Source organism: Spirochaetae bacterium HGW-Spirochaetae-1, from assembly GCA_002839375.1.
In the GTDB taxonomy this organism is placed as follows: domain Bacteria; phylum Spirochaetota; class UBA4802; order UBA4802; family UBA5550; genus PGXY01.
This window is the reverse complement of the sequence record PGXY01000003.1, coordinates 437,563-552,905: the sequence shown is the minus strand read 5'-3', so window position 1 is coordinate 552,905 and position 115,343 is coordinate 437,563. Positions and strand designations below refer to the sequence as shown.

General features: G+C 50.0%; 105 protein-coding genes (2 of these 105 only partly in view). 62 read left to right on the top strand and 43 right to left on the bottom strand.

Annotated features, from left to right (window positions below):
- From CVV44_07080 to CVV44_07070, 3 genes are all read right to left on the bottom strand, one after another.
- Positions 1-1,457: the 5' portion of a C4-dicarboxylate ABC transporter gene (locus tag CVV44_07080; protein PKL39976.1), read on the bottom strand. 577 nt of this gene lie to the left of the window's left edge; 1,457 of the gene's 2,034 nt are visible here — the first part of the coding sequence; the start codon lies at positions 1,455-1,457; the stop codon falls past the left edge of the window.
- A gap of 277 nt (positions 1,458-1,734) precedes the next feature.
- A complete protein-coding gene (locus tag CVV44_07075; GenBank protein PKL39975.1) occupies positions 1,735-2,730 on the bottom strand; it encodes a C4-dicarboxylate ABC transporter substrate-binding protein in 996 nt (331 codons plus the stop codon).
- A gap of 93 nt (positions 2,731-2,823) precedes the next feature.
- Entirely contained in the window at positions 2,824-3,186 is a 363-nt protein-coding gene (locus CVV44_07070; GenBank protein ID PKL39974.1) for a hypothetical protein, read from the bottom strand.
- Between the two features lie 251 nt (positions 3,187-3,437).
- Here CVV44_07070 and CVV44_07065 point away from each other — a divergent pair, with 251 nt between their 5' ends.
- Positions 3,438-4,715 (top strand): hypothetical protein, encoded by a 1,278-nt coding sequence (locus CVV44_07065; GenBank protein ID PKL39973.1) that lies wholly within the window; start codon positions 3,438-3,440, stop codon positions 4,713-4,715.
- Between the two features lie 17 nt (positions 4,716-4,732).
- Positions 4,733-7,543, top strand: coding sequence for a hypothetical protein (locus CVV44_07060; protein ID PKL39972.1), 2,811 nt, complete (start codon positions 4,733-4,735; stop codon positions 7,541-7,543).
- 83 nt (positions 7,544-7,626) lie between these two features.
- Here the strand turns inward: CVV44_07060 and CVV44_07055 are convergent, their stop codons facing one another.
- Entirely contained in the window at positions 7,627-7,857 is a 231-nt protein-coding gene (locus CVV44_07055; protein ID PKL39971.1) for a hypothetical protein, read from the bottom strand.
- 252 nt (positions 7,858-8,109) lie between these two features.
- Positions 8,110-9,045: an EamA/RhaT family transporter gene (locus CVV44_07050; GenBank protein PKL39970.1), complete on the bottom strand. Its 936-nt coding sequence runs from the start codon at positions 9,043-9,045 to the stop codon at positions 8,110-8,112.
- A gap of 199 nt (positions 9,046-9,244) precedes the next feature.
- Between CVV44_07050 and CVV44_07045 the strand changes: the two genes are divergently transcribed.
- The 3 genes from CVV44_07045 (at position 9,245) to CVV44_07035 (ending at position 11,585) form a co-directional block, all read left to right on the top strand.
- Positions 9,245-9,850, top strand: a complete 606-nt coding sequence (locus CVV44_07045) for a hypothetical protein (GenBank protein PKL39969.1) — start codon at positions 9,245-9,247, stop codon at positions 9,848-9,850.
- 102 nt (positions 9,851-9,952) lie between these two features.
- On the top strand, positions 9,953-10,354 hold the full coding sequence (locus tag CVV44_07040) for a sterol-binding protein (GenBank protein PKL39968.1): 402 nt from the start codon (positions 9,953-9,955) through the stop codon (positions 10,352-10,354).
- Between the two features lie 10 nt (positions 10,355-10,364).
- Positions 10,365-11,585: an aminopeptidase P family protein gene (locus CVV44_07035; GenBank protein PKL39967.1), complete on the top strand. Its 1,221-nt coding sequence runs from the start codon at positions 10,365-10,367 to the stop codon at positions 11,583-11,585.
- 79 nt (positions 11,586-11,664) lie between these two features.
- Here CVV44_07035 and CVV44_07030 read toward each other — a convergent pair whose 3' ends face one another.
- Positions 11,665-13,971 carry a hypothetical protein gene (locus CVV44_07030; GenBank protein PKL39966.1) on the bottom strand — a complete coding sequence of 769 codons (2,307 nt, stop codon included), beginning with the start codon at positions 13,969-13,971 and terminating at the stop codon, positions 11,665-11,667.
- Between the two features lie 137 nt (positions 13,972-14,108).
- A complete protein-coding gene (locus CVV44_07025; GenBank protein PKL39965.1) occupies positions 14,109-15,071 on the bottom strand; it encodes a glycerate dehydrogenase in 963 nt (320 codons plus the stop codon).
- Positions 15,072-15,416: 345 nt separating this feature from the next.
- Between CVV44_07025 and CVV44_07020 the strand changes: the two genes are divergently transcribed.
- Together CVV44_07020 and CVV44_07015 are read left to right on the top strand one after the other, a co-directional pair.
- Complete coding sequence (locus CVV44_07020; protein ID PKL39964.1) at positions 15,417-16,310, top strand: alpha/beta hydrolase; 894 nt, start codon at positions 15,417-15,419, stop codon at positions 16,308-16,310.
- Positions 16,307-17,659, top strand: coding sequence for a deoxyribodipyrimidine photolyase (locus tag CVV44_07015; protein ID PKL39963.1), 1,353 nt, complete (start codon positions 16,307-16,309; stop codon positions 17,657-17,659). The genes CVV44_07020 and CVV44_07015 overlap by 4 nt, the downstream gene beginning before the upstream one ends.
- 9 nt (positions 17,660-17,668) lie before the next feature.
- Here CVV44_07015 and CVV44_07010 read toward each other — a convergent pair whose 3' ends face one another.
- Both CVV44_07010 and CVV44_07005 read right to left on the bottom strand, forming a co-directional pair.
- Positions 17,669-18,556, bottom strand: a complete 888-nt coding sequence (locus CVV44_07010; GenBank protein PKL39962.1) for a hypothetical protein — start codon at positions 18,554-18,556, stop codon at positions 17,669-17,671.
- 90 nt (positions 18,557-18,646) lie between these two features.
- The gene (locus CVV44_07005; GenBank protein ID PKL39961.1) at positions 18,647-20,344 is read right to left on the bottom strand and encodes a long-chain fatty acid--CoA ligase; all 1,698 of its coding nucleotides are present in this window, start codon (positions 20,342-20,344) and stop codon (positions 18,647-18,649) included.
- A gap of 285 nt (positions 20,345-20,629) precedes the next feature.
- Here CVV44_07005 and CVV44_07000 point away from each other — a divergent pair, with 285 nt between their 5' ends.
- The 4 genes from CVV44_07000 (at position 20,630) to CVV44_06985 (ending at position 24,506) form a co-directional block, all read left to right on the top strand.
- Positions 20,630-21,931 carry a hypothetical protein gene (locus CVV44_07000; protein ID PKL39960.1) on the top strand — a complete coding sequence of 434 codons (1,302 nt, stop codon included), beginning with the start codon at positions 20,630-20,632 and terminating at the stop codon, positions 21,929-21,931.
- Positions 21,932-22,021: 90 nt separating this feature from the next.
- Positions 22,022-22,570: a hypothetical protein gene (locus CVV44_06995; GenBank protein ID PKL39959.1), complete on the top strand. Its 549-nt coding sequence runs from the start codon at positions 22,022-22,024 to the stop codon at positions 22,568-22,570.
- Positions 22,477-23,622: a fumarylacetoacetate hydrolase gene (locus CVV44_06990; protein ID PKL39958.1), complete on the top strand. Its 1,146-nt coding sequence runs from the start codon at positions 22,477-22,479 to the stop codon at positions 23,620-23,622. The genes CVV44_06995 and CVV44_06990 overlap by 94 nt, the downstream gene beginning before the upstream one ends.
- Positions 23,623-23,780: 158 nt before the next feature.
- On the top strand, positions 23,781-24,506 hold the full coding sequence (locus tag CVV44_06985; protein PKL40139.1) for a peroxiredoxin: 726 nt from the start codon (positions 23,781-23,783) through the stop codon (positions 24,504-24,506).
- A 90-nt stretch (positions 24,507-24,596) separates the two neighbouring features.
- Here CVV44_06985 and CVV44_06980 read toward each other — a convergent pair whose 3' ends face one another.
- Both CVV44_06980 and CVV44_06975 read right to left on the bottom strand, forming a co-directional pair.
- A complete protein-coding gene (locus tag CVV44_06980; GenBank protein PKL39957.1) occupies positions 24,597-25,796 on the bottom strand; it encodes a hypothetical protein in 1,200 nt (399 codons plus the stop codon).
- A gap of 22 nt (positions 25,797-25,818) precedes the next feature.
- The gene (locus CVV44_06975) at positions 25,819-26,037 is read right to left on the bottom strand and encodes a hypothetical protein (GenBank protein ID PKL39956.1); all 219 of its coding nucleotides are present in this window, start codon (positions 26,035-26,037) and stop codon (positions 25,819-25,821) included.
- 271 nt (positions 26,038-26,308) lie between these two features.
- Here CVV44_06975 and CVV44_06970 point away from each other — a divergent pair, with 271 nt between their 5' ends.
- The gene (locus CVV44_06970; protein PKL39955.1) at positions 26,309-27,181 is read left to right on the top strand and encodes a hypothetical protein; all 873 of its coding nucleotides are present in this window, start codon (positions 26,309-26,311) and stop codon (positions 27,179-27,181) included.
- A 51-nt stretch (positions 27,182-27,232) separates the two neighbouring features.
- On the opposite strand, the gene CVV44_06965 is transcribed toward CVV44_06970, so the two are convergent.
- From CVV44_06965 to CVV44_06940, 6 genes are all read right to left on the bottom strand, one after another.
- Complete coding sequence (locus tag CVV44_06965; protein PKL39954.1) at positions 27,233-27,670, bottom strand: hypothetical protein; 438 nt, start codon at positions 27,668-27,670, stop codon at positions 27,233-27,235.
- 2 nt (positions 27,671-27,672) lie between these two features.
- Complete coding sequence (locus CVV44_06960) at positions 27,673-27,867, bottom strand: hypothetical protein (protein PKL39953.1); 195 nt, start codon at positions 27,865-27,867, stop codon at positions 27,673-27,675.
- A gap of 102 nt (positions 27,868-27,969) precedes the next feature.
- Positions 27,970-28,260: a ferredoxin gene (locus CVV44_06955; protein PKL40138.1), complete on the bottom strand. Its 291-nt coding sequence runs from the start codon at positions 28,258-28,260 to the stop codon at positions 27,970-27,972.
- Positions 28,257-29,435 (bottom strand): acetyl-CoA synthase subunit gamma, encoded by a 1,179-nt coding sequence (locus CVV44_06950; GenBank protein PKL39952.1) that lies wholly within the window; start codon positions 29,433-29,435, stop codon positions 28,257-28,259. Before CVV44_06950 ends, CVV44_06955 begins: the two co-directional genes overlap by 4 nt.
- The gene (locus CVV44_06945; GenBank protein ID PKL40137.1) at positions 29,432-29,779 is read right to left on the bottom strand and encodes an ArsR family transcriptional regulator; all 348 of its coding nucleotides are present in this window, start codon (positions 29,777-29,779) and stop codon (positions 29,432-29,434) included. The genes CVV44_06950 and CVV44_06945 overlap by 4 nt, the downstream gene beginning before the upstream one ends.
- 60 nt (positions 29,780-29,839) lie before the next feature.
- Positions 29,840-30,088 (bottom strand): hypothetical protein, encoded by a 249-nt coding sequence (locus CVV44_06940; GenBank protein PKL39951.1) that lies wholly within the window; start codon positions 30,086-30,088, stop codon positions 29,840-29,842.
- A gap of 162 nt (positions 30,089-30,250) precedes the next feature.
- Between CVV44_06940 and CVV44_06935 the strand changes: the two genes are divergently transcribed.
- Entirely contained in the window at positions 30,251-30,700 is a 450-nt protein-coding gene (locus CVV44_06935; GenBank protein ID PKL39950.1) for a hypothetical protein, read from the top strand.
- Positions 30,681-31,184, top strand: coding sequence for a pyridoxamine 5'-phosphate oxidase (locus CVV44_06930; protein PKL39949.1), 504 nt, complete (start codon positions 30,681-30,683; stop codon positions 31,182-31,184). The genes CVV44_06935 and CVV44_06930 overlap by 20 nt, the downstream gene beginning before the upstream one ends.
- Positions 31,185-31,209: 25 nt before the next feature.
- Here CVV44_06930 and CVV44_06925 read toward each other — a convergent pair whose 3' ends face one another.
- The gene (locus CVV44_06925) at positions 31,210-31,695 is read right to left on the bottom strand and encodes an ADP-ribose pyrophosphatase (protein PKL39948.1); all 486 of its coding nucleotides are present in this window, start codon (positions 31,693-31,695) and stop codon (positions 31,210-31,212) included.
- Between the two features lie 229 nt (positions 31,696-31,924).
- Between CVV44_06925 and CVV44_06920 the strand changes: the two genes are divergently transcribed.
- The 5 genes from CVV44_06920 (at position 31,925) to CVV44_06900 (ending at position 38,157) form a co-directional block, all read left to right on the top strand.
- Positions 31,925-32,632 (top strand): hypothetical protein, encoded by a 708-nt coding sequence (locus tag CVV44_06920; protein ID PKL39947.1) that lies wholly within the window; start codon positions 31,925-31,927, stop codon positions 32,630-32,632.
- Positions 32,633-32,776: 144 nt separating this feature from the next.
- On the top strand, positions 32,777-35,113 hold the full coding sequence (locus CVV44_06915; GenBank protein ID PKL39946.1) for a hypothetical protein: 2,337 nt from the start codon (positions 32,777-32,779) through the stop codon (positions 35,111-35,113).
- Between the two features lie 2 nt (positions 35,114-35,115).
- Positions 35,116-35,493 (top strand): hypothetical protein, encoded by a 378-nt coding sequence (locus tag CVV44_06910; GenBank protein PKL39945.1) that lies wholly within the window; start codon positions 35,116-35,118, stop codon positions 35,491-35,493.
- 39 nt (positions 35,494-35,532) lie between these two features.
- A complete protein-coding gene (locus CVV44_06905; protein ID PKL39944.1) occupies positions 35,533-37,233 on the top strand; it encodes a hypothetical protein in 1,701 nt (566 codons plus the stop codon).
- A gap of 90 nt (positions 37,234-37,323) precedes the next feature.
- Positions 37,324-38,157 carry an endonuclease III gene (locus CVV44_06900; GenBank protein ID PKL40136.1) on the top strand — a complete coding sequence of 278 codons (834 nt, stop codon included), beginning with the start codon at positions 37,324-37,326 and terminating at the stop codon, positions 38,155-38,157.
- A 7-nt stretch (positions 38,158-38,164) separates the two neighbouring features.
- Here CVV44_06900 and CVV44_06895 read toward each other — a convergent pair whose 3' ends face one another.
- The 4 genes from CVV44_06895 to CVV44_06880 form a co-directional block, all read right to left on the bottom strand.
- Positions 38,165-40,036, bottom strand: coding sequence for a thiamine pyrophosphate-binding protein (locus CVV44_06895; GenBank protein PKL39943.1), 1,872 nt, complete (start codon positions 40,034-40,036; stop codon positions 38,165-38,167).
- 5 nt (positions 40,037-40,041) lie between these two features.
- Positions 40,042-40,674, bottom strand: a complete 633-nt coding sequence (locus tag CVV44_06890; GenBank protein PKL39942.1) for a ribose-5-phosphate isomerase — start codon at positions 40,672-40,674, stop codon at positions 40,042-40,044.
- 63 nt (positions 40,675-40,737) lie between these two features.
- Positions 40,738-41,568 (bottom strand): 3-keto-5-aminohexanoate cleavage protein, encoded by an 831-nt coding sequence (locus CVV44_06885; GenBank protein PKL39941.1) that lies wholly within the window; start codon positions 41,566-41,568, stop codon positions 40,738-40,740.
- Positions 41,569-41,597: 29 nt separating this feature from the next.
- Entirely contained in the window at positions 41,598-42,113 is a 516-nt protein-coding gene (locus CVV44_06880; protein ID PKL39940.1) for a hypothetical protein, read from the bottom strand.
- Between the two features lie 95 nt (positions 42,114-42,208).
- Here CVV44_06880 and CVV44_06875 point away from each other — a divergent pair, with 95 nt between their 5' ends.
- Both CVV44_06875 and CVV44_06870 read left to right on the top strand, forming a co-directional pair.
- On the top strand, positions 42,209-42,991 hold the full coding sequence (locus tag CVV44_06875) for a hypothetical protein (GenBank protein PKL39939.1): 783 nt from the start codon (positions 42,209-42,211) through the stop codon (positions 42,989-42,991).
- 39 nt (positions 42,992-43,030) lie between these two features.
- Positions 43,031-44,293 carry a hypothetical protein gene (locus tag CVV44_06870; protein ID PKL39938.1) on the top strand — a complete coding sequence of 421 codons (1,263 nt, stop codon included), beginning with the start codon at positions 43,031-43,033 and terminating at the stop codon, positions 44,291-44,293.
- 28 nt (positions 44,294-44,321) lie between these two features.
- Here the strand turns inward: CVV44_06870 and CVV44_06865 are convergent, their stop codons facing one another.
- The 4 genes from CVV44_06865 to CVV44_06850 all read right to left on the bottom strand — a co-directional run bounded on the left by CVV44_06865 (position 44,322) and on the right by CVV44_06850 (position 50,492).
- Entirely contained in the window at positions 44,322-45,695 is a 1,374-nt protein-coding gene (locus CVV44_06865) for a hypothetical protein (GenBank protein ID PKL39937.1), read from the bottom strand.
- A gap of 21 nt (positions 45,696-45,716) precedes the next feature.
- Positions 45,717-47,222, bottom strand: coding sequence for a hypothetical protein (locus tag CVV44_06860; protein PKL39936.1), 1,506 nt, complete (start codon positions 47,220-47,222; stop codon positions 45,717-45,719).
- 258 nt (positions 47,223-47,480) lie between these two features.
- The gene (locus CVV44_06855; protein ID PKL39935.1) at positions 47,481-49,325 is read right to left on the bottom strand and encodes a long-chain fatty acid--CoA ligase; all 1,845 of its coding nucleotides are present in this window, start codon (positions 49,323-49,325) and stop codon (positions 47,481-47,483) included.
- Between the two features lie 3 nt (positions 49,326-49,328).
- Positions 49,329-50,492, bottom strand: coding sequence for a hypothetical protein (locus CVV44_06850; GenBank protein ID PKL39934.1), 1,164 nt, complete (start codon positions 50,490-50,492; stop codon positions 49,329-49,331).
- A 228-nt stretch (positions 50,493-50,720) separates the two neighbouring features.
- Between CVV44_06850 and CVV44_06845 the strand changes: the two genes are divergently transcribed.
- Both CVV44_06845 and CVV44_06840 read left to right on the top strand, forming a co-directional pair.
- Positions 50,721-52,073 (top strand): MFS transporter, encoded by a 1,353-nt coding sequence (locus tag CVV44_06845; GenBank protein PKL39933.1) that lies wholly within the window; start codon positions 50,721-50,723, stop codon positions 52,071-52,073.
- A gap of 2 nt (positions 52,074-52,075) precedes the next feature.
- A complete protein-coding gene (locus tag CVV44_06840; protein ID PKL39932.1) occupies positions 52,076-54,400 on the top strand; it encodes a hypothetical protein in 2,325 nt (774 codons plus the stop codon).
- Here CVV44_06840 and nagB read toward each other — a convergent pair.
- Positions 54,388-56,349: a glucosamine-6-phosphate deaminase gene (gene nagB, locus CVV44_06835; protein PKL39931.1), complete on the bottom strand. Its 1,962-nt coding sequence runs from the start codon at positions 56,347-56,349 to the stop codon at positions 54,388-54,390. The genes CVV44_06840 and nagB overlap by 13 nt on opposite strands.
- Here nagB and CVV44_06830 point away from each other — a divergent pair.
- A complete protein-coding gene (locus CVV44_06830; GenBank protein ID PKL39930.1) occupies positions 56,329-56,565 on the top strand; it encodes a hypothetical protein in 237 nt (78 codons plus the stop codon). The genes nagB and CVV44_06830 overlap by 21 nt on opposite strands.
- Before the next feature lie 14 nt (positions 56,566-56,579).
- The gene (locus CVV44_06825; protein ID PKL39929.1) at positions 56,580-57,674 is read left to right on the top strand and encodes a hypothetical protein; all 1,095 of its coding nucleotides are present in this window, start codon (positions 56,580-56,582) and stop codon (positions 57,672-57,674) included.
- A 13-nt stretch (positions 57,675-57,687) separates the two neighbouring features.
- Here CVV44_06825 and CVV44_06820 read toward each other — a convergent pair whose 3' ends face one another.
- The gene (locus CVV44_06820) at positions 57,688-59,055 is read right to left on the bottom strand and encodes a hypothetical protein (protein ID PKL39928.1); all 1,368 of its coding nucleotides are present in this window, start codon (positions 59,053-59,055) and stop codon (positions 57,688-57,690) included.
- Complete coding sequence (locus CVV44_06815) at positions 59,056-60,345, bottom strand: hypothetical protein (protein ID PKL39927.1); 1,290 nt, start codon at positions 60,343-60,345, stop codon at positions 59,056-59,058.
- Between the two features lie 274 nt (positions 60,346-60,619).
- Here CVV44_06815 and CVV44_06810 point away from each other — a divergent pair, with 274 nt between their 5' ends.
- From CVV44_06810 to CVV44_06795, 4 genes are all read left to right on the top strand, one after another.
- Positions 60,620-61,375 (top strand): transporter, encoded by a 756-nt coding sequence (locus CVV44_06810; protein ID PKL39926.1) that lies wholly within the window; start codon positions 60,620-60,622, stop codon positions 61,373-61,375.
- 112 nt (positions 61,376-61,487) lie between these two features.
- Entirely contained in the window at positions 61,488-62,534 is a 1,047-nt protein-coding gene (locus CVV44_06805; protein PKL40135.1) for a cobalamin biosynthesis protein CbiM, read from the top strand.
- A gap of 84 nt (positions 62,535-62,618) precedes the next feature.
- Positions 62,619-63,428, top strand: a complete 810-nt coding sequence (gene cbiQ, locus CVV44_06800) for a cobalt ECF transporter T component CbiQ (protein ID PKL39925.1) — start codon at positions 62,619-62,621, stop codon at positions 63,426-63,428.
- Positions 63,425-64,183, top strand: coding sequence for a cobalt ABC transporter ATP-binding protein (locus tag CVV44_06795; GenBank protein ID PKL39924.1), 759 nt, complete (start codon positions 63,425-63,427; stop codon positions 64,181-64,183). Before cbiQ ends, CVV44_06795 begins: the two co-directional genes overlap by 4 nt.
- 16 nt (positions 64,184-64,199) lie before the next feature.
- Here CVV44_06795 and CVV44_06790 read toward each other — a convergent pair whose 3' ends face one another.
- From CVV44_06790 to CVV44_06775, 4 genes are all read right to left on the bottom strand, one after another.
- Positions 64,200-64,736 carry a hypothetical protein gene (locus tag CVV44_06790; GenBank protein ID PKL39923.1) on the bottom strand — a complete coding sequence of 179 codons (537 nt, stop codon included), beginning with the start codon at positions 64,734-64,736 and terminating at the stop codon, positions 64,200-64,202.
- 1 nt (position 64,737) lies between these two features.
- The gene (locus tag CVV44_06785) at positions 64,738-65,994 is read right to left on the bottom strand and encodes a hypothetical protein (protein PKL39922.1); all 1,257 of its coding nucleotides are present in this window, start codon (positions 65,992-65,994) and stop codon (positions 64,738-64,740) included.
- 327 nt (positions 65,995-66,321) lie between these two features.
- On the bottom strand, positions 66,322-67,131 hold the full coding sequence (locus tag CVV44_06780; protein PKL39921.1) for a hypothetical protein: 810 nt from the start codon (positions 67,129-67,131) through the stop codon (positions 66,322-66,324).
- A 71-nt stretch (positions 67,132-67,202) separates the two neighbouring features.
- Entirely contained in the window at positions 67,203-67,718 is a 516-nt protein-coding gene (locus CVV44_06775; GenBank protein PKL39920.1) for a hypothetical protein, read from the bottom strand.
- 253 nt (positions 67,719-67,971) lie between these two features.
- On the opposite strand from CVV44_06775, the gene CVV44_06770 reads away from it, so the two are divergent.
- From CVV44_06770 to CVV44_06750, 5 genes are all read left to right on the top strand, one after another.
- The gene (locus CVV44_06770; protein PKL39919.1) at positions 67,972-68,544 is read left to right on the top strand and encodes a hypothetical protein; all 573 of its coding nucleotides are present in this window, start codon (positions 67,972-67,974) and stop codon (positions 68,542-68,544) included.
- Positions 68,545-68,767: 223 nt separating this feature from the next.
- Complete coding sequence (locus CVV44_06765) at positions 68,768-73,978, top strand: hypothetical protein (protein ID PKL39918.1); 5,211 nt, start codon at positions 68,768-68,770, stop codon at positions 73,976-73,978.
- Positions 73,950-74,966 carry a diguanylate cyclase response regulator gene (locus CVV44_06760; GenBank protein PKL39917.1) on the top strand — a complete coding sequence of 339 codons (1,017 nt, stop codon included), beginning with the start codon at positions 73,950-73,952 and terminating at the stop codon, positions 74,964-74,966. Before CVV44_06765 ends, CVV44_06760 begins: the two co-directional genes overlap by 29 nt.
- A 50-nt stretch (positions 74,967-75,016) precedes the next feature.
- Positions 75,017-75,907 (top strand): hypothetical protein, encoded by an 891-nt coding sequence (locus CVV44_06755; protein PKL39916.1) that lies wholly within the window; start codon positions 75,017-75,019, stop codon positions 75,905-75,907.
- Positions 75,908-76,504 carry a response regulator gene (locus tag CVV44_06750; GenBank protein PKL39915.1) on the top strand — a complete coding sequence of 199 codons (597 nt, stop codon included), beginning with the start codon at positions 75,908-75,910 and terminating at the stop codon, positions 76,502-76,504.
- Here CVV44_06750 and CVV44_06745 read toward each other — a convergent pair.
- Both CVV44_06745 and CVV44_06740 read right to left on the bottom strand, forming a co-directional pair.
- Positions 76,501-79,059: a hypothetical protein gene (locus tag CVV44_06745; protein PKL39914.1), complete on the bottom strand. Its 2,559-nt coding sequence runs from the start codon at positions 79,057-79,059 to the stop codon at positions 76,501-76,503. The two genes, CVV44_06750 and CVV44_06745, sit on opposite strands and share 4 nt — an antisense overlap.
- 117 nt (positions 79,060-79,176) lie before the next feature.
- Complete coding sequence (locus CVV44_06740) at positions 79,177-79,701, bottom strand: hypothetical protein (GenBank protein ID PKL39913.1); 525 nt, start codon at positions 79,699-79,701, stop codon at positions 79,177-79,179.
- A 281-nt stretch (positions 79,702-79,982) separates the two neighbouring features.
- Here CVV44_06740 and CVV44_06735 point away from each other — a divergent pair, with 281 nt between their 5' ends.
- The 13 genes from CVV44_06735 (at position 79,983) to CVV44_06675 (ending at position 96,225) form a co-directional block, all read left to right on the top strand.
- Positions 79,983-80,927, top strand: coding sequence for a hypothetical protein (locus CVV44_06735; GenBank protein ID PKL39912.1), 945 nt, complete (start codon positions 79,983-79,985; stop codon positions 80,925-80,927).
- A 13-nt stretch (positions 80,928-80,940) separates the two neighbouring features.
- On the top strand, positions 80,941-81,873 hold the full coding sequence (locus CVV44_06730) for a hypothetical protein (protein PKL39911.1): 933 nt from the start codon (positions 80,941-80,943) through the stop codon (positions 81,871-81,873).
- A 118-nt stretch (positions 81,874-81,991) separates the two neighbouring features.
- Positions 81,992-82,918 carry a hypothetical protein gene (locus CVV44_06725; protein PKL39910.1) on the top strand — a complete coding sequence of 309 codons (927 nt, stop codon included), beginning with the start codon at positions 81,992-81,994 and terminating at the stop codon, positions 82,916-82,918.
- Positions 82,919-82,962: 44 nt separating this feature from the next.
- Complete coding sequence (locus CVV44_06720) at positions 82,963-84,531, top strand: hypothetical protein (GenBank protein ID PKL39909.1); 1,569 nt, start codon at positions 82,963-82,965, stop codon at positions 84,529-84,531.
- Positions 84,532-84,653: 122 nt separating this feature from the next.
- Positions 84,654-85,259, top strand: coding sequence for a hypothetical protein (locus CVV44_06715; GenBank protein ID PKL39908.1), 606 nt, complete (start codon positions 84,654-84,656; stop codon positions 85,257-85,259).
- Between the two features lie 155 nt (positions 85,260-85,414).
- Positions 85,415-86,053: a hypothetical protein gene (locus CVV44_06710; GenBank protein ID PKL39907.1), complete on the top strand. Its 639-nt coding sequence runs from the start codon at positions 85,415-85,417 to the stop codon at positions 86,051-86,053.
- 95 nt (positions 86,054-86,148) lie between these two features.
- Entirely contained in the window at positions 86,149-86,373 is a 225-nt protein-coding gene (locus CVV44_06705) for a hypothetical protein (GenBank protein ID PKL39906.1), read from the top strand.
- Positions 86,374-86,539: 166 nt separating this feature from the next.
- Positions 86,540-91,279, top strand: a complete 4,740-nt coding sequence (locus CVV44_06700) for a hypothetical protein (GenBank protein PKL39905.1) — start codon at positions 86,540-86,542, stop codon at positions 91,277-91,279.
- A 200-nt stretch (positions 91,280-91,479) separates the two neighbouring features.
- Positions 91,480-92,412: a hypothetical protein gene (locus tag CVV44_06695; GenBank protein ID PKL39904.1), complete on the top strand. Its 933-nt coding sequence runs from the start codon at positions 91,480-91,482 to the stop codon at positions 92,410-92,412.
- 4 nt (positions 92,413-92,416) lie between these two features.
- Positions 92,417-93,733 (top strand): hypothetical protein, encoded by a 1,317-nt coding sequence (locus CVV44_06690; GenBank protein PKL39903.1) that lies wholly within the window; start codon positions 92,417-92,419, stop codon positions 93,731-93,733.
- A gap of 286 nt (positions 93,734-94,019) precedes the next feature.
- Complete coding sequence (locus tag CVV44_06685; protein ID PKL39902.1) at positions 94,020-95,291, top strand: NADH:flavin oxidoreductase; 1,272 nt, start codon at positions 94,020-94,022, stop codon at positions 95,289-95,291.
- Positions 95,292-95,394: 103 nt separating this feature from the next.
- Entirely contained in the window at positions 95,395-95,769 is a 375-nt protein-coding gene (locus tag CVV44_06680) for a hypothetical protein (protein ID PKL39901.1), read from the top strand.
- 27 nt (positions 95,770-95,796) lie between these two features.
- Complete coding sequence (locus tag CVV44_06675) at positions 95,797-96,225, top strand: hypothetical protein (protein PKL39900.1); 429 nt, start codon at positions 95,797-95,799, stop codon at positions 96,223-96,225.
- A gap of 3 nt (positions 96,226-96,228) precedes the next feature.
- Here CVV44_06675 and corA read toward each other — a convergent pair whose 3' ends face one another.
- Complete coding sequence (gene corA / locus CVV44_06670; protein ID PKL39899.1) at positions 96,229-97,293, bottom strand: magnesium and cobalt transport protein CorA; 1,065 nt, start codon at positions 97,291-97,293, stop codon at positions 96,229-96,231.
- Positions 97,294-97,644: 351 nt separating this feature from the next.
- On the opposite strand from corA, the gene CVV44_06665 reads away from it, so the two are divergent.
- Complete coding sequence (locus CVV44_06665) at positions 97,645-99,294, top strand: hypothetical protein (GenBank protein PKL39898.1); 1,650 nt, start codon at positions 97,645-97,647, stop codon at positions 99,292-99,294.
- Positions 99,295-99,465: 171 nt separating this feature from the next.
- Here the strand turns inward: CVV44_06665 and CVV44_06660 are convergent, their stop codons facing one another.
- Positions 99,466-99,687, bottom strand: a complete 222-nt coding sequence (locus CVV44_06660; GenBank protein PKL39897.1) for a hypothetical protein — start codon at positions 99,685-99,687, stop codon at positions 99,466-99,468.
- Between the two features lie 20 nt (positions 99,688-99,707).
- On the opposite strand from CVV44_06660, the gene CVV44_06655 reads away from it, so the two are divergent.
- Together CVV44_06655 and CVV44_06650 are read left to right on the top strand one after the other, a co-directional pair.
- The gene (locus CVV44_06655) at positions 99,708-99,995 is read left to right on the top strand and encodes a hypothetical protein (protein PKL39896.1); all 288 of its coding nucleotides are present in this window, start codon (positions 99,708-99,710) and stop codon (positions 99,993-99,995) included.
- Positions 99,996-100,113: 118 nt separating this feature from the next.
- Positions 100,114-101,220, top strand: a complete 1,107-nt coding sequence (locus CVV44_06650) for a lactate dehydrogenase (GenBank protein PKL39895.1) — start codon at positions 100,114-100,116, stop codon at positions 101,218-101,220.
- On the opposite strand, the gene CVV44_06645 is transcribed toward CVV44_06650, so the two are convergent.
- Positions 101,217-101,873 (bottom strand): hypothetical protein, encoded by a 657-nt coding sequence (locus tag CVV44_06645; protein PKL39894.1) that lies wholly within the window; start codon positions 101,871-101,873, stop codon positions 101,217-101,219. The genes CVV44_06650 and CVV44_06645 overlap by 4 nt on opposite strands.
- A 219-nt stretch (positions 101,874-102,092) precedes the next feature.
- Here CVV44_06645 and CVV44_06640 point away from each other — a divergent pair, with 219 nt between their 5' ends.
- The 8 genes from CVV44_06640 (at position 102,093) to CVV44_06605 (ending at position 108,275) form a co-directional block, all read left to right on the top strand.
- Positions 102,093-103,706 carry a hydroxylamine reductase gene (locus CVV44_06640; GenBank protein PKL40134.1) on the top strand — a complete coding sequence of 538 codons (1,614 nt, stop codon included), beginning with the start codon at positions 102,093-102,095 and terminating at the stop codon, positions 103,704-103,706.
- 901 nt (positions 103,707-104,607) lie between these two features.
- Entirely contained in the window at positions 104,608-104,856 is a 249-nt protein-coding gene (locus CVV44_06635) for a CopG family transcriptional regulator (protein PKL39893.1), read from the top strand.
- Positions 104,837-105,265 carry a pilus assembly protein gene (locus tag CVV44_06630; GenBank protein PKL39892.1) on the top strand — a complete coding sequence of 143 codons (429 nt, stop codon included), beginning with the start codon at positions 104,837-104,839 and terminating at the stop codon, positions 105,263-105,265. Before CVV44_06635 ends, CVV44_06630 begins: the two co-directional genes overlap by 20 nt.
- Before the next feature lie 234 nt (positions 105,266-105,499).
- The gene (locus tag CVV44_06625; protein ID PKL39891.1) at positions 105,500-105,835 is read left to right on the top strand and encodes a hypothetical protein; all 336 of its coding nucleotides are present in this window, start codon (positions 105,500-105,502) and stop codon (positions 105,833-105,835) included.
- A 98-nt stretch (positions 105,836-105,933) separates the two neighbouring features.
- On the top strand, positions 105,934-106,266 hold the full coding sequence (locus CVV44_06620; protein ID PKL39890.1) for a hypothetical protein: 333 nt from the start codon (positions 105,934-105,936) through the stop codon (positions 106,264-106,266).
- 55 nt (positions 106,267-106,321) lie between these two features.
- A complete protein-coding gene (locus CVV44_06615) occupies positions 106,322-107,203 on the top strand; it encodes a 4Fe-4S ferredoxin (GenBank protein ID PKL39889.1) in 882 nt (293 codons plus the stop codon).
- Positions 107,200-107,907: an amidotransferase gene (locus CVV44_06610; GenBank protein ID PKL39888.1), complete on the top strand. Its 708-nt coding sequence runs from the start codon at positions 107,200-107,202 to the stop codon at positions 107,905-107,907. Before CVV44_06615 ends, CVV44_06610 begins: the two co-directional genes overlap by 4 nt.
- Complete coding sequence (locus CVV44_06605) at positions 107,904-108,275, top strand: hypothetical protein (protein ID PKL39887.1); 372 nt, start codon at positions 107,904-107,906, stop codon at positions 108,273-108,275. The genes CVV44_06610 and CVV44_06605 overlap by 4 nt, the downstream gene beginning before the upstream one ends.
- A 261-nt stretch (positions 108,276-108,536) precedes the next feature.
- Here CVV44_06605 and CVV44_06600 read toward each other — a convergent pair whose 3' ends face one another.
- Complete coding sequence (locus CVV44_06600) at positions 108,537-109,613, bottom strand: hypothetical protein (GenBank protein PKL39886.1); 1,077 nt, start codon at positions 109,611-109,613, stop codon at positions 108,537-108,539.
- Positions 109,614-109,726: 113 nt separating this feature from the next.
- Positions 109,727-110,641: a hypothetical protein gene (locus tag CVV44_06595; GenBank protein ID PKL39885.1), complete on the bottom strand. Its 915-nt coding sequence runs from the start codon at positions 110,639-110,641 to the stop codon at positions 109,727-109,729.
- A gap of 357 nt (positions 110,642-110,998) precedes the next feature.
- Here CVV44_06595 and aroF point away from each other — a divergent pair, with 357 nt between their 5' ends.
- A complete protein-coding gene (gene aroF, locus CVV44_06590; protein PKL39884.1) occupies positions 110,999-112,012 on the top strand; it encodes a 3-deoxy-7-phosphoheptulonate synthase in 1,014 nt (337 codons plus the stop codon).
- A gap of 304 nt (positions 112,013-112,316) precedes the next feature.
- Here the strand turns inward: aroF and CVV44_06585 are convergent, their stop codons facing one another.
- Genes CVV44_06585 through CVV44_06575 form a run of 3 tightly spaced genes read right to left on the bottom strand, consistent with a single transcriptional unit; the run spans position 112,317 to position 113,933 of the window.
- Positions 112,317-113,177 (bottom strand): hypothetical protein, encoded by an 861-nt coding sequence (locus CVV44_06585; GenBank protein PKL39883.1) that lies wholly within the window; start codon positions 113,175-113,177, stop codon positions 112,317-112,319.
- Positions 113,146-113,514, bottom strand: coding sequence for a dinitrogenase iron-molybdenum cofactor biosynthesis protein (locus CVV44_06580; protein PKL39882.1), 369 nt, complete (start codon positions 113,512-113,514; stop codon positions 113,146-113,148). Before CVV44_06580 ends, CVV44_06585 begins: the two co-directional genes overlap by 32 nt.
- Before the next feature lie 26 nt (positions 113,515-113,540).
- Positions 113,541-113,933 (bottom strand): hypothetical protein, encoded by a 393-nt coding sequence (locus CVV44_06575; protein ID PKL39881.1) that lies wholly within the window; start codon positions 113,931-113,933, stop codon positions 113,541-113,543.
- 33 nt (positions 113,934-113,966) lie between these two features.
- Between CVV44_06575 and CVV44_06570 the strand changes: the two genes are divergently transcribed.
- From CVV44_06570 to CVV44_06560, 3 genes are all read left to right on the top strand, one after another.
- Positions 113,967-114,161, top strand: coding sequence for a hypothetical protein (locus CVV44_06570; protein ID PKL39880.1), 195 nt, complete (start codon positions 113,967-113,969; stop codon positions 114,159-114,161).
- Between the two features lie 58 nt (positions 114,162-114,219).
- On the top strand, positions 114,220-114,438 hold the full coding sequence (locus tag CVV44_06565) for a hypothetical protein (protein PKL39879.1): 219 nt from the start codon (positions 114,220-114,222) through the stop codon (positions 114,436-114,438).
- Positions 114,439-114,544: 106 nt separating this feature from the next.
- Positions 114,545-115,343, top strand: partial view of a hypothetical protein gene (locus tag CVV44_06560; GenBank protein ID PKL39878.1) — the beginning only. The gene runs 2,510 nt beyond the window's last position; the window shows 799 of its 3,309 coding nt (coding positions 1-799); its start codon is at positions 114,545-114,547; its stop codon lies off the right edge, out of view.

Sequence of the window (115,343 nt, the reverse complement as noted above, 5' to 3'; positions counted from 1 at the left end):
AGGATAAGACTGGCTATGGCGGTTATAAAAAGCAGGATGAACACATTGCCTGATGATATGGCCTCCACTATATGTGTGATCATGCTCCCCAGTCCCAGGCTAACGATGCCTACGATGATGCCGGCCGCGGCCGTAGCCAGGGCTACGACGACCATGTTTTTCGAACCGCTGATGAGACCGCCGCCGATGGAGGCGAGGGCCTTCTTGAGGGCTGAATGGAAGGATCTATTTCCCCGGCGCGCCTGGTATATCTCCTGGAAGAGTATTACGACACAGAGCAGAAGTATGGCGCGGAAAGCCGCCAGTTCCGGTGAGTGACGCAGTACGATGAGCTCATAGATGAGCCAGGAAATGGGGATAAGGTAATGGAATCCTTCTTTCAATGTTTTTCTGAAAGAGGGGATCTCATGGCGCGGCAGTCCCTTCATGCCCAGCTTCGAGGCTTCGAGATGGGTGATAAAGAAGAGTGCAGCATAAGAGACAAGGGCCGGAATGAGTGCAGCCCTGACCACTTCAACGTAGGGGACATTAACATACTCGGCGATGATGAAGGCCGCGGCTCCCATGATGGGCGGCATGAGCTGGCCGTCGATGCTGGCCGCAACCTCGATGGCGGCGGCTTTTTTTGCCGGATATCCCACTTTTTTCATCAGGGGAATGGTGAAGGTTCCCGTGGTGACGATATTGGCGATGCTGGAGCCCGATATCATGCCCGTGAGTCCGCTGGATACCACTGCTGCCTTGGCGGGCCCTCCTTTGAATCGGCCCAGGAGGGACAGAGCAAGTGTTGTAAAAAATGACCCTGCGCCGGCCCGGTCCATCATAGCTCCCAGCAGTACAAAAAGATACACGATGCTTGCCGAGACTCCCAGGGGAATACCGTATATCCCCTCCGATGAGAGGGCCGTCTGGTTGATGTATTTTTTAAGTGACACCGGTCTAGAAGAAATGAAATCGGGCATGGCGTCGGCGAAAAAGGCGTAGAGGCTGAAAATGATCACGATAACCGGCAGGGCGGGTCCGATGCATCGTCGCGATGCTTCAAGGAGAAGCAGGATGAGCAGGGAGCCGAAGATAATATCACGGGTACTCAGGGCCCCCATGCGGGTTACGAGTCCCTCCCAGTCCAGGACTATGTAGAGGACCGCCGCGATTGACAGGCCAGCCAGGATATAATCCAGCAGCGCTATCCCTCTCGTTGTTGAAATAAATGAAAGCTTTTTATTCCTCCTGAAGAGGGGGAAGCTCAGGTAGAGCAGCACCATGGCGAAGACCAGATGAATGGCCCTCACCTTGATGCTGTCGAGGATGAGCCAGCTTGCAAGGGATAGCTGAAATAGGGCCCATGCCAGGGCCACGGCGGCAGTCAGGGTCTTTTCGAAACGGTTTAATGAGCGTAATTCGCCGGTTTCTTCTTTTAATATATCTTCTGCTGTTTGTGTTTTTCGTGAGAACATTATTTATCCTGTTGTTCGTTCCCCGGCGAATCTACGTATTGACTAAATATACCAGACGTCGCCACCCCTGGAGGGGTTATGAACCATTTGTCTTATTTCTATCATGAAATTAAAAGTATTTCATTTATTTAATTTTATGGAATATGCCATACAAATATTTTCTAATGTAATGTATTCATAAGTTTAAAGCCCCCTCCGGGGGCGGCGACAGTTCTTTTTTTCAAGGAGCTGATACATACGCCGGGGGCTCTGGTCCGTATTTTGTAAAGCAGAACAATTAGTTTATATATCTGTCCAGTCCCGTTTCGCGGTAGTATTTCATGGCCCCTTCATGGAAGGGGGCCGTCATTCCCTTCAGCATATCCTCCCGGGTGAGAACGGCGTAGGCGGGGTGGAGCTTTTTGAATTCGTCGAAGTTGTCGAATACCTCCTTCACCAGGGCATAGACCGCGTCGGTTCTGGTTCCGGCGGAACAGATGAGGAGGGCTCTGACCCCGAAAGTTGCAATGTCTTCTGTGTTCAGAATGCCGGGATACATCTCCGCCGGTATGACCGATGCGGTGTAAAAGGGATATTTTTTAAAGAGTGCATTGAGAGGCTTCCCGGACAGATCAACTATCCTCACTTTGACTCTTCCCGCGGCGGCCTCCTTGAGGCTTCCGTTGGGATGTCCCACGGTGTAGAAGAAGGCGTCGATACGCTCGTCCTGGAGCAGGCCCGCTGCTTCCACGGCCTTGATATATTCAGCCCGGATTTCGGACTCATTTATGCCGAAGGCCTCCATGGCGTCACGGGCATTCTGGAGTTGTCCTGATCCGGGATTGCCCAGGTTGATGATTTTTCCCCTGATGTCATAAAATTTCTTTATACCGCTCTTTTCCGATGCCACCATGGTTATGGATTCATGGTGCAGGCCAAAGACTGAGCGGATATTCCTCTGCGGTCCCGCCTTTTCCCATTCGGCAAAACCCCTGCAGGCCTGGAAGAGGCGGTCCGACTGGGCTATGCCGAAATTGATATCGCCGCTGAGTACGGCATTGATGTTGTACACGGACCCGCTGGTTGATTCCACCGTGACCCGGATTTTATAGCGGTCGGTTTTTTTGTTAACCATGCGGGCTATGGCGCCGCCTGCGGGATAGTAGACGCCTGTAACGCCGCCGGTGCCGATGGCCACATGATATATATCGGATTTTTTGCCGCACCGCGTCGTTGTGAAGAGAATTATTACGGCCGATATAATCAATGCCGATAGTTTCCGATTCAATATCATAATACTCCCTGGAAGGCTGTCTATGCTGTCCTGTATCATGGCAGACATATTCATTCTGTCAATGAAAAAGCTGAAAGCCCGCGGCCGGTGATTTTAAATTTCGCAGATACGGAAGGAGCCTTTTGCGATGAATTCAACGAGTTCCCCGTTGTCAAGAAGCCCCCTGATGTGCAGGGCAAGGTAATGGGCGTCATCATGGGAGACGATCTGGTTGGCCCTGTCAGTAAAGTTGCCGTCCCATTCAAGAAAACGGTGATGTACCACAAGGCCCATGTAGAGAGTATACATGATGTCATCATTCTCATCGGTGCTCTCATCGAGGATAAACTCGTAGTCAAAGAGTGTACCGTCGGGTTTCCAGCCCTCCTTTTCAGCCAGATCGAGACAGGAATGCCATGTCTCGTCCCGGCAGGTAAAGGATTCTCCCGTGGCTATGTTGAGAAGATGATACGACATGGCCTGATATCCCCCTGTGAATGATATGCTTCTTTGCAATAAGTGATGAGTTTAGGGACGGGACTGTCAAGATATTATTACCGGGCCCATATTTTCATTGATAAAAGAACCGGATTATCATATAATGATAGGAAAGTGGTTGTTTGTCATATCTTTCAATGAAAAACCGCTTTTTACAGGCTTCCCAAAAATTGATTTGATTAATCTGCAAAGGGATTAAAATCTGGAGCAGGGAATGCAAAGTACAGGTCATGGGCATGTCGGATAAGATTAAAAAAATTGATGATAAAACAAAAAATGTTCAGGTCCAGGTTTCATTGCTGAGGGCAGGTTCCAGTTTCGGTTATGATCTTTTTGATGAATTCGGTAATAGTGTCCTGGAAGCCCACACGCCCATTGAGGAAGCCCATATCCGCCACCTCCTCTCGGCGGAGATAGAATTTCTATATTATGATCCCACGGCGTCGAAAGCCGGAGCTCCGGCAATGACCGATTCAGGGCTTAATGTCGCCAATGACATGATCGGTGCTGAACTGAAAAGTGAGATTGTCGATCACACCAGGGATCTGCTGGAGCATATACGGGAAATTTACAACTATTCCCCCGGGGCCACCATTTCCAAGGAGAAGATCAGCTCTTCGCGGCAGATGGTGGAAAAAATCCTGAAAACCGTTGATGAAAACAAGGATGGCGTCTACGAATCCCTGAGCAGTTTTCGCAACCTGGACGAATACCACTATCATCATTCCACCAATGTTTCCATTCTGTCGGCTATTCTCGGCGCCCGGCTTGACCTGAACAGGACGCTGCGCGAGGGCATGGGCCTGGGAGCCCTGTTTCACGACATCGGCATGTCTTCCATTTCCAAGGAAATCATTAATAAGGTGGAAAAGCTCTCCAGGGAGGAATTTGACGTCATACGGGGACATCCCCATGTGGGATACAAGTTCATAGAGAAAAATCCCGCCATGCAGGAATTCGAAAAAAGGATAGTCCTCCTGCACCACGAAAAAACCGACGGATCGGGATATCCCTATGGTTTCGATATGGACCACATACAGACCCAGCTGCCCCGGGGAATACGGCTCGTGGCCCTGTGCGATGTCTATACAGCCCTGGTGCTTCGCAGGCCCCCAAACCCCAATTATTCGAGCCGTGAAGCTCTCAGGCTCATGCTCAACATGGTCTATGCACCCTATAAAAAGTTTCACCAGTTTCTTCCCGCCGATTTCCGCGACTTCATACGCGGCCTGGGTTTTATCGTCAACAAGGGAAATTTTTTCATGAACAGAGGGGACCTGGTGCGGCTCAATACGGGTGAGGTCGCCATAATCGAGGAAATGAGCAAGCTCTATCCCATGAATCCCAGGGTGCGTGTTCTGAAGGACAGGCAGATGCAGAACCTGAAGCGGCCCATACAGATAGACCTCCTGAAGGATTACCAGAGTTATATTGCCAATGTTTTTGACCGGACAAAGGACTCGAAGACCGTTTCTGTGAAAAAGATCGATGAAAGCGAAACTATGTAAGGACTGGTGTCGGAGCATTGGATAAAAGCGATATTCTTGAACGGGTGCGGGCTTATAAGCAGAACTTTCTCGTTTATAACCGGCTGAAGCTTAATCAGCTCCATGAGTCCCTGGAGCGGCAGGTAATCATGGACCTGCTTGAATTTATCCCCTTTCTGCTCCACGTGAATATACCTGATCTTCCCGGCTATATCCAGTCTGCCGTAATGCCCGTGGGGATCAGCGGCTATACCCTGGCTGGACGTACGCCGAAAATGGCGGCTTCGCGGACCATCACGCCGGGAATGATGAAACAGGTATCGGAGCCTTTCGTTCATATGCTTGCCCTCATGGGAAGCAGCGGCACCATCGCTTTTAACAGCAGGTCCGATTTCGACTTCTGGGTCTGCGGTTATGAATCGGAGTACTCGCCCGAGGCCATAAACCAGTTCAAGGCCAAGTGCCGCAAGATAGAGGACTGGATCGCCGAAACCTATAGTCTCGAGGTCCATTTTTTTCTCAACGATATAGTACGGGTCCAGAAGAATATCTTTGACCGCGACGAACACGAGGGGCTTGCAGGCAGTTCCCTGGGACAGCTTCTCAAGGAGGAATTTTTCAGGAGCTCCATTCTTATCGCCGGAAAAATTCCCTTCTGGTGGGTCACGCCGCCCGATGTTTCCGACGGGGAGTACAAGGCCTGGTATATTTCCGTACGGGACTCCGATATGGGTCCTGAGTTCATTGATATCGGCAACCTGGGTAAAATCATAGTTGAAGATTTCCTCATCGCCGCCCTTTTTCAGATACTGAAGTCGCTGGGCAATCCCTTTAAATCGATAATCAAGCTGGGCCTTCTTGAGCGCTATATGCACGATGTGGAAGGCAATCCCTATATCAGTAACCTGATAAAGAAAAATGTGCAGTCCGGGAAAATGGAGCCAGAGGATATCGACGCCTACCTGATAATGTTTAACCAGGTCCATGATTATTTCGCCAAGGAACTAAAAGATGATGCGTCATTGGACCTGGTGAAGAACAGCTTCTATCTTAAGGTCGATCCCCGTTTGTCCCAGGCCGTAAAACCGCTTCCCCGGGGCAAGCAGGAACAGCCCGAGAGCCTGAAGCGCAGGAAAATGAAAGAGTACACCACCCGGTGGCAGTGGACCCCGTCCATGATCGGAAAAATGGACGAGTTTGACAGCTGGGACATCGACTCGGTGCATTCCATGATGAATAGCAGCAAGAAGTATATTCTCCAGGGATACAAGAGTATCCTGAACAGCATGGGGGAGCTTTCAAAGACAAAAAACCTGAGTCCTCAGGCCATCAAGGGTATAACGCATAAAATATATTCACACTTCGCCATCGAACCGACCAAGATCGACAATACCCTGAGCTTCAAAACCTATCCGGCCGAGAAGCTGCTCACCATTGAATTTATCAAGGACAGGGACGGGAAGGAGTACTGGCTGCTTCAGAAACGCCTTATCGTGCACAAGTCAGCCACGAAGCTCATTATGCATAAGGACGCCAGTCTTTTCGGGCTTGTGGTATGGATAAGCCTGAACGGTCTTTTTCAGAAAGACTATACCAGGCTGGAGATAGCTACGGGACTGCATGAAGTGGATCCCAATTTTATCCGCGAACTCATCACGGAACTTTCGGTGCATTTTTCCTTCAAGAAGGTGGAACTGGAAAACAGCTACTTTCTGCGCGATCCCTTTCCCGTCATGAGCTATATGATCATAAATCCGTATTCGCGATACGCCAAACGTCTCGAAGAGATAATCTTTCTCTATCACAGCAGCTGGGGAGAAACGCGTTTCGATGTGTACAGGTCTGAACTGGACCTGGCCCAGATAGCAGTTCGGGTGATAAACGGCGGGCTCATGACCGGCAGGGATTACCGTCATGCCATCAGTCTCATAGCTTCCCAGCCCTTCGGGTCAAGCAAAGAGTTTCATCGGATCAGGGAATTCTGCAGGGATATCTACGAATTCTTTTTGGCGGAAGAGGATGAAGTCAGAAAGCGCTACATAACCATGCTGGGGAATTCCTTTTTTATTTTTTCCAGCAGGAAAAAAGGTGCTGACAACATTATTGTCTCCACACTTTTGGAAAACGAGCTCAGGCTGCTGTATAATCTGTCGTATAACAGAGGGAATAAAACACTTCTCAGGTTTGATCCCTCGGTGCCCGAGCTGGAGTACCTGAAGGCTATAACTGAAAACCACAAAGATGATGTTATTCAGGTCTATTTTCAAATTGCCAGTAAATACAGCTATTTTTTTGTATCCGACGAGAAGGGGGCAATCACCTTTTACCGCAAAGACGCGGCTAAAATGATGGAGTACCTGGCACATCTTCATGACTTCGCCTATTCTGCGGCCGAAACCATTCTGGCTAATAACAGGAATTCCACTCTGGCCGGGGGAGAAGGAAAGGGGGGGGAGATGGTCGAACTCTATCGCCTGGAGCGAGAAGCGGGAAGGCAGACGCAGATAAAAAAAATAGATCCTGCGGCTTTCAGCCGCCTCCAGGAAACAAAAAAGGCCATGAAGCCGTTCCATCTCTCGCTGCATCTCATGGAAGACGGTGATTTCGGATATCGCTTTACGCTGCCCGACGGCGGGTTTTCGGAAATATATCATAAAAATGAGATGGATGCCCTGTCACGGGAACTGAAGGTTCTCCTGCAAAGCGTGCCGGGCTATACCTTTTATGTTTCAGGCATTAATCTCGAATATGCGGGACTTAAACTTTACAAGATGTTTACTTCCATCTCCTTTGCCGAGAAAAACAGATTTGAGCTTCTTGTGGAAAGAGGCCTGCGGGCGGTGCGGTGAATGGCCGCGATCAGGTCATTGCTAAAGCAAAGAAGCTGCAGGATAAATTTAAGTTTTTACCCCTGATCATGCTTTCATCATAGCTAAACAGCCTGGATGCGCCGGTCCATATATCGGCTTCTGCGGATGGCTCTGCGGCGGTCAAAGGTTCTTCTCTGGAAAACAACGAGACCGCTTCTTTCAAGGTAGTCCACGACCCTCCTCTCATCATCGATTCGCCGGAGCATGAGAACCCTTCTGTCATTGTGAGGTCCGAATTTCATAACCGTATCCCTTTTTTGAATTATGGGCACCTCGAAAATTAGGTTTTTCATTAACAACAAAATGAAAAAACCATATTTTTCCTATATTTGTGCCCACAAGGGAACATCCAAATAATGATTTATAGAGGTTCCCTTATCCCGATAGGGTATTTTTGATCCTGCAAAGATAAAAATCGTTACACGGTGGCGTAACCGGATACGATTTTGCACGAAGACATTTTTAACAATATAACAGGACGCAGGAAATGGCAAATTATTTTTGAAAAAAAATTATATTTTTATGGGGGGCGTCTTTACGTGTCTTTAAAGATTTCCACGCCGCAGGGGAAATACCGACAGGTTTTTGGCCCGGAAGTGGACCACGAGAATTCCTGCGGCGATGAACAGGAGCGCTGTAATAATGCCGGGCGTGATGGGCTCATTAAGGATGAGTCCTCCCAGCAGTACGCCCGCCACAGGCATTATAAAAGTGAAGGAATGGAGGGCCACGGCGCCGTATTTCCGGAGGAGGCTGTTCCAGATGACAAATCCGATCGATGCGGTCACGATTCCCTGATACAGCAGAGAGCCGGCCACAACGCGGTCCATCATGAATATCATTTTAGTGTCCCAGATATATCCACCCGCGAGGAGAAATGGGGCCGATACGAGTGAGGTGTAAAAGGCGAGCTGGTAGGGTTCGTAGTTATGTATGAATGTCTTGATGTAGATGGTGTTGCAGGCCCAGAGCACGGTGCCTGCCAGAACGATTATATCCCCCGGCTGCACAGTGCCGTTCGTGACCCGCCCGCGGTCGATCACAACAAAAAGAAGTCCCGTAAAACCCAGGACCATGCCCAGGGTCTTCCGAACGGTCATGCGGTCGCCGGGGATGAAGAAGTGGGCCAATATGAGAACCATGAAGGGCTGCAGGTTGGCAATGAGCGTGCCGCGCGATGCCTCTATTTTGCTCAGTCCCAGGTTGTACAGAGCCAGCTGTCCGGTGAAGACCAGGGAGGTAATCATCAGCTTTGAATATTTTTCCTTTTCCACGATTATCTTTCTGCCTGTCGCTGCAGCCCAGCACCAGATGGCCGCGGCAGCAATAAGAAAGCGCAGTCCCGCCGAGGTAAAGACACCCAGGCCTGTAAAGCCCAGCTTAATGGCAACGGAATTGGCGCCGAAGGCTGCGCAGAGTACTATGGTGGCCAGGCTTGCACCAACGGAAAGGTCATGGTTTTGAATGGTTCCTTTATTCATGTTTTTTGCCGGGAAAGAAAGATAAAATGGAGCAGTAATGGTTCAGCAATTGCAATGTCAAGAATAAAAAGTGGATGCCTTTTCGGTAAAAAAAATCAACTGAACAAACTGTTAAAAAATTCATTAATATCTTGACAAATTTAGATTAACAGTCTTTAATTGAACAAATGAAAAAATAGTTCAATGAGTCAATTAAAATATGAGAGAGCGAATAGAGCTGGAAGAAATCTACCGTGCGTCCCTGGGAGTCTTTGCACAGTATGGTTTTCGTAAAACCACCGTGGAGGATATTGCCGAAAAGCTGGATCGTACCAAGGGCAACCTCTATTTCTACGTAAAGGATAAGAGGGAACTCTATATCAAGACCGTCAGTTTTGCCTTGGAACGGTGGCAAAACCGGGTGCGCGATGCCGTTGCAGCTGAAACGGGCGCGCGAAAACAGCTTTTAGTCCTGTGCAGAAAAGCCGTGGAATACCTTTCACAGGACGGGGAACTGCGTGATATCCTGAAACAGGACCCTGATATCTTCCCCATGTTTCCCACGGTTGATCCCTATGAATCCATCAATAAACGGTCAATTCGCATGATCACCGGGATTCTGAAAAAGGGGATAAAGGAAAAGGTCTTCCGTCCCGTGGATGTGGACAAGGTTTCCCAGGTGATCTTTTCCATTTATAAGATGGTCATTATCAGAACCTATATCAAAGCCGATGACGGATTCGTGCAGGAGATGTTCGAGGACACCCTGGATTTACTGCTGAATGGACTTTTTATTGAATCGGAGCGGTCCGGCGGGACCGGTTAGATAAAAAAAGACGGTGACCCTGCAGTGAACAGGGCCATCGCCCGTGTCTGAAGCGGTGACGTGTCACCGTGAAAACTTTGTAATGCTAACAGGAGGACTGTTATGGCAGGTAATGTCAAGTATTTAAGCGATGAATGGCGAAGCGAGGCCGAGAAAAGGCTTCTGGAAAACTTATCACCGGAAAAGATGAATCATCTGACTTCATCCATGTCCAATATCTACAAAAACTGTCCCGACGGGAAGGAACACTTTATATTTATACGTTTTGAGGACGGAAAGCTTGCCGAATTTCTTGTGGGAACGGGAGAAGTTCCCGTGGCAGAGTTTGCCATATCGGGTGACTACGCTGTCTTTGCCAGTATTACGCGGGCTGAGCTGGCGAGTCACAAGGCGCTCATGACAGGAAAGCTGAAGCTCAAGGGAAACATGGTGAAGGCGCTGAAGCTCGCCTCGCTGGCGGACCGTATAAACAAGGTTTTCGCCACTATCCCGGCTGAATATTGATGAGGAGGATATGACCATGAAAAACAATGATCCCTATTTCATAGATTTTCCACAGCGGATAAAAGATATCCAGGCCGAAATGCACAGGGAGAAGATCGATGTGTACCTGGGCTCGCGTCTCAGAACTCTTTCCTGGACGCTGGACGCCTTCTGTCCATGGCGGAGTTTTGTGGTGATACCGCCCGAGGGACTTCCCACGGCCTTTTCTTTTGTCATCGACGCTTCCAGGATTGCCGATGATTCGTGGCTTGATGAAGACCACGTAATGGGCTTTGCGCCCATGGGCGGCCAGGATCAGATCGAGCAGATTGCCGACTTTATCAAGGACATTCTGAGAAGCGGTAAAGGTCGTGTAGGCATTGAAAGCGGCATGTCCAATTACCTGCCCGAGGGATGGCTTACTCATTATGAGTATCAGCAGTTTACTGCGGCCTTGCCGGATGCTGAACTGGTAAACGTTCATGGTATTATCGACCGTCTCTCGCTTGTTAAAGACCCGGGAACTATCAACCGTTTCAGGGAGGCCTCCCGTATAGTCGATGTGGGACACCGGGAAGTGTTGAAGGCCCTGCAGAACGGAGGGTGGAAGGGAATGACGGAAACCGAAATCGCCGGTCTCGCTGCCTATGCCATGCGAAAGGAAGGAAGCGAGTGGGAGTGGTCTTTTACCGGGGGAAACGAGATCGCCAGCGGGTACCGCACCGGACTGGCCGGATGCGCCTGCACCCCGGCGTCGAGGAAGAAGCTAGCCGAGGGTGAGCCCCTCATGGTGGATATACACGCCATGTTCAAACTGGGACTGGGAGATCATTCGCACAATTATTTTATCGGGAAGGCAACGGACCGGCAATGGTGGCATGCCAATAATTTTGTGGACCTGGTGAAACTGACGCTGAAGTCCTATCGTGCCGGGATAACGCCGTCGTCCCTGGCCGGGGACATGCTGGCTTTTGCCGAGGAACGTGGTTTTGCCGATTTCATGGTGCCGGGTTTCGAACACGGTATCGGCATGCTGGGTGATGAGTGGCGGATAGGCATGAACGACGGTCCCTTTCCTTACTGGACCAACCCCGATCATGTATACAAAGAAAATGAAGTGCTCATATGCGCCATGCAGTACGCCTGCTCTGATGAAAACATAGGGTTCCGGTACGAGAACCCCATCGTTCTCCATAAGGACGGGTGCGAGGAACTTTCCAAGTTTCCTCTGGGGATTGAAGAGATTTTCTGATTAACACCCGCCTCCGCAATGTATGGACAGGTCGCGACCTGTCCGTACATTGCGGGAGGGGAGGGGTATAGGTGGATTTTTAATACACTGAAAATTCCTTTGTCACGCCTTCATAACGCAGTATTTTTCCCGTAAGGGCCTTCTTGTAATATCCCGTATGGCGTATGCGATAGGTTCCCGGCATTGCATCCACGGGGATATCCCATTCAATGGTAATAAGATTGGCGGCCGTGCCGGAGCGCTGCCAGCGGTATTTTGTCGACGGATCCCAGTCATGGGCCACGGGCAGCCACTGACCGCTTTCATCATCACTGAGCCGTTCAACAGTCAGGTAGCTTTCATCGGAAAGAATCGTCAGGTTGTTATTGGGATGACCGCCCCAGAACACTGTGCTTGCCGTATTCCCCCGTGAATAGGCGTAGTTGGGGGCCGTCTTTACGTCACCGAAAGCCACATCGGCGGGAACATCGTCGTACAGGACATTGCCGGCGATCTTGAATATGGCTTCTCCCTCGATGCCGTCCCTGAACTCATCATAATCCACGGCATACGAGGGCAGATCGGCGCCTTTGCGGAACGACATGGCCAGGTCATACACGACCTGCCGCACGGCATTGAGTGAATAGGGGCCGAGAAGAGTGGCGCCGCCCTCGTATTCCTGTGCGGCATATTCCTCTCGGGTGGTGAGATATCGCCCGTCGCTGTTGGACGTGGCGTTGATCACTACATGTTTTACATCGGGCATGGCCCGTCTCACCTCGGCCTTTATACGGCGTCCCGACATGGTTGTCACCTCCAGGGGGAGAGTCACGATAGCCAGGCCGCCAATTTTAACGATCTGGACGGGCAGGCTCAGGTTCCAGGCCTTGCCGCCCGGGATGAGATTGTTCAGTTCATCAAAGGCAAGAGCGATACGTTTTTCCTTCTGGCAGTCCATTTCATCGCGCAGTTCACTCGGAGAAACAATGAGCCTGAGGAGAATATCGGCGATGCCTGGCAGCGGATCGGTTATGATTTCCTGCGGCGTGAACATGGCGTAATTGTCTATGTCCCGGGGATTACTTTCACGGGATACCATGCCGCTGTCACCGTCTTCGGTGGAACCGGCGATGAAACTGACACCGGCGGAACCCATGCAGAGGCGGCAGTTCTCCCGCGACTCACCCAGTTCTGCCTCATAATATATATCATCGTCATCGATGAACTCGGGCCGGATGTCAAATTCCTGGGCGGGAATGAACATCTGCCGGTAGTCGATGGCGCCCGTGAGTTCCGTCCCCTCCGTTGAAAGTTCCCGGGCCAGGAGTTCCAGGGTTCTGGCCCGCAGTTCAACCCGTTCATAATCGCATGATCCGTCGGCGATCCAGTCGATTATCCCGCCGTTTTCGTCCCGCACAAGCTTTTTATCCCGGCCTTCAAACCGGGAAAGATTTGCGTCTTCGGGAAGGTTTCCCGAGGTGTCGGCGCAGTCGTTCTGAGCAAAGGCCGCAACAAATCCTTCTGTAACGGAGTAGTCCATGCCGTGAGACGACTCAAAGAAATATGACGCCAGGCCGTTGACATCACCGTTAATGAGAAAGAGATGGCTGCCGCTCATATTGGGATGAACGGGGGTCCAATGGTACAGGCCTATATCGGAGCCTTCTTCGTTCACGAATTTCAGCTGTGTGAGTTCCCGGTTAGTATCATCGAGGGAACCGTCAGGCAGAAGATACTGGTCCCGGTCGCGGTTCAGATTGTAGGCTTCCGGAGACCTGTTGCGGCTGATGCGTGTCCGGGGAGAAAATTGAGGCCCCGTATTTATTTTCGGGGAAAAGAGGCCGCTGTTGAGAAGGATTTTCCCCGGTACCAGACTGTTGTGGGCCTTCACTATGGCCTCGCAGGCGCCGTTGACAATAGCGTTGAAATTGCCTTCATGAAAGGTCATGCCGGCAAAGATATTGAGCGCATAGGTTTTGAAATATCCGCCGGGACCGCTGTGGGTGTGCGTAGCGCTCATGACGATATTTTTTTCATTGTAGAGATTTCCGTACCGATCTTTCAGTCTGTCCAGGACGTGAATGAGAATTCCCGAGTCCATCATGGGGATGTCGAGCACCACGAAGGCAACGCGCTTTCCCGTACCATTGTCCTTTATAATGAAGGCCCGGGCCCATTGGCGCATATACATGCCGCCGCCGACCTGGTCGAAATCACAATAGCCGGCGAACATGACCTCGGCAGGGGGACCCGTGATGTTATGTATGCCGGTGCCTATCATATAACTGCTGTTTGTTCCGATACTGCTCTGGTTTTCGTCCGACAGGAGCGGGCTGGCGGTTTCGCTGAAGCATGAGAGCGCGATGACTGATACGGCTATAATGGGCAGAATTCGTAAGAGTTTCATGGAGGCCTCCTTTTGAGATGAAGATATTGAGTGAGTAATCACTCAATAATTTTCTCATATATTTGCATAATATAGCCGTGAAGTCTAAATTGTCAACCAAATAACGTCTGGACGGTTTACTGTTTCTGATAAATGAATTATCTGTTAACCACATTGACGGCTTTGCCGGCCAGGAAAGAACGGAGGTTCTCTACGGCGATATCCATGAGCCTTTTACGGGCCTCAAAAGTGGCCCAGGCTATATGGGGCGTGATAAGACAGTTTTTCGCCGTGAGCAGGGGATTGTCCTGTTCAGGCGGTTCCGTGGATAGTACATCCAGGCCCGCGCCTGCTATTGTACCGCTGTTCAGGGCCTCGGCCAGGTCTGCGTCCGCCACAAGGGGCCCACGGGAGCTGTTAATGATAAAGGCGGACTTTTTCATGAGTCGCAGCGTGTCGCGGTTCACCATTGCCCTGGTATGCTCCGTGAGGGGGCAGTGGAGGCTCACGATGTCGGATTCGCGGAAAACTTCCTCAAGGCTCCGGGCCTGCCGGAAGCCGGGGATGGCGGGCTCTGTCCCCAGGTCGTTATCATAAGCCAGAACGCTCATTCCCATGGCAGCAGCAATAGCACCCACCTGTGCGCCGATGCGGCCGAAACCGATGATACCCATGACTTTTCCTGAAAGTTCAATGAGCGGGTGTTCCCAGTAACAGAAGTCCGTGCTCGATGTCCAGCGGCCTTCATGTACAGAGTCGCTATGGCGCTGAACGCGATGGCAGAGCTCCAGTATATGGGCGAATACCATCTGGGCTACGGAGCGTGTGCCGTAGGAGGGGATGTTGGTGACGGGAATATCCCGCTGTGCCGCTGCTTCGATATCAACCACATTATAGCCCGTGGCCAGCACGCCGATATACCGGAGGACCGGCAGTGCGGCGATGGTATCACGTAACAGGAGGGTCTTGTTGGTGATGAGTATGTCGCTGCCCAGGCTCCGGCCGATTATCTCTTCAGGTGGAGTTCTGTCGTGGACGGTCAGGTCTCCCAGGTCCGCAAACCCCTGCCATGAGAGATCGCCCGGGTTGAGGGTATATCCGTCGAGAATGGTGATTTTCATGTTGTGCTTCCTCCTGAGTATTTTCACAATTATGCGGCAGTGAAGCCCCCTGAATCCCCCCGAGGGGGACTTGAAGAATAATAGTTCAAAAACCCCTTCCAGGGGTGGCTCCCGGAGATGTATGTATCGAGATAATATTGAGCCGGGGCCATGGATGATACTATATGCATTGAACCAGTATTCGCTACGGGAAGTGATAGTCTTCTGCGTGCATCCCGGTGAAAGAAATATAGCGGTATTTCTGTAAGGTCAAGGACAATTCAGGATATTTCCGGCCATAAAAATATCTTGCTTAAAATATCCCCGACGGTATAAAATGAAACCTGTCCTGTAGAGGACCAATTCATGCACAAGGAGCGCCTCGTGAAAAACATTGAACCGAAAATTGTCTCCCGGAATATCGGTGATGCGGAAATACAGTATCTTCTCTATGAGGGTGACGGGCCAGTCATGATAATGCTCCACGCCACGGGATTTCTCCCCTGGCTCTGGCATCCCATTGCCCGCCGGCTCTGCGGTGAATACCGCATCATTGCCCCCTACTTCTGCGATCACCGCGAGGCGGAACCCGAAGATGGTGGTCTGCCCTGGAAGCTTCTCGCCGAGGATCTCTGCGGCCTGTGTAAAAGCCTGGAGCTGGAGAACCCGTATCTTGTGGGACACAGCATGGGTGCCACGATCATAACCCTGGCTGCGGCGCTGTATGGCAATAGTGCCGCTGGCATGGTACTCATCGAGCCCATATTTCTGCCACAGCAGTTTTACGGTGTAAAGATATCCGTGGACCAGCATCCCCTGGCCTCGAAATCCATCAAGCGGCGCAACCACTGGTCAGATCGGCAGGAGGCCCGGGAGTATCTCCGGTCAAGGACTCTCTTCAAAAAGTGGGACGAAGAGATGCTGGACCTGTATCTCGCCTACGGGATGATCTCCGGTGATACGGGAGGACTTAACCTGGCCTGCCATCCCCGGAAAGAAGCCTCCCTCTTTATGGGTGGTATGCACTATGACCCGTGGCCGCTCCTTTCAGAGATAAAAAATCCTGTTATGGTTGTGGAGGGGGAAACGAGTGAGAACAGGGCCTTTATCGATCTCAAAAAAGCGGCTTCACTCTTTCCTTCGGGCCAATATCACATGGTGGAGGGCGCCGGACATCTTATTCCCATGGAGAGGCCCGAAGAGATATCCATGCTCATCAATAAATTCTTTCAGGGACACGACGGCGTGTGCGGGTTATGATCCATCCCGAGCGGATAAAAAAGCTGAATGACCGGCCGGAGCGGAAGGGGGACTATGTCCTGTACTGGATGCAGCAGTCCCAGCGTGTTGACTGGAATCACGCCCTGGCCCATGCCATAGACCGGGCTAACGGACTATCACTTCCCATCATTGTCTTTTTCGGATTGACACCCCGGTATCCCGGGGCAAATGCACGGCACTATGCCTTTATGCTCCAGGGACTGGCTGAGGTCCAGGAAAAACTTGCGGAATCGGGAATATTTTTTGTCCTGAGGATTGAGATGCCCGTGGATGGGGTCAGTGCCCTGGCCCGTAATGCGGCCCTGGTCGTCACCGACCGGGGATATACGAGGGTGCAGCGGCAGTGGCGGGAACAGGCAGCGCGGGAAATAGATTGTTCACTGGTCCAGGTGGAGAGTGACGTGATCGTTCCCGTTGAAACGGCATCACCGAAAGAAGAATATTCAGCGGCCACACTGCGGCCGAAACTGAAGCGTGAGATGACGCGCTTTCTCGTTCCCCTGGAACCGCGGGTTGTGAAGAAGAAGCTGTCATCGGGGCCGGCCTCCCTGGACGCCGCAATGCCGGTGAAAAATTTCGCAGACCTCGATCCGGATACTGCCGCCGGCCCGGTAACCTGGCTGACGGGGGGATCGGGCGAGGCGGAGAAACTTCTGAATAACTTTATCCGCGATAAGCTGAAATACTATGACACGCTGCGCAATGATCCTTCGAGAGATTACCTTTCCCATCTCAGTCCCTATCTCCACTTCGGGCAGATATCGTCCCTGAGGATCGCTTTGGCTTCCATGCAGAGCGGTCATTCGGCCCGCGAGGCCTTTCTCGAGGAACTGATCGTGCGGCGGGAACTGTCAATGAACTTTGTCTATTATAACAGCTGTTATGATGAATATGAGTCGCTTCCCGACTGGGCCCGTAAAACCCTCGATGAACATGCCGTCGATACCCGGGAATATCTCTATGATATGCATGCCTTTGAAAATGCAAAAACTCATGATCCCTACTGGAATGCGGCCCAAAAGGAACTCCTTAAGAAAGGGAAGATGCACGGCTACATGCGCATGTACTGGGGTAAGAAGATCATTGAGTGGAGCGCCTCGCCGCAGGAGGCCTACCGGACTGCCCTGTACCTGAACGATAAATATTCCCTGGACGGCCGTGATCCCAACGGCTACGCCGGTGTGGCCTGGTGTTTCGGTAAGCATGATCGTCCCTGGAAGGAGCGTTCTGTTTTCGGCAAGGTGCGGTTTATGAATGACCGGGGGCTGGAACGGAAATTTGATATCAAGGCCTATGTCAGGGCTGTAGATGAAGAATTCGAGATGTAAAATGCCGTATCACTCCCTGAACCGGAACAGCCCGTTCCTGATAACGGCCCGGCCCCTCTCGTTAAAGACCTCGAAGGGGATTTCTCCTTTTTTCTCCGATTCATACCCGATGATGGTGAGTTCATCTCCGGGGATTACGGGGCTGGCGAAGCGAACAGAAAGTCCAACGATCCTTGTCATATCGCCGTGTAAAATGTGATCCAGCAGGGCGTTGCCCGTCATGGCGGCAAGGCACACACCGTGGAGTATGGTCCGGGGCAGGCCGGCCAGCCGCGACAGGAAATTGCTGGTGTGCATGAAGTTGGTGTCTCCCGATACCCTGGCGTAGGTGAGCTGCTGGCCTTCGCGTGTTTTAAACGCAACCCTGAAGGCCTCGGCTGATTTATGTTCATCCTTTTTCCCGGCGGGATCGCTTGCGGGTTTGGCTTTTTTTCTGACGATGAAACCCGACACGGCCTCCATGGCCAGGGCGTCTACGTCATTTATAACATATGCCTTTGTGCGGAGGTTCAGCACTTCTCCAGCCGGTGTGTCTGTTATGGAGTCCACGGACATTTCGATGCGCAGCTTGTCCCCCACGCGTATGGGCCGGTGCCAGTGTCCGTCCTGCTGACCATGAACCATGCGGAGCAGGTTGATGTGCAGATCCCGGTTCGTGAGGAAATAATGAAACATGGGGTACAGAAGCCGCGACATGTAGAAGGGAGGTGCAATGGCATTTTCTCCGTCGTAACGCCGGGGATTGTCAAGAGTGGCCGACACATAGAGGTAAATATCGTCGTGATCAATGGGGCCGAATTCCCTGGTGATGGTATGCCCGATCATATCGCGGTTAAGCGTGTCATATTTCAGGTGCCGCAGCATGGCGTAAAGTAAAGATACATTGTTGAATCCCATACGTATACTCCCCAAATCAGTTCTGAATTCAAAAACAGGCCCCCGCGTCGTTTTGTCCAGGCAGGAACAATATTTTTCCGATTTATCTTTTCAGCTGTCCCATTTTCCCTGGCGGCGCAAATCCTTTACGATTTCCTTTGCCGTTTCTTTCAGTGTCAGGTAATCGGTCTTGGCAACGCGATTCAGGGGTATGGCGCCGGGTTTGACTATTTCCACATGTGAAGGCCTCGAATAGGACGCGATGTCGTCGCAGGCCCGCATGACATCATCAACGCTCACCGATGCTCCCTCCAGGGGCTCCACGAAGAGCATGATGGCCTCGGTGAAGACTTCATGTTCCACGCCCACGCAGGCCACGCTGGAAACGAGCCCCTTGAGCTTGCTTTCAACATGGTTTATTACATCGTCGGGGAAAACCTGGTAGCCTTTCGGCTTGATGACCATCTTGGAACGGCCGGAGAAGTGCAGGCCGGCGCTGTCGTAGTAGCCCAGGTCCCCGGTATAGCACACGCTGTCCTTTGTAATTGTTTTTGCCGTGTTCTCCGGATCGCCCAGGTAGCCCAGGAAAAGCTGCGCTCCGGAAAAACAGATTTCCCCCACCTGGCCTTTTTCTTTTTCCTTTCCCGCGGTTCCGTCACTATTCATAGGCTCGCGGATGCTGATGGGGCACAGGGGCGAATCAAATCCGATTCCTGCAGCGATGTCCTCCACGGAGGCTTCAACATCGGTGTAGGTGCAGAAACCGGCCGTCTCTGTGAGGCCCAGGCCCGAACCCATACGCGGGGCCATCTCACGCATTTTTTTCAGAAACTCCACGGATACGGCCTGTCCACCGTACAGGACAAAACGCAGCGTGGACAGGTCGAAGTCTCCGTAATTGGGAAGCTTCCATTCCATGTTGAAGAGTGCGGGAATCTGTCCCATGAGGGTTACTTTATGCTCCTGCACGGCTTGGAGGCTCATCTCGGGGTTGAAGATGTGCATGATGACCGAGGTGCCGCCGCCGAAGATGGTGGTGGCCAGCTGTTCCGTGACGCATCCCACGTGGGACGGCGGCAGGTTCACCAGCATGAGGTCTTCGCTTTTCAGTTCAAAGGCCACCTTGAGCCCGATGTTCTGCATGAGGATATTTTCATGACAGAGCAGAGCGGGCTTGGGTGAGCCCGTGGAACCCGTGGTGAAAATTATGAGGCATGCATCCCTTTTTGTGATTTTTTTTCTGGCCCGTTTCACGGCGCCGGTAAAGAGGTTTATGATGAAGATTTTTTTGATATCGGCTGCAAAGCGCGTAATGCCCACGGCACCGTCGATGATCATATCCTCCTCCTTCTGAAACTGTATCCAGTGATTTATATAAGGAGAATTTTTCATCACTTCCTGGATCATGGGGCGGAAATCGGCAACGGGTGTTTTTCCCAAAAAGAAGTATGCCTTCGGTTCCATTTTATCCATGCAGTACTGGATCTCGCCGGTTTTGAGGCGAAGATCCAGGGGAGCGATAATGATGCCGATGCGGTAACAGGCATACATGAGGTACACGTGTTCCTTCAGGAGGGGGAGGGATGTGGCCACGATATCGCCTTTCCTGAGTCCCAGGGACAGGAGCTTTGCTGCAAAGGCCGATACGGAGGTGTTGAACTGTTTCCATGTGATTTTCTCGCCGGTGTTATGTTCTATGATGGCGATATCCCCGGGCCGTTCACTGGCATAACGCGCCACATAATCGGCCATGTTGGGAAGAATATCCTTGTATTCCTCAAGGCATTTTGCGTTTTTCACTTCGTTCATGATACTCACCCTCCCCTCGTTATATGTATTTTCTTTCCTTTTTCATGGATATATTGATGAGCATCGTTCCCGTCTTTTCAAGGAAAAAATTAAATTTCTGCTCCGGAATTATCATTTTTGAAAATTAACTATTACAGAGCCTCTATTTGTATTATAAACTGAGCTTCACGAAAACATGAAAAACCTTTATTTGGATAAACTGGAAAATATTAATTTGACCGGGAAGCATAAAACAGGTTATAATCAGGCTATGTTCTATTTTCCAGTCAGGATACGGGCTCTATAGTGAATCAATACAATTTTAACTATATAAGCCTGCTCATGTTATTGTCGGGAGCCATTGATCTTTTTGTGGCCCGCGCTGCCTGGGTACGAAGGCATGCTCCCGGCGCCCTCTTTCTCATGATGATGGAGCTGACCGCGGCCGAATGGTCCTTCGCCATTATTTTCGAGATGGCGGCAACCCATGTCCCGGGGAAGATGTTCTGGTCCCAGGTTTCATATATTGGCATAGCCTTCACCTCCTATTTCTTTTTTCTTTTTGCCGCTTCCTACAGTCAGAACAGCAGGTTTCTTAAACGCAGGATATACCTTGCCCTGGCCGTAATCCCCCTTATTACGGTGATTATGGCTGCTACCAATGATGTGCATCATTTTCTCTGGACTGAGATAACAATTCAACCCCACAATAACATAGCCATTTACAGCCATGGGTTTTATTTTGCCGTTGGAGTGGGATATTCTTATGTCCTGGTATTTGCCGGGATACTCCTGCTTGCCGCGGCCATATACCGCTTTCCTTCCAATTTCCTTTTCCAGATGATTATTATGATCCTGGGAGGCCTTACGCCCCTGGCAGGCAGTATCATGTATGTCTTTAACCTGAATCCCATGCCGGGCATGGACTGGACTCCCCTGGCTTTCATGGTATCGGGTCTTTTCCTGGCCCTGGGAATTTTTCGGTTTCAAATGCTCGACCTGACACCCGTGGCCCGGGAAAGGATCGTTGATACTATGGGTGATGGTGTTATCGTCATGGACGCTCACTGCCGCATCGTCGATGTCAATTCCGCAATGGAAGTCTTGCTGAGCCGAAGGGGCGGCGAATTGATTGGGCGTCTTTTCAGTAATGTGCTTCCGCTTTGGCATGAAGCGCTGGAATGCTGCCGGGAACCCGCCGCCTACAGGCGAGAGGTGAAGCTTCTGGAAAATGGCGGCGCGCATTACTATGATGTGCGTCTCATGCCTATGCATGACAGAAGGAAGAAGCTTGCGGGACAATTTCTCATAGTGCGCGATATACAAAAGGAAAAGGAACTTGAGGAGGAGAAAAATAATCTTATCAAGGAACTCAGTGCTGCTCTTCAAAGGGTAAAAACACTGAACGGACTGCTGCCCATCTGCTCCAGCTGTAAAAAAATCCGTGACGACAAGGGATACTGGAAGAACGTTGAGCATTATATAGAGGAGCACTCCGGTGCTGAATTCACCCATGGCATCTGTCCCGACTGTGCGAAGAAGCTGAAAGAAAAGTCGGCTGACAGCCGCATGAGCAGAAATATGGAAGACGGCGGGGAGAAAAAGTAGAACAGAGTCCGGCTTGTGCGGCTCAAACGTCATTATATCCAGTGATTCCAGGGGAAACACTCATCATAATCCGTAAAGCAGGTATCTGAAATGAGAAAAAAAATAAATTCCTTTGTAGTTTTTATGAGTCGCACTCCGGTTATCATAGTCCTGGCCATTATCTACCTTGTCGTGCAGACGCTAATTGCCGTCATTGTATCTCCCCTGGGCCATGATATGCTCAGGGTACAGACAACCTTTTCCGGGGAAACTTTCCGCGGCATAATTCAGTCGTGGGAAAAAAGCGGCCTCATGGCATTATACCTGAAACACTTTTATCTTGATTACTTTCATCCCGTAATATACAGTCTCTTTCTCTCGGCCCTCCTTTCCCGGGGTCTGGTTATGAACGGCCTGGACAAAAAATTTAACCTTTTGGTGCTGCTGCCTTTTGCGGCTGGACTCATGGATTTAATCGAAAACAGCATGCACCTGTACCTGATACACAATCCCGCAGAAATCAGTGCAGGAACGGTATTATTCAGCGGTATCTGCACCACAATGAAATGGGCAATGGCCTTTCTTGTCCTGGTCGGGGCAATTGTATTGATCGTGATGGGCCTGGCGAAGAAAAAAATAATAGAAGGTACTCTGCAATGAAGCTGGTCACCTTTAGAACCGAAAAGTCAGCTGTTAACCAATTTGGTCTGGTTCTCAATGAGAAAATATATTCTTTTAATTCCCTGATGAAGCATTTCAAGCACAGGCATACCTGCCTGGAAAGTATTGATGCATACCTGGAAGACCTCCCCGCGAGTTATCACCTGGCCCTGGAGCTCCAGGATAAAATACTGACCGGCAAAAATCACGTATCCTCGCTGAGGGGACTGGATCCGGACAGGGTAATGATTCTGCCTCCCGTGCCGAAACCGGCGGCGCTCCTGGACTTCGGCCTGTCGCCGCGCCACCTCATCAATTCGGCCTGTACTCTGTTCAGGCATGAACTGCCCTGGCCTGTGAATTATATAGCCTGGAGCGTTGTGCGCCGAAGGCTGAAAAAAATCGATACAAACAGGCTGCTTTACTACAAGGGAAATCACAATGAATTGATCGGTCATGGAGAAACGACGCACTGGCCGTCATATACCTCGTATCTCGATATCGAGCCCGAACTGGCCTTTGTCACGGGCAAAAGCAATGTGAGGGGACAGAGCCCGGAAAATGTTGTGGCGGGATACTGCATCCTTAATGATTTTTCAGCCCGCGATGTGCAGTTTCCCGAAATGATCGGCCTTGGCCTGGCGCGGAGCAAGGACTTTGCCCGGGGCAATGGCCTGGGACCCGTGCTGGTGACGCCCGATGAGGCGGGCTATCCCCTGTCGCTGGCCGTCACGGTCAGCGTGGGTGAACGCTATGTATGGAAGGGCACCACGGCTGAGTATGCGGCCGCTCCCGGCGATATTATCCGCTTTCTCGAGGGTGTTTTTACTCTGCGGGCGGGAACGGTAATCGGCATGGGGACCGTTCCGGGATGCTGCGGCCTGGATAATGACCGGTGGCTCTGGCCCGGCGACCGGATTGATATAACCTTCGATAAGCTGGGGACCCTGACGCAGTATATCCCGGCCGATATCGGCGTGCTGCAGAATTCACGCTGGACCCACAGGCAGGAACTGGAATGCTTTTATAGTCAGACGCAGAAACGTCATTGATGGTGTCTCTGTATCAGGTTGAGCTGGAAGGGCTATGCTAAAATTTAATTTTTAGAGGTTCCCTTATATCTTTTTTATGGTTTTAACGATAAAAGTTTGAATTGGATAAGATATGGTGTTAACTCATGAATATAAACATTACAAAAAGGAGGTCCGGAATGCCTGAAGAATTCAAAGCGGGCTGTGCCAGGCCCACGGGAGGTCCCGTGGGAGAAGAGGCCAAACCGATCCTGAACGGCCAGGAAGAAAAAATCACAAAAAAGGAGGACACGAGCATGATAATGGTGGGCCAGAAAGCACCTGATTTTACCGCCCCTGCATATTTGAAGGGAAAATTCGTCAATATTAAACTTTCAGAATACCTGGGGAAATGGGTACTCCTCTGCTTTTATCCCGGCGATTTTACCTTCGTTTGAGCAACAGAAGTTTCGGCAGTTGCCGAAAAATATTCCGAATTCCAGAAACTGGGTGTTGAAGTTCTCTCCTGCAGTGTTGATAGTGTTTTTGTTCATAAAATGTGGAACGACCATGAGCTTTCAAAGATGGTGGATGGCGGCATCCCCTTTCCCATGCTCTCCGACGGCGGCGGCAGGGTCGGTACTGTTTTCGGCATCTATGACGCCAATGCCGGCATCGAGACGCGGGGCCGATTTATCATTGATCCCGACGGTGTCGTGCAGGCATACGAGGTGCTGACTCCTCCCGTTGGACGAAATGTTTCTGAATCGCTGCGGCAGGTGCAGGCCTTTCAGCTTGTGAGAAACAGCAAGGGCACCGAGGCCACGCCCTCGGGCTGGAAGCCCGGTAAGGCAACCCTGAAACCGGGACCGGACCTGGTGGGGAAAGTCTGGGAGGTCTGGAAGACCAAGCAGGCTTTTGATTGAGATAGATGACGGGGGTGTCCCGACGGGGCACCCCTTTTCGGTGCGCCAGGAACGGGTGCACGCCTTTTTTTGCAATATACCCCTGCCTGGCTAACGTGCGTTCTTCTCGAGAATTCTTTCTTTGTACATTACGTGCCCCGTGAGCGGCTTTTGTTTTCCGCCTATGGTATTCTTATTCAGAAACAAGGTGAAGAGAAAGCATTCACTGCCGATTTTGGCCGATACCTGCGCATAGATGCCATCAGTGATGCGGCCTTGAAGGGCGCTGCGGGTAGAGTCAGTCCATTCCACCACGCTTTCGCGGGTCCATTCCTTGCTCGTGACATTCACCTTCAGAATGGAGGCTCCCGGATTGGCTTTGAGCACAATGGATTTGGCCATATTCGTTAATTCCCCTGAATCACTGCCCCTGTATTGCGCGGGCTTCATCCTGCGGTTCTCAAGAATGCTTTTATCGGCATCTTCAAGCATTTTGTCCAGCTCGGCCTTGCGGGCATTCAGTTTATTGACCCTGTCGGTATTGGGAAAGAGCCTGTTGGCATTACTGACATACAGGTCGATGTTGTTCCGCTGGTTGCGTTCCAGCGACTGGGGCCTGGCTTCCCCCTTCCGCTCTTTCATCCATTTTATCCCCTCCTCCAGTTTCTCGCTCGCCAGAGCGGGAATGCGATCTCTGCTTGCTTCATAATTCAATATGGAAACTTTAATATCATATTCAGCCTGGCGGAGCTTGAAATGAGCGTCTTTGTCAATCCCGGTTTTTAGAAATTCGGCGTAAAGGGACTTTGCTTCCTCGTAATACTTGTTGGTTGCAAGAAGGCTCTCGATGTCATCGGTGGGAATGCCGAAAATTCCCTTCGAGCCCGGATTGGAATCGGCCTTGTATTGCGACAGTCGGCCGGCCCAATCCTCGTAGATCCTGTCCTTGGCGGCAGTGTCTTTCTCCTGCTCGAGGCGTTTTTCCTGTTTGCCTGATTGAGCGGCTTTAACGGACTTCTCTACTTGTGAAATCCGGTTTTCCGCGGCGATCACGTCCTTATGTGACGCAAAATCAGGATAGGATTTCTTTATTGTCGCCAGTTCTTCTTTGGCGCGGTCAAGATCATTCATGTTGGACGAGCCAGACTTCAGTCGGGATTCGGTATTATCGAGATAGGTGTTGATCTTTTTAATACGGCTCGTCACGCCTCCCGGGACTTTCGTCTGGGCGACAATCTCTGCAGTAGCAAACATAAACATGCCGGCAAGAACAGCGGCAATCACTGTGTAATAATTGATTCTTCTAATCATAACACCTCTCCTTTGATAATAGTTAGAGAATTTCCTTTCTGATTCCTTCGATCAGGTACTCAAGCCCGTTAAGCTGAATTTCGTAGAGCGTAGAGAGCAGCATACCCAATTTGCCTTCGGGAAAACCTTTGCTATGAAACCAGACTACATAATTTTCAGGAAGGTCACAGAGTAACCTATCCTTATATTTACCGAAAGGCATCCGCATTGTAACCAGTTCTCTCAGTATTTCTGAATTCATTTAGTAACCTGTTAAATTTATCAGCGGGTCGGAAGACCGGTGTGATTAATATATTTTATTCCGTGAATGTCAAGGGATAATCCGGCTTCCCTGGAATAATTCATAGAGGGCTGAGGCCGGGTTTTTTATACCGGCGGTGAGTATATTAAATTATTGACAAAAATATACCCGGACAGGAAGACTTCTATAAATTTTATTCAATGGCGGAAGGAACTCGTTTCCTTCGACTGGATAAAAGCAATATCATATTTTTGTTTAAAGAGCGTTGATTATGAAGCCTCGTAAAGGACTCAAACTGAGAGAGCGATTCCTCTCCATTGAAACACTCGAAACCATGCATAACATCACTCTTTTCCGCTATGCCGGTTCCCTTTTCGGTCTCTGGCATATTGAAGGTTGTTTTCTCCAGGTTGATAACTTCTTCATAGACACGGGAAACCCTAATTCGAGTAGTGGAGACTTTTATCAATACCTGAAGCGTCTTGACAGGCAACGGGAATGGAATATCCTCAATACGCACCTGCACGAGGATCACTGCGGGAAGAATCATCTTGTACAGAAAGTGCTTAAGGCAAAAATATTTTCCCCTGAAGAAGTGGAAGACTTCAGCTTCGTCTCACCGCTCATGGACCTTGTGTGGGGACGGCCCGAAATGTTCACATATCGGTCCATAGACCGGCCCATCTATACGACCGACCGGGGAAGGAACATCGAAGTCATTGAGACCCCGGGCCATTCTCCCGGCCACGTATCCTTTCGCATCATGCCCGATGACATCATTTATTCCGGCGACGCGATCCCCCTGCCGGTGCGGAAAAGATATGTCACTGCCGGGGAGGATTACATTACGGAACAGGAAAGCCTGAAGAAGCTGTTCCGTTACGCGAAGGGCGGCACCCGTTTTGTTTCCGCCCACCATGGTATCGTAAGTGATGCTGCAGGTCTTATCAGTGAAAGGATCAGGGGTATGCAGGAGGTCATCGACTCAGTGAACAGCCACATTGCCTTGGGCTTGACCAGTGAGGCTGAAATAGGGCTGCGGGTTTTCGGCAGGCCCGAGGTCTTGTATGCCCGCTTCGGCAATAGCCTGAGGTGCCGTGAAGACTGGACGATCCGTTCCATTCTCGAGAGCCCGGTTTCCTGAATTAAATGAAACATCTGTACTAGATTGGAGGTTGTGGCTCTCCAGACCTCTTCAGGATTCTCCGAGAAGCTTCACGTCAAGGGCGTCTTTATCCCGGCCCGTTGCTTTTTTATTTTTTATCATCATGTCCCTGCTGATATAGAACACCTCAATTTTTCCGAAGGTGCCTTTCACCCTGGTGCTCCATATCTCATCAATAGTCACTCCCGTAATTTTTTTCAGAACGTCGATTCTTACGGGCGGCCTGCCAAACTGGATAGTATCATTATCGGAAAGGTCTTTTTCCGTCAGTCCCAGATCTGATCCAAAAAAGTCCCTTACGGTTGTCAGAACTTTTTGCGCGTTTTCTCTCGATGGATATATCAGCAGGTCGATGTCTCCGGTGTAGCGCGGTATGCCGTGAAATCCCAGGGCATGGGCCCCGACAATGACAAAGTCTGCATTGTTTTTTGACAGGAGCGATATGAATTCCAGAAAATCATCATGCATGGTTATGGCCGTTTTGTAACAATCTTTTCAATTCTCGGCGGCTCTGCAAGGCCCATTACCATAAAATGATGTTCCCGCAGATGACTCATTGCTTCGATCCTTTCTTCCGTCGACCTTCTGAGCCAGTACTGCAGGTCCTTTTTGTCATCATCCTCATCAAATGAGCATTTCTTTACAACAGGTTCGATTTTTTTCATAATGGTATCCTGAATTCCGATGACTGTGTGAGAAATTAAATTTCCGGATATATTTTATACATTCTCGGTATTAATGCAATCGCTTTTTCTATATATCTGAAATCAACAGCAGCTCTGTCCCGGCCCGGAACAGTCGCAGGTGGGTTCTCCGCCGTAGATCATGCTGTGGATGATGGCCGCGGCGCATCCCACGCCGGCCGAAACGGTGATGGCCCCGAATGCGCAGTTTATAGCGCAGGCCCCGCATTCCATGCAGGCATCGGCGTCGGTGAGGCGGGCCTTTTTATCCTCCATGACAAAAACAGCGTGGGGGCACACCTCGGTGCAGCGGCGGCAGCCCGTGCATTTATCTTCGTTGTATTTCAACGTGGTGACGTTCTTCAGGTATTTCACAATATCCCCCATTGCATTATTTTATCTCCCAGCAGGAGCATGGCGGAAAGGATCGCCGCACCCTTGTAAACGGGAAGAGCGTAGTGCAGCTCCTTTTTTACACCGGAAATTCCCGTGTAGGTCGTGGCGCCGGTGAACTGCAGGGCCAGGTATGAGGCCGCGGCAGGAAAGAAGATAAGCATGGCCAGGAGAAGAGGCATGCTTCCCCCGTGCATCTGTGCCGTGTATGCAAGTGCCGCGGTTACGGCCAGTCCCATGAGCCATCCCTTCAGAGCGAAAGAACGGAAGGGGATAAATGGAAGCAATACGGGTGTCACGAAGGCTCCGGCCAGTACTGATGCCACTCCAAGGAAAACAAGGGGCATGCCACGGGTCAGCATGTCGTGGAAAAGTATGCCCCGGGGCTGCAGGCCGGAAAAAAACAGGATCGCAATGATGAAAATCAACAAGGGCCTGGCGGCCGGGACGATTTCCATAGGTGTCAGAATAAACCGGTCTTTCATGGGGAAAGTGATTCGCCTCATTCCGGCATCGGCCTGCATGTTGTTTTCGAGGTAAGCCGGAATGTCCCCGGCACGCACGGGGCCGAAATATACCCGCATTCCCGTGCGCCGCTGCACCTCGGCGGCGTTTACACCGGGAGCGCCCAGTTGGGGAAGTATTATTTTTTTATGATCCACGAGACCGATCAGGCCCGTGGATTGTATCCGGTGTATTACCTCGGCGGTGCCAAAGGTTCCCTTGCCGGCGGCGCACCACACGTTGATGCCTTTCGTGTCCAGGACCAGTATCCAGGCATCAATGTCTGCAAGCTCGCGACGTATGATATCAAAACTTAGTTTATAATTGCAGGAAACAAGCACCGGTGAATTGCCGTCGGGCGTTCCTTTGGCATAAAGGCCCGGCAAAACTGTATAGCTCATGCGGAAAGCCCCCAGGCGCGAGCGTATCTGTCCCAGGTGATCGGCCCGTTTCCACGCGGCATTAACCTGCGGGAAGGTGCGGCCATTGAATGCATATGTGCCGGTTACGAAATCCTGACCGGGGAGGGATTCTGACGTTGATGCTCCGTCACCTGCCGGGCCGGGAATCACCGGAGAACATCCACATTCCGGTGAAGTTATCGGTGATATTTTTATCCCCTGTGTGTGGCCCGTAATTTTAATATCTTTCATTTTTTATCTCCGCAGCACGATGATTTTCCAGACGCTCCCAGTTCATCGAGAAGATTAGAGAACATTTCGGCAAGCTCACCGAGGCGGTCATGGTTGATACAGTAGCAGGAACGCGGTCCCTCGATTTCACCATGGATGAGCCCGGCCTTTTTCAGCTCCCCAAGATGCTGGGACACCGTGGACTGGGCCAGGGGGAGAACATCAACGATTTCACCGCAGATGCAGGTATTGCGCAAGGCCAGGGTTTTCAGAATGGCGATGCGTGCCGGGTGGGCCAGGGCCCGGGCGAATTCAGCCAGGGCTATTTCCCTGTCCTGAAACATTTCTTTCTTTGTTTGTGCCATACCAAACGTATATCGTAAATATACGATAAAAGTCAAGAATTATTTTTACTTTCCTGTAAATTATTCTTCCATGTCGGGATTATAATACCGACTGAAGAGATTGTAAAAGACCCCCATCTTCATGAGCATGACGCCCTTGCCGTCGCGGCTCACAGTGGCCATGAGCTGGTCGCCGGGCTGAATATTCAGCTTTTTGCGGATTTCCGCGGGAATTATTACCTGACCCTTGTCGTTGACCTTCACCACACCGATGATCGGTTCTTCTTCATATTTCAGTTCTTCTTGTTTGTCAGCCTTTTTTTTCGCCATGATTGATTACCTGGTTTTTATCTGAGCCGGTACCCCGTCATCTGTCAAACAAATTATGAGTCTGTGTGTAAAATAATAAAAGTAATAAATTTATTACAAATAGTACTTGACTGCCGGGAGGAGTGTGTTTCAATACGGCAGATCAAAAGCAGGAGGTTTATCATGAAAGCCCTATGGTTTCTCAGGTTAGGCGGCATCTATCATCTGTTCTGCGCCGCTATTCACCTTTTTTTTCCCAGCATGTTTAAATGGGACGAGGCTCTGTCCCTGCTTCCGCCGCCCCACAATATGATTATGGGAGCCAATCTCAACATCATGAATCTGTGCATGCTTTTTTTCTGGGTCATGCTGGGTGTGCTGCCGCTGGTGTTCGCGCGGGATATCACGGAAAGTCGATTCGGCAGGGCGTTCCTGGCCTTCATTGTTCTTTTCTGGATTTTCAGGATCGGGGTGCTTCAGCCCATCTATGTGGGGTTTTCAACGGCTGAATCGTTGCACATGACGGGTTTTTTTATAATAGGGCTTGTTCTCTTTACGGTGCCTCTGGCGCAGAGCCTGAGATCGGCCGGCCGTGAGCGTAAAAATAAGGAGGATGATGATGGAAATCAATGACCGAAACTGGGATCTGGCAAAAAAGATATATATCCGGTCGGTGCGGAGCACCATGTATTGTTCCGTTGCAACTATCGGTATTGACGGGGAACCGCACATCTCGCCCATTGGCTCCCTGTATCTGACGGAGCCCGGGAAGGGATATTACTTTGAAGAGTTCCTTCCCGTAATGCGGAAGAACCTGGAAAAGGACAGCCGCATCTGCGTTATGGCCGTTAACGCCGGAATGTTTTTCTGGCTTAGCTCGCTGCGGAAGGGCCGCTTTGCGTCAATGCCGGGTATCCGTCTATACGGCCGCGTTGATGCAAAAAGAAGGGAAGCCACGGACGAGGAGCTGCGCCGGTGGTTTTCTGTGATTAAAAAACTGAAACATTTCAGGGGATATGATCTGCTCTGGGGAAATATGAAATATGTTCGGGACGTGGAATTTTACTCCATGGAGCAGCTCAACGTGGGAGAGATGACAGCCGGGTTTTCACTGTAAGTGCGGCGGTTCAGCAGAGGTATTATTATTTCCTCCCCTCAAGCCAGTCCCTCACGGCCAGGCCTGTGCCGTAATTCCAGGGCCGCAGTTTTTCAACGGGGATATGCTTTGTCTCGGCTATCTCTCCATTGAGGTTGATTTCACCCTCGGCCTTTACATGATAGGCGATGATGAGCTGGTTCATGGCTGCGTAATTGTACAGGCCGATGAGGCCTGCCACAATGCCGGTAAGCCCCAGCTCCTCTTTTAATTCACGGAGAACCGCTTCCCCGGGCTCTTCCCCCGATTCAAGGAAACCCGTTATGACGCTGAAGATCTTTTCCGGCCAGGAGGCGTTCCGTGCCAGGAGTATCGAGCCTTCATGTTCGATGAGCGCCGCCACAATGGGGACGGGATTATCCCAGTGAATATAGCCGCACTGCGCCGATGGGCATGCCGGGCGTTCCTTTCCTTCAATTGTTACCGTCGTCAGCGATGATCCGCACTGTGGACAGAATAGTATCTTTTTCATGGCCCGTTCCTCCCGGGAAATGATGCATCAATCCGTATCGTGAGAATAATGGTACTGATGAGGAATGGCAAGTCATAATTCATGACCGGTTAAAAAAAGGAGACAACGAATTTTGTTCCCGATATTTTTTTGTTGAAGACAAGCAGGAGATTCTGGTATATTTATGGATAATGGTTGTTTTTGAAAAGTATTTTTCTAAAGGGATTATCAGCCGGTAAAGAGGATGTAAATGACGGAAACCAGTATCACAAAGAAGCAGATTATTCTGCGGCTCTTTATCATTTCTTCCCCCCTGCTTCTCAATGATTTTTATCTTCGCCTGGTGCCGGAAGACGCCGTGGCCCTCAAACTGGTCCTCGATGTCATGGTCTATATCTTCTGGCAGAGTACGCTTATCTACCTCGCTTTCAGGGCCCGATGGTTTACCGTTTCAGATCTGGGTCTTTCCCGGGAAAGAATAGGAAAACAGATTCTTTCAGGATTCATTATTCTGGCCCTGGTGTCCGTCGTTTCTCTCGTCATTGATATCGGGGGATTCTTTATGGAACGTTCATTTCATATAAAGGTGGGATCGGTATGGTATTTCCCCGTTCCCGACTGGCACCCCGTTCCGGCATTTTTCTATGTCCTGTATCTCTCCATCACCGCCGGTGTGTATGAAGAGATAGTATATCGCGGTATTATCATATCCCAGCTTCGTTATGTGACGGCGAAACCATGGATTCTTGTCACTGTTTCAGCCCTTGTTTTCACCATTATTCACTGGTCCATGGGGCCCGGTACCTGGATAATCGCCCTTCTTTTCGGTGCTTTCTGGGCCTGGCTTTTCCTTCGTCAGGGGAAACTCCTTCCCATCATGATCGCCCATTTTCTCTACGATTTCCTGTCAATTTACGGGATTCCCGGTCAGATAATGAGCGGTCTGGGATTAAAATGATCCATCCCTCCATCGGTAAACACTAAATTATTTGACATTCAATGCAAAATCCTCTATAATCTTGTCTATCCGTGTTCATAGGAGAGTATTGTACATGAATTTTCACTTTTTATTATTAATGATCCTCCCGCCTGGAGAGCGGAGATGCTTTCAACCCTCAGCATAGTAATCGCCGGTATAACGGCATATGTCGGCCTGTTCCACATTTCGATTTTTTTCCATGACAGGTCAAGAAAGGACAGCATCTTTTTCTCCCTGTTCTGTTTCTCCAATGCCGTGTATGCTGTCTTCAGTTTTTTTTACTACGGAGAAGCCTCTCAACCGGGTGCCGTTGCTTGGCAGTACGGCATGTCTCTTATCGTTCCCCTGATAACTATTTCTTTGCTCTGGTTTACACTTTTGTTTATCGGTCAGAAATCCCGCCGGGTTTCATGGCTCATAACGGCTTTTTATGGCGCGTATTATCCCGTTGCCATTATCCTGGACCCGTCCTGTGTGCGTGACGCCGGAAGAATGTCGGTCAGGATATTTGATTTTCCGGGAGGCATTGATGTCAGGTATTATGACGCAGCTCCGGGAATTCTTACATATCTCCTCTATGCGGTTCATATCTTTCTTTTTATCTATCTTATTATTCTCACTATTCGGTCTCTTGGGGATGGGCGGAAGGAAGCAAAGCCTCTGGCCGCAGTTCTGGCAGTGCTGATTCTTTCATTCGCCTATGACGTCCTGGTGGGCAGGGGAGTATTTGACGGCGTATATTTTATGGGATATACATGCTTTATGGCAGTTCTTATCATAAACAGGTCTCTGAGCATGAAGATCGTGGGCGGTGCTTCTGCGCTGCACAGCATGGAAGAGAGCGAGGAACGATACCGGGCTATTTTTGAGAACAGGGGAACGGCCACGGGAATCGTCGACAGGGAAAGCACCGTACTGCTTTGCAATGAACGCTTCGAAGAATTGTCCGGATACTCCAAAGCTGAAATAGAAGGAAAAATGAAATGGACGGATTTCATTTATCAAGAGGATGCGGAGCGCCTGCGTTCAAATAAAACTTTTCTGCAGGACGGCAACGTCTTTCAATTCGAGTGTCGGCTGAACAGCCGTAGTGAAGGTGAAAAATATATACAGGTTAACAGTTCCTACATACAGGGCAAAGGGCTGTACGTTGTGTCGTTGAACGATATAACTGACCGGAGAACGGCGCAATTAATGCTCCTGCAGAAAAACCTTGATCTCAAGGCAGCCAACGAGGAACTGGAAGTGACCAATGAGGAATTTGAGGCCCAGAATGAGGAGCTTGCAGCGGCTTATACGGAACTGGAGTCCAGGGAAAAGCAGTATCGCGATATTTTTAACATGGCCACCGATTCCCTTTTCATCTACGATGAAAAGGGCTTGATTGCCCTGGCAAATCCCACGGCCTGTGAAACTTACGGTTATACAGCCGAAGAACTGAAGGACATGGAAATATCCCGTCTCGTGCATACCGATTACAGGCATCTATTCTCGGAGTTTATGGACAGCATGAGGAAAAATGAAACGTATCGCGGTAATGCCATGGATATCCGAAAGGACGGTACGACATTGTACACCGAAGTGCGGGGATACTGGATAACATATATGGGGAAGCCTCACATATTGTCTGTTGTGCGCGATATCACTGAAAGAAAAAGGGCCGAGGACCTCGTTGTTCAATCGGAAAAAATGATGACCGTGGGCGGGCTTGCCGCAGGGATGGCCCACGAGATAAATAATCCCCTCAGTGTAATCATCCAGGGTATTCAGGCCGCCTTGAACCGCATATCTCCCGGGAGTGAAAAGAACAGGGAAGTGGCAGCCGGCGTGGGGATTGATCTTAATAAGCTGGAACAATATCTTGAAGAAAGGCATATCAATGTCTATTTCAGGGGGATGCAGGAGGCCGCCGCACGGGCGGCTAAAATCGTGTCGAGCATGCTCAATTTTTCACGCAGTGGCAGCACCAGGATTTCCACCTCCCTCCACGGCATAATCAATGAGAGCATCGGTATGGCGGAGAAGGATTACAGCTTTGAAAAAAAATATGATTTTAAACACATATCGATAAAAAAAGATTTAGATGAAAGCATCGGCGACATTCTCTGTGTGCCGGAGGAAATTGAACAGGTCTTCCTTAATATTCTGAAGAACGCCGCTGCAGCCATGTCGGAAAACCAGGCGGAGGAATATACACCCGAAATAATTATCACTACCAGGAGGGAACAGGGCCATGTCGTCATTACCATAGGGGATAACGGCCCCGGTATGGATGAGAAGGTGAAGAAGAGGGTGTTCGAGCCCTTTTTTACCACGAAAAGTCCCGGGAGCGGAACAGGACTTGGATTATCCGTATCATATTTTATCATTACGTCAAACCATCATGGTACTATTGAGGTCGAATCCGAGTCCGGCAGGGGTACTATTTTTACTGTAAAATTACCACTTGGAGCTGAATAAATATGAAAAATCAACAGATTAAAATGCTCATAATTGATGATGAGGAAATGCTCGGTGAGATAGTAAAAGATTATTTTGAAGACCTGGGCATTACGGTGAAACAGGTGGTTTCCGGAAAAGAGGGAATAGACGAGCTTCTTGAAAATGATTACGATGTGGCCCTGGTGGACCTGCGGTTGCCCGATACGAGCGGCACTGATCTTATAAGCCGGGTGAGCAGGGAGCGGAGCCATATAAAATATTTTATTTTTACAGGATCGCTTGATTTTATTCTGAATGATGAGATGAGATCACTTGGCCTGAGCGATGAATCGGTCATTTATAAACCGGTGCGCGATATGAGTGAGCTGTATAAAAGAATTATGAATTCTTTCAGGTAACAAGGAGAAATCAGGTGGTGTGCCGGGGATAGTATTATTATGGAAAAAATAAAATACACAATTCTATGTATCGATGACGATGAGATGATGCTCTCCCTGGTGGAGGATTATCTCAAACAGGCGGGCTATAATGTACTGAAAGCCGGCGACGGGGAGACCGGTCTCGTGCTTATGAAACAGTATAAGCCCGATTGCGTCCTTCTTGATCTCAGGATGCCGGGAATGGATGGTTTCAAGGTGCTGGAAAAACTGACCGGTGAATATATTAGCCTGCCGGTGCTTATTATGTCAGGTTCTGATAAAATCCAGGATGTCATCAGGGCCCAGAGAAAAGGCGCCTGGGACTATATAACCAAACCTATGGAGAGCATGGAGCTCATGCTGCAGGCCATTGAAAAGGCCCTGGAGCGGGCGGCTCTCATTCAGCAGAACCATGAATATAAAAAATATCTCCGGGAGAAGGTGGATGAGAAAACGGAAGAACTAAAGAGGATGAACGAGTCTCTTGTCAGGGAGGTGGAAATACGAACCACGTCAGAGACTGAGTTGCGTATTGCCGTGGCCAGGGCCGAGGAGGCGAATCACGCCAAGAGCCAGTTCCTGGCCAGGATGAGTCATGAGATACGAACACCTCTCAATGCCATTATCGGGATGACGAACCTGGCCCTGATGACCGACGATGACGAGGAACGTCTCGACTACCTCATAACGGTGAGGGAATCTTCGGACCATCTTATAACGCTTATTAATGATATACTTGATTTTTCCAAGATTGAAGCGAAAAAACTCATTCTTGAATTGATTGATATTGATTTTCACCGCTTTCTCAATGATGTTATAAGAGCCATGAGCGTCAAGGCGGGTGAGAAAAGCCTCTACCTGGTTCTTGATCTTGATACCGGTGTTCCCCGTTATCTGAAAGGTGATCCCTCCAGAATACGGCAGGTCCTCATAAACCTTATCGGGAATTCGCTGAAATTCACCCACAGGGGCGGCGTCACGTTGAGTGTGCGAGCCGACAAAAAAAGCGGTGCCGATGCCGAAGGCGGTTTGACAATATATTTTTCCGTCAAGGATACGGGAATCGGCATTCCGAAAGAGAAATTCGGCATTATATTCGAAAGTTTCACCCAGTCCGACGATACTACCTCGAGGAACTATGGCGGGACGGGCCTGGGTCTCAGTATATGCAGGGACCTGGTGGCCATGATGGGTGGATCCATTACCGTTGAGAGCGTCGAGGGGAGGGGAAGCGTATTTTCTTTTCATATCATGCTGAAACCCGGGAAGGAAGTGTCCGATACTACGCTGCAGACACAAATCGATGCTTTATCAATTCCCTTTCGTCAGTTGAATATCCTCCTTGCCGAGGATAATGAAGTGAACCAGAGGCTGGCCACCGTAGTTCTCCGGAAGCTGGGGCATTCCGTTGATGTGGCCAAAAACGGGATAAAGGTCCTGGAGAAAGTAAAGGAAAACCGCTATGATATCATACTCATGGATATTGAGATGCCCGATATGGACGGCATTGAGGCGACAAAACGGATACGCCGGGGCGATGCCGGACCCGATGTCATGCAGGTACCGATTCTTGCCATGACAGCCCATGTGCTTGATGTAATCAAGGAGGAATGCCTCAGGGCCGGCATGAATGAATATATTACAAAACCGGTGAAGATTGAGGAACTGGGACCTCTCATGAGTGTGATACTGTACAATGATAAAAACAGGCCGAAATGATTCCCTGTGTCGCATAACAGAACTATGGATGAAAATATGTATTCAGGAGATGCTTTTCTTCCCAGGGTAGGGGATTTCAGGACCCGGTATATGACGGGGAACCACGATCTCTCTATTGATGATGAAGAGGTGAAGGCATTCCGAACCATTGTTTATGATTACTATAAACGGTACCGTCGCGATTTTCCCTGGCGAAGAACCGGGGATCCCTACCATGTCCTCGTCTCTGAAATAATGCTTCAGCAGACCCAGACTGACCGTGTTTCTGAAAAATTCACGGAATTCATAAAGGCCTTTCCGACACTGGAGAGCCTGGCCGGGGCTGAACAGGGCCGTGTACTGGCACAGTGGCAGGGGCTGGGTTATAACCGGCGGGCGGTAATGCTGCACCGCCTGGCGGGGCAGGTCATGAATAAATATGGAGGAGTGATACCCGATTCACCGGAAGAGCTGGTTCTGCTGCCGGGAATAGGGAAGGCGACGGCCGCATCGATCTGCGCCTTTGCTTTTAATAAGCCCGTTGTCTTTGTTGAAACCAATATAAGAACGGTTTTTATCCATATGTTTTTTCCCCACGGTGATGACGTGGACGACGGCAGTATCGTGCCGTTAGTGGAGCGGACCCTGGACAGGGAGAATCCCCATCACTGGTATTCCGCTCTCATGGATTTCGGTGTCATGCTGAAAAAAAACTTTACCAATCCCGGGAGAAAGAGCAGGCATCATCAGAAGCAAAGTCCCTTCGAGGGATCAACGCGGCAGGTTCGTGGGATGATATTGAAGGCGCTTATTGCCGATCAGGGTCTGACGGCCCGCGGTATGGTGAAAGCGGTGAATGCACCGGAGGAAAAGATCTCCCGGGCTCTTGATGACCTGGTAAAGGAGGGTCTGGTTTCCCGCAGGGGCAGGAGATATTATCTCTAAGGCCTCCTTACAGCCCCAGGCGATGATGCTCCTTCTGAACGCCTTCGCACCAGTTGCCCACATTCCAGTCGCCGAAGACTCCCATGCCGGCCCGTTCATCGGGACCGCCGTAGACCGGTACGTGGATTACTGCCAGGCCGGGATGCCCGGCGGCTTCCTCGAGCGCCATGGTAAACTCTGATGCCGTGTACCCGCCGAAAAGTCCCAGGACTCCCTGTACGGACCGGGCCATGGCCGCGTAGTCCACGACAACTGAATCGGATGTTTTATACCCATGACCGTACTGGGCATTCTGCAGACCGTTTATGGCGGCCATACACCGGTTGTCAAATATGACAATAATACCTGCGGCACCGTGCTCCACGGCGTCGATGAGTATCTGGGGGTTCATCATGAAACTGCCGTCGCCGCAGAAGGCCATGGGTTTGAGGCCCGTCATGGCGCTGACAAGAACGGCCGAAGAGGAGAAGCCCATGTAGGATGATCCCGTATCGGTGAAGGTCATGCCTTCCCGTTCGTCCTCGATTATCTGGAAGCCGTTTGCCTGTACATCGCCGGCGTCGAACAGTTTAGTATAACTCTTTTTATCGGCGAAGTCACAGGCCGTTTTCAGCGCAACGGGCTGCGTCATGACCTGTTTTCCCCAGACCCGGTCGTGCAATCCCGCCAGTTCATACCGCTTCCGTTTGAAGGATTCCCACTGCTTCTTTTTTTCTTTCATGGCGATGCCCCAAGGTGACGAACCGTCAACGGGCGTGAAACCGTTTTTTTTCATGTTCCGGATAAACGCCCGAAGGTTTGTTTTTGCGTCGCCCACAACGATGATGCTCCGGTTGTAATGGGCTGCATGGCCCGGATGTATGTTGAAATTAATTATGCGCCGGGCATTTTTCCACGCAGTACCGGAACAGTCCCACTGGCACACGGCCCGGGCGCCGATGACGATAACCAGGTCCGCTTCATTCATGCACCAGTTTCCCGAAAGAGATCCCTTGGAACCGCCCACGGTCATATTGCGTTGTTCCGAATAGGGGACTATGCCCTGGCTGCTGGGCCCCGAAACGATCGCCGCGTCCAGTAGTCCGGCCAGCTCAAGTATTTCCTTTCCGCACCCCCGCGCTCCGTTTCCCAGCTTGATGGTGATATTTTTTGCGGTTCGGACCGCCTCAATTGCGTCGGTGAAAACATGCTCCCGCGTTTCGGCACAGACGGCTCGCTCCGATTTTTCCGGAAGTTCGAGAAGGTTGAATTTTCGCAGTACGGCGGGCTGCACATTCATGGGAGCCAGGAGGAAAAATGGACCGTTATGTGCCGTTGCGCCTGTGGCTGAGGAACCGGCCCTCAGTGCGGCAATAATGGACCAGGGTTCAAATATGGAAAAGGCGCTACCCATGACGCTGAAGAGTTTCAGGAACATACCCTGTCCCTCGCCGGGGATTTGCTGCATGTTGAAACCCTCGTTGTGTGTCGTCTCGTCGCCGAAAATATACCAGACCCCGGCGCCGTTCGATGCCGCCGTAAGCGATCCCGCGAAGGCCTGGAGCGCACCGGGACCGATTGATGTAATGACTGCCGCTGTTTCTCCTGTAAGAATTTTAAGAGCCGTGGCAGCGTGGCTGGCAGCGGTTTCATGATGGACATTATAGGTTTTCACGAGTCCAGCGTCTTCATAGACGCGGAGGGCCTCGCCTATATCGGTGGATCCATGCCCGAATATGCCGATGTATTTGCATACACCCTGGCGAAGGAGCCCCAGGACCAGGGCCTCTGAAACGGTTATGTCCTGGAACTGACTGAGTCTGCCGGCAGTCACGGCCTCTTCGATGCCGCCGCAGTCCCTGATCAGGTCAGCCCGTTCCTTTATAGTAATGCCGGTCATATCAGTCACCTTTCCGTTCTTTCTTTTACGGCGGCGGCAATATCCCTGTCGCCCATAGTGTCGATATCCAGAATATCCATGAAACCGGAATAGAAAAGGGATGGTTTTATCACTTCATCGGGAAGGCCCATTATTATTCGCGGCATGGTCGTATGAGTGGCGGAGGATATGTTTTCAAGAAGAAGACGCGACTCTTTCTGCGGTTCGCGCCGATGTTCGGGATAACCGCATCCCCGCTCCACGCTGAAAATATGGTCAAAAATAAACCGCAGGTTTACATCACCGGCCCAGCCATAGCCCTGGTTCAGCATGAGAGATATGCAGTTACCGCCGTTGATCTGCGTAAAAAGCCAGCCGTCCAGGGGGGTCACGATATGCCCGCAGAAGATACCGGGATACTGCATAACGGAATTCAGGTATCCCTGGCCGGTTCCGCAGCCTCCCACGACAAAATCGGCCCTGCCCGAGGCGATCAGAAGGGCGCTCATGAATCCCGTGTGAATGTAGGATATTTCCGGAGTCTGGCCGCTTTTTTTCATGCCGGCGTTTACAATCTCGTGGCCCCGTCCGTCAAGGGCCGCCATGATGTCGCTGTTACGGTCCGCTGCGCTGGTTTCATTTAACACTGCTATCTTCATTGTTTTCTCCATGTTGACAACGGCTGCAGGGCCGCTGTATGAAAGATATTGAAAACCGGAGGGCTACGCTCCCATACCCAGTATGGCGCGCGCCTCATTGGGTGTGGCAACCTCACGGCCCAGTTCCCGTGCCAGGCGCACGACACGCTCAACGAGCCGGGCATTGCCTGCCGCCGGTTCGCCTTTGTGATAAAAAACATTATCCTCGAGGCCCGTGCGTGCATGGCCTCCCGTTATGATTGCCATGGTATTCATGGCGAGCTGGCACCGCCCGATGCCAGATACATTGAAGACGGATCCTTCGGGGAGATGATTTATCATGGTGACCAGGTTTTCCGGAGTGCCGGGGTATCCTCCCATGCCCCCCACACCCATGACGAAGTTTATATAATAGGGTGTTTTCAGCAGTCCCTTGTCAATGAGGTTTTGCACCTCGCCGAACATGGAGGGATTGTACACTTCCATTTCCGGCTTGATATTTCTTTCAAGCATTTCACGGGCAAATGTTTCTATCTCAGAGCGAAGGTTGTAAAAAGGGATCTCCCGGTCACGGTAGAAGAATACAACGGAACCCATGTTCAGCGATGCCGATTCGGGACCGGCATCCAGACTGGTGATGCGCTTTTCAATGGGAATACCGGGACCTCCCGTGGTGTTCTGGATGATGACAGGGCACCGGCTGCTGATGCCGCTGTTCAGGGTTCTGAATATGGCGGGATCTCCCACGCCTTTTCCTTCCGCGTCGCGTGCATGGAGATGGACCAGGGCGGCGCCGGCATTGTAGCAGTCCATGGCGTCGCGGATTATCTCATCGGGCTGTTCCGGCAGGGCAGCGTTGGCTTCCTTGCCGTGGATGCCTCCGGTGAGGGCAGCGGTGATAATGAGCTTTTCCATAGGGGCTTCCTTTTTTCAGGATAATTGTATCATATCTGCGCCTTTTTAGCAGCCTTTATATTTTTCAGCACATAGCTGGTGGAGATTGCCGGTGTGAACACGCAGGCAATCTCAAGGGGGACAGAGCCCGTATTGAGCGTTTTATGCAGTATACCGGCCGGTGCATAGATAGCCACGCCGGGTTTCAGGTCATATTCGGTGTCGCCAACCCATGCCTTGCCTGTTCCGGACATGAAAATCATGAGTTCACCCGCATCTTCATGTCCATGAAAATCTGTGCACCCGCCCATTGGCGCCAGGGTTGAAATGATAAAGGTAAAGTCCTTTACCTCTTCATCGGTTTCAGGCGACATTATGACCTTCAGTTCTCTTTCGAAGGGTTTCTCTACTTTCATTCCGTGCATGACGGAAAAGTCTTTATAAAGCATGGCAGTTCCTCGAGAAGTAATATTGCAAAATATACAACAGCATTGTATAATCGTCAATAATAATTTTTGATTTTTATACCATGATTGCACCAAAAATAAGAGATTTAAACTGAACATTCTTCAAATTCAAGTTTCGTGTTTATCTTCTTGACAGCCATAATGATAATGTACAACATTGTATAGTAAGAAACAATTTTTGTATAAGGTACAATATGTCCAACATGACTATCCAATCCCTGGACCGGGGACTGAAAATACTTCAGATCCTGGGGAAGGCGGAAAGGCCCCTTTCCCTTAACGAAATAGCCGAGTCATTCACTATTGACCGTTCCTCGGTGTTTCGCCTCATCGCCACCCTGGTGCAGAGTGATTTTGTCCGCCAGGACAGGGAAACAAAAAAATACAGCCTGGGATACAGGGTCATGGAACTGGCCGGCGCCTTCGGCGAGCAGTCCCGGATCGAAACTATCATCCGCCCCATTATGCAGCGCGTCTGCATGGAAACAAAGCAGAATACGCACCTGGCTGTCCTGGACGGGAAAGACGTGGTCTTCATTGCCGTGGAACAGCCCCGGGCCAGTCTCACCATGCATATTTCCGTGGGCACCAGGGAACCGGCCTGGGTTACGGCCCTGGGAAGGGCTCTCATTTCTTTTTTCGACGGGGAGCGGCTTGATACGTTTCTCTCCGGTCTGGAAATAAAAAAATTTACCGACACTACCGTAACGGACCAGACGTCTCTGAAAGAGAGGGTCCTGGAGGCGCGCCGGGATCGTATTGCCCTGGACAACGAAGAATATAAACCGGGCGTTGTCTGTTATGCCGCGCCGGTTTTGAACAACCGCGGCGATGTGGCCTATTCAGTGGGGATCTCGGGATCCCGGGACCTCATCATGCCCCATCAGGAAAGTTACAGTGAGATAATAAGAAATGCCGGTTTGGAGATATCATCCCTGCTGGGATATTCCGAACAGGCAGTCCCCGGTAAAAAGTAGTAAAGGCTGCGGGCGGGACAAACTGGTCCGGGAGTGAATATGATGCTGGTCTTCTACATGTCATCTTTGGCCGCTATATCCACGAGCTGTTTTATCCTCGGCTTCTACATATTCCTCAAAGATAGATCCAGCAGGATAAACAGATTGTTCTTCGTGAATTCGATGCTGCTGAATGCGGTTATACTCTTCACCATACTAATTCAGCTGCAGGAAACGGCACTGAATGTCAAATTATTCCAGAGTATATATAATATAGTCTTAATATTATTCCTGCTTGAATCACTGTATTTCAACCTTGAATTTACCAGACAGAAGTTGAAACATTTCGTTGTAGTATCAATCATTCTTTTTTCCGGCATCATATTCGCTGTTTTTATACTCAGGGGACCGGAAATGCTGGAGGTGTCGAGGGTAAAGGGCTTGTGGGTGTACGAGCTGGTTGGTACCCGGTTCTGGTTTCTTCTCTATTCCCCTTACCTGACCTGCATCGCATTACTCATGTTATATTATCTTTTCATGTTCAGCAGATCAGCTTCGCTGCAGAAGGAAAAAAAACAGGCGAAAACTGTGATGATTGCCATATTTCTTTCATACGGCGGAGGATTCTGTTTTCTCATGATCCTGCCGGTTTTAAAGATATATAAAGCACCGCTTCTTACTCCCTATTTTTTCGCGGTATATCTGTACGGCGTTTTCTTTGCCATGATTAAATACAAGTTTCTCTCATTCAGCATCAGGGATATGGCCTTTGACATACTGCCCTTCATCCATGACAGTATAATAATACTCAGTCCCGAAAAAAGAATACTGGAAGTAAACGGCGGCTCCGACGGGATTTTCAACGGGAGAGCCGGATATTTCAGCGGGAAAAATTTTCTGGAACTGGTAGAGCATGATGACGGCCTGCCAGCAATGCTCGACGAACTGATTTCCGGCAGGATCGATTCTTTCAGCGCCAGGATAATTTACCGGAAAGAACCGGAGAATGTGATTACCGATTCATACATTTCCAGAGTGTCGGACCGGTTCGGTGATTTTGCCGCCATACTCGTGGTCTCGCGGGAAAACAAGGGAGTCAGCCAGTTTCGGAAATATTTCAAAATAACCGGGAGAGAGATGGAAATAATTTTTCTGATACTGTCGGGGCTCACCAATAAAAGCGTATCGGCACAGCTGAAGATCACGGAACGAACAGTCGAAACGCACCTGACCAATATCTATGGGAAGCTGGGCATCGGCAATAAAATAGAACTGGCTAAAATATCCGGCGATTTCAGCATCAGGCCCCTGAAGGAATTATGATGGGGATATCGGGTATTCTCCCGGGCCTTCATTCTTTCCGGCGAAGATCTTCGAGTATGCCGGTGTGCATTTTTTCGTCAATGGGATACCTGCTTATGAAAAAAATACCGATCATGATCAGTGCCACGGGAACCAGCGTTGCGAGGAGCCTGATGCCGTACAGAGTTGATGTGCCCTGTTCCTGTGCCGTTATAACGGTGTTGATTTCCAGGGGCTGCAGGTATCCGATGGCCGAGAGTCCCAGGCCCGTGATGAAGCCCGCCAGGGCAGCGGCCAGCTTGTGGCTGAAGTAAAAAAAACCGTAGAGGATTCCCTCGCGGCGCAGCCCTGTCTTCCACTCCGAGTATTCCACCGTGTCAGGGATCATGGCCCAGGGACTGAAAAACATGGTGGATATGCCGATGCCGGTGACAATGAACAGGGGAATGAATATCCCCATATTGAAATTTTTCACGAAAAACAGGACGATGAGACACAGGGCGACGATGAGCATGCCCGTATTAAAGGCGTTTTTCTTTCCTATTTTTTTTGACAGGTAGACCCACAGCGGGATGCTTACGGCAGCTGTGGCAAAGAGGCAGAGGAAGACCAGGGGCACAAAGGATTCACGGTGGAAATTGTATTTGAAATGGTAATTCACCATGGCGGCCAGGATGCCGATGGCGCCCAGGTGCATTACCATGCCCAGGGAAAGAACGATGAAGGGCCTGTTGGCCAGGACGACTTTTCTGATATCACCCGGGCTGAATTTCTCGGTCCCGGTCTGGATCCTCTCCCGGACGGAGAAAAAAGTTATAAGCGTGAAAAGAGCGGCGATGATGCCGTACACCAGGCCCACGAAGCGCCATCCCTGAACCGGCGATGAGAAAAGGCCTGCCAGGGGTTTCGTGGCGCCGGCCACCACCAGGGTCCCCAGGATCGCAAAGAACATGCGGTAACCCGTAACCCGCGACCGCTCATGGGAATCCGTGGTGAGACTGGCGGTCAGGGCGCCATAGGGGATGTTCACCACGGTATAGGCCGTGCAGACCAGAAGGAAAGCCGCGAGCCCGTAGATCACCTTCCATGACTCCGGTATGGCTGGTGAGGCAAAAAGCAGATACATGCTAACGCCCAGGGGCACAGCGCCGAAAAGGAGATATGGGCGTTTCCGGCCCCACCGGGATTTTGTCGCGTCCGACGCGAAGCCGATTATTGGATCGGTCACGGCATCCCAGAATTTCGCCACGAGAAAGATGGTTCCGGCAGCCGAGGCGCCGATGAGAAACACATCGGTAAAATAAAACATGAGGTAGAGCATGACGGACTGGTAGACCATGTTGGCGCCGAAGTCGCCCAGGCCGTAGCCCAGCTTCATACCCGTGGAAACCCTGTCCTGAGCAGCTGTCATGGTGTTTTTCATTGGAGCCTCCCTGTTATGTGTTCATATTCCGAAAGCGGACCGCAGTTTCAGCGCCTCCTCGGCCTTGCCCTCAATTTTCAGTTTTCCCTGAAGGTATGCCATCTCGATTTTCCGTTTTCCCAGGAGAATGGCGGCCCAGGTCCCGGCCGGTACATGGATCAGCAGGGACGGTGAAACCGGTGTTTCCCCTTCTTTAACAGTGAGTTCCCCGTCATTGATGAGCAGTGAATAGCTCGTATCCGCTGCGCCTCCCTCGGCGATAATATGCAGTCCTATCGAGGCCTTCCATCCCGCTGCTGCCGCTTTGTTGAATTTCCCGATGAATTCTTCCGTGAGGGAGCGGGCCTGCGGGGCGTACCTGGAAAGGTCGGCCGAGAGACCGAGCCGCTCCAGGAGGCTTCGTCCCGTATCTTCTGTTTTCATGTCATGCCGTCTTTTCCTGAAGCGGGTCAGGGCGGGGAAAGACGCATCCATTTCGTCAAGATAGACCTCGCGTCGCAGGTGCGCCGATTTCTGTACAGCCAGGGAGAACTTCAGTATATCACGCGCTTCGGGACCCGAGAGCAGGGGCTTCTCCACGCCGAGAATAGCGTTTATAAAATTGCCCGTGGCAATACGGAATCCCTCACCCCAGTCCGATTTAACGCCCGTGTAGTGTTTCCATCCCCGGTTGGTAAATACGCTTACGGGCGGCCCGTCCAGGATAAGGCCCGTGCAACGGCGCACAAGTATCATGCCCTTTGTTCCGCTCACCTCGATCCATTCGTCGTTGGCGTAATATTTCGACGGGATATGAAGGTCCGGCAGGTGAACGAATTCAGTGCTTCCGAAATAGCCCTTTTTAAACCGCCAGGTGACCACGGCAGGAGCGTCGATAATGCCGTCCATGAACTCGATCCACGCCGAGACCCGCTCGGCCTCGCCCATGAGGTACCACGCCGTGGTCCACAGATGATGGCCGTGGTCAAAGGTTTCGAGTCCCAGGGTGTTGCCTCGTTCACGGCTTTCCCTGAGGCGCCACTGCCATGACTCGGGAGGAATGTTCCAGCCGCCGGAACCGCCGCCAATGAGTTTTATCCTGAGATTGACGGGGTCACCGATATCGCCGCTTTCAATGATTTTTTTTGCCAGGACGATGGGCGGGTAAAAGGCATAATTGTCGGTAACGCGGAATATATTTTTTCCCGCATCGGCGGCGCGGATCATGCGGTCCGCGCTTTCAAGGCTGACCGTCATGGGTTTCTGCAGGGCGATGTGCTTCCCCGATGCGGCAGTGTCCAGGACCATGGGTTCATGGAGTGTGTGGGGCGACAGTATCTCCACGGCATCGAGGGAAGGGTCCTGAAGCATTTCCCGGTAATCCGTATAGTGTTTCACGGCTTTCCAGGTCTTTTTCCGCGCCACGGCCAGTTCTTCATTTATATCACATACGGCATAAATCCGTGCTCTTTTATTGTTCCGGTAACCTGGATAATGGACATCGGCAATCCGGCCCAGGCCGATTATTCCCACATTGATGGCGCTCATGGACCCTCCTGGGAAGCTTAAATATGATATTGCAATATATACAATAGTATTGTATAATTGTCAACAATTATTCTGGGCTGAGAGATTAATCAAGGCATCGATGATGCATTATTAGTTATTGTTAATGATTGTACCGGTTTTCATGAATTATTCAAATACAATTATATTGTATGGCGGAAACACGGGGTCAGAGCATGGAACTGATCCGGGAGGGACAGAGCCCGGGATGTAACAATGGGGACAGAGCCCCCGGAGCGGTCAGACTTCAGGATTTTTTTCGTTATACATGGATTCTATAATTTCGGCATACCGCTCATTGATGACCCGTCGTTTCACCTTCATAGAGGGCGTGAGCTCTCCCTGCTCCTGACTCCACGGTTCGTCCATGAGTGTATATTTTTTCACCTGTTCCACGCGGGAAAAATCCTTCTGGTAGTGATCGATTTCATCGCTGAACAACGAACGCACCTTTTCATGGAGAAGCAGTTCTTTTCTGCTGCCGAAGGCGATTCCCTCCCGTACGGCCCAGGCCTCGAGGTTTTCAAAATCGGGGACCACCAGGGCCGTGAGAAAATTCCTGCCGTCGCCGATTACCACGGCCTGCTCGATGTATTTCGAATACATGAGGTTTGTCTCGATATTCATGGGCGATATATTTTTGCCGCCCGACGTAATGATGATGTCTTTTATTCTACCCGAAACGCGCAGGTATCCGTCATTGTCGAAGAAGCCCAGATCGCCGGTTTTAAAAAAACCGTCATCGGTGAAGGCTTCCGCCGTGGCCGCATCGTCGCGGTAATAGCCCGTCATGACCTGGGGCCCCCTGATGAGGATTTCACCGTCAGGTGATATCCGGACATCGGTGCCCTGGACAATTTTACCCACGGCCCCGGGCTTGATGAGATCGGGACGGTTGGCGCTTACCACGGGAGATGTCTCTGTGAGGCCGTATCCCTCAATGATGCGGATATCAAGTCCCATGAAAAACCGGGCTATCTCTCCGGAAAGCGCATTGCCTCCCGAGACGGCGAAGCGGATACGCTCCATGCCGAGATTGTTCTTGATACGCGAGAAAACAAGCCGGTGCGCCAGGGCATACCGCAGCGCGAAGATCCCTTTCCGCTCCCGGTCATGAGCCAGGTATTCCACGTTTTTTCGGGCAACATTCATGGCGCGGGAGAAGATGATGCGGCGCAGTTTCCGCGACTCCCTGACCCTCTGCTGCACGGCATGGTAGATCTTCTCGAACATGCGGGGCACGGCTACAAAGGAGGTGGGCCGCACTGCCTTCAGGTCCTCCAGGAGTGTCGAGATATCCCGTGCGAAGGAAACCTTGGTGTTGGTGCTGATGGCCAGGTAATATCCTCCCATTCTTTCCAGGGCATGGGAGAGCGGGAGAAATGAAAGAAAGTCGTGCTTGATGGTGAGCTTGTTCCGGTAATGGTCGTGGACCTGGCGCACGTTGGCGATGAGATTTCCGTGGGACAGCATGACGCCCTTGGGGTCGCCCGTTGTTCCCGATGTGTATATGATGGTGGCCAGGTCGCGGGGTGTGATGGCGTTCTGCGCGCTATCGGGGTTCAGCAGGTCAAGCCGCTGCCGGCCTTCTTCGATGGCCTTCTGAAAGGTAATTACCATGGGATCGTCAATAAGGATATCATCGAAGACTATGATTTTTCTCAGCGCCGGAAGGCTGTCCCGGACGGCCAGTACTTTGTCCGTCTGCTCCCTGTCGCCGGTAAAACACAGGCAGGCCGCGGAATGGGAAAGTATATAGTAGGCCTCGTGAGCAGTGTTTGTGGCGTATATGGGAACATCGGCGGCTCCCGTGAGGAGCGAGGCCAAATCGGTGATCCACCATTCGTACCGTGTCCCGGAAAAGATGGCTATCCGGTCGCCGCGGACCACGCCTTCGTGTATCATCCAGGCTCCCAGGCTGTGGACCATGTCGCCCATCTCGCGCCAGGTCACATCGTGAAAAGTATCCTCTTTTCTATAAGCGACACAGGGTTCATCGGCGTTGGCCTTCACCCTGTTCAGGAAAATACCGCATACGGAATTTTCTGTGATTTCATGAACCTCGGACCGTACCGTGCTGTTCATGCATTATACCGCAGCCGCGCCGGTAGTAACAGGCTCGGTTGCCGGATCGGCGTGACTGCCCTTGTCCAGCTCACCGAAGTTCGTTTCATTGGCGTACCTGAAGCAGTTGCCGATGAATCGCTTCGTGTCGGGAAGGTTTATCCCCGATCCCTCCAGCGCCTTCCTCGTGGCGTCCACGCCGTACTGGGGACTCATTTCCCAGATATAGGGTTCAAAGGCGCTGAAGACCCTGGTGACCTTGGCATAGAGGTCCGGTTTGAGGCGGCGGAGCAGGGGACGTATCATGACACGCCATACCGACGCCGGGATTGCCGCTGTGCTCTTATGGAATTCATTTTTCACCATACCGAGCATCGTGGTGAGCCTGATATTTCCGCCGGGGCCGGCTGCCAGGGGAAAGCATTTCCCGATGTTGGCTTCGATAGATGAGATGTGTATAATGGCCTTAGCGACGAAATCAACGGGAACGATATCGAGCCGTGTCCGGAGGTTAAGCGGTACAGCCGGGACTTTCCATACGAGAAAAAGCTTCAGCATGGGATAGATAACGTTCCGCGGCTTTGCCTTGCCCGATTCAGACAGGCCCACGATGATGGACGGGCGGTATATTATAACGGGCATATCCTTCATGTTTTCCCGTAGCAATTTCTCGGCCTCGTACTTGGACTGTTCATAGGTGTTCTTGAACCCGTACGCGTCGGTGAGGTCATTTTCACCGGCTATGCCCTTTCTTTTTCCCGCCACGAAGCAGGTGCCAACATAGGCAAGGTGTGAGAAACTCGCGCACCGGTCATGGCAGTCCCTGGTAAAGGCGATGATATTGGCGGTGCCTCCCACATTGGTCTTCCGGATAGCCTCCAGGGTTTGATTGAATCGCACATCTGCGGCGCTGTGGATGATGTGGGTCACTTGCCGGGTCAGCTGTTCGTGGATATCCGCGTCCATTCCCAGGCGTTCCCTGCCCAGGTCTCCTGCCACGGCATGGATGCGTTCCGTATCATCGATACCCGCTTCACGGCATATATCCCGCAGTCTCTCCTGGGGGGTGTTTTCTTTTTTCCCCCTGATGAGGCAATATATCTGACTTTCCCTGTCATTGGCTAAGAGGGACAATATTTCCTGTCCCAGGAAGCCCGTTACTCCCGTTATAAAGTATGTTTTTTTCATGTTATTACTCCTGTCAGGCCTGTATTGGCATCACTTTAAAGAATATTGTGGTTTAAGTAATAAAAAACCGTCTGTACGGTATAATCGTTCAAAATAGGTAAAAATGTCAAGAACAATAGGAATCAGGCAAAATGCGCTTTATGTATTGCTATTGACATTTCCCCCTTTTCATTGGTAGGATTGCGTTACTATTGCAGCAAAGTTTGAAAATCGGCAGGGGGTAATGGCATGGATAAGAAAAAAGGGGAGCTTTCCTTTAAGGTTAAAACAGGGTATGGTTCCGGCGACCTGGGAGGAAACCTTTTTTTTACCGTCGTGGCATTCTGGCTCATGAATTATCTAACCGATGAAGTGGGACTCTCGGCTAGCCTGGCGGGAGCGGCCCTCATGATCGGTAAAATATGGGACGCCGTCACTGATCCCGCCGTGGGATACCTCTCGGACCGGACAAGAACACGCCTGGGAAGGCGGCGCCCCTGGATGCTGGCCGGCTCTGTTCCCCTGGGGTTGTCTTTCTTTTTCCTGTTCACCAATCCCCGCCTGGAGGGACAGAGTACGCTCTTCATCTGGGCAGCCCTGGCCTACATGGCCGTCTGTACTTTTTACACCTTTGTCAATATTCCCTACAATGCCATGACACCGGAACTGACCAAGGACTTCGACGAAAGGACCGTGCTGAACGGATATCGCATGATGTTTGCCGTCGTGGGCACCCTTATCGGCGCGGGCACGGCTCTTCCCATCATCAATGCTGCGGCGGGACGCACCGCCGGCTATATGATCATGGGGGGCATATACGGCGCCATCATGACGGTCACGGCCCTTGTTCCCGTGATCACCGTGAAGGAACCGGTTCACGGCAAATTTGAAAAAGGCGAAAATATTTTCAGGTCATACCTGTCAGCGCTGAAAACCAGGCCCTTTCTGCTTATCCTGCTCCCCTGGGTCTTCAATATCATCGGCATCACCATAGTGACGGCGACGCTCATATACTACTTTAAATACGTGCTTATGAGCGAAGGGCTCATGACCGTTGCCATGATAGTCCTTCTCGTCACATCGATGATATTCATTCCCCTGGCGGTGAAGCTCTCGGAGAGGATCGGGAAAAAGCAGACATACATTGCCGGCATGAGCCTTTTTGCCCTGTCGGTTCTCATCGTCTTCTTTCTGGGGCACCTGCTGGATATAAAATTCATTTTTGTCATGATGTTTTTTTCCGGCATGGGTTTTTCCACGCACTATGTTCTGCCCTGGGCCATCATCCCCGATACGGTGGAATACGATTACAGCCGGACCGGAATCCGAAGGGAAGGGGTCTTCTACAGCCTCTGGACTTTTTCCATCAAGCTGGGCCAGGCCCTGGCCGGCCTCCTTGTCGGCATTATTCTCGATGCTTTCGGGTACCTGCCCGATGTGCCCCAGACAGCCTCGGCCATGCTGGGCATACGGCTTCTCATCGGGCCCTTCACGGCCGTGTTTTTTATCGTGGCCAACACTATTCTCTGGTTCTATCCCATTGACCGTGACGCCTATGAAAAAATCCGTGATGACATCAGGAAGATGGAAGAGGGACAATAGACATGATTCCCGTTGAGAGAGGCAGCCATTTCGGCCGGGTGGAGAAACAGAAATATTTATGGCGTGTCATAGGGCTTCACTCCGCAGGCCCTGCTCTCCTGACGGTGGTTTTGTTTTTTGTGATGATACGCCTGGTGTTCATTCCCGCTTTTCAAAACAACCTCATGGATGCGAAAAGAGAAATGGCCCGCGAACTCATCAATTCAGTGTGGAACCTTCTCAATAATTATAATGAGAGATCAGGTTCTGGTGAATTGACTCCCGCACAGGCGCGGGAAAGGGCAAAGGAACGCATCAGAACGATGCGTTACGGCCCCGAGGACAAGGACTATTTCTGGATAAATGACATGCGTCCCGTTATCATCATGCATCCCTATCGCGCCGATCTCGAGGGAAAGGATGTGAGGGACTTCAAGGATACGATGGGGAAAAGAGTCTTTGTGGAATTTGTAGATATGGTCAGACAACATAACGCCGGTTATGTTGAATATCGGTGGCAGTGGAAGGATGATCCGCTCCATATAGTGCCAAAAGTTTCATACGTAAGGCTGTTCGAACCCTGGGGATGGGTTGTGGGAACCGGCGTCTATATAGAGGATGTGGAAAAGGATATAAATAATATCACGAGGCGTATTAATATGGCCACCTCGGGGATACTGGCGATTATCATCCTGCTCTCCATATATATCATCTGGCATCACAGAATAATAGAACTGGAACGACTCAAGATCGAGGCGAATCTCGTTGAGAGCGAGGAGAAGTATCGGTTTCTCATCGAGAACATGAATGACGGTCTTATCGTTGTTGATAAAAACGGCAGAATTATTTATGTTAATGCGAGAATGTGCGAGATGACGGGCTATACGGCGGAAGAACTTGAAAAGACAATATTTACCGGATATTTCGATGATGAAAACCTTGCAATAATTACGACGCAGCTTGAGAGAAGAAGAAAAGGGGAGTACCATTCCTACGAAGTGGCATGGACGAAAAAAAACGGTGAACGAGTCATGTCTATCGTATCGCCCCGCCCCATCTATGATAAACAGGGTGAATATAACGGCAGTTTCGGCGTGGTGACCGATTTAACGAGCCGCATACGCGCCGAGAATGAAAAAAAGGAACTCCAGATGCAGCTTATTCAGACGCAGAAACTGGACTCCATCGGGAAACTGGCCGGAGGTATTGCCCATGATTTTAATAATATTCTCACGGTTATCAATGGTCATGCCCAGATGGCTATGAGAAAAATTGATGGGTTGTCTCCTGTCATAAATGAAAGACTTAAAAAGGACATTGTTGCTATCAGCGAGGCCGGGGAACGCGCTGCACGACTCATACGGCAATTGCTGGTATTCAGCAGGAAACAGGCTTCGGAGTCAGTTGTCGTAGATATCAATAGTGTCATTGGAAATCTGATGAAAATGATTCTCCGGCTGATCGGCGAAGATATCCGTGTGGAGACCAGCCTTATATCCCCCGTGCCGGGCATCAAAGGTGATCCCGCCCAACTGGAACAGGTGTTGATCAATCTCATTGTCAACTCACGTGATTCCATCGCTGAGGGTACTGACCCGGCATCGGAAAAGAAAATTATGGTAAAAACCGACAGGCAGTATCTCGATGAGGAATTTTGCAGTGTTAATAAAGAGATAATCCCGGGCGAGTATGTCACTATTGCCGTAACCGATACGGGTGCGGGCATGGATGAAAATATGATTGGCAGCATCTTCGAACCTTTTTATACCACGAAAAGTTCGGGCAAAGGAACGGGGCTTGGACTGTCTATCGTGTATGCCATAGTACGGCAGCACCGGGGATGCATAAATGTGAACAGCAAACAGGGAGAAGGGAGCACCTTCACGGTCTGCCTGCCTGTATGTAATGAGGTGATCACCGATAAAAAAGATGTACCGAAAGAGGAACCCTCTCTATCGGGAAATGAATGCGTTCTCCTTGTCGAGGATGACATCAATGTCCGCAGCTTTACGGAAGCGGTCCTGGCTGAGCATGGTTACAGTGTCTACAGCGCAGGCAATGGATGTGAGGCCCTGTCCCTTATCAGCGAGAAGGGTTTGAAGCCCGATCTTCTTCTTACGGATATGATCATGCCGGAGATGGACGGACTTGAACTGACTGGTGAATATCTCCGGCTGTTTCCCTTTTCCAGGGTCATTATGATGTCAGGGTATACTGACAGGGACATGAGCTTGCTGGATAACATGAATGGCCGGGTGATCTTTATGCATAAGCCTTATTCCATTCAGAAACTCATGCTGCTTATTCGTGAAAGTGTCGACGGTCCACGGCACCGCTATGAAACATGATACCGCTTGAATACCTCTATGGCCTCGTATTCAGCCATGCCCAGCCGGTTGTACAGGTCGGCGGTGCCCCGGTTTCGTGATTCAGCGCGCTGCCAGAATTCCCTGCTGTCCACGCCGGGGAAAAGAGGCCGGTCCTTCTGCGACTGATGTTTGAAAATGGCCCGGCGTTTTTTCTGCAACTCCTGGGGGCTCAGGGGTACGGCCATATCCACGTCTTCGATGTCCCATTCCTGCCAGGCTCCCCGGTAGAGCCATATATAACACTGCAGCATCCAGGCCTCACCCCTGCTGCGTTCGAGCGCTTTCAGGATCGTCTGAAGGCAGAACCGATGCGTGCCATGGGGGTCGGTCAGATCGCCGGCGGCATAAATCTGGTGAGGCTGTATCCTGCTCAACAGGGAATACACAATATCAGCGTCGGCGTCGCCGGGGCGGTTTTTCCTGATAGTGCCGGTCTGATAGAAGGGGAGGTTGAGAAAGTGAATGTTCTTTTCCGGAATGCCGACAAAGCGGCATGCCGCCTTTGCCTCGCCTTCGCGTATTAAGGTTTTTATTTTCAGCACATCGGCGGAATCCTCCTGTGCCGGATTTTTGCTCCTGAGGAATCGTACTGTTTGTTCATAAAACTCCATGGATTCCCGGCTGTCTATATTGAAGGCCGAGTGAAAGTCGTTGACGAAGTCAAGATATCGGATTACGTCATCGTCGAATACCGCTATGTTGCCCGAGGTCTGGTAGGCCACATGCACGTCGTGTCCCTGGTCCACGAGGCGGATGAGTGTTCCTCCCATGGAAATGACATCATCATCGGGATGGGGGCTGAAAACCAGGACCTTTTTGGGAAAGGGGACGGAGCGTTCGGGCCGGCTGCTGTCGTCGGCCTGGGGTTTCCCGCCGGGCCAGCCCGTAATCGTATGCTGGAGATCATTGAAGACCTTGATATTGACCGCGTAGGCGTTGTCTTTCTGCTCCATGAGGTCGTACATGCCATGGTCGAGATAGTCCCTGGCGGTGAGTTTCAGGATGGGTTTGTTTATTTTCTGACAGAGCCAGACAACGCATTTACGGACGATGCGGTCGTTATCGAATTTGCAGGGCCCCGTGAGCCAGGGTGTTTTTACTCGTGTCAGTTCTGAGGCTGCAGCGTTATCCAGTACAAAAAGGGCGTTGTTGTGACTTTGCAGGAAGCTTGCCGGGACAAAATCACTCATTTCTTCTTCTACGGCCCTGCGGATGATTCCGGTCTTGGCCTCGCCCCAGGCCAGGAGGATGACCCTCTTTGACTTCATGATGCTGCCGATGCCCATGGTAATGGCCCTGGAGGGAACATTCTCCTCGCCGTAAAAATCACCGGCCGCATCGGCCACGGTGAGGTGGTCCAGGGTTATGAGGCGTGTCATGGAATCTATGGCCGAACCCGGTTCATTGAAGCCGATGTGGCCCGTGCGCCCTATGCCCAGTATCTGCAGGTCTATGCCGCCGCATTCTTCTATCCCGGCCTCGTATCCGGAGCAGTACGACTGTATCTGTTCATAGGGAATAGTCCCGTCGGGGATATGGATGTTCGCCGGGTCCATATCGATGAGATCAAAAAGATTTTCCCGCATAAACCGGACATAGCTTTGCATGGCGCCGGGGTCCATGGGGTAGTATTCATCGAGGTTGAAGGATATAACGTTTCTGAAACTCAGTCCCTCGTGGCGGTGCAGTCTCACCAGTTCTTCATAGACCGTGAGGGGGCTTGAACCGGTCGCGAGTCCCAGGACGCAGGGCCTGTTCTCCTTCCGGCGTGACCGGATGAGTGAGGCGATTTCCTCTGCCACGGCCTGTGAAGCCGCCGATGAATTATGAAAAATGTGAACAGGAACTTTTTCATAGTGTCTGCCGGGCTGTGCTTCCCTGTCGACGCGGAATGATTCTTTTTCGGGATGGCTTTTTTCTTTATGCATATGCCTGCACCTGTTCCTTTCAGGTACAGATTAATCCATTTCCTGGATTATGTCAAACTGAAATATACAAATTATTTTACTTCCGTGGCTCCAGTGTTCTTCGATGAGCGGATGGTGATATCTTGTGATAATTATTTTCTGAATTCTCTGTGGCAAGGCGGCATTTTTTCCCTAAAGTTGATTTTGCCTTCCAGGGCTCGTATATTTTTAAAATAAGTGAGGTATGCGCCATGAAAAAGCCCGTTAACGCACTGCTTTGCCTGTGTCTCCTCGTCATGCTGTCGGGATGCGATGGCAATGAAGGAGGATCTTCAGACGTGAACTATCAGGTGGTCTGGGTTACCGATGATATTGATACTCCCACAACATGGACATTCGGTAACATCTATGTGATATATACCTATCCCTTTTATATCAATGATGTGCTCACCCTTGAGCCTGGCGTTATCGTCAAGTTTCATCCCGACGGCGATTATGCCGTATTGTACAGCGGTGGTAAAATTGATGCCCGGGGAACGGCGTCAAGGCCCATTGTGTTTACTTCTTTCAGAGACGATGAACACGGCGGCGACACCAATGGTGATGGTCCCTCATGGGCCGCAAAGGGAGACTGGATGCGTATTGATACAAACGGGCAGCCTGGATCGGTCTTCAGGCATTGTGCTTTTTACTATGGAGGCGCATCGACCTACTACAGTACATTGAGGTTATACCATGCCGTTCCTGAATCGTCGACACCAGATTCGGTTACAGATTGTGTGTTTGCCCATAACAGGGGTGGCACCAGCAGCGGATATTTTTACGGGGCCCTGGATGCCACGTATGCCGCGGCGGGATCGGTCATCACGGGAAACCGGTTCTATGACAATATTTTTCCTCTTTCCATAGGCCCCTATTACAGTATCGATGATTCCAACATGTTTTCCGATGCTGCCGGTTCCATTAACAATGACTGTAATGGAATATTTTACAACGCCAATGAAGATTTTCGATGGGACATCAGCTGGAGCGAAACAGAGGTGGCCTTTGCCATCAATGACAATCTCTGGATAACGGGAAATACTGATTTTACGCTGGGAAGCAATGTTGTTGTCAAGTTCTACCCTTCAAGTATTCTGAACATAGATAGTGACGGCAGTTCGCTGGTGAATTATACCAGCCCATCAGTGCAGTTCACTTCATACCGCGATGATTCCCGAAAGGGCGACACCAACGGCGACGGCCCTTCATCGGGAACGAATAATGACTGGGGCGGTATTTATTTAGATGCATCATCGACATGGTATTCCCCCCCCGACTCAAACGTATTTTATGATTCACACTGAGTGCCCGGAGTTTTCACAATGACATGCTCAGGTGAAAATACCGGAGCAGATCCTTCCTGGTCAGGTGTTCCGTTTCGTTGTAAAAGGCCGACGAGCGCTGCATTTTCCATTGCTCACGGGGCGCATTGACATTATAATATACGGAGGGAAATATTTTTACATCCAGACCTTTCAGGAAGGCCAGGGTCTCCTCGACCTCGTCACGTGTTTGTCCAGGGAGGCCCAGTATGTAATAGGCCCGTACATTGAGGCCTGCCTTGCGCGCCGTCCGGGCTGCAGCAGCGAATGATTCACTGTCAAAGGGACGTTTATATTTTTCCTGGAGTCTCTCTGAATGGGTCACGAGAGAAATGTTCAGTTCATGGAAACCCGCTTTCTTCAAGTGCAGTATTGTTTCTTCAGAAAGCTTCTCCAGGGAGATGCCGTTCATGGCCGTAAATTCCAGGGCACTGTCCCCGCTTCCCGGCCGGTTATAGTCCGCCAGGGCCCGCAGGAGCTCTGTTGAGCGTTCCTTTTCGGCAAAGAGGTTGTCGTCCTCGAAATTGACGATGTGTGTTCCGTACCTTGTCCGGCACTCATCGATTTCACGGATAACGGAGTCTATTCGGCGTGTCCGGTAGGAGTACCCCCATATACTTTTACCCGTGCAGAATTCACACCGGTGCGGGCATCCCCGCGATGTGATCATGGATACGGCTTTTTTCCGGTACATGCGGAAGTCCCGGTCCAGAAGCAGGTCCCGGGCGGGATAGGGGAGGGCGTGGATATCTTCCTTTTTTTTATCAGTCATAGTGACCGTGTTGTTTTCGCTGTATGCCAGGCCGGGAATCCGGGCTCTGTCCCCTTTCCCTGCCAGGTGTTCCATGAGAAGAACCGATGCGGTTTCGCCCTCGCCGGTTATCACGTAGTCGACGCCCAGGCCGTTGAGGAAATGATGGGGGTACAGGGCGGCATGATATCCCCCCACCGTTATAATTGCGTTTTCTTTGCAGGCCCTGATGATATTCACGATGCGGGCCGTTTCCTCATGATATGTTGTGAAAAGCGATGATATGAAGAAAACCCGGGCATCGGTGCTGGATATGCGGCGCTCCATCTCCTGCCAACTCATACCGAAATGATAATAACGTCGGAAGGGAAAGCCCTGCGATCCATGGGAGGGACAGAGCCAGGGAATGATATAAGAAAAATCTTCCGGTATGTCCATGGCATGGCTTTTGGGTGTATGACCGTTTATGAAGATCACTTCGTGACGGGCATTGCGAAGAGCAGCCATGACATAGAGAAGCCCCAGGGGCTGGCGCCGTATGGACGTGGCATAGAAATCCTCTATGGGCGGGTTTATACAGCAGATATTCATTTTTTCAAATCCGGCATTCAATCAGAATGAGACGCGGACTCCCGCGAAAATATCCAGGAGATGCCGGTCTCCCTCGAGGATTATGGAATAATCCGATGCGTCAAAGGTGGTTTTGTGGATGAACAGGCTGTACTGCGCGCCCAGTATCGCTATGATACCGCTGAATGTAACCTGCGTGCCGCATATAAGATACAGAACATGGGAGTTCGAGTTGCCGTTGTTGTCGCCGGAATCGCCGGAGACCGTATAGGCGGGGATATTATAATATCCCGCTCCCGCACCCATGGTAACCTTCGGGGTGATGGTGTATTCCACACCTCCTTTAAAAGCAATGATCCAATCTGTCGAAACAGAAGTTTTTTCAATGTAGATGGTCCCGGTGGTATTGTCAGGTTTCAGTTTCCAGATGCTTTTTGAAACGGGCGTCAGCAGGCTGCCTTCCATGTAGATGGTCAACGCCGGGGTTAATTCCGTCAGCGCTCCCGCCGTAAAGGAAATATTTTCATCGTGGATAAAATGGGTTTTGTAATTTTTTGAGGAAGTGAAATCTTCCACAGGATTAGTTGGATTGGCAAATGCATAATCAAGCGAAGACATCTGGTGTATAAAGCGTCCCGTGCTGACCAGCAGGCCCAGCTGGCCCTGGGGAAAAAGCCTGGTGAAACCCAGTGCTGCCTCGCCGGATATGTTCATGGTTTTATTTTTTCTGGAGCTCACTTCGATTACATTGGCGTTCAGCGAGGCGCCCTTATCCTCATCGATCTTTTCAAGGGCGTACCCGGTTTTAAACCGAAGGCCCAGGGCATTTCGGCCGTCCAGGAGCCATGCAAAGGAGAAGACGGCCGTGGGGGATGCGGACCACTGCGATGATGTGCTCTCTTCAATATAAGGAAGACCGGCAACCTGGGCTGCATAAGAATAGGTGTCCTTGTTTGAAGTATACAGGCCGTCCTGGTTTCCCTCAACAGCGAGGCCCCAGGCGAAACCCTTTGTATTTCGGGAGTAACCGAAAAAGGAATTAAAAAAGAGGGAGTCTCCCGGCGACAGTTCCGTCGTCATCGAATCGTGGGAGGAGTAGTTCAGTGTCATGGTGTCATTGAAGTTTTTGTAGGGCCTGTATATCCCCAGAAACACAAGACTGTTTGTATCCTTCTGCCGGGCCAGCAGTGCGGGATTATTGCTGGTATTAAATGCACCCTCATCTCCCACGGAGACAATACGGCCCGACAGAAGCGGTCCGCCATAAAGAGCCGCTGTAAATGCCGGGAGAAAAAGAATAAGCAGGATCAATTTTCTGTACGGTCTGTTCATGTTTTATTTTCCGCTGTCCGGTGTTTTGCTACAGTCCCATTCAATTGAGGGATATATGCTCAATATATCCTGAAATAAGTGGGAATGGTCAAATATAAAAAAGGCCTATTGCGTGTGCCGGAAAAAAATAACAGGTAATGAATTCACTATTGATGAGTATCCCGGCATTTATTCTCCCGTAAGTTTATAAATATCCCCATGAATTGTCAGAAAAATAAATTAATGATTGACGGGTAACACAATAGTATTATTAGTAACATTAAATAAATAAAAAATGCGGAGTTTTATGATGAAATTTTCTTTTTCCTTTATTTTTATTCTTTTGTTTTCCCTGGGTGCTTTTGCCGCTCATCCCCTCATAACCGATGATACGGGTGTCCAGGGGAAGGGAAAATTCGAGGTGGAAGTGAATGGTGAATGGGGGCGGGAGAAAAATCCCGATGTGGTCAACTCGGGAGAAGTGGCCGTGGCGATTTCGTGCGGTCTCGCCGACAGGCTTGATCTGGGGATCGGTGTTCCCTTTGTCATGGAAAATGCACAGGGCAGTGATACTGTCCATGGTGTTTCCGATGTGGGTCTTGAGCTGAAATGGAATTTTTACGAGGTGGAAATGTTCAGCTTTGCACTGAAGCCGGGAATGTCACTGCCTTCTGGCGATGAATCCCGGGGATTCGGTACCGGTAAGATCGGGTACAGCACTTTTTTTATCACAACCATGACCTGGGAATCACTTGCCATGCATTTTAATGCCGGTTATGCACGGAATGAGAATAAGGCCGATGAACTGGAAAATATCTGGCATTTTTCACTTGCTGCAGAATATTCCATCATGGATTCCTTCAGGCTTGTGGTCAATTCGGGAGCTGAGCGGAATGCCGATCGTGGTGACGATACGCCTCCCGCTTTTGTTCTTGCCGGAATAATATGGTCCCCCGCTGAATGGATTGATCTCGACCTGGGGTATAAAGTCGGGATGACCGATCCTGAAACCGACCATTCGATCATGATGGGTGTTACAGCACGCTGGTGAGCTATTCAGATTTCTCAGGGGACAGAGCTTGTGTGATAGTGGAAGGGAACAGGGCGGGAAACCGCCGATAGATAATTACATTAATACAAATATTTTTGGGAGGTACTTTATCATGCATATGGCAGATGCTTTAATTTCTCCCGCAGTGGGGGGCACCATGCTTGCCACAAGCGCGGGACTCATCGGTTATTCTTCATATAAATTAAAAAAAGAAATGGATGATACGAAAATGTCGCTCATGGGCGTTATGGGCGCCTTCATATTCGCTGCTCAAATGTTAAACTTTTCCATTCCGGCTACGGGATCGAGCGGACATATAGGCGGAGGATTGCTTCTGGCGGTTATTCTTGGGCCCTGGGCGGCCTTTCTTACCCTGGCATCGGTGCTTATCATCCAGGCGCTTTTTTTTGCCGACGGGGGTCTCCTGGCTCTGGGATGTAATATTTTTAACCTGGGATTTTTCACCTGTTTTCTGGCCTATCCGCTTATTTATAAACCGATCGCGGGTAAAACTTTGACAAAAACGAGGCTGTTTATAGCGGCAATAATCGCTGCGATTATCGGTCTGCAGGCCGGGGCCTTTGCCGTGGTTTTTGAAACGGTCATATCGGGAATATCGGAACTTCCCTTTGGAACCTTTGTTCTTCTCATGCAGCCGATTCACCTCGGTATCGGTATTGTCGAAGGGCTGGCCACGGCCGCGGTGATATTTTTCATCTATAACGCACGGCCCGAGATAATAGAAGGAAATCTCTCGGGCTCCGCGGCGCCATCATCGATAAAAAAGGTCGTGATTGGCCTGGCCGTGGCCGCGCTGGTCATGGGCGGTGTCGTCAGCTGGTTCGCTTCATCGCATCCTGATGGTCTTGAATGGTCCATGGCCAGGACATCGGGTTCCGAAGAGCTGAAGGGCCCTGAAAAAGGAGCACATGCCCTGTTTGGAAATATCCAGCAGAAGCTGGCCTTTCTTCCCGACTATAACTTCAAAGCGGGGAGCGATGATAAACCCGTTGAAAATGCCGAAGGGACAGAGCCTTGGCCTGCCGTGAGTTCCGGTACATCGGTTTCGGGACTCGTGGGCGGATTGCTTACGCTCATGCTGGTTGCCGCCCTTGGATTCCTGGTAAAAATGGTAAAAAAAAGAAAAGAAATTGAATGATTTTAAGTTGTTAATACAATTGGTATGAGATAAACGGGCGGGTGTGCCGAAAGTGCTCCCGTCCGGGTTTTTCGGGAGGACATTATTTCACGGATTGAAACATCTCTTTTTTCCCTGGGATACATGGATATCCTGGCACGCCGGGACAGCCCCGTGCATCGTCTCGAGTCGCGAGCCAAATTAATTACGACGATGTTTTTCATCATAACCGTTGTCTCCTTCGGGAAATATGAGCTGTCCATGCTGGCGCCTTTTTTCATCTATCCCGTCTACCTCGTAAGTGCCGGGGATCTGCCGGTCCGCTGGCTCATGAAAAAGGTACTGTATGTGGCACCTTTCGCACTCATGATCGCTCTCTTCAATCCTGTTCTTGACCGGAGTATCATGGTGCACCTGGGCGGTGTGGGATTCTCGGGAGGATGGATTTCTTTTTTTTCCATCATGATGCGGTTCTGTCTTACGGTGAGTGCCGCCCTGGCCATGATAGCCTGCACCGGTTTCCGGAGCGTCTGCCTGGCCATGGACAGGCTTGGGATGCCGCGCATGTTTGCCGTGCAGCTCCTGTTTCTCTACCGTTATCTGTTCGTTCTCGCCGAAGAAGCGCTGCGTATGTCCCGGGCGCGGACTCTCCGGTCTTTTGGGGAACGTAGCAGTATGAAAAGTTATGCCGGTCTCGTGGGCAGTATTCTCCTGCGGACGATAAACCGGGCTCAGAGGATACACCTGGCCATGACCTGCCGCGGATTCGACGGCCGGATACACATTATGCGGCAGGAACGGTTTGGCATGAAGGACCTTGTGTTCATAGTATTCTGGTGCAGTCTTTTTATGGTATTGAGGTCCTTTGATATTCCACAGGCACTGGGAGTGCTGGTGACCGGAGCATTGACATGAGCCATCATATTGTTGAAGCGAAAGATATGCACTACTCGTATCCCGATGGGACAAAGGCCCTCAATGGCGTATCTTTCCGGATTACACACGGTGAATCCGTGGCCATAGTGGGCGCCAACGGCGCAGGTAAATCGACGCTTCTCATGCATTTCAACGGATTTATCATGCCGTCGCGGGGAAGCCTGCGTGTCGGCGATTATCCCCTGAATACGGAAACGATTCACGCCATCAGGCGAACGGTCGGTATGGTCTTTCAGGACTCCGATGATCAGCTCTTCATGCCCACGGTCTTCGATGATGTGGCCTTTGGCCCGTTGAACCTCGGACTGCCCCGCCAGGAAGTCGATCAGCGCGTCAGGGAAACCCTGGAAATCGTCGGGGCATTACACCTTATTGACCGGCCCACACACCGGCTCTCGGGCGGTGAAAAACGCGCCATCGCCATTGCCACGGTTCTGTCCATGCACCCCGACATTCTCGTTATGGACGAGCCCACGTCCAACCTTGACCCCCTGCACCGCCGCCGTCTCATCGGGCTTTTAAAAAGTTTCAGGCACACTAAAATAATCGCCACGCATGATCTCGACATGGCCCTCGATGTATGTGAACGAACCATCATCATGAACAACGGTGAGATTATCGCCGATGGCGATACCAAGGAATGTTTTAAAGACAGGGCACTTCTCGCCCGGAGCGGCCTGGAACAGCCTCTTGGCATGCAGGGGTGTCCCGTCTGCGGAAAATCACAGCTTTGATTTTGTTGATCCTGTGCTACAGGGATGCGATATCAGCCATGGCGATGCGCCGGTCCCGCAGATCGTCCAGCAAACCTGTATCGTGGAGGAACCGCAGATTAAGCACGGCCAGGGCCATGTTCAGACGGTCCATGTCGAGCAGGTCATCCTCGTCGATGCTTTCGGTTTCCGTGAAGTTCAGGTCGCAGAAGGATACCTCCAAATCGTTCACATTGTCCTGGGAGCCGTAGAGAAGAGGGTAGCCCTGGGTGCGGCAGATCAGGGGCCGGCAGGCATAGACGGAACAGAGGCCTTCCTTGAGGAATACGCACCGGCCAGGGTCATGGGCCCTGTCCCCGTTGACGGATGAATCCAGGTGCTGCCGGATATACAGAGCCTCGACGGGAAAGAGGGACAGACCCGCCTCGCAGCAGTTATCGCATCCCGGTCCGCATAAGAGTTCGTCGCCGTATTTTCCATGTATGGCCCGGCAAAGGTCGTCCACGGTTTCAATGAATTCGCGGTAACCCTTGAAAAGGTTTTCGTTGATCGCCACGGCAATATCCTTCGCCATATTATTTTTCCACGGTTCCGGTGAGGCCCGAGCCGTCTTGGTTCAGAGTTGTCCTTACGATGTGGAATCGGCTGCGCTCCAGTTTTTCCTGTACCGCCACGGGCACATAGTATTCATTGAATCCCCGCGTTATGCCGCTGCGGAAGCGTTCGCTGAGAAAGCGCGATGTGCCGCCGTCGAAAAGGCCGTAGTATCGCCGCTTCTGCCCGGTATAGAGGCTGATCACTTCGGCGCTCCGTTCGCTCTTGATGCTTTCGCTCACCGTGTCTTCCATGGCCGCAGCGGCCGTACCGGGGCGCGGTGAGTAGCGGAAGGTGTGGATGTGCGAGAATCCCGCCTCGGTAATACAGGCCAGGGTATCATCGTGGTCTTCCTTTGTTTCACCGGGAAAACCAACGATGATATCCGTGGTGAAGTTGAAGAGTGGCATTTTTTTGCGTATGTCCTCTATGGTATCGAGATAATCCCGTCGTGTGTACCGGCGGTTCATTTTTGTCAAAATCCGGTCGCTGCCGCTCTGCAGGGACAGGTTCAGGTGACGGACCATCTTGTCGTGCTCCAGGAGATTTATGAGCCACGGCGTCATTGACGGCGGCGACAGGGACGAAAGGTGCAGGCGAAAGTCGCCTTCCTGCCCCAGGAGGTGTTCCACGAGGCCTGCCAGGTCGGCGTTGCCGTCGCGGTAATGACCGACCATGACACCGGCCAGGAGGAACTCACGGTATCCGGCGGCGACCAATTCCCTGAATTCATCCGTGATGTCTGTCAGGGAACGGCTCACGGGCGCGCCCCGCACAAAGGGGATGATGCAGTAGGAACAAAAGTTGTCGCAGCCGTCCTGGACTTTCAGGTTGATGCGGGTACGCGATGATTTCAGGGCCGGACGGTATTGGAAACGTGATGCCATCGATACATCAAGGCTGTCGAAGAGATTCCAGTCAGTGACAAGTTCAGGGATGAGATATTTGTAGTCGTTGGACAGATAATAGACATTGTCTACACACCGTTCTTCACCGGCGCCGCAGCCCGTAACAATAACGCGGGCTGCGGGGTCAGAGCCCATTTCCCTCAGGGACTGGTATACGAGCTTCCGGGTCTTGCGTTCGCTGGTCACGGTAACGGAACAGGAGTTGACGATATATACATCGGCCGGGCCCGTGGTGACTATTTCATGGCCGCAGTCCTGCAGTTCCGTTGATACGGACTGGATTTCGGCCATGTTGAGACGGCAGCCCAATGATAAAATTCTAATTTTCATATATAATACGGTCTATCAATTAAAGAATATTTTGTCGGTAACGACGGTAATACCATCTTTCAGCTCTGACCTGGTATCCCGGCAGGGGACATACAATAAAAAGTATCATGAAAACCAGAAACGCCCAGGCCGGGGAGATAACAAGGATTTTTTTAATGCGGGGCAACATTTTAAGGGGGTCAGAGCCTTCCCGGTTAGCAGGGAATTCCCGGCCGGGTTTCCGGCCGGGGTCAGAGCCTGATTACTGAGGGTGTAAACCAGTAAGGGACAGAGCCTCCAGGCAGATTCAAGGTACTGTTGGACAAAAAGGTGCTCTGTCCCCCTTCTTTACCCTATAATAAACATGAGCCGGTCAATGATTTCCCAGATAGTGGGATTGGGGCCATCCACCTCTTCCAGTTCATCAACGCATTCCTGGCAGGTGATCTCCCCGTCGTAGACGAGATAATTCTCGTACCACATGGCCCGGATGATTTCCGGCACGCCGAAAACCTCGATATCGCCCAGCTCCAGAACGTAATCGCCGGTGTTTCCCCGGGGCTCCCATACATAGACCAGGTAGGTTCCGGGCCGGGAGAGAATTATGCTGGTCTTCTTCTGGTCAAAATAGGACTTGAAGGTGAATTTCTCATACCACAGGTCGCCCTGTTCCTCGTTATCCAGGATCATCATACCCTGTCCCTCCTGGAGTGTGAAGGGAAGATGCTCTGACCCCTCCCATGCCGGCAGGTACTCCTGTTCCGGCCCCACGATGGCAACGATGGGAAGTATCATGGCATAGGAGGCACAGCCCGGGACCAGGGAGCCAACGTGAAATCTTCGGCCCGTCACGCCATTATCATCGGTGACCACGAGGGGATGGTCTTCATTTTCCAGGCTCTCCTGTCCTTCCTCCACCTCGCCGAACTGGCCGTTGAGGGTCAGAGCCGGGTCAAAATCCGAATCTTCCAGGGTAAAGGTAACCATATCCAGGTCCTCCGGTGATGAAAAATGGGAATAGAGGGCGATGGATTTTTCGATCTCCTGTTTTATTTTATAGGGTCTGGATGTGCTGTAATCATAGCGTTCGTGATAGGCCACATGGGCAGCCAGTGGAGGGGTCAGAGCAAGGATAAGGGCGATGATTGATTTTTTCATGGTTTTTACCTTACAATAGTAATGAATCATGATACATCACAGGGTATCATGGCGTATGGATAATGATGTGGTCAGAGCTCCGATACGCTGAGTGTAAAGGCACCCAGACTGTAGGGAGATCCGCCCTGGGGCACTACACGGATATGATAGGTGCCGGAAACGGGCGCCCTCCAGACAATTTCGGAGAAACCGTCTTCTTCCAGGTCATCGGGGTTCATGGTGAGCAGGGTGCAGGCCAGCTTCAGGGGATTTTTTTTAAGTTCTTCCAGTGATACTCCGGGAAGTCCTGGTTCTTTATCATCATTTCTGGCCAATTCCGTCATGGCGGAATCATAGAGTATGAGCACGGTATCCGCTGCGGGCGCGTTATCAGCGGCGACGGCGGTTTTGATCCGGTAAAGTTTTCCCGTGTCAGCACTGAAGCTCCGTAGTTTTTCATCCATGGTATTCCGGAAAAGAAGCTGTTCCGCAGGAGCGACCATGCCTGAAGCGTCTGTGATCATCACATCGCTTCCGCTGTGTCCCGCACAGCCCATGGGCAGGACGAAGAACAGAGAGTAGAAAGCGAGCACCATAATTTTTTTCATCAAATCCTCCTGTAATATGCCTGGTTTTGACGGGGATACGAGTAAAACCGGTACTGATTAATTTAGACATATATGTCTAAATATAGACAATAATGTATTGTTATATATGCCATAGCAGATTGCAAGAATTTTTTAAATTTGGCTGGCAATATTTTATTCATGCTGTAACGTTGCCGGAGCGAATTGCCTCGCTGCCTGCACCTTTAAGGGAAGAAACGAGGGGCGCCCGGAACAGGCCGGAAGGATTGATACAATGGAAAACGGCATCAGCAGGACGGAAAAGCGTAAAATCAGGAACAACCGGCACATCATGGATGTGGCCATTGATCTCTTTGCCGACAGGGGGATCGATAATGTGAGCCTGGAGGAGATTGCTGAAAAGGCCGACGTGGCCCGGGCCACACTCTATAACCATTTTGCCAACAAGCAGGAACTTCTGCAGAAGATAATGAAACCCATTTTTGACGAGGGGAACGCTTATATACAGGAAGTCCTTTCGGTCAACACCAGTATCCGCATCGATAAAATACTCCTCATGTGTGTGGCCCTCTGGAAAAATTACCGTAATCCCCTCAGACTGGCCTACAGAATTAAGCATGAACAGATGGGGCCTGTCATGGAGGAGTACAATACCTTTATCACGAACTTCATGTATCTCTTCGAAAAATCAAGGGAGAAACGGCTTTTCCGTTTCAAAAGTCCTCAGCTGACAGCCTTTGTCGTATATAAAACATTCGTCCCTCTTCTCGAGAGCATTGAATCGGTTCCCGGCTATGAAAATCTCTTTATTGAAAGCTTCAAGGGTTTTCTTCTGCGCAGGGATTGACAATTTTTCCGGCACCCCGGTGATAGTCCCACCAATGGAGAGCATCTTTCTTTCCTCCTTAAAAAAGTGAACATTGCAATTAAAACAATTTAAAACCAGCTATTGACACCGGTCCCCTTTTTGTATAAAATCAGGTCATGGTCTCTTATAAGGGAACCTCTAAAAATTACGTTTTGGATGTTCCCTTGTGGGCATAAACAGCGGAAAAACCTGATTTTTAGAGGTGCCCATAACCGGCTTTTTAAAGAACACGGAAAGCGGAGAAAAAAGCAATATATCCGGTTTGATGGAAACGAGGGGGAATGGCTCAGTCATGATGCGCACTCGGATACTCATCATCGAAGATGAAAGCGTCACTGCCATGAATCTCCGGCAGCAGTTGGAGAGGCGGGGGTACGAGGTAATCGGTACGGCCTCCGACAGCGATCAGGTGTTTGAAATCATGGAGAAGGAGGTCCCGGACCTTATACTGGCCGACATAGTCCTTGTTGATTCCGATGACGGCATTGATATCGTCACATCGGTGAGGAAAGAGAGGGATATTCCCGTAGTATTCATTACGGGGCAACTCGACGAGGAGACGTATAAAAGGGCCATGGATGCCGATCCTTATGGCATCATATCAAAACCAATTAACAATGTGGATCTTTTTGCAACGATCGGCATCGCCCTGAAAAAACATCTTCTTGAGAAAAAGCTGAAGGAAAGCGAGGAATGGAACAGGGGCCTGATATATGAGTCCCACGCGGGAACCATAATCACAGCCAGTGATGGTACCATATATGATTTTAATAATGCCTTTGCGTCAATGTTAGGATACAGCAGGGAAGAAATGCTGAATCTAAAGGCAGTCAACCTTTACAGTGATCCATTGACCAGAAACGCATTGCTGAAAGAATTACAGGAAAAGGGAGAAATATCCGGCAGGGAGTTTGTTTTTAAGAAAAAAAACGGCGAGGATATCAACATTGCCCTGTCCGTTTCACTCCTGAAGAAGGGAGATGAAACATATATCCTGACAAATGCCCAGGATATCTCATCCCTGGCCGAGAGAGAGAGAATTTTCAGAGAGAACGAAAGTATTCTCAGGGGGACACTGGAGGCTACGGCCGACGGAATAATCGTCGTTGACAGGTCCGGTAAAATAGTAGCGTCTAACGAACGTTTTGCGGGTATGAATCTCCTTCCCGATGAAATATTCGCATTGTCCGGTGATGAAAAAAGGCCTGAATTACCGGCGGATCATACGGGCAAGGGGAATATACTGTCATCAATGATACAGGACCTTAATGATTCCCTGGAAGTGGGATTGAATACCGTGATGGTTTCTGACGGCAGGATATTCGAGAGATATTCATGCCCCCTCGTCGTGGATAAGGAAATTTACGGGCGGGTCTGGAGTTTTAGAGATATCACGGAGAATAAAAAGTCTGAGGAAGAAATACAAAAACTGAACCAGGAGCTGGAGCGTCGTGTCGAGGCGAGAACAATGGAATTGCGGATGACCTTGGCGAAACTGCAGGGGAAGGAGCGGGAGCTGGAGCGCAGCGAAGAACAGTTCCGAGGGGCCTTCGAGACGGCGGCGCACGGCATGGTGCTCATCGCGCCCGATGGAAGATTTTTGAAGGTCAATAAATCCTTTTGTGATATCGTGGGGTATGATGAAGAGGAGCTTCTTCATCGCACGTATATGGAAATTACTTTTCCCGAAGACCTGGCCAGGGACTATGAATACGTAAGGGGACTGAAGAAAAAGGATATTTTTTCTTTTCAGGCTGAAAAAAGGTATATTCACAAAAAGGGTCATCTGGTCTGGGTTCTGGCCAGCGGCGCGCTCATACGGGACGAAAAGGGAGATGCAGTGCATCTCGTGGGGCAGGCCATCGATATCACCGACCGGAAGAGATGGGAGGAGGTATTAAAATCGTCCCTCAATATTTATAAAAGCCAGGAATCGCTTTCCATGGATGAACTGGTTCACCTGGGACTCGAGGAGGGGGAAAGACTCACTGAGAGTGAGATGACCTTTTTTCATTTTATTGAACCGGACCAGATAACCATATCTCTCCAGGCCTGGTCAAAGAACACCATGAAGTACTGCACCGCCGCCGGCAAGGGAGAGCACTATCCCGTTGACAAGGCCGGTGTCTGGATAGACTGCGTTCGTGAGCGCAGGGCCATTATTTACAATGATTACGAAAGCCTGCCCGATAAGAAGGGCCTTCCCGAAGGTCACGTGGCCGTGGACCGGTTCATGGCTGTGCCTATTTTTGACGGAGAGAAAATCGTAGCGGTCCTGGGTGTGGGAAACAGGCGGAGTGATTATACACAATTCGACCTGGATCAACTGACGCTGATTGCCGAAACCATGTGGAATATCATACAGCGGAGACGTATAGAAGAATCACTGAAAGAGTCCGAGGAGCGTTATCGCAGCACCTTCGCAAACAGTCATGCTGTCATGCTCATAATCGATCCGGCCGATGGTGCCATAAGGGACGCGAACCCGGCGGCATGTTCATTTTACGGATATACCGCAGAAAAGCTGATAGCCATGAATATTTCCGACATCAATATTTCCAGCCCTGCCGAGATAGAGCTTGAAATGGAACGGGCCCTGAAAGAGGAGAGAAAGCATTTCAATTTTCTGCATCTGCTTAACAGCGGTGAGATCCGCAACGTGGAGGTTTACAGCGGACCCGTTGTGGTGAAGGGGAAAACGCTCCTTTACTCGATCGTTATGGATGTAACGGAGCGCAGCCGCATCGAGGCGGCCCTCAGGGAGAGTGAAAATCTGTACCGGACCCTTTTCGAGACAATGGTCCAGGGCGTGGTGTACCAGGATGTCGAGGGTAAAGTCATTTCTGCCAATCCAGCCGCTGAAAGAATATTAGGTGTTACCCTTGACCAGATGCAGGGGAGGACATCCATGGACCCGCGGTGGCATGTCATTCATGAGGACGAGTCGCCCTTTCCTGGAGAGGAACATCCAGCCATGATAGCTCTTAAGACCGGGAAGGAAGTGCATAATGTCCTGATGGGTATATTCAATCCACGGGAAAAAGATTATCGCTGGGCCAATGTGAGCGCCAGTCCCCAGTTCAGGGATGGGGAGGAGAAGCCTTTCCAGGTTTTCGCCACACTGGAGGACATCACGGAACGCCGGCAATATGAATCGGAAATACGGGAGAGCGAGACAAAATACCGGACGCTCTATGAGACCATGCAGCAGGGTGTCATCTATTTTGACGGACAGGGGAATGTCTTATCCGTAAACCCCGCTGCCGAATCAATACTGCGCCTGACGGCCATGCAGATGGTGGGGAAAAACCTCGGGGAGTATTCGGGTAAAGTTATTAGTGAAGACGGGACAGAGCTGACAGGCGACTCCCTTCCGGTCATGGAGGTCATATTGACCGGAAAGCCCATGAATGACACCCTGGTCGGCGTTTATAATTCCGATGACAATGATTACCGGTGGGTGGTGGTGAACGCCACACCCTTTTTTAATAAGGAGGAAACAAAACCCTTTCTTATATATGCGACTTATACGGATATAACGGAACTACGCCGGGCCCAGGAGGACATACGGCTCTTTTTCGATGTCACGCTGGACATGCTTTGTATCGCCAATTTTGAGGGATATTTCATTAAGCTGAGTCCGTCATGGAGCAAGATACTGGGCTGGAGCGATGAGGAACTCATGTCCCGTCCCTTTGTGGAGTTTGTCCATGAAAGGGACGTGGAAAACACCATTGAAACAACCAGAGATCTGACAAAAGGGCAGAATGTCATAAACTTCGAGAACCGGTACCGCTGCAGGGACGGTTCCTGCCGATGGCTGTCATGGAATTCCTTTGCCGTTGTGGATCGGGGAGTGATTATTGCCGCGGCCCGGGATATAACAGACAGGAAGAATGCCGAGGAGGATCTCCGGAATGCGAAGGAGGAAGCGGAGCGGGCCAACAGGGCCAAGAGTGAGTTCCTGGCCAACATGAGCCATGAGATACGGACTCCCCTTAACGCCGTTATCGGTTTCAGCGAGCTCCTGTCTGCCCTGGTCAATGATGAAAAACAGAGGGGCTATCTCAAATCCATCAAGACCGCAGGGAAAAGCCTTCTCACCCTCATAAATGATATCCTGGATCTTTCCAAGATCGAAGCCGGTATGATGAAGATTGATCGGAGCGTCATAGATCCCCGTTACCTGCTGCGGGAGATAGAACAGATATTTTCCGGCAGAATCATGGAGGGCGGCGTCGAATTCATTATTGATATCGACGAAGATCTTCCCGCTGCCCTTCTCCTCGACGAGATGCGGCTCCGGCAGGTCATGCTGAATATCGTGGGAAACGCCGTGAAGTTTACGGAGAAGGGATATATCAGGCTTCATGCCGGTGTAAGCCGCCCGGAAGAAGTAAACGACAGGGTGGACCTCCTTATATCGGTGGAAGATACGGGAATCGGAATATCCGCCCAGGACCTGGATTCCATATTCATATCATTTAAACAGCAGTCGGGGCAGAACTCCCGCAAATACGGCGGAACCGGCCTGGGCCTTTCCATAAGCAGGCGTCTCCTGGAGATGATGAACGGGGAGATTTCCGTGGAGAGTACGCCGGGCGCGGGGAGCAGGTTCAGTATCACGCTGCATGGCGTGGATGTGGCCCTGGTGGAGCCTTTTACGGAACGCAGGAAGAAAATCAATTTCGATAAGGTGTGGTTTGAAAATGCCAGGGTGCTGGTCGTGGACGACGTGGATTATAACCGGGAGATGATACGTGAACTGCTTGTAAAGGCCAACCTTACGGTAATTGAAGCGGCTAACGGGCAGGAAGGCCTGATAATGATGAAGGAGCTGAAGCCCGAAGTAGTTCTTCTGGATATACGCATGCCCGTCATGGACGGCTTTCAGATGCTGGAACGGATTCGAGCGAATCCCGGTCTGAAGGACATACCGGTCATTGCCATAACGGCATCGACCCAGAAAGAGCACAGGGAGAGGATGCTCCAGAGTGGATTTGACGGGTATCTGCCCAAACCGATCAACGTTGTTGATCTCATGAGGGAGCTGGGCAGATATATTCCCCTGAAGGCGGACATGAAGGGTATGGATGAATCTGCAGCATCAGGAGAAATATTGCAGAAAATCGCCGGTGAGGCGGTGCATGATCTTCCCGGCCTTGTGCAGATACTGCGCGATGAAGTAGGCCCGGTCTTTGAAAGGCAGACCCGTGGAGCCGTGAAGATAAGCGATATAAAAAATGAGGCTTCCAGGTTAATCGACCTGGGCAGGCTGCATGGCAGCGGTTTTCTCGTGGAATACGGGGAATTGCTGCTGGGACAGATAAAGCTCTTCGATATTGTCTCGGTGGGCGGCACCATCGGAGACATGAAAAAAATTATTGCGGAATTCTCCAAAAAAATGGTATAATGAACATATGGCAGACAGGTCCGGTGCAATAATGACAGATGGAGAAAAGACGCTCATTCTCATTGTCGATGATAATCCCCAGAATATACAGGTTCTGGGGAATTTAATGGAAGGGAAGGGCTATGACGTGGCCGTGGCCATGAACGGCGGTCAGGTCCTGGATTATCTGAAGGATGAAAAACCCGATCTTATTCTCATGGATATCATGATGCCCGGTATGGACGGTTATGCCGTCTGCGGTGCGCTGAAACAAAATCCTGAAACCGCTGATATACCGGTGATTTTTCTCACGGCAAAGACCGAGGACGATGATATCGTGCTGGGCCTGAAAACCGGCGCCGTTGATTATGTGACCAAACCCTTCAGTGAAACGGTGTTATTCGCCAGGATCAGGACCCATGTTGAACTGAAGAAATCCAGGGAGAATATACGAATGGCCAAGGAGGAGCTGGAGAAAAGGAACCTCGAGCTTCAGGCCGCCATGAAGGACCTTGAACTTGCGGCCAGGACCGATTCTCTTACCGGACTGTATAACAGGCGATACATGCAAAACCGTCTTGACGAGGAGCTTGTCCGGGCGAAAAGGAATAGAAAGGATTTCACTGTTGTGATGTCCGATATCGATTTTTTTAAAAGAATAAATGATGCCCATGGACATGAATGCGGAGATCATGTCCTGAAATATATGGCCGGGATCCTTCGATCGGGAATCCGTGAACAGGATATCGTTTCGAGATGGGGCGGCGAAGAGTTTGTCGTTCTCCTCCCTGAAACGGACAAAAAAGGAGGCCTGGTTCTTTCGGAAAAAATACGGAAGATCATCGAGGCCTCCGTCTTCCGGTGCAACGACATGGATATGTGCCTGACCATGACGTTCGGTGTGGCCACGTACCGGCCCGAGGAAAGTATCGACGAACTTCTGAAAAGGGCCGATGACGCCCTGTACGCGGGAAAAGAATCGGGACGGAACCGTGTCATAACATTGTGACGCCTTTTTTCCCGTTTAAAAATCAATGCATTCTGGAGAGGTCCTGGTCTATGCAAACAACGGAAAAGCCGTCACTGCTCATTGTCGACGATAGCAGGCAGAACATCAGACTGCTGTCTTCGATAATAAATAAAAACGGGTACCATGCAAGGGGTGCGTTAAGCGGCGCCGAGGCCCTGTCTCTTCTGAACAATGAAAAGTTCGATCTCATTCTGCTCGATCTCATGATGCCTGAAATGGACGGTATTGAAACATGCCGGCTTATCAGGGAGAATGAAAATACCCGGAAGATTCCCATTATCTTTATCACTGCCGTGGCTGAAACCGATGATATGCTGAAGGCCTTTACCGCCGGCGCCGTTGATTACATAACCAAACCGTTTATTAAGGAAGTGGTCCTGGCCAGGATAGGCGTTCATATACGTCTTAAAATGGCCATTGAAAAGCTGGAGGAAATATCCGTTACCGATGAACTGACCGGTGTATTCAACAGGCGGTTCGCCTACCAGACCCTGGAACGCTATATGGAGATGGTGCGTCGGGGCAGGGAGACATTCCTGCTTAGCTATATCGACATCGATAATCTCAAGTTTATCAATGATACTCTGGGTCACCATATAGGAGATAGTCTCATTATAACAGTGGTGGAGGCCTTTAAAAGCTCCATGAGAAAAACCGATTATATTTTTCGCATGGGCGGTGATGAGTTTCTCCTGCTTTTTCCCAGGGCCGCGATGCACGATTCCGTGATCGTGCTGGAGCGCATACAAAGAAAGTTGAAGAGGAAAAGAATAAAAGGGAACCCCGTGGAATTCAGTTATGGATGCGTGGAGTACCGCTCCGGCGACATGACAAGCCTTGAGGAACTGCTGCTTGCAGCTGATTCAAAGATGTATGAGATGAAACATGACAACAGAAAGAGGAGAGCGGGGAGAAAATAGATGGTCAGAAATAAATCCCTGATCCTGGTGGTGGATGACAATCAGCAGAATATACAGGTCCTGGGAGCCGTGCTGGAGCAGGGAGGATATGACATCGCCGTGGCCGTGAACGGCCGGCAGGCCCTGGACTATCTTGATGAGGAAAAACCGGATATTGTTCTTCTCGATGTGATGATGCCTGATCTGGACGGTTACGAGGTCTGCAGGCTGATGAAGAACGACCGGGACCTGAAAAATATCCCCGTCATTTTTCTCACGGCCCGGGGCGAAACCGGTGACCTGGTGCGGGGCTTCGAGGCGGGAGGAGTCGATTATATAACCAAGCCCTTTCATCCCGAGGAGCTTCTTGCCAGGGTGAAGACGCATATTGAACTGAAAAAGGCCCGTGAGGAGATCCGGACCCTGCGCGGCATTATCCCCATCTGCGCCAGCTGTAAAAAAATCCGTACTGACAGCGGATACTGGGAACAGGTGGACACCTACATTGAAAATCATTCGGAGGCGGAATTTACCCATGGCGTTTGTCCCGTGTGCGCGGAACGATTATATGGCATTAAATTTAAAGAAAAAATACGTGATAAAACGGGAAGCAGCTAGAGGATCTCGAAGCCGATGATTACGATATCATCGGAGAGCGGGTTGGAGCCGCGGTAGATATTGATGTTGTATATGATGGAGTCCAGGGTTTCGTCCAGGTCGGGCCTGCTGATTTGCCTGATCCATCCCGGCAGTTCATCGAATCCCAGAATTTCATTCTTTTCGTTCATGGTCTCGGGCAGGCCGTCGGTGTAGAGGAAAATCCTGTCACCCCGTTCCAGCAATACCGTCTGGTTTTCATACTGGACCTTGTCAAAGGCCCCGAGGAGAGGCCCCCTTCCATCGATGATGCCGGTCGTTTCATCGGCTTTGCGGAGGATTATGGGACCGGGATGCCCGCCGTTGGCGAAGGTGAACCGCATGGTACCGTTTTTCGCCGCTTCCTGGAACAGTCCGTAAATGGCCGTTATGTAATAGGACGGCATACTTTCCTGGAGATCGCTGTTCAGCTGATCTATGAAAAAAGAGGGAATCGTGGCAAACTGCCGCCATATTTTGTTGGTGACCGATTTAAGCAGCGACAGGAAGAGCGCGGCCGGAACACCGTGGCCCGTAACGTCGCCGAGAAAAACGCCCAGACCTCCCTCCTGCAGATGAATGAAGTTGAAGTAGTCTCCTCCTATGGTCGCCAGGGGAAGGTACCGGAATGAAATCTTCAGGCGCGGATGAACCGGAACCTCTTCGGGCAGCAGGGCCTGCTGAATGAGGCGGGCCGTGTTGAGGTCATTTACCATTGTCTCGTTTCTCTCTCTCAGAATGGTCAGGCTTTTTTTCAGTTCATCCTCGAGCATTTTTCGTATGGTGATGTCCCGGCTTACGCCGATGAGTTCAACGGCCTTTCCCGTTTTATCACGGAGAAACCGGATTGTTGCTTCGGTGCTCAACCGGTTTCCATATTTGTCAATTTCGATAAAGTCTATTTTTCTGATGCGGTCGGGCTCGCGGTCGGCGTCATTTTCAATTTCATCGGTTAATAATTCAACGGCATCCTGCAGGGAACGGGGGTCCATGCGGTCCTGTATCTCTATGTCCAGGTATTCTTCGGGGGTCCATCCGAATATTTTTTCCACCGACGGGCTCACGTAGGTGATTTTAAACCGGGCGATATCAAATATCCACACCATATCGGTTATGTTGTTAACCACGAGGCTGTATATCCTCTGTGTTTTTTCCAGTTCATCCCTGGCCTTCCTGAGCGGGTCAACATTGGTCAGTACACCGCGCAGTCCCATGATTTCATTGTCTATTTTTATAATCTTGTTTGACGATATGACCTGCAGAAATGAGCCGTCTTTTTTTCGCAACCTGAATTCCTGAGGTGCCTGATCATACTCTTCAAATTTGCTGAATTTTTCCATCAGCACCGGAACGTCTTCGGGGTGGATGAAGTCGGTGAACAGTTTGCCGATGATTTCGGCGGAATTATATCCCGTCATATGACGTATAACGGGGCTGATATAGGTTATGATCCCCTCGCCAGTCAATGAGTAAATTACATCGGTGATATTTTCAACCATGGAACGGAACTGTTCCTCCGATGCGCTGAGGTTCCTGAACATCGCTTTGCGTTCCGTGATGTCCTTGATGATCAGTGTTTTCCCGATGGTCAAATTCCGGTGAAAGAGATCGGACTGGGTCAGCACGATGATGCGCGGCGAATCTTCTGGTCCCGTAGTAGTTTCATAATCTTTGTACGATTCATCGTTCCGGTAATTCTTGATATAGGGATGGATGAATTGCCTGCCTTTAGTGCTGTCCGTGTAACCGATTATTTCCCGGGCAGCTTCGTTCAACTCGAGGATTTCACCGCCGGGATTAATAATGATCACACCATCCTGCAGATCGGCAAAGAGCCTTTCGGCAGCCGTGAATATGTCGGGTTTTAAGAAGCGATATTTTGCGATGGCATAGAAAATGATCATGCTCCAGATACAGCTCGATGCCGGAGCCATGTGATTCAGAATCAGCAGGGAGGGGAAAATTTTTGGCAGGTATTCAAGGGCAAAACCCACGACCAGATTGACCACGATGGCCCATATGATCATGAGCTGCTGTTTTCTTGATAGCGCGTCAGGTGTTTGACGGCGTTTCATTATAATGATATGCAGTGAGTAAAGAACAGGAATGGTGAAGATGAGAATGATTATCGGTGCATACAGATTGCCCCACAGGGCGTTAAAGCCCCAGGGATGCAGACGGTAACTGGAAACCATCCAATCGGTTGTTACTATAATGAAAATTCCCGCAATGGTCAGTCCGAGTATGATATAATAGAATAAATTTCTTCGCTTTTCCGCATACACACAGGCGAAGTTGAGGAATAAAAAACCTGTAAGACTCCAGGAGGCTATTATAAACCGCAGGGAAGGCATGATGAGAGACTCGTCGGGAGGTTTGTAATATAGAATGCTGGAGAGAACCCAGGCAGCCAGAGATGCGGCGAAGAGGATAAAGGAACGGTTCACTTTGTTCTTCCAGTCCAGGGCGGCTATGTAGCTCAGGGCGAACAGGTTGATAATAAAGGCCGCAAGCGGTATGAAAAAAAGATATTTCATGATAATCTATCGTATCACAGGGAATGGAGGGATTCAAGAAATAATATCGCAGAAGCGTCATATTTCTTGCCGAGCTGGTAAACGGCCGGGGTGCATTTGTGTGCCGGTTTCAGCCTCTTATTCCAGGCGGTAAACCGAGGGCAGATTTTCGGTCTCCATGGTTTTCCATCCCAGGGCGATTATTGCCGCTGCAGCGTCATTGCGCCAGCGTACGGGTTTTTCGGGATATTTCAATTTAAGCAGTCCCGATAACACAATGATCTCCATGATCTTCAGACGATGATCACCGCTGTCAATGGTTACCCGGCAGGTGTGATGATAATTGATTTTCATGGGTATGATGATGGATGTACCAAGGTCCCAGTCCAGCTCCAGTATTTCTACGGTGCTGCCCGTGACTTTGCCGGCGGCCCGGACGCTTCCCCGGGAAAAGATGAGCTTCCTGTCGCCAAGCCCCAGCTTTACCACGGCCCTGTAAATGAAATCGATAATACCCAGGGCGACTCCCTGAGTGAAATAACAGTAGCCCCTGACCTTGATAAGCCGCTTCAGCGTTTTTTTTATCTTTCCCCGGACCAGGCGCGGGACCACTATGTACTTTTCGGTTTTGTCGACGCGGTTGATGGGGGTTATTTTTGGCATGTAATTTACCCATGCCAGTTATTTACATATACTGTGTGATGCGTCAAGAAGAATCATGAAGATATTTCCGGGTGGGCCATTTATTGTTATACTATCTACTTGTTCCCGTAGCATGAAAACCGGTCATTTGCAGACATGCTGCAAATGGCCGGACTCTGGAAGAATATTCAGCTATCTTATACCACATCAGTTGATTATGCGGATATGCTTTTCGGGCAAATATTTTTCGATATCCCGGTGTAGTGAAAGGTATGGTTTGACAGGAGCATATCCTCTCAGCCGTGTTTGCGGTTTTACAAATCGAATCAATAAAGATGATGATGGAGGATATTGTGAAAAGAACACGGTTTTATCTCGTCACTGTATTTCTACTTCTGAGTCTTCCTCTTCTTAAAGGGTGCATCTCCTGGGAGCCGGGATGGAAGCAGGCATCGCAGGCGGAAGTGAAGGGTGATGCCGCGGCCCTGCTGGTTAAGGCAAAAACCCTGGAGAAAGACGCCGACAGCGCAGAAAAGGTGGGGCAACTTGTCGCGGCCCTGGAGGATGTCATTGCTGTTGATCCCGGCAACTATGAGGCCCTGAACATGCTGGCGTCCAACTGCATGCTCATAGCCTACGGGTACAGCCAGGATACCGATGACAAGGAAAAATACTACATGAAGGCCATCGGCTATAGTGAACGGGGCCTGTACCTCAATAAAGACTTCAGGGCCCTGGTGGACAAGGGGGAAAAGACCTGGGAGGCCAGCCGCGTGCTCACGAAAAAGGAGATGTATGCTCTTTACTTCTGGTATCTGGCCCTGGGTAACTGGTGGACCGAATGCCTCAGCGCGCCGGCAAAGCTGGTGAACCTGGCATGGCCCGGCAGGGTGAAGACGGTGCTGGAGAACATGACAAAGATCGATCCGGACTTCCGCAGGGGATGCATCGATTTTTCCTGGGGCGCCTATTATGCCATTCTACCCGGTTACATGGGCGGTGATATTGATAAGGCCGACGAATACTTCAACAAGGCCCTGAAGACGGGCCCCAGGATGACCCAGTTCTGGACAGGGCGTGCCCGGTATTTGCAGACAAAGAAAAAGGACCGCCAGGCCTTTATCGCCGACCTGGAACGGGCAAAGAGCATAGATCCCCGGAACGCCGATGAACTGGAATATCCCTGGGCCGTGTACCATGTGGCCAATGCAAAGGAGATGCTGGCCGACGTGGACCGTTATTTTTAGGGGGTGAGCGGCGATGAAAAAGTTTTTCAGGAGTTTTGTAATAACAGTTGTTGTCCTGTTAATTCTGGTAACGGGCATCTATTTTCTCTTTCCCGGCATGGTTCTCAGTGCTGCCGTGGGGATGGCGCGCTGGCAGGCCGGTGTAACTGAAAAAACGATAAATGTCGGGGACCGGACCTGGCATTACCTTGAAGGAGGCAGCGGTCCCACGGTGTTACTGCTCCATGGATTCGCCATGAACAAGGACTTCTGGGGCGAAATGGTTCCGGCACTGACGGAGCACTATCGCATCATCGCCCCGGACCTTCCCGGTTTCGGAGAGAATTCTCTTATCGGCAATGAATGCTGTGATCTTCCGGTGCAATCGAAGAGAGTGCATGATTTCACTGAAAGCATCAAACTGAAAGAATACCTGCTCGTGGGCTTTTCCATGGGAGGCGGCATAGCAGCCTGGTATGCCAGTGAATATCCCGGTGAAGTGAAAGGACTCGTGCTCATCGACCCCTTCGGCCTGAATACCGAGGCGGTCAGCGATATGGAAAAGCTCATTGCGGTGGGGGAGAAACCATTTGTCTTTAAAAATATTGCCGGATACGAAAGGTTGACGGCCCTGGCCTACCATAATCCGCCGGAGATTCCAGGCCATTTCAAACGATATGTCGCAGCCTTGCGGGCGGAAAGGTACGATACGCAGGAAAAGATATTCGATGACCTGGTAACCGGCGGGATCGATGTCCTGAGAAACCGGCTGAATAAAATCAGGGCCGGCACCCTGGTCGTCTGGGGCGACCGTGACCGCATCTTCGATGTCAGCACCGCCCATGTGTTTAACAGGGGTATTGCCGGTTCCCGGGTTCTCATCATCAGGGATGCGGGCCATATGGTTTACCTGGAAAAACCGGAGGAAACCGTACCGGCCATAGTGGCCTTTCTCCAGGGACTGTGATCGGTCATTTGCGAATGTGCTGCAAATGGCCGGATAAAAAAGCGGGCATGGACTATATATTCCATAGTTGCAGGGACAGGCCCTGTGTTGTTACTCCACATGATTATGAGAGGTTTTCATGAAAAGGCATTTACTGGTTGTTATCTCGGTACTGGCCCTGGCTGTCCCGGTTATGGCCGCGGACAAGATGCGCGTAGCTGTTATAGACCTGCAGGGCAAAGGGGTGTCGAAGATGGTGAGCTACGCCGTTTCGGACCTTATACGGTCGGAAATGGTCAAGACAGGCATGTTTACCATAGTGGAGCGGGCCCAGATGGACGAGATACTGAAGGAGCAGGGCCTGCAGATGTCGGGATGCACCGACAGCGCCTGCGCCGTGGAGATGGGAAAGCTCCTTTCGGCACGGAAGATACTTATGGGCGAGATAAACCAGCTCGGACAGTCCTATGTAATCACGGTGCGTATCGTTGATGTTGAAAAAGGGGTTTCGGAGTTTTCCGCCAACGAGAAGGCGGCAAATGACGATGTGCTGGACCAGGCCAGTAAAAACATAACCAATAAACTGACCCGGAACATCGTGCAGGGAAATCCCGATGCCTTCGTATTCACTACACCAGCGGGATACTACACCCGTGCTATCGTGCCGGGCTGGGGGCAGTTCTATGCCGGACATCCCGTGAAGGGGACCGTCTTTCTCACTGCCTTCGTGGGGTCCCTGGGGTTCCTGGGTTATTCCATGTATAATTATTTCGACAAAAAGAGTGCCTATGAAGACCAGGGGCCGCCCCAGTCTCTTATAGACAAGAAATATGATGAATACCAGAAGGCTGCGGACCTGACCATGTATGCCGGAATCACTATCGGTGCGGTGTATCTTCTTAATTGGGTTGATGTGCTTTTCTTTTCAAAGCCCGATTTCAGCGCCGACAGCGAGTACGCGGGACTGCGTGTGAATGGGAATGAATATCTCTGTGTTGCCGCCGGACCCGTTTCTGGGTTCCAGAGAGAGATCAGGTATGCGGTGAGTTATGCGATGAGGTTTTAAGGAATATTGAAGCGGTCATAAATATATTTTTACGAGGTGGTGTCATGAAATCTGGAACAATAAAAGGTATTATATATTCAATATTTATTTCACTGCTGGTGCTCCTAGCGGGATGCGCGGCGGAGAGGAATAATCCCGAGGATGTGTACGGGGATGAGTATTATACCTACATGGCCCCGGATTTTTCGGCTGATGTCACTGAGGGAGACGCACCTCTCACTGTTCAGTTTACCGATGCAACAACAGGTAAGGATCTGCCTGACTCCTGGGAGTGGGATTTTGACAGTGACGGTACCGTTGATTCGACGGATCAGAATCCGGTCTATGTATTTCAGACGGAAGGGAGGTATGATGTAACACTCACGGTAAGGAATGAATATGGAGATAATTCTGAAAGAAAAAACAATTTTATTTTTTCAAAGGGATTCCATGGTATTAAAAAAATTGATGAATCGAGTCTCAATGAGCGACTCACAGGTAATGAGCCTGATATTGCAGTCCTAAATGGCAGTGTGTATATAAGTTATTATGAAGAGTGGGATGATGCATTTGCTGGTCTCAGTGTTAATCAATTGAAACTGGCATTTTCTAGCGATAAAGGTTTAACTTGGCCATTTGAAAAGAATCAGAAAGTGCTGAATTATTATACAGATTATGTAAATGACGCCTGTCATTATAGTTCAGTGGCAACATGTTTCAAGAATAATACAATTAATATTTTTGTTGTAAATGAATCGAACGATTTTTTAGGGAATCTGGTTGAATTCATTAAATCTGATGATAATGGTTTGTCATGGTCTCATTGTGCCTATGCAAGTTGTATAAATCCGATACATCCTAAAATATATGAGGAGGATGGTTTTGAATCATGGAGACCTGAAATTAAAATTGTTGGTGATCAGGCCCAGTTATATTGTGCTTATTTTAGAGAAGATTCTTCATTGAATTTGGCAGTAGGATTTTCAAAAAGTATCGATGAAGGTGAAACATGGATAGCCAATGAATTTATTAATGGCCCCCCTGCTCCCAAATATTCCCATGTGCCTTTTGATATTGTTGAAGATACAATTGATGGTAATAATATTTATGCATTCTTTACAACTTATGATCTTCCTTCCTTTTTTGATCTTAGTTTAAAAAAATCCTATGATGATGGTTTGTTATGGGAATCCGTTTATTACATTGATTATGCTGATACTATTTCAGAAGTTGTAATATCTGCTTTGCCCGGTGTTTCTAACAATATTGATAATATTTATATTGTATATTTTGCCGATGATCATTTAAAAATGGCGAGAAATTGTGATGGTTCCTCAGACTTTGATCTTTTTGATATTGAAACAAATATAACTGGCAGTGAATCCACTTCAATAAAAGTAATCAAAGATGATACTAACGATGATGATATTTATCTAAGTTATATTGCTGATAATGCACTTAAATTTGCTAGATCGCTTGATGGTGGCGAAACATGGATAATTCGAACTGTAGATGACTCCGGTGGCATTCATACGTCAATAGATGTAGAGGGTAATGATGTTTATATAGTCTATTATAGGGATAACACTCTCTGGTTTGCAAAATCCATCGATGGCGGGGATACATGGGATTGAATAAGTATTAGATAAAATAAAGTTTAGTGCACTATACTCCCCCCCCCCCGCAGCGAGTACTTCGCTGGCAGGGCTCCCTGTATTTTTTCCATCTCCACATCACTTCACCCGGGAGGTCTCCCATGAACTTCAACCATAAGCTCAAGGACAAAAAGGTGATCATCACCGGCGGTTCCAGCGGCATCGGCAGGGCCGCGGCGGGAATCTTTGCCGGGGACGGGGCAGGCGTCAGCCTGGTGTCGCGCCGCGGCGATGTTCTCAGGCAGGCCGTGGATGAAATAGTGAAGGAACGGGGCGGCGCGTGCCCCTTCGCTGATTTCTTTGCCCTGGATGTATCGAAAGAAGAAGACGTGAAGGACTTCGCCGGGAAGTATGTCGATATTCACGGCGTGCCCGATGTCCTGGTGAACTGCGCCGGAGTGGCGGACCATCCCGGACCTTTTGAGGACCTGCCGTCCCGTGATTTCAGGGAACTGATGGAAATAAACTTTTTCGGCACCGTGAATATGTGCCGCAGCTTTATACCGCTGATGAAGAAACAGGGCGGGGATATCGTCAATGTCTCGTCGGTGGCGGGGCTTTCCGGAGGTTACGGTTTCACGGCCTACTCCTCGAGCAAGTTCGCCGTGACCGGCTTTACCCTGAGCCTGCGCAGCGAGTTGAAAAAGCACGGTATCAACGTGACCCTCTTCTGCCCGGCATGTATGAATTCGTCCAGGACCGGATGATCGGGAAAGCCATTGCCCATTGACGGAAATATCCTGAAAATTCTGGAAAGCGCCATTGGCAGTCAGTATATTCCATGTATCTTCATCGGGGGTGAAGCAGATATTCATACCGGGATGCGATAAGTCCTCCACAATAATTTCAGAAGGAGAAATAAATGAAATGGAATCATTTATTGCCGTGCTGTCTGCCCCTTGTGTTTTTTATGCTGGTGACCTGTGATGGAAATAACAGCAACGTCGATATATCTGTTACTCGCTCCATCGACAGTGTAGTTGACCTTGACGGATGGGTCCGCAGTGACGGCGACGCGAGCTGGGACCGTGGAGGACCACTGACCGGGGATTTTGACAGCAGCTATCCCGGCCTGGGTTACCGGCAGTTCTACAGTTTTGATATCTCCATAATATCTCCAGGAAACGAGATAGAAGAGGCTTTCGTGCATTTATACCAGGCAAACTACAGTGGAGATCCTTATGCTGAGCTGGGTAGCGTGATAGTAGACCATGTTGATTATGGTGATTCGCTGACGTCAGACGACTATGACAGTGCCGCGCTGGAGGAGAATATAGGGACTCTTTCCGACAATTTAATATTAGAATATAAAACACTTGATGTAACCACTTATGTGCGGACTGATTACACTGCAGCCAGGCAGTATAGTCAGTTCAGGCTGCGCTTTTCAGTGGCGGACGGCAACGATGACGGCGGCAATGATTATGTCAATTTCACTGACTATGAGGATTCCTGCTGTGGAGTGAACATGCCGCCGTATCTAGAGGTAACGTATCGCTGAGATGATGTTATATATTCAATGGAGGAGGCCGCCATGATCACAATTAAAGATTCCTTCATCGTCAAGGGCCTCACGCCTCACCGGGCCTTCGACTGGTGGGCCTGCCCGCCACCTTTTCCTTTCGCTATGAGGCCGTCCATGGCGGTACCATGGTCATCTATGAGGCGACAATGGGATACCGGTCCCTGCCGGGCAGACTCCTCGACGCCCTGTTGAAAAAGCTTTATCCTCCCGGTGATTATGATGTGACCATACTGGGGCATGTCAGAGAGGATCATGAGGGGATTGCCACGGTTGACTGGAATTCCAGCAGGATGTAAATGTAGTGCATCGGGGGCTCTGACCCCTTATAAAACTGCTGGAATAGCGTAAAAAATTTGATTTACCCTCTTGTTTTTACTATGATGTTTTTATAATGTTGCCTGATCAGGGGGGCGGGCTTCCCGTATATATGAGAAAGGCCCTGGTTTCCAGTCGTTCTCATTCATGGATACACCGGTGGCGTCACGACAGATCATGTACAGCGAAAACACCATGATTGCCGACCGTTACAGGATCGGGAAGCTGCTGAAGGAAGGCCCGGCAAGCCGTGTCTATGCCGCCTTTGATACGAGAAATAAACGTCCCGTGGTACTCAAGGCCTTTACCGTGGAGCCGGGAAGGTTGGGCGATATTATTCGCTTTCATTCGGAACAACAGATTATCGCCGAGATTGATCATTCCTCGGTGGTAAAGATACATGATCACGGGAGCATGGGCCGTTTTGGCGGGCCGGAACAGTATGTGGCTATGGAGCATGTTCCAGGTATAACCCTCGGCGAAGCCCTCGGGGATGGCGATACTTTCACCTTCCAGGAAATCATCAGCGGCGCCATCAATCTCTGCGGCGCCCTTGAGGCCGTTCATGGCCAGGGCCTCATTCACTGTGATATCAAACCAGAAAATATCATCGTTACCGCAAGGGACGCTGTTTCAATGTCCGTCACTCTGATTGATTTCGGATCGGCCCGTTTGAAGAAATTCGAAAGAGAAAGGAGCGGGGAATTTATCGACGGGACCTTTGCCTGTATCGCCCCGGAACAGTGCGGGCTCATTCATGCCGCCGTTGAGGAGGCGAGCGATCTGTATTCGCTGGGCGTTCTCCTTTACCGACTTCTCGCCGGGACTTATCCCTTCAAGGGTGATTCTCTCTCGGCCCTGCTTCACAGCAAGATATCCAGGACACCGCCGTTACCCTCGGTGTATAACCCCGAAGTACCGGCTGTGCTCGATGAGATTGTCATGAAACTCCTTGAAAAGGAACCGGCGCACCGGTACTCCGAAGTGAGCGGCCTTCTCCATGACCTTGAACGCATCAGCAGGGGGGAATATGACTTCAGGCCCGGTGAACAGGACTTTGGCCGTGTCACCTTCAGGTCCCCTGTGATCGGCCGTGAAAGGGAAATGTCTGAAATGGAGGAGATGGCGGCGCAGGTTTTAGAAGGCAACGCCGTGTACTGTCTGTTAACCGGCGAAGCCGGTATTGGGAAAACGCGTTTCCTCCAGGAATTGAAAAAATCTCTCATGGCAAAGTCCTGGCTGGTCCTTGAAGGCAGGGCCGTGGAGCATGAGGGGCGCGAACCCTGGTCACTTTTCCGGAGCACCATGAAGACATACCTGAAGATATTCCAGCAGTACGGAATGGAAAAACAGGAGCGAATAACAGCGGTATTTCGCCGGGAATGCGCCGATTTTGGCAGTATTGTCACGGGACTTGTGCCGGATCTGGAACTCCTGCTGGGGAAGTGCCCTCCCATGGTGGAACTGGACCGCGACCGGGAATCACAACGCTTCATGATTTCACTGGTCAGGTTCTTGCGGGCCCTTGTCGATGCCGAGGAAGGACTGGCCGTTTTCTTTGACGACCTGCAGTGGGCCGACGAGGGGAGCCTGAAACTCATTGAGGATGCCCTGAAGGAGCTGAAACGCACCCGGCTCTTTGTAGTTGTTTCCACGCGCAGCGGCGAAAAAACGACGGGACCCGTACTTGAATTGTTCAAACGGCTAAGGAACGAACGGGGTATCCCGGTGCGGTCCGTGGTCTTGAGCCCCCTGGGCGTCAAAGACGTCACGCGCTGCCTGGGTGCCATGCTACACGAGGACGGCGTATGGACATCGCTCCTGGCGGAACATGTGTTCAGGCAGACCGGTGGGAACCCCCTCTTTACCGGGGAAATGATAAGACACCTGTTTCATGACGGTGTTCTTGTCCGTGAAGAAGGGGCGTGGCATATAAACGCGGAAAAACTAAAAAGTGTCGACCTGCCCGACAATGTCATGGATGCCATAAAGGCGAGGGTCGCGGCGCTCCCGGAAAAGGCCAGGGAAATTCTTTCCCGCGCCGCGGTCATCGGAAGAAGTTTCAGTGTCGATATACTCCTGGAGATAATTCCGGAAACGGCGGACACGCTGGAAAACCTGCGAGAGACTATGCTTGTCATGGCCGACGCGGCACGCCAGTGTATTGTCATGGAGGACGTGGCCGAGCGCGGCATGGTTATATTCACCCATGACCGCATACGCCAGGTTTTTTACGAGAGGCTCCGTAAAAGGCAACGGAAAAAACTGCATGCCATGATTATCGCCGCCCTGGAAGAGAAACAAAACGAGGATGAGTGTGCCACGCTTTTTGATCTGGCTCATCACGCCCTGGAGTCGGGCAGGCGCGATAAAATCATAACCTATGCCTGCCGTGCCGGTACGCGGGCCATGGAAGATTACGCCTTTGATGATGCCATCGGGTTTCTCGGCGAGACCCTTAAGGCCATCGAGAGAGACGATAATTTCAGGCAGAACGAAGATGAAAAAGAGATATGGCTTCAGGCAATGGAGAAGTACGGCGAGAGCCTGGTCTTCGTGGGACGCTCTGATGAAGGCATTGCCGTATTTGAGAGGCTGCTTAATGAAAATATTGATAATAATAAAAATGCATATTATTATCAATATTTGACTCTTGCCTCATTAAGAAAAGGTGATTTTAAAAATTGTGAATCATATGCGTCCGAGGGCCTCAAATTATTTGGAGAAATAGTCCCAGGAAAAAAATCAAGAGTGATATTGGGTACAATCAAAGAAATAATAATTCATCTATTCAGGCCGCGGTATATTTCTAAAAAATATAATGCTAATGAGGAAAAAGCGAATATTGTAAGGAACATAATTAGTTGTTATAAATGGCTACTTTATACTTATTACTGGCATGATGGCTGGAAGGGATTGAGGGTAATTCTGCGAATGGGAAATCTTTGTGAGAAATATTTATCAGGATCAAAAGAGTTGGCGGAATTATATTATCATTATGGGCTTTTATTCACAACAACAGGTTTTTATAAAAGGGCTGAGTTTTTTCTCAGCCTTTCAACGAAATTACATGAAGAAAATAACAATGAAAAAGGGTGTATTCAAACACTTAATGGAAAAGCTCTTGTGCTTATTATGAAAGGTCAATTTCAGGAAAGTCTTGAACTTTGCAAACAGGGAATACAGCGAATGCAGACTATCGGCGATTATGTTGAAATCAGCAAATTCTCGCAATTTATTATCTTTGTTAATTATTTTATGAGCAATTATAGAGAGGCATTTTCCACCTATAATTATTATTTTTATATAAATAAAAGTTTTTTTGATGAACTTACTTATGGAGGAACTTTTTATCCATTACGAGAATACATTGAAAAAGCAGACTACATTAATGCTGAAAAGATGATCAAAAGATATGCAACCTTTTTAGAAAAGAATAAAATATGGTTTCTCTATGCGGTTACATTATCCAGTCTGGGACGTTTATATCATGAGCAAGGACTATATGCTAAAAGCAAAGAAGTGTTTGCGTGGTGCATGCATATCATCAAAAAGGAATTATTGCCAATGCATTTTTTAAATATGGTCTATCCATTCTACTGTGATACTCTTATTATGGAATATAATGACAATAATACACAGAACAGTATTTCAAAAATGAAAACACTGTATATTATTAAGAAATATATAAAAAAAGGTCTTAGATCAACAAAATGTTTTAATCATCACCACGATGTAGCATTGAGGGTTGCCGGTAAGTACTTCTTGTTGAAGAATAATATAAAAAAGGCGGAATCTTATTTTATTCAGGCTGTTGATAAAAGTCATGCCATGGGCAAGCGCTATGAGGAGGCCCGCACGCGGTATGAGTACGGGCTCTGGCTCCTGGAACGAAAGGAGTATGAACGGGCCTGGGTTCACCTCGACCGCTCGTACATGTTGTTCAGGGAAATCGACATCCCCCATTACCAGCAGAAAATACTCGCCCTCATGGAAAATGAAGGAGAACGGCGCAGTCCCCTGCGGCGCTTTCTTGACCGGGAACGGAAGGACCATGTTATGGCCTGTGTCGAAGGGATAGGCAATTACGGAGGATACCGGGAACTGCTTGACTATGTGGCGCAGTGCTCCATGGAAATCTGCGGGGCGCGTTCCTGCGGTCTCTTTATCGCCGATACGGACACGAGCGTCCTGCGCCTCGAGGTCCGGGCCTCCGTTGATGAGAGTGACTTCGAGTACTCGCAGCATATCGTCGATGAGTGTTTCAGTACACGGAGGCTTATCATCACCACCAGCGCCGAGGAGAGCGAAGATTACTCGCCCTACCACAGTGTGGCCTCTGCGGGGCTCAAGTCCATACTGTGCCTGCCACTGCAGCGCAATGACCTGCTTATCGGCGTCTGTTATCTGGATAATTCCCTTGCCGCAGGCGTATTTTCACGCGATGACGCGCGCCTTATGCAGTACTTTCTCTCCACTTCCGTGATCCGCATAGAGAATGCCCTTCTTGCCGGGAAACTGAAGGAGGGCCCTGCGCCGAAGGAGGACGATGAAACTGCAATGGGAAGAGATTACTGCAGCCGCGCCATTGAATGTATCGAAAAGCGTTTTTGTGAGGAGTTCTCTCGGGAAGATGTAGCCCGGGAGCTGGGAGTCAATCCCGATTATCTCGGTAAAGTATTCAAAGCACACATCGGCAGGAGTATCCACGATTACACAAACGAGGTGCGTGTTAAATGGGCGCTGGAAGAGCTTAAAAATACGGACCGCAGAGTCATTGATGTCGCTTTTGATGCCGGGTTCGAAAGCCTGCGAACCTTTAACCGGTCTTTTTACCGCGTTACCGGCGAATCGCCGAAGAAGTATCGGCAAAACTGTAAACCCTGATGGCCTTTTACTTGAAGTGATTGTCTGCAATCCTCGACTCCCCTGATGGAAAGTCCTGTCACTTTGAAAAAAAATAGAAAGCCAAGTGTTCTGACCCTGCACTGAGAAAACCGGTCATTTGCAGACATGCTGCAAATGACCAGACAGCCTGTCGAATATCTGGTGCATTATCCCATATAAAACACTCCAGGGAGGATTCTATGAAGAAAGTGCTCATTATAACCTCTGCGGTAATGGCCCTCTTTATCGCTGCTCTTTTTCTCGTTCCCGTACTTTTCCCCGGGCAGGAATATCCCCTTGCCGAAATGACGGAAAAGTATGCCCCGGGAAAAACCATTACCGTGGATGGTAAGCAGGTTCATTTCATGGACAAAGGCAGGGGCCCTGTGCTGATTCTTCTTCATGGCCTTGTGTTTCATACAATAATGTGGGAAAGGAACATGGAGGCCCTGTCAAAAAAATATCGAGTCATTGCCCTTGACCTCTGGGGCTGGGGATTCAGTGAAAGGCTCGATGCTGATACCTACTCCTTTAATGTGTATGCCCGCCAGGTTACGGGCTTCATGGACGCCCTGGGAATTAAAAGGGCGTCGCTTGCCGGCCAGTCCATGGGAGGCGGTGTTGCGGTATACACGGCAGCCCGTTATCCGCAGCGCATCGAAAAACTGATACTGGTTGCGCCCGCCGTCATTCCCTATGACATTCCTCTCGATGCCAAGATGTTCATTCTTCCCGTTATCGGTGAATTCATGAACGCCATCGCCACCGATTCCATGGTGAAGGACACAGTGCGAAAGGTATGGTTCTTTGACAGCTCAAAGGCCCCCGATGTATATGCCGACAGGGTGATACGACCCTTGAAGGTGCAGGGGACTCTGGACGGCATGGTCTTTATGCAGCGCTCCATGCTGGCGCCGCCCATAGTGACGGCTGAAGCTGAAATGCTTTCGAAGAACCTTCCTCCGATTCTGATCGTGCACGGGCGGGAGGACAGGGCGGTGCCACTGAGTTGCTCCCAGCGCCTGAACCTGATGTGGAAGGGATCGCAACTGGAGATTTTTGAAAAAGCGGGCCACAGCCCCAACCAGGAATATCCGGAACAATTCAATCGTCTGGTTATGGAATTTCTATGAAACGATGAGAGGTGATGATGCTATGCATGAATGTGTGGAATTGTTAAGCAGGTACCTGCGGATCGATTCATCCAATCCCCCGGGGAATGAAAGGGAGACGGCGCGTTTCTTTGCCGATATATTCGACCGGGAAGGGATAGAGTATACATTCTATGAACCGGTAAGGGACCGGATTTCAGTGCGCGCCTGTGTCAAAGGCAGTGGCAAAAAGGAACCTCTTATATTGTTGAACCACATGGACGTGGTGCCGGTCACGGGCCAGGATTTCAGCTTCGATCCCTTCGGCGGTGAAATCCGGGACGGCTTTGTCTGCGGCCGAGGTGCCCTGGACATGAAGGGAATCGGCATCATGCAACTCATGGCCTTTCTGGCAATGAAAAGGGGAGGTGTGAACCTGAATCGTGATCTACTTTTTCTTGCCGTGGCAGATGAGGAAGAGGGCGGAAAACATGGCGCACGTTTCCTCCTGGAGAGCCATGCCCAAGAGTTCAGGGCCGGAGTCGTTCTCAACGAGGGAAGCTTCGGCATATCCAACATGCTTCCAGGCAGGAAAGTGATGATGATTTCCACGGCTGAAAAAGGCGCCTGCTGGCTCCGCCTTTCAAGGAAGGGGATGCCGGGACATGGGTCATGTCCTCATGGTCAGAACGCCTTGGTGAAAATGAACGAAGCGCTGGCGCGACTTCTTGCGACGCCGCTTCCTGTCACCATAACCCATGTGGTTGCTGTTTACTTTAAAAATCTTTCACAGGAATGGCAATTCCTGGCCCCCTATGCCGAAGACGGGAAATTCGAAACCCTGGCCCGTGTATTGACGGAAAGCGGCATGCTGGGTGTTCCACAGCTCAATGCCATGGTTCGTAACACCATCAGCCTCAACATGGTGGATGCTGGCATAAAGATCAATGTCATTCCCGATCAGGCCACAGCCTGCCTGGACATACGCCTTCTTCCGGGACAGGACGTCCAGGAGTTTATCGACTTCGTGAAAAAGTCACTGGCCGATGATGAAATATTAATCGAACCTGTTATGACGACCCCGGGCAGTGAGTCTGCCGTGGACAATGAGGACTACGCGATACTTCAGGCCTCTTTGCGGGACCATTTCCCCGACTCCCTCATGACGCGATCAATTCTTATGGGGATATCGGATTCGCGTTTTTTCAGGGAAAGGGGCGTGCCCGCCTACGGGTTCTGTCCCATTTTCATTACCATGGACCATCTGAAAATGATACACGGCAATGATGAAAAGATATCCGTGGAAGAACTGACCACAGGCTGTAATGTGTACACCGATGTCGTGCAGAGGCTCTGTACGTGATGGATGGTCTGTTGTTCAAAATAAAAAATGACCGTTATGACCGGCCATTTGCAGACATACTGCTGATGGCCAGACAGTGCCTCCAGTTCCGGTTATATTGTTTTCATTGAATGTATTTAAGGGGGAGTAATCGCTTCGGTACGGAAGGGAGGCTGTCATGAAAGCGCTGCGCGTCACTGTTATGACATTATCCATGATAGTGCTGATTTTTTTCCTGTGGATGGTTTTTATTTTTTATCAGATTTTCCATGCCATGCTTGAAATTTTACATTGAAGGGGGATAAACATGTCACTACTGTTCAAACCGTTCAGGATAGGAAAACGCAAGATTAAAAACCGATTTATCCATTCGGCCACTTATGAGTGCATGGCGACTCCCGATGGTTTTGTCACGGAAAGCCTGGTAAATCGTTACCATACACTGGCCCGGGGAGAAGTGGGACTCATTATTCCCGGGCACATGTATGTTCATTCGCAGGGAAAGGCTGCGTTATTGCAGACCGGGATCAATGATGACCGTTTTATTCCGGGATTGAAATCCCTGGTTGACACGGTCCATGACGAAGGGAGTGATATCCTTTTTCAGCTTGCTCATTGCGGTCAGCAGACAAAGAAAGAAGTAATCGGCGGAATTCCCATGTCACCCTCGGCTGACCATCGTGATCCCATAACGTTCTTTAAGCCCAGGGCAATGCGCGAGACGGACATTGAAGAAGTCATTTACGCTTTTGGGGAGGCTGCACTGCGGGCCGCTGCGGCCGGGGCCGACGGTGTACAGATTCATGCAGCACACGGGTATCTGGTGAACGAGTTTCTCTCTCCCTTTTTCAATCACCGGGAAGACCGGTGGGGCGGATCCGACGAGAATAGGTTCCGTTTATTCGTGGAAATATATAACGCCGTGCGCAGAAGCATGCCGCCGGACCGTATTGTATCGGTAAAAATAAATGCCTGTGATTATACGCCAAAAGAAGGGATCACTCCCGATCTGGCAGCCCGGTACGCAGCATGGATGTCCGATCTGGGAGTGGACCTTATAGAGGTAAGCTGCGGCGCGTCGAATTTTTCCTGGATGAATATGGTGCGCGGCGATGTGCCGGTCAAAGAACTGGTCCACGCCATGCCGGTCTATATGAAGCCTGCCGCCTGGATGCTCATGAAAAGCATGTCGGGCAAATACAATTTTTCAGGCCCCTATAATGTTGACGCGTTAAAACAGATAAGGCAGGTTACTGCTGACACACCCCTTTCCGTGGTGGGAGGGGTTCGCCGTATCGATGATATGGAAGGCATAATCAATGGCGGCCACAGCGATTTCGTATCCATGAGCAGACCCTTTATCCGGGAACCGCACCTGGTCAGAAAGATGCGCGAGGGAAAAATTCGCACCGTGAGCTGTGTTTCCTGTAACCGCTGCTTTGGCAATCTGACGGCAAACCGGCCTGTACGTTGTGTAAACATGGAACGGGCCGGTGTGGCTCAAAGATCCGGTGAAGATAAAAGGCCTGTGGAGGTCCGTTGGGAAGAGCATGGGCTTGAGCATGGGGCAACCCGGTGAGTGAAACTGTTGTTCGGAACTACGTGCTCTTCGCGGTCTTCTTGTGATCTTCCCAAAATATGGTGAAGAGAGCATAATATTAAAATAATGCAGGAGGATGGTTATGACAGTGAGTATATTTATGAAGTTCAAATCGGTTGTTTCAGTTATTTTCGGGATTGGCACGCTTCTGGCAGGCGGGTGGCTTGTATCTCTCTTCGGAGCAACAGTGGACAGCGCAGGTATGCTCTTTGTTAATTATACTGGAGCCTGTTTTCTGGGAATAGGCCTCATCTGCTGGTTTGTATCGAATACCGATAAGAATGACCTCCGCCAGGGAGTGCTGTTGTCATTACTGATATGCGACAGTATAGGATTCGTTGTTGCCCTCCTGGCTCAGCTTGCCGGTGTCACAAATGCCCTGGGATGGTTTAATGTGGGTATCTGGCTGGTGCTTGCCCTGGGTCTGGGGTACTGTCGGTTCCTGGCGAAAGATTGAAAAAACCATGTAAAGGAGGATTGAATCATGGCACATGTTGAAAAGAGCGTGAATATCAAAGCCCCTGTTGATCAGGTCTATCGGTATATAACCGACGCCCATCACTCACCGGAGTGGATTCGCAGCATGGAAACATCCAGCGATATTTCCGGAAGCGGGAAAGGAGATCATTTTAAGTGGACGTACAAAATGGCCGGTATTACTTTTAACGGTGATTCTGAAATTATCGAACATATCCCCAATAAAAAACAGGTGGTACACAGCACCGGTGGTATTGATGCTGTCTGGGACTTTAATTTCAGGGACCTGGGCGGAACTACAGAACTAAAGCTGGACATTGATTACTCGGTGCCCATCCCGGTGCTGGGAAAAGTGGCCGAGAAGCTTGTCCTCAAGCAGAATGAGAAGGAGGCCGAGGAAAGCCTCGCAGCCTTGAAGTCAAAGCTGGAGGCTTAGAATTCACAGCCAGTTTTTTCTCCTGAAATAAATCACCATGCCGATCCCGATGAAAAACATGATTCCCATAATGACGGGGTATCCCAGGGGGGTTTCCAGTTCAGGCATAAATTTAAAATTCATGCCGTACACGCCGGCGATGAATGTCAGGGGAATGAAGGTAGTGGAGATAATGGTAAGGACCTTCATGACTTCGTTCATCCTGTTGCTCATGCTCGAGAGATAGATGTCCAACATGTTGGATATCATGTCGCGGAATGTCTCGATGGTGTCAATGACCTGGACGGTGTGGTCGTAAACGTCCCGCAGGTAAGGCATGACGCTGTCCGATATGAGATGCGATTCGGTACGCTGGAGAAAGCCTATTATCTCCCGCAGGGGCCATACGGATCTCCGCAGGTATATCATCTCCCTCTTGAGCCTGTGGATAGACTGGAGCGTGGTCGGCGTAGGGTCCGTGGTGAGTTCCTCTTCTATGTCTTCAATGCGTTCGCCGATTTTTTCCAGCAGCAGGAAATTATGGTCCACAATAACATCCAGGAGCGAGTAGTGGAGATAATCCAGTCCCATTTTTCTCAGGCGTCCCTTGCTGGAACGAACGCGGTCCCATATAATGTTGAAGACGCCGCCGGACTGCTCCTGGAACGTGATGATGAAATTTGAGCCCAGAATGATGCTGTACTGCTCTATCTGTATTTCATCTTTCTCCATATCATAATCAATCATCTTCAAAACAGTGAAGATGTAATCGTCGTAGTCTTCGATCTTAGGGCGATGGTTCGTATTGAGGATGTCTTCCAGTATCAGTGGATGGAGCCCGAATATATTACCGATACTTTCAATGACCGTGGTATCGTGGAGGCCGCAGACATTGATCCAGGTAATCCCCTCGGTTTTCAGAAAGGGTATACAGTCCCTGACATCGCTGATTTCCTGCTCGTGAAGGTCGTTCTGGTTGTAGTCTATGAGCGTTATGCGGACCTCAGCGGCCTTTTGTTCACCCACGTGGAGGAGGGTCCCGGCGGGGAGGCCTATTTTTCCTTTTCTTCCCTTGAGCAGGTTGAGCATGTCATATCTCCGTTAGTTTTTTTGGCGTTTTCAATTCTATACAAGGACCGCCCATCGTGCAATTCATTTTTATTTCAAATTGTGGGATATAAGAACCGTAGAAATGTCGAATGGTGTGTTTTATCGGGAAGTTTTCCGTTGTTGTGAACATGAAAGGCAGTCCATCAGGTAATTTATTAATATTCACAGCGACCGGTCCGGATTTTGGAAACCATTACTGGTTAAGGAATTTAATTAACATTAAATATAAATGGAATAATAAAGCAATCAACGCCATTGACAGAGCTTTTCAGAGGTGATATACTGAGGTTGATCGAATGTTTAACGATAGAATACAGGTGCAAAACAGCAATGAACAGTGTATCCTTGGGGACTGTGTATGAAAAAGTCTTTGATGAGTCATGTAATCCCGCAGTATTGCTCCGTGTCCTTTGTAAGAATGGATCTGCTGGTGACCTGATCGTTGTAAAGGCCAACAGGTCCTTTCATACTCAGATAAAGAATATCGACGCGGGCAAATCGATTATTACTGAATACAAGACTTTTTCAAAAATATTTACCGGCTGGAAAAGCCTGGCGGTCGATCTCGTGAGCTCCAACGGGTGTACAACAATGAAGGCGATGAATAAAGACAGCAAGGAATTGCGGACTTACTCCCTGTTTTCCGTTAACGAAGAGACTCTGTGTCTTAACATTAATATAATAAAAGCAGGATGCATTTCACCCGGAAATGAATTATATCCCGGCACTGCTGCAATGTATGAGGAATATAATCTCCTCTCGGCAATAAACTCCATACTCATCGGTGTTTCGTTCGAAGATATAATCACGCACTGGAACGCCAATGCTGAAGCTGTCTTTCAGATAAAGGCTCATGACGCAATCGGTAAAAACATGAATAAAATCGTCATCGGACTGCAATGGGACTGGAAGGAGATTTATCTCGGTATCGCCGAAGGAATGACGACCGGAGAGGCCGTGAGTCTTCCGGAAATTACACTTACCACCTCTGACGGGGTGGACCGTACTCTCGGCATAACCATCAGTCCCATTAAAAGTAATGACGGCAGGATGAGAGGATTTCTGATCTACGGCAGGGATATAACCGAAAAAAAAATGATGGAAATGCAGATTTTGCAGGACCAGAAACTGAAATCCATCGGTGAACTGGCATCAGGCGTGGCGCACGAAATTAATACTCCCATGCAATACATCAGCGATAATACCCATTTTTTGAAAGATTCCTTTTCGAACATACTCGGCATGTATGAAACCTGTTTGGGATTCATCCGAAGTATCAAGACCAGTTCCGGGGAGAGTGCTGTGGAGGAGGGGGTAGAACGTCTGGAGAATCTGCAAAGCAGCCTCGATATTGAATTTCTTAAAAAGGAGATTCCCCAGGCCATTGACCAGTCTCTGGAAGGAATTAATAGAGTTATACAGATCGTTAAATCAATGAAGACTTTTTCACATCCCGGGAATGACTCGAAGGTATTCTCAAATATAAACAAGATTATACAAGATACTATTACTATTTTACGCAGTGAATGGAAATATGATTCGGATGTTGAAACGGCCCTGGATTTATCGCTTCCGGAAATACTCTGTTTTCCCGCTGAAATCAGCCAGGTTTTATTGAATATGCTGGTAAATGCTTCGCAAGCTATTAAATCATCTATAGCGGCAGGGCATATCAGCAGGGGATATATCGGGATCGGAACAAAAAATGTCGGGAAGAGCGTGGAGATCACCATCAGTGACAATGGGATCGGCATTACGAAAGCGAACATTCCCAAAATCTTTGATCCCTTTTTCACTACAAAGGAAGTCGGCCAGGGGACCGGTCAGGGGCTCGCCATTTCCTATGCTATTGTAAAAAAGAAGCATCATGGTTCCATACGATTGTCGTCACAGGAGAATAAGGGAACCACTTTTTTTATCCGCCTGCCCATTGATGCGCAGGAGACGAATGATGGGAAAGATCAGACTGTTCTTCGTTGATGATGACAATAATGTATTGTAGAGTCTTCAGAGAAATATACACTGAAGACGATCCGGTAATTTTACACATCAGTAATTTGTTATAGAAAAGAATCGTTTTCGATAATTGGTGATGCCATATTTGTTCAGATTAGATTTAAATTAAGGGAAGAAATAATAAACTATTATTTTCTATTGATCGGATTCCTTCTTTTTTCGGTGATCCATAATTCCTTTTGTAAGATACCCTGCGAGGAAGCCAATTATTACAAGCAAATATATAAGGAAAATCAGTGGAACTTCAAAAGTAAAAAACAATATCTTTACGGCTACACTATTCAGGTTTGCCATTGAAATGATTGTCACAATTATGACGAAAGACAGAACTATGTAATTTGATAATTTTTTTACCATGGGTATCTCCACTAGAAAAAATGATAATGAATTGTTGTTTTTATGTCAAGAAAATTCTATGCTACTTCAAGCTTGCTCTGGTCTATATCGATATTGACAATTTCAAACTTATCAATGATACCTTCGGTCATAAAACCGGGGATCTCCTGCTCTCCAGAGTCGTGAAAGTGATTCAGGGTGCGATCAGGTTTATCGATATTCTGGCCAGGGCAGCCCGGGATTGTGGGATTATATTACAACCTTTTGAGCGAATAGTATGCTGTGGAAAACCTTTTTTGGCATGTTTTCGCATTCCATCCTTGAATTGAGGCTATCTTTACGGAAAGGACTATATTTTCTGCTTGCCTGATATTTATTTTCTGTTAGATGTGTCCCTCGTCCACGGGGAAACCGCCGTAAATTCTGAAATAGAACAAGGAGCCTTCAATGAGCGATAAAAGTGTCTGGATACAGTTTGATGTTATGGAAAAATTCATGGCCGATGTCTTCATGGGCCTGGGTGTTCCGGAAAACGAGGCCCGCATATGCGCCGAGGTTCTTATCACCGCTGACAAGCGCGGCATCGAATCCCATGGAATCAACCGTCTGAAACCCATATATTATGACCGCATCAAAGAGGGAATCCAGAACCCGAAAACGAAATTCGATATTGTAAAGGAAGGCCCCACAACGGCGGTCATCGACGGCAACAACGGTATGGGCCATGTCGTGGGGCAGCGCTCCATGCAGATGGCCATAGACAAGGCCCGAAAATTCGGCATGGGCATGGTGGCCGTGCGGAACTCAACGCATTACGGCATAGCGGGATATTATTCCATCATGGCCGCGGACAACGGCATGATCGGCATCACGGGCTCCAACGCGCGGCCCTCCATAGCGCCGACCTTCGGCATCGAGAACATGCTGGGAACCAATCCCCTGGTGTTCGGCATCCCCACTGATGAGGATTTCCCCTTTGTGATAGACTGCGCCACATCAGTGACCCAGCGCGGCAAGATAGAAGTTTACGCCCGTCACGGGAAAGACCTTCCCGAGGGATGGGTCATCCGCGAGGACGGCACCGCCGGTACCGATGCCCAGCTCACGCTGAAGGACCTCATCGACGGCACGGCGGCGCTCACTCCCCTGGGAGGAATTGGCGAGGAGATGGGCGGATACAAGGGATACGGCTATGCCACGGTGGTGGAGATACTCTGTGCCGCGCTCCAGGGCGGGGCCTACCTGAAGATGCTGAGCGGTTTTGAGAACGGGAATAAAGTCCCCTACAGGCTGGGCCATTTTTTCATGGCCGTTGATGTATCGCAGTTTACGGAGCTCGACGAGTTTAAAAAGACCACGGGAGAGATACTCCGGGCCCTGCGCGCTTCGAAGAAGATGCCCGGGCAGCCCCGCATCTACACGGCCGGAGAAAAGGAACACGACGTCTGGCTCGAGCGGAAGGACAAGGGAGTCCCTGTAACCGAGAGCCTCCAGCAGGAGATCATCACCATGCGTGATGAACTCAAGATAAAAGGGTACGACTTTCCTTTTTAAAAATCACTTTCATCCCAGAATCCCTCTTTCAGGATAAGCGTGTTTTCCTTCCAGGCGATGATGCCCCGTTTTGTCAGGCGCAGGATGAGCCGCGAAAAGGTCTCGGGAATGGTGCCGATGGCCGAGGCTATGTCCTTCTTGGGAATGGTGATGGTATAGTGGTACTGTTTCCCGTAGTTGTCGGAAAGAAAATGAAAAAATCGGTCCTCCACATCATGGGCCGTGAGATAGTGGATGCGGTCCGAGAGGAAACGCAGTTTCCGGAAAAGCGAGGCGATGAAACCGTTTCGTCCCCCGGGGCTCTCCAGCATGTGCAGAAAAGAATCACGGTGCAGGGCAAGCACCTCGGAATCGGCCACGGCAATGGCCGTCACCGGATAGGTGGTGGAGCCGAAGAGCACGACCTCGGCGAAAAATTCACCGGGATGTATGATCTTTATCGTTGTTTCCTCTCCCTCAAAGGAAGTCTTGAAAAGGCGCAGGGCTCCCTTCGTGAGGTAATAGGAATGCGATCCCTCGAAGCCTTCATGAAAGAGAACTTCCTTTGTTTTAAGCTCATGTATCCGGCAGAGTTCCGCCAGTTCCTTCAGTGACGTCTCATCGAGGTCTTTGAAGAGGTCCGATTCCTTCAGGGCATGCATAATATCCTTCATGTTCTTTTTCTCTCCCGCTGTTGACTTAGGTCAATGCACAAGTGGTTCATTTCCCTTTTATTATAGGCATAAACAGTTTATTTCCCCTGTACACTCTTCGATCAAGAGTTTTTTCACGATGCCGTTAAAATATCGGACATAGTGACACGAGAAAAGAGAAACGGGCTGTAAATACTGCTATATTATCACTATTATTGTTTAAGGAGATATACCATGAGCATGTTCTGTTATCAATGCCAGGAAACGGCGAAAAACGAGGGATGCACCGTGCGTGGCGTATGCGGCAAGACGGCCGATACGGCAAATTTGATGGACCTTCTCATCCATACCCTGAAAGGAATTTCCCTGTACGCGGAAAAGGAGGGCAAGGCCGATGCCTCCGTGGGATCATTTATCAGCGGCGCTCTTTTCACCACCATCACCAATGCGAATTTTGATGAGGCGCGCATAGCATCGCTCATCACCGAGGCCCTGAAGGTTCGCGATGCCGTGAAGGGCGGAGGTGCAGTTATCGCCCATGATGCAGCCTCATGGTCCGGGAACGGGATTGATGCGTTCCGGGCAAAGGCCGTGTCGACGGGCGTTCTTGCAACGGAAAACGAAGATGTGCGTTCGCTGCGGGAACTCCTGGTTTACGGGCTCAAGGGTATTGCCGCCTATGCGCATCACGCCGAGGTCCTGGGATACCGGGACAGCGCCATCGATGCTTTTCTTGTTGAGGGTCTTGCTTCAACCACGAAAGACCTCACTGCTGATGAAATGGTGGCCCTGGTGTTAAAGGCCGGTGATGTGGCTGTGAAGACCATGGCGCTTCTGGATCAGGCCAATACGTCGACCTACGGCAATCCCGAGATCACCAGCGTCAATATCGGGACGCGCGCCAATCCGGGAATTCTTATATCAGGACATGATCTGAAGGACATGGATGAACTGCTGAAGCAGACCGAAGGCACGGGCGTCGATGTCTATACTCACGGCGAAATGCTCCCGGCGAACTACTATCCGACTTTCAAAAAATATAAGCATTTTGTGGGCAACTACGGCGGCTCATGGTGGAAGCAGCAGGAGGAATTCGAATCCTTCAACGGGCCCATCCTCATGACCACGAACTGTATCGTGTCCGTGAAGGATTCATATAAAGACAGGATATTTACCTCGGGCATGGCGGGATATCCCGGCGTGAAACACATCCCGGAAAGAAAAGCGGGCGGCGCCAAGGATTTTTCTGAAATTATAAAACTGGCAAAGACCTGCAAGGCCCCGGTGGAGATAGAGAAGGGAAGCATTACCGGCGGGTTCGCCCATCACCAGGTTTTGGAGCTGGCCGACAAGGTCGTGGAGGCCGTTAAGTCCGGCGCCATCAAGCGATTCGTTGTTATGGCGGGCTGTGACGGCCGGCAGAAGGGACGCAGCTACTTCACCGATGTGGCGCAGGAACTTCCCGCCGATACGGTCATCCTCACGGCGGGATGCGCCAAGTACCGGTATAACAAGCTGAACCTGGGAGACATCGGCGGTATACCGCGCGTTCTCGACGCCGGGCAGTGCAACGACTCCTATTCGCTGGCCGTCATCGCCCTGAAGCTGAAAGAGGTTTTCGGCCTGGCCGATATCAACGAGCTTCCCATCTCCTATGATATCGCCTGGTACGAGCAGAAGGCCGTGGCCGTGCTCCTGGCGCTGCTTGCCCTGGGAGTAAAGGGTATCAGGCTCGGTCCCACGCTGCCGGCATTCCTCTCGCCAAACGTGGCCAAGGTTCTGGTGGAGAACTTCGACATCAAACCTGTAGGGGCAGTTGCCGATGATGTGAAAGCCATCATGGCAGGGAAATAGCGGTGTCTGGCCGTTATTAACGGCGGGTGAATTTATGTCCCGGTGGAGCCGGGACTTGGCTCTTTGCAGAAGGGGCGCGAGCGCGGCGCCCCTCCTGCACCACCCCCGGCCGGCTCACGGCATCCGTGCCTTCGCCGGCACTTCCAACGTCGTGTTGGTCGCGTTCGCTCAGACGCCGCGAAGGGCTTGAGACTCTCTCTTTCAGGTAACTCGTCCTGTGCGGCCTGCGGAGGCACATCCTGTGCCGTCCTCGGCCGCTCTCGGACATCCATGTCCTTCGCGGCACTTCCCACGTCCTGTGGGTCGGCCGCAGCCACCGCGTTCGGACATCCGTGCCCTCGCTTTCGGGTGGCATTTGTTTCACCACACCATTTTGTGTATCAAAAATACCTGTTTTCAAAGATCGAATAAATGACTGAGCTATATGTTTAAAACCCTGTGCGGGTCCGTTATGCTCTTTGCTATTAATACGCGTCGGGATGATAAAAATTAAAATTATTTTTCCGTTTCTTGCCGAGGTTAAAATTTTTTCTACTTCTGGTCAACCTTTGAAATGTGATAGTTAGAGCATGGACGCATCATGTCAGGAACATGGGAGGAGTAACGGAGGAAGAATGGAGGAGCAACGGCGCAGCAACGGAGGAAGAATCCACGGGTATGGCCACAACCTGGCCGGGGATTTCGGGATCGGCGGGTGTTGACAGAATTTTTATTTAAAACAGGAAAATTGATTTAATGGCAGGGAACGGGATACGTATTGTACTGTAGGAATGCATGTCGGCAGGAGATATGGGCCGCCTTTCCTGCCTGAAATTTCACATTTTTTTGAAATATTTTAGTAATAGAATTGACTTTTCATTGGTATTGTAATACTTTATGTATTACATCAAGGAGTTAAACAATGATTTCTTTAAGACTATCTACAGACTTAGATGACAAATTAAATCAAATCGCAAAAAATGAGAAGATTTCAAAATCTGAAATTGTCAAAAGAGCTCTTGTTCTATATTTCGAAGATTATCAGAAAACACATTCACCGTATGATTTAGGTTCTGACCTTTTCGGAAAATATGGCAGTGGCGATGGAAGCTTGTCACAGAATTATAAAAATATTCTGAAAGGAAAATTACGTGAAAAACATTCTCGTTGATGCTGGTCCATTAATAGCCCTATTTGATAAGGACGACAAATATCATATTTCTGTAGTTTCATTTCTTAAACAATTTAAAGGACACTTAATCACAACCTGGCCGGTCATTACTGAAGTTACACATTTATTGAGCTTTAATATAAATGTTCAGATTGATTTTTTAGAATGGCTAAAACGGGAAGCAATTACTATTATTAATTTAGAAAACAACCACCTTGAAAGGATAATCCAACTATCGAAAAAGTATTCTGATGTCCCAATGGATCTCGCAGACTCATCTCTGATTATAATCGCTGAAATGACAAATATAAATGAAATAATTACAATTGATTCTGATTACTACATTTATAAAACAAAGAATAAAAAGACCTTGAATAATTTACTTTTACCTTTTATCAATAACCTATAGAGCTTTTGACGTGCCACCCATTTTCTGTACCATCAAATGAGGTAAATCTCATGCCATTCTCTCAATAAATTCATAAGGTGAAAGTCCATTTAAACTGCTATGAACTCGTTCGCTGTGAACGGAGGACCAACCTTCCCAGGGGATTTCGGGATCGGCGGGTGTTGATGGTTTTTTTATTAAAAATAGGGAAATTGTTTTAATAGCGGAGAACGGGATACGTATTGTGCAGTAGATATGTCTGCCGTATTAACGTCGTTTGTCTATAGCAGACAGTTTTTGAGTTTTGCAGAAAGATTCTTTTTCAAAATCAATGATGGCTTCATGGAGTCACAAATAAATTATGAAACCTTTGCTTCCTTTTGGTGCTTATATTTCGGCCTAATACTTTTTCCCTTTGGTGTGCTTCTTGATATTGTTGAAAAGAGAAATATAATACCTCCTTTCGGCTTTATATTGACGTATCTTATAGTAATTTTAATTGGCGTTTATATGATACCATACGGGGGAATGACGATATTAATGTTACCACATGGAATTTTTATGCTAATAAAATATAGAAAGAACAAATAATATTATGAGTTACTTGAACAGTGATGGTAATAACCTGACAGTCGCCTGAAATTACCGGTAATCAAATATTAACTAACAAAAGGAGTTCCACCTAAAACATGAAATTACTCTGTCCAAAATGCTCAAAAGAAATGAATTTTTTAACATTCATGACTGCAATGACGCCCTGGCATCTTACATGCAAGCACTGTAAAATAAAATTGAAACTGGAAAAATATAAAAAGCGAATTATGCTTTTCATCATTGTTTTTGCAGGAGTAATTGGATTTTACATTGGCTGGATACATATTTCTTTAAAAATGTTTCTTTTAGTAGCTTTTTCGGCGGTCATGGTTTTGGAAATTGCCGTGTTTTTCATCGTTAAACTGCTGAATATAAAACTTATAGAAAGAAAAATTCATCTTTCCTCCCCAGTTGACCTATGTCAATGAACCTTCTTTACAAAATGGATATACTTCTGATATCATAGTAACAGGAGATACATCCATGAAACGCCAGATAATACATATTGACCATGAAAAATGCAACGGGTGCGGGCTCTGCATTCCCGATTGTCCCGAGGGGGCTTTGCAGCTCATTGACGGGAAGGCCCGCCTGGTGAGCGACCTTTTCTGCGACGGCCTGGGGGCCTGCATTTCCACCTGTCCGCAGGACGCCATCCATATCGAGGAGCGCGAGGCCGAGGCCTATAACGAGAGACGGGTCATGGAGAATATCGTGAAGCAGGGAGAAATGGTCATCCGTGCCCACCTTGAACATCTCGATGCGCACGGTGAGACGCGTTTCCTGAACGAGGCTCTGGAGTATCTTGTTGAGCAGGATATTGCCGTGCCGGAATTCGGGAAAAAGAAGACCCCGGCGCACCAGGCCCAGGGACAGGCTCATCAGCATGTCCATAAGCATATCCACGCAGGAGGCGGAGGATGTCCCGGCGCCGCGGCCATGACCATCGTGAGAGAAGGCTCCGGAACCGGGGAGGCCGGGCAGGCCGGGCCCGTTGCGTCGCAGCTTCGCCAGTGGCCCGTGCAGCTCAAGCTTCTCAACCCGGCAGCGCAGTATTTCGACAACGCGCACCTGCTGCTGGCCGCCGACTGCGTGCCCTTTGCCTACGGCGATTTCCATAACCGGTTCCTAAAGGACAAGATCGTCATCATGTTCTGTCCGAAACTGGACCCCTATGTTGAAGAGTATGTTGATAAAATGACGGCCATTCTGACTACCCATGAGATACAGTCCATCACGGTTCTGCACATGGAAGTTCCCTGCTGCGGCGGCGTGAACATGATACTGAAAAAGGCCATGGAGCGAGCGGGGAAAAATATTTTCGTAAAAGATTATACCATTTCCATAAAAGGTGAAATAATTTGAGAGCGCATTGTATCCAGCATGTCCCCTTTGAAGGACCGGCCCATGCGGCGGTGATTCTGCGGGAGCTGGGCATGCCCCTGTCGGGCACCCGGGTCTATGCGGGCGAGGCGCTTCCCGATCCGGGCGGCGTTGAATTTCTTCTCGTCATGGGAGGGCCCATGGGCGTCCATGACGGTGACCGGTACCCCTGGCTGAAAGAGGAGATGCTGTTTATTGAAAAGTGTATTTCCCGGGGCGCCACGGTCCTGGGCATATGCCTGGGAGCGCAGCTCATCGCCCATGTTATGGGCGCGCAAGTGCGGAAGAACCCGTACCGGGAAATCGGCTGGTTTCCCGTGACGTCAGTTCCTTTAACCGATACCGGTCCGGCATCGCGTCTCGTTCTGCCGCAGCGCTTCACGGCCTTCCACTGGCACGGCGACACCTTCGATATTCCCCGTGGGGCCGTGCACCTGGCCCGCAGCGAAGCCTGCGAGAACCAGGCCTTTATCTATGATGACCGGGTCCTGGGCCTGCAGTTCCACCTGGAGTCGACGCCCGAGAGCGTGGATCTTCTCATAGAAAACGCCCGTCATGAACTGGACGGCAGCGCCTGGGTCCAGGATGCCCGCGAATTGTCGCGCCGTGACTTTTTTAGTGAATCGAACGGGCTCATGAAGGATATCATGGAAAATTTAGTGAAAGGGAACACCGTGTCGTTATGAAGGGGGAGACTGCCCTTATCGATGAAAAAATCAAAAAGGACGTCGATGTGCTGGCGGATTTCATCGCCCTGTACTGCGACGCGAAACACGGAAACCTGCCGCGGGAACCGGTAAGAACCGCCGGTGCCATGCAGATGTATCTTGGCGCGCGGGAAATAACGCTCTGCGGGGACTGCCGTGCGCTCCTGCTTCATGCCGCTTCAAAAAGAATCATCTGCCCCTATGACCCGAAGCCTTCCTGTAAAAATTGCGAAACACACTGCTATGAGCCGGCCTACCGGGACAAGATCCGCCAGGTCATGAAATTTTCCGGAATGCAGATGATAAAGAAGGGCAAACTGGGCCTGCTGAAGAAATACTTTTTCTGAATTTAAAACAGATAGCAAAAAATAGAAATAATTACAGGAAGGGCGCGAAGATCGCGAAGCAGGAACGTGTTAAAGGAAAAAGGAAATCTACTATCGTCGGATTAAAAACCCCCTCCGGGGGTGTCGCTCAGGGATGCATGAATTGACCTTGCATATTTGCGCCGGGGGTAACCCCCTCCGGGGGTGGCGCCTGTAGATTCATGAACGGATCGAGTGCCTGCGCCGCGGTGAACGCAGGATATTTAATCAAAAATATTTACATCACGCCGCAAAGAAATAGAGGATAAGCCAGGTGGCCAGGCCCGGGAACAGGCTGTTGGTGATATTGTCACAGAGATACCGGGAATAGGCGTCGGTATAGATGAAGACCAGGGCGCAGACAAGGGCGATCACCACGGAAATTCCCGGGAACCCACCCGTAACGGGATAATAATGAAAGAGGACGATTATGCCGATGAAGGCCGACAGGGCTCCGGCTATGAGTCCCTCGTAGCTTTTTTCCGGATATACGCCGAAATGAATCATTTTATGCTTTCCGAAGCTTTTCCCCACCATGCTGGCCATGGCGTCGGCCACGGCCGATACAATGGCGGCCGCGAAGAGGACGTGAACCCGGGAGTTGATGAAGAGCATGAGCGTGAGCAGAAAGGGAACGCTGGATATGAGGGTGTGCGCCTCGGTGCGGGCCTCCAGTGATTTGCCATACCACTTTCTCCCCCACTGGGGAATGTACTGGAAGGCGTACTGGCGATACAGGTCTCCCGTGGTGAACATGAAAACGAAGAACATGGCGGCCAGGACATAGAGAAAGTTCCGGAAGGCCAGGGGAGTGAGGCCCCACTGCGCGACCGTTGCCTCCATGCGGAAACTCATTTCGTGGATGCCGATCACCAGGGCCAGGAGTATGAAGTGAAGGGCCTTCCGGCTCAGGTCCTTCAGGATATCCTTTGAATTGTCTTTTTTATATTTCTCATCCAGTTCTTTCAAAAAAACAGCGTAATTGCGGGTGAGGACCGGATCATTATCAACGAGTGACGGGTTGCGTTTCACCTTGAGGTATGTGGGCAGCATGTTGAAGAGATGGAGCCAGAGATTGCTGATGATGAAGGCCAGGAGCATGTACCCATACAGCCTGTTGTGCATCCCTCCTGTTATATTCATGCCCTTGAAAAGAAAGAGAACATAAAAACCCACGATAAAGAATTCCAGGACGTAGAAGAGTTCGGAATACTGTATGATTTTTTTCTCCGGCTTACCCCAGGTTAAAATGACCTGGTAGAGCATGACGGCACTGAAGAACCATAAAAATGATGCGTTTATGAAGGCAAGAGTATCCATATAAGCTCCCTGAGAATATAAGTTGTCCTGCGGCGAATTGTAACTCTTTTGCACAGAACATAATTTGTGTCAATTAATTTATATAAGGCGATGGATGGTGGATAGCGGAGGGTTTATTGTCTCAATTTATCAATCTCTTCCATGGACAGTCCCGTGATATCGGCTATATCCTCGCGGGAGTAACCCCTGCGGAGCATATTCAGGGCCGTTTCTTTTTTGCCGTTCAGGATGCCTTTCTCAAGGCCTTTCTCTATACCTTTCTCAATACCCTGTTGTATCAATCTCTCAGCAGTAGTCATGGCAATGTCTCCTTTGTCCGCCGAAATAAGTCTGTCTATGGAATCCCTCACCTTTTCCGGTTGAATGTCGTTAACCGCAAAAAGGTAGAGAAGCATTTTTTCAATAATTTTCAGGCCCGAATCCTCAAAGAACAGGTCCCTTGCAAGTACTATGAATTTCTCAAGAATACAATCATCCTGGAAATTCCGTATATGCTTAAAAGTATAGAGCAGAACCTTCATTGTCAATGAAATAATCATATCATCAATGTTCCTGCTCTGCAAGTTAATGAGCTCATACCTGAAATCGGGGATATATCTGCGAAGGACCGGCTTCAGTTCCCGGGGAAGGCGGAAATCATCGAGGAATGTTTCCGGTACTTTCCATTTGCCGGTTCCATGGTAGAATACCAGGGGGATGACGGGAGTCAGTTCTTTCATATTTGCGTACAGCTGCGTAAGATATCTTAACAGCTGTGCGAAGAGATGTGCGTCATGATAGGATTTATGCTCGAATAAAATATATATTTTTATCCGGCTTCCCTTCGTGAGTCCTGTTGAAAAAAGAATATCGGAATGATACTCCCTCATAGCTTCATCGATGAATGTCCCGCTTTCATGGACAAACTTTTTCCAGTCAAAGAGCGACGTGACCTGAGGAGGAAGGGCCAGCGATATGAGTTCCCGGGCTTTTTCCGTGTCCGTGAATACTTCCCGGAAGAATGTATCGTGGGGATTTTGTATGCTCATGCAGATAATACGTTTGGGGCGGGATTTGAATGAAATATTTTTTACAGTGGTTTAATAAAATGAAAGGATCTGGAAATTTTTAATTGACAAAGGGGGATGTTTGCGTTCATGGTTTTCTCACTGGAAAAAACCATGAACGCAACAGTTTATTACAACAACCACAAAAGCTATTATTATTTTTGGTATTTTTATTTTAACTGGGCTCGTCTGTAGCCTTTGTGGATATTGTAATACCATGAGGCCGCAGGCGGGAAGCCGGCGGCCTTCTTCGTTTCAGGGAATCCCCCTCAGAGAATAAAGGCCGCCACCCTCCAGGCGGCCTTCTTAATACGGCAACCAACCAATTGGAGGAAGACGATGATAGTTCTGATGCAGGAAAACAGTCCGGGCAGTACGCAGGCCCGCAGGGCCATGCTGGAGGAGCGGGGATACCGCACCTATTCTATGGAGACCACGAAGGGGCCGATTTGCGCCGCCCTGAACGTGAAGGAGAACGATCTCCTGGCCTTCAAGCCCTATTTTGAGGACTATCATCTGCTTTCATGTGATACACCCTATATCCTGGCGGGCCGCAATCTCAAGGACACCGACACGGTCATCACCCTGCCCGGCGGCGGCACTATCGGCGGCGGAAGCCTCTGTGTTATGGCCGGGCCCTGTTCTATCGAGTCCGAAGACCAGATCAGGCAGACGGCCCTGGCAGTAAAAGCCTCGGGGGCCACGGTGCTGCGCGGCGGGGCCTTTAAGCCGCGCACCTCTCCCTATGCCTTCCAGGGCATGGGCGGCCGGGGCCTGGACCTGCTGCGTAAGGTGGGCGACGAGGCGGGGCTTCCCGTCATTACCGAGGTCATGGACCCCGAAGACCTGCCCCTCGTGGAGGAATACGCCGATATTATTCAGATCGGCGCGCGGAACTGTCAGAATTTTTCCCTGCTGAAAAAAGTGGGCCGCTCGAAAAAACCCGTTCTTCTCAAGCGCGGCATGATGGTCACTATTAACGAATTTCTCATGTCGGCGGAATACATCCTCTCCGAGGGAAACATGAACGTGATTCTCTGCGAGCGGGGCATCCGCACCTTCGAGACCGAGACGCGGAACACCCTGGACATATCGGCCATACCGGTGCTGAAGCAGAAGACGCACCTGCCCGTGATTGTTGACCCTTCGCATGGCACGGGGCACTGGAAACTCATATCGCCCATGTCAAAGGCGTCCGTGGCAGCCGGGGCCGACGGGCTCATGATCGAGTGCCACAATGACCCGGCCCGGGCCCTCTGCGACGGCGGCCAGTCCCTGCGGCCCGACAAGTTCGACGCGCTCATGAAGGAACTGCGTCCCCTGTGTACCATGATGGGCAGGGAACTGGTGTAGTTTTAAAGAAAAGAAAATGCAACCAAAGGGGCACTGAGGCACAGGGGGGTTTAATCAGGGCGACTGTGTTCGGGGGATGTCTCAGGAAGTACGCGCAGCCCCCGGCGGATAGATTATATGTGAATTAAAAATTCCTGTCGCCGCCCCCGGAGGGGGCCGAGGAATTTATAGTGATTGAATAAAAAATATTTGCCAGGAGCGCAAAGATACCGGTTCTATAATTGAATTAAAAACCCCTTGAAGGGGTGGCGGGAGTTTGTTGTTCATGAAAGGAGATTTATTCGCCGGGGTCTCTGCGGCGATATTACCTGCCCGCCGTGAAAAAAAAGTACCGCCAGAGCCCCGCGTCGAGGCACTCCTTCTGGCGCGCCAGGGCAACGGTGTGCAGAAGATATGACTGAGGAACCTCGCCCTTCTGGTACCGCAGGAGGGCCGCGGGGAGGGTTTCCTTTGCGCCGTCGTGCATGAGGCTGCTGCTTTTGTAAATGAGTTCGGTCTTGTCGTGATGCTGAAGGTCCCGGAACCCGGCGCGGGCCAGCATGATTTTAAATTCTTCAATGCCCGCCAGGTTCGGCATGGCCCAGCCCCGGAGCCACTGGTTCAGCATTTCTTTCTCATCTTCCGTCATCTTTTTATCCGTGAGAAAAAAATCCGACACGAGAAGGCGCCCGCCTTTTTGCAGCAGGCGGAAGGCCTCGCGGACAAAATCGTTCTTGTCCGGAGTGTGGCACACGCTCTCCAGGGCCAGGACGCGCGAGAAGGACCCGTCGGGGAACGCCGTGTCCGTGAAGTCCATGAGCTCGAAGCGGGGCCGTTCTTTGTCTGGCAGGTTCTCCGAGAGGAGCAGGGCCTGGCCGTGCAGCACCGGCGAAAGATTGATGCCCGTGACCCGGGCGCCGGTATGCCGGGCTATGTACCGGCACGTGCCGCCCGAGCCGGACCCGGCGTCAAGGACCGTGTCCCGCGTGGAAATATCGAGCTCCTTTATTATTTCCTTTACCGTGTTGACCAGGGATTCCTCGTGGTCATTGGTGCCGGGAAGCCAGAACCCGTAGTGCATGTGGTCCGGGGACCAGCCCGCGGCATAATCACCGTAATTTTCGTCGTAGTAGCGGACGAAGTCTTCGCGCTTCTCAGTCATGATGGCAGTCGTGGCCGTGTTCATGGTGCGAGCAGGTTACGCCCGAATCGCTGAGCTTTCCCTGGAGCCATAATTCAGCGGCGGTGCGTACATCGCCGGAACATCCCCTGAGCACGTCGATGCCCTGGGCGTTGAGAACATTCACGGCACCGCCGCCCATGTTGCCGGCCAGGAGCATGGTGACGCCCATATTGGCCAGGGTCCCGGCGATGTCGGACTTGCAGCCGCATCCCGCCGGCGAGGGCACGATTTCTTCTGAAAGTATTTTTTTGTTATCGTCCACGGTGTAGACCGTGAAGCATTCGCAGTGGCCGAAGTGGCCGTCGATGTTTTTTCCCTGGGTGGGCAGTGCGATTTTCATTTTCTATTCTCCTTGTTGTTTGGTTGTTATGTTTTTTTGCTGCATTTCGGGCAGGCGACCCTGCCGTCACCGTCACAGGGCCCTTCGAAATAGCGGTGGCACTGTTCGCAGCGAAGGCCCGGCGGAGAAGCCATTTCCACGTCGCCGCCCTTTATCCTCAGGGTGCATCCCTGGACAAGCATGTGCGCCATCTTGCCCCGGGCGGAATCGACTATGCGGCCGAAGGTCTGGCGCGACACGTTCATGCGTGCCGCAGCCTGTTCCTGGTACAGTCCCTCGTAATCGGCCAGGCGCAGGGCCTCGAACTCGTCCAGGGTGAGGACGATCTCCTCGCCCGGTGTTCCCGTGCCGTTTTCAGGCTGAAAACAGCTTGTTACAGGCCCGCGGCCGATTCTTCTGCAGCATTTTGGTCTGGTCATGCTCTGTCCCCTGTATAGGACAGTTATGGGCATATGCTCAATATAAGTCAAGAGAAAATTGGATTTTCTGACGGGGAGGGGACAGAGCATGGATGCTGCAGCAAGGGGGTCAGAGCCCTCTATGGGCAGTTTTTCCCTAAAAATGCAGGGAAGGCTCTGACCCCTGTTGAAAAAGCATCTTCAATGCTAATAAAAATTCTGTTCGTGCTATTTTCATTTGACAAATGAAAATAAATCTATAAAAATTTGTCCAAATTTAAATAATCTAATCTGTGGGGGGCACACTATGTCAGATTTTATGGATTTCGTGGTAAAGGCGGCGGCAAATCCCAAACTGGGCAAGGAGCTGATTGAAAAGCTTGAAACAGTAAAATCTGTTGAGGAACTGGAAAAATGGTTCAAAAGTAAAAAATATTACATTGCACAGGAAGACCTGGACAGGATTTTTGATAACCGGAAAACTTTGCAAGATATGAAAGATGTTACTGTAAAAGCTTCATACTAGATTTATAGATCTACAATAGACCGGCTAAATTTGTAGATAGAACATTCTGAAAATTTCAGAATGATATCAGTTTTTCTTCACATGGTTGTTGTTGACAATAAGCAATATGATGTTATTCCAAAAAATAATTATCACTGTATCTGCTGTTTTAATACTGGCAGGCCAATCAGCGTCAGCACAAACAAGTGATGGAAAAATAACTATCGATGATACTGCGACAATTACTTTATCTGGTAAGTGGTATTTTAAAAACAAAAAGCATATCAGTGCAGGAGAAATGGCCGGTGATTTTTCTGGATGGGATGCTATCAGCAACAACTTATCCTGGACAAGTTATCCACAATTTAGTGAATACCATGGAATCGCATGGTATGGGCTCAATTGCATTATCAACAATAATTTACAGAATCTGTCTCTGCTTGTCCCTGTGCATTACCGAGGGGCACAGTTTTTCTTCAATCGTACACTCATATATGAAACGCGTCCTTTTAATGAAAGGGGGGACTCACCACTAATTGTAGGCAAACCTGATCTGATAAAGATACCGGCCATGATCATCAGGCCCGGCAATAATGTGTTGCTGATAAAAACAGGAACCTTGAGTTCCGATGGCGGTTTTGATGGTTCAATGCGGATCGGCGGATTCGGTGAAATAAAACGGGAATGGTTGTATTATCTGTTTCGCTTTGCCACACTGACAGTCATCAATCTATTTTTGTCGATTTATTTTCTCATCATCTACTGGAATCGCCGCAAGGACAAGTACTATCTTTACTTCTCCATTCTTTCCCTTTCACTGGGATTATGGATCGGGGGTTACAAGGGACTCATTCTCTGGCTTATCGATTATTACTCCGTATATCTTTTTACGACATATATATGTTCTTTTCTTGCCTCGGTGATGT

What these genes read in the sequence shown, in the direction of transcription:
- CVV44_06745 (PKL39914.1), bottom strand. Translation starts at nt 79,059, where the DNA reads ATGAAATATCTTTTTTTCATACCGCTTGCGGCCTTTATTATCAACCTG.
- CVV44_06730 (PKL39911.1), top strand. Translation starts at nt 80,941, where the DNA reads ATGAAAAAGTTTTTCAGGAGTTTTGTAATAACAGTTGTTGTCCTGTTA.
- CVV44_06680 (PKL39901.1), top strand. Translation starts at nt 95,395, where the DNA reads ATGACAGTGAGTATATTTATGAAGTTCAAATCGGTTGTTTCAGTTATT.
- CVV44_06890 (PKL39942.1), bottom strand. Translation starts at nt 40,674, where the DNA reads ATGAAGATAGCAGTGTTAAATGAAACCAGCGCAGCGGACCGTAACAGC.
- CVV44_06845 (PKL39933.1), top strand. Translation starts at nt 50,721, where the DNA reads ATGGATAAGAAAAAAGGGGAGCTTTCCTTTAAGGTTAAAACAGGGTAT.
- CVV44_07005 (PKL39961.1), bottom strand. Translation starts at nt 20,344, where the DNA reads ATGAACGAAGTGAAAAACGCAAAATGCCTTGAGGAATACAAGGATATT.
- CVV44_06910 (PKL39945.1), top strand. Translation starts at nt 35,116, where the DNA reads ATGAAAAATCAACAGATTAAAATGCTCATAATTGATGATGAGGAAATG.
- CVV44_06640 (PKL40134.1), top strand. Translation starts at nt 102,093, where the DNA reads ATGTTCTGTTATCAATGCCAGGAAACGGCGAAAAACGAGGGATGCACC.
- CVV44_06795 (PKL39924.1), top strand. Translation starts at nt 63,425, where the DNA reads ATGAGCCATCATATTGTTGAAGCGAAAGATATGCACTACTCGTATCCC.
- CVV44_06625 (PKL39891.1), top strand. Translation starts at nt 105,500, where the DNA reads ATGTCTGCCGTATTAACGTCGTTTGTCTATAGCAGACAGTTTTTGAGT.
- CVV44_06655 (PKL39896.1), top strand. Translation starts at nt 99,708, where the DNA reads ATGATAATGAATTGTTGTTTTTATGTCAAGAAAATTCTATGCTACTTC.
- CVV44_06855 (PKL39935.1), bottom strand. Translation starts at nt 49,325, where the DNA reads ATGAACAGCACGGTACGGTCCGAGGTTCATGAAATCACAGAAAATTCC.
- CVV44_06690 (PKL39903.1), top strand. Translation starts at nt 92,417, where the DNA reads ATGAGAGGTGATGATGCTATGCATGAATGTGTGGAATTGTTAAGCAGG.
- CVV44_07050 (PKL39970.1), bottom strand. Translation starts at nt 9,045, where the DNA reads ATGAATAAAGGAACCATTCAAAACCATGACCTTTCCGTTGGTGCAAGC.
- CVV44_06940 (PKL39951.1), bottom strand. Translation starts at nt 30,088, where the DNA reads ATGGCGAAAAAAAAGGCTGACAAACAAGAAGAACTGAAATATGAAGAA.
- CVV44_06970 (PKL39955.1), top strand. Translation starts at nt 26,309, where the DNA reads ATGAAGCCTCGTAAAGGACTCAAACTGAGAGAGCGATTCCTCTCCATT.
- CVV44_06875 (PKL39939.1), top strand. Translation starts at nt 42,209, where the DNA reads ATGTCCAACATGACTATCCAATCCCTGGACCGGGGACTGAAAATACTT.
- CVV44_06805 (PKL40135.1), top strand. Translation starts at nt 61,488, where the DNA reads ATGCATATGGCAGATGCTTTAATTTCTCCCGCAGTGGGGGGCACCATG.
- CVV44_07010 (PKL39962.1), bottom strand. Translation starts at nt 18,556, where the DNA reads ATGGGATTCAACAATGTATCTTTACTTTACGCCATGCTGCGGCACCTG.
- CVV44_06980 (PKL39957.1), bottom strand. Translation starts at nt 25,796, where the DNA reads ATGATTAGAAGAATCAATTATTACACAGTGATTGCCGCTGTTCTTGCC.
- CVV44_07030 (PKL39966.1), bottom strand. Translation starts at nt 13,971, where the DNA reads ATGAAACTCTTACGAATTCTGCCCATTATAGCCGTATCAGTCATCGCG.
- CVV44_06975 (PKL39956.1), bottom strand. Translation starts at nt 26,037, where the DNA reads ATGAATTCAGAAATACTGAGAGAACTGGTTACAATGCGGATGCCTTTC.
- CVV44_06725 (PKL39910.1), top strand. Translation starts at nt 81,992, where the DNA reads ATGAAAAGGCATTTACTGGTTGTTATCTCGGTACTGGCCCTGGCTGTC.
- CVV44_06935 (PKL39950.1), top strand. Translation starts at nt 30,251, where the DNA reads ATGAAAGCCCTATGGTTTCTCAGGTTAGGCGGCATCTATCATCTGTTC.
- CVV44_07040 (PKL39968.1), top strand. Translation starts at nt 9,953, where the DNA reads ATGGCAGGTAATGTCAAGTATTTAAGCGATGAATGGCGAAGCGAGGCC.
- CVV44_06770 (PKL39919.1), top strand. Translation starts at nt 67,972, where the DNA reads ATGGAAAACGGCATCAGCAGGACGGAAAAGCGTAAAATCAGGAACAAC.
- CVV44_06575 (PKL39881.1), bottom strand. Translation starts at nt 113,933, where the DNA reads ATGACCAGACCAAAATGCTGCAGAAGAATCGGCCGCGGGCCTGTAACA.
- CVV44_07070 (PKL39974.1), bottom strand. Translation starts at nt 3,186, where the DNA reads ATGTCGTATCATCTTCTCAACATAGCCACGGGAGAATCCTTTACCTGC.
- CVV44_06700 (PKL39905.1), top strand. Translation starts at nt 86,540, where the DNA reads ATGGATACACCGGTGGCGTCACGACAGATCATGTACAGCGAAAACACC.
- CVV44_06740 (PKL39913.1), bottom strand. Translation starts at nt 79,701, where the DNA reads ATGCCAAAAATAACCCCCATCAACCGCGTCGACAAAACCGAAAAGTAC.
- CVV44_06960 (PKL39953.1), bottom strand. Translation starts at nt 27,867, where the DNA reads ATGAAAAAAATCGAACCTGTTGTAAAGAAATGCTCATTTGATGAGGAT.
- CVV44_06720 (PKL39909.1), top strand. Translation starts at nt 82,963, where the DNA reads ATGAAATCTGGAACAATAAAAGGTATTATATATTCAATATTTATTTCA.
- CVV44_06885 (PKL39941.1), bottom strand. Translation starts at nt 41,568, where the DNA reads ATGGAAAAGCTCATTATCACCGCTGCCCTCACCGGAGGCATCCACGGC.
- CVV44_06860 (PKL39936.1), bottom strand. Translation starts at nt 47,222, where the DNA reads ATGAGCGCCATCAATGTGGGAATAATCGGCCTGGGCCGGATTGCCGAT.
- CVV44_06930 (PKL39949.1), top strand. Translation starts at nt 30,681, where the DNA reads ATGATGATGGAAATCAATGACCGAAACTGGGATCTGGCAAAAAAGATA.
- CVV44_06945 (PKL40137.1), bottom strand. Translation starts at nt 29,779, where the DNA reads ATGGCACAAACAAAGAAAGAAATGTTTCAGGACAGGGAAATAGCCCTG.
- CVV44_06585 (PKL39883.1), bottom strand. Translation starts at nt 113,177, where the DNA reads ATGAACACGGCCACGACTGCCATCATGACTGAGAAGCGCGAAGACTTC.
- CVV44_06620 (PKL39890.1), top strand. Translation starts at nt 105,934, where the DNA reads ATGAAATTACTCTGTCCAAAATGCTCAAAAGAAATGAATTTTTTAACA.
- CVV44_06790 (PKL39923.1), bottom strand. Translation starts at nt 64,736, where the DNA reads ATGGCGAAGGATATTGCCGTGGCGATCAACGAAAACCTTTTCAAGGGT.
- CVV44_06695 (PKL39904.1), top strand. Translation starts at nt 91,480, where the DNA reads ATGAAGAAAGTGCTCATTATAACCTCTGCGGTAATGGCCCTCTTTATC.
- CVV44_06965 (PKL39954.1), bottom strand. Translation starts at nt 27,670, where the DNA reads ATGCATGATGATTTTCTGGAATTCATATCGCTCCTGTCAAAAAACAAT.
- nagB (PKL39931.1), bottom strand. Translation starts at nt 56,349, where the DNA reads ATGCATAAAGAAAAAAGCCATCCCGAAAAAGAATCATTCCGCGTCGAC.
- CVV44_06905 (PKL39944.1), top strand. Translation starts at nt 35,533, where the DNA reads ATGGAAAAAATAAAATACACAATTCTATGTATCGATGACGATGAGATG.
- CVV44_06915 (PKL39946.1), top strand. Translation starts at nt 32,777, where the DNA reads ATGCTTTCAACCCTCAGCATAGTAATCGCCGGTATAACGGCATATGTC.
- CVV44_06780 (PKL39921.1), bottom strand. Translation starts at nt 67,131, where the DNA reads ATGAAAAAATCAATCATCGCCCTTATCCTTGCTCTGACCCCTCCACTG.
- CVV44_06870 (PKL39938.1), top strand. Translation starts at nt 43,031, where the DNA reads ATGATGCTGGTCTTCTACATGTCATCTTTGGCCGCTATATCCACGAGC.
- CVV44_06570 (PKL39880.1), top strand. Translation starts at nt 113,967, where the DNA reads ATGCTCAATATAAGTCAAGAGAAAATTGGATTTTCTGACGGGGAGGGG.
- CVV44_06925 (PKL39948.1), bottom strand. Translation starts at nt 31,695, where the DNA reads ATGAAAAAGATACTATTCTGTCCACAGTGCGGATCATCGCTGACGACG.
- CVV44_06660 (PKL39897.1), bottom strand. Translation starts at nt 99,687, where the DNA reads ATGGTAAAAAAATTATCAAATTACATAGTTCTGTCTTTCGTCATAATT.
- CVV44_06880 (PKL39940.1), bottom strand. Translation starts at nt 42,113, where the DNA reads ATGTTCAGTTTAAATCTCTTATTTTTGGTGCAATCATGGTATAAAAAT.
- CVV44_06615 (PKL39889.1), top strand. Translation starts at nt 106,322, where the DNA reads ATGAAACGCCAGATAATACATATTGACCATGAAAAATGCAACGGGTGC.
- CVV44_07045 (PKL39969.1), top strand. Translation starts at nt 9,245, where the DNA reads ATGAGAGAGCGAATAGAGCTGGAAGAAATCTACCGTGCGTCCCTGGGA.
- CVV44_06565 (PKL39879.1), top strand. Translation starts at nt 114,220, where the DNA reads ATGTCAGATTTTATGGATTTCGTGGTAAAGGCGGCGGCAAATCCCAAA.
- CVV44_07025 (PKL39965.1), bottom strand. Translation starts at nt 15,071, where the DNA reads ATGAAAATCACCATTCTCGACGGATATACCCTCAACCCGGGCGATCTC.
- CVV44_06750 (PKL39915.1), top strand. Translation starts at nt 75,908, where the DNA reads ATGGTCAGAAATAAATCCCTGATCCTGGTGGTGGATGACAATCAGCAG.
- CVV44_06815 (PKL39927.1), bottom strand. Translation starts at nt 60,345, where the DNA reads ATGAACAGACCGTACAGAAAATTGATCCTGCTTATTCTTTTTCTCCCG.
- CVV44_06920 (PKL39947.1), top strand. Translation starts at nt 31,925, where the DNA reads ATGACGGAAACCAGTATCACAAAGAAGCAGATTATTCTGCGGCTCTTT.
- CVV44_07065 (PKL39973.1), top strand. Translation starts at nt 3,438, where the DNA reads ATGGGCATGTCGGATAAGATTAAAAAAATTGATGATAAAACAAAAAAT.
- CVV44_06665 (PKL39898.1), top strand. Translation starts at nt 97,645, where the DNA reads ATGAACAGTGTATCCTTGGGGACTGTGTATGAAAAAGTCTTTGATGAG.
- CVV44_06810 (PKL39926.1), top strand. Translation starts at nt 60,620, where the DNA reads ATGCGGAGTTTTATGATGAAATTTTCTTTTTCCTTTATTTTTATTCTT.
- CVV44_06685 (PKL39902.1), top strand. Translation starts at nt 94,020, where the DNA reads ATGTCACTACTGTTCAAACCGTTCAGGATAGGAAAACGCAAGATTAAA.
- aroF (PKL39884.1), top strand. Translation starts at nt 110,999, where the DNA reads ATGATAGTTCTGATGCAGGAAAACAGTCCGGGCAGTACGCAGGCCCGC.
- CVV44_06580 (PKL39882.1), bottom strand. Translation starts at nt 113,514, where the DNA reads ATGAAAATCGCACTGCCCACCCAGGGAAAAAACATCGACGGCCACTTC.
- CVV44_06785 (PKL39922.1), bottom strand. Translation starts at nt 65,994, where the DNA reads ATGAAAATTAGAATTTTATCATTGGGCTGCCGTCTCAACATGGCCGAA.
- CVV44_07015 (PKL39963.1), top strand. Translation starts at nt 16,307, where the DNA reads ATGATCCATCCCGAGCGGATAAAAAAGCTGAATGACCGGCCGGAGCGG.
- CVV44_06755 (PKL39916.1), top strand. Translation starts at nt 75,017, where the DNA reads ATGCAAACAACGGAAAAGCCGTCACTGCTCATTGTCGACGATAGCAGG.
- CVV44_07020 (PKL39964.1), top strand. Translation starts at nt 15,417, where the DNA reads ATGCACAAGGAGCGCCTCGTGAAAAACATTGAACCGAAAATTGTCTCC.
- CVV44_07035 (PKL39967.1), top strand. Translation starts at nt 10,365, where the DNA reads ATGACCATGAAAAACAATGATCCCTATTTCATAGATTTTCCACAGCGG.
- CVV44_06600 (PKL39886.1), bottom strand. Translation starts at nt 109,613, where the DNA reads ATGGATACTCTTGCCTTCATAAACGCATCATTTTTATGGTTCTTCAGT.
- CVV44_07055 (PKL39971.1), bottom strand. Translation starts at nt 7,857, where the DNA reads ATGAAAAACCTAATTTTCGAGGTGCCCATAATTCAAAAAAGGGATACG.
- CVV44_06595 (PKL39885.1), bottom strand. Translation starts at nt 110,641, where the DNA reads ATGAGCATACAAAATCCCCACGATACATTCTTCCGGGAAGTATTCACG.
- CVV44_06850 (PKL39934.1), bottom strand. Translation starts at nt 50,492, where the DNA reads ATGAAAAAAACATACTTTATAACGGGAGTAACGGGCTTCCTGGGACAG.
- CVV44_06990 (PKL39958.1), top strand. Translation starts at nt 22,477, where the DNA reads ATGGGCAATGGCCTTTCTTGTCCTGGTCGGGGCAATTGTATTGATCGT.
- CVV44_06635 (PKL39893.1), top strand. Translation starts at nt 104,608, where the DNA reads ATGATTTCTTTAAGACTATCTACAGACTTAGATGACAAATTAAATCAA.
- CVV44_06775 (PKL39920.1), bottom strand. Translation starts at nt 67,718, where the DNA reads ATGAAAAAAATTATGGTGCTCGCTTTCTACTCTCTGTTCTTCGTCCTG.
- CVV44_06995 (PKL39959.1), top strand. Translation starts at nt 22,022, where the DNA reads ATGAGAAAAAAAATAAATTCCTTTGTAGTTTTTATGAGTCGCACTCCG.
- CVV44_06710 (PKL39907.1), top strand. Translation starts at nt 85,415, where the DNA reads ATGAAATGGAATCATTTATTGCCGTGCTGTCTGCCCCTTGTGTTTTTT.
- CVV44_06895 (PKL39943.1), bottom strand. Translation starts at nt 40,036, where the DNA reads ATGACCGGCATTACTATAAAGGAACGGGCTGACCTGATCAGGGACTGC.
- CVV44_07075 (PKL39975.1), bottom strand. Translation starts at nt 2,730, where the DNA reads ATGATATTGAATCGGAAACTATCGGCATTGATTATATCGGCCGTAATA.
- CVV44_06645 (PKL39894.1), bottom strand. Translation starts at nt 101,873, where the DNA reads ATGAAGGATATTATGCATGCCCTGAAGGAATCGGACCTCTTCAAAGAC.
- CVV44_06650 (PKL39895.1), top strand. Translation starts at nt 100,114, where the DNA reads ATGAGCGATAAAAGTGTCTGGATACAGTTTGATGTTATGGAAAAATTC.
- CVV44_06830 (PKL39930.1), top strand. Translation starts at nt 56,329, where the DNA reads ATGGCTTTTTTCTTTATGCATATGCCTGCACCTGTTCCTTTCAGGTAC.
- CVV44_06865 (PKL39937.1), bottom strand. Translation starts at nt 45,695, where the DNA reads ATGAAAAACACCATGACAGCTGCTCAGGACAGGGTTTCCACGGGTATG.
- corA (PKL39899.1), bottom strand. Translation starts at nt 97,293, where the DNA reads ATGCTCAACCTGCTCAAGGGAAGAAAAGGAAAAATAGGCCTCCCCGCC.
- CVV44_06715 (PKL39908.1), top strand. Translation starts at nt 84,654, where the DNA reads ATGAACTTCAACCATAAGCTCAAGGACAAAAAGGTGATCATCACCGGC.
- CVV44_06900 (PKL40136.1), top strand. Translation starts at nt 37,324, where the DNA reads ATGACGGGGAACCACGATCTCTCTATTGATGATGAAGAGGTGAAGGCA.
- CVV44_06825 (PKL39929.1), top strand. Translation starts at nt 56,580, where the DNA reads ATGAAAAAGCCCGTTAACGCACTGCTTTGCCTGTGTCTCCTCGTCATG.
- CVV44_06675 (PKL39900.1), top strand. Translation starts at nt 95,797, where the DNA reads ATGGCACATGTTGAAAAGAGCGTGAATATCAAAGCCCCTGTTGATCAG.
- CVV44_06605 (PKL39887.1), top strand. Translation starts at nt 107,904, where the DNA reads ATGAAGGGGGAGACTGCCCTTATCGATGAAAAAATCAAAAAGGACGTC.
- CVV44_06840 (PKL39932.1), top strand. Translation starts at nt 52,076, where the DNA reads ATGATTCCCGTTGAGAGAGGCAGCCATTTCGGCCGGGTGGAGAAACAG.
- CVV44_06950 (PKL39952.1), bottom strand. Translation starts at nt 29,435, where the DNA reads ATGAAAGATATTAAAATTACGGGCCACACACAGGGGATAAAAATATCA.